At 65.7% G+C, this 115,343-nt stretch carries 97 protein-coding genes (1 of these 97 running past the window's edge); 51 read left to right on the forward strand and 46 right to left on the reverse strand.

What is annotated here, in order from left to right; all coding sequences use genetic code 11:
- Positions 1–314: 314 nt before the first annotated feature.
- Complete coding sequence (gene mutS / locus Q376_RS0101085) at positions 315–2,873, forward strand: DNA mismatch repair protein MutS (protein ID WP_043445731.1); 2,559 nt, start codon at positions 315–317, stop codon at positions 2,871–2,873.
- A gap of 183 nt (positions 2,874–3,056) precedes the next feature.
- On the forward strand, positions 3,057–3,380 hold the full coding sequence (gene fdxA / locus Q376_RS0101090) for a ferredoxin FdxA (RefSeq protein WP_027348731.1): 324 nt from the start codon (positions 3,057–3,059) through the stop codon (positions 3,378–3,380).
- A gap of 335 nt (positions 3,381–3,715) precedes the next feature.
- Here the strand turns inward: fdxA and Q376_RS0101095 are convergent, their stop codons facing one another.
- The 4 genes from Q376_RS0101095 to Q376_RS0101110 all read right to left on the reverse strand — a co-directional run bounded on the left by Q376_RS0101095 (position 3,716) and on the right by Q376_RS0101110 (position 7,856).
- Positions 3,716–5,173: an ArnT family glycosyltransferase gene (locus tag Q376_RS0101095; RefSeq protein ID WP_155834091.1), complete on the reverse strand. Its 1,458-nt coding sequence runs from the start codon at positions 5,171–5,173 to the stop codon at positions 3,716–3,718.
- Entirely contained in the window at positions 5,160–6,230 is a 1,071-nt protein-coding gene (locus Q376_RS0101100) for a glycosyltransferase family 2 protein (RefSeq protein ID WP_245598879.1), read from the reverse strand. The genes Q376_RS0101095 and Q376_RS0101100 overlap by 14 nt, the downstream gene beginning before the upstream one ends.
- 34 nt (positions 6,231–6,264) lie before the next feature.
- On the reverse strand, positions 6,265–6,675 hold the full coding sequence (locus Q376_RS0101105) for a GtrA family protein (protein WP_052364831.1): 411 nt from the start codon (positions 6,673–6,675) through the stop codon (positions 6,265–6,267).
- A 257-nt stretch (positions 6,676–6,932) separates the two neighbouring features.
- Positions 6,933–7,856, reverse strand: coding sequence for an SdiA-regulated domain-containing protein (locus tag Q376_RS0101110; protein ID WP_162177872.1), 924 nt, complete (start codon positions 7,854–7,856; stop codon positions 6,933–6,935).
- Positions 7,857–8,163: 307 nt separating this feature from the next.
- Between Q376_RS0101110 and Q376_RS0101115 the strand changes: the two genes are divergently transcribed.
- On the forward strand, positions 8,164–9,411 hold the full coding sequence (locus Q376_RS0101115) for a sensor histidine kinase (RefSeq protein ID WP_027348736.1): 1,248 nt from the start codon (positions 8,164–8,166) through the stop codon (positions 9,409–9,411).
- Positions 9,412–9,456: 45 nt separating this feature from the next.
- The gene (locus tag Q376_RS0101120; protein ID WP_043445660.1) at positions 9,457–10,161 is read left to right on the forward strand and encodes a response regulator transcription factor; all 705 of its coding nucleotides are present in this window, start codon (positions 9,457–9,459) and stop codon (positions 10,159–10,161) included.
- A gap of 81 nt (positions 10,162–10,242) precedes the next feature.
- On the opposite strand, the gene Q376_RS0101125 is transcribed toward Q376_RS0101120, so the two are convergent.
- The 3 genes from Q376_RS0101125 to Q376_RS0101135 form a co-directional block, all read right to left on the reverse strand.
- Positions 10,243–11,427, reverse strand: coding sequence for a DUF3500 domain-containing protein (locus Q376_RS0101125; RefSeq protein WP_081803332.1), 1,185 nt, complete (start codon positions 11,425–11,427; stop codon positions 10,243–10,245).
- Positions 11,424–12,332, reverse strand: coding sequence for an SDR family oxidoreductase (locus Q376_RS20970; RefSeq protein WP_052364833.1), 909 nt, complete (start codon positions 12,330–12,332; stop codon positions 11,424–11,426). The genes Q376_RS0101125 and Q376_RS20970 overlap by 4 nt, the downstream gene beginning before the upstream one ends.
- Positions 12,333–12,445: 113 nt before the next feature.
- Complete coding sequence (locus Q376_RS0101135; protein WP_027348739.1) at positions 12,446–13,105, reverse strand: O-methyltransferase; 660 nt, start codon at positions 13,103–13,105, stop codon at positions 12,446–12,448.
- A gap of 377 nt (positions 13,106–13,482) precedes the next feature.
- On the opposite strand from Q376_RS0101135, the gene Q376_RS0101140 reads away from it, so the two are divergent.
- Positions 13,483–14,190: a TetR/AcrR family transcriptional regulator gene (locus Q376_RS0101140; protein ID WP_245598880.1), complete on the forward strand. Its 708-nt coding sequence runs from the start codon at positions 13,483–13,485 to the stop codon at positions 14,188–14,190.
- 222 nt (positions 14,191–14,412) lie between these two features.
- Here the strand turns inward: Q376_RS0101140 and Q376_RS0101145 are convergent, their stop codons facing one another.
- Positions 14,413–15,624 (reverse strand): MFS transporter, encoded by a 1,212-nt coding sequence (locus tag Q376_RS0101145; RefSeq protein WP_027348741.1) that lies wholly within the window; start codon positions 15,622–15,624, stop codon positions 14,413–14,415.
- A gap of 215 nt (positions 15,625–15,839) precedes the next feature.
- Here Q376_RS0101145 and Q376_RS0101150 point away from each other — a divergent pair, with 215 nt between their 5' ends.
- Positions 15,840–16,481 carry a TetR/AcrR family transcriptional regulator gene (locus Q376_RS0101150; RefSeq protein ID WP_027348742.1) on the forward strand — a complete coding sequence of 214 codons (642 nt, stop codon included), beginning with the start codon at positions 15,840–15,842 and terminating at the stop codon, positions 16,479–16,481.
- A 126-nt stretch (positions 16,482–16,607) separates the two neighbouring features.
- Here Q376_RS0101150 and Q376_RS0101155 read toward each other — a convergent pair whose 3' ends face one another.
- Positions 16,608–17,570 carry an SDR family NAD(P)-dependent oxidoreductase gene (locus Q376_RS0101155; RefSeq protein WP_027348743.1) on the reverse strand — a complete coding sequence of 321 codons (963 nt, stop codon included), beginning with the start codon at positions 17,568–17,570 and terminating at the stop codon, positions 16,608–16,610.
- Between the two features lie 154 nt (positions 17,571–17,724).
- The gene (locus Q376_RS0101165) at positions 17,725–18,555 is read right to left on the reverse strand and encodes an SDR family oxidoreductase (RefSeq protein WP_027348744.1); all 831 of its coding nucleotides are present in this window, start codon (positions 18,553–18,555) and stop codon (positions 17,725–17,727) included.
- Between the two features lie 112 nt (positions 18,556–18,667).
- On the opposite strand from Q376_RS0101165, the gene Q376_RS20975 reads away from it, so the two are divergent.
- Positions 18,668–19,639 carry a LysR family transcriptional regulator gene (locus tag Q376_RS20975; protein ID WP_052364834.1) on the forward strand — a complete coding sequence of 324 codons (972 nt, stop codon included), beginning with the start codon at positions 18,668–18,670 and terminating at the stop codon, positions 19,637–19,639.
- Between the two features lie 602 nt (positions 19,640–20,241).
- On the opposite strand, the gene eno is transcribed toward Q376_RS20975, so the two are convergent.
- The 3 genes from eno to Q376_RS0101190 all read right to left on the reverse strand — a co-directional run bounded on the left by eno (position 20,242) and on the right by Q376_RS0101190 (position 24,164).
- The gene (gene eno, locus Q376_RS0101180) at positions 20,242–21,534 is read right to left on the reverse strand and encodes a phosphopyruvate hydratase (protein WP_027348745.1); all 1,293 of its coding nucleotides are present in this window, start codon (positions 21,532–21,534) and stop codon (positions 20,242–20,244) included.
- Between the two features lie 114 nt (positions 21,535–21,648).
- Entirely contained in the window at positions 21,649–22,506 is an 858-nt protein-coding gene (kdsA, locus tag Q376_RS0101185) for a 3-deoxy-8-phosphooctulonate synthase (protein ID WP_027348746.1), read from the reverse strand.
- A gap of 2 nt (positions 22,507–22,508) precedes the next feature.
- Positions 22,509–24,164 (reverse strand): CTP synthase, encoded by a 1,656-nt coding sequence (locus tag Q376_RS0101190; RefSeq protein ID WP_027348747.1) that lies wholly within the window; start codon positions 24,162–24,164, stop codon positions 22,509–22,511.
- Between the two features lie 600 nt (positions 24,165–24,764).
- On the opposite strand from Q376_RS0101190, the gene Q376_RS0101200 reads away from it, so the two are divergent.
- The 4 genes from Q376_RS0101200 (at position 24,765) to Q376_RS0101215 (ending at position 28,908) form a co-directional block, all read left to right on the forward strand.
- A complete protein-coding gene (locus Q376_RS0101200; protein WP_081803346.1) occupies positions 24,765–25,739 on the forward strand; it encodes a 2-keto-3-deoxygluconate permease in 975 nt (324 codons plus the stop codon).
- Entirely contained in the window at positions 25,736–26,953 is a 1,218-nt protein-coding gene (locus Q376_RS0101205) for a four-carbon acid sugar kinase family protein (RefSeq protein WP_027348749.1), read from the forward strand. The genes Q376_RS0101200 and Q376_RS0101205 overlap by 4 nt, the downstream gene beginning before the upstream one ends.
- Positions 26,950–28,002, forward strand: a complete 1,053-nt coding sequence (gene pdxA, locus Q376_RS0101210) for a 4-hydroxythreonine-4-phosphate dehydrogenase PdxA (protein WP_211266581.1) — start codon at positions 26,950–26,952, stop codon at positions 28,000–28,002. Before Q376_RS0101205 ends, pdxA begins: the two co-directional genes overlap by 4 nt.
- Before the next feature lie 117 nt (positions 28,003–28,119).
- Positions 28,120–28,908, forward strand: coding sequence for a DeoR/GlpR family DNA-binding transcription regulator (locus Q376_RS0101215; RefSeq protein ID WP_027348751.1), 789 nt, complete (start codon positions 28,120–28,122; stop codon positions 28,906–28,908).
- Between the two features lie 713 nt (positions 28,909–29,621).
- Here the strand turns inward: Q376_RS0101215 and Q376_RS0101225 are convergent.
- Genes Q376_RS0101225 through doeA form a run of 3 tightly spaced genes read right to left on the reverse strand, consistent with a single transcriptional unit; the run spans position 29,622 to position 32,335 of the window.
- Positions 29,622–30,092 carry an Lrp/AsnC family transcriptional regulator gene (locus Q376_RS0101225; RefSeq protein ID WP_027348752.1) on the reverse strand — a complete coding sequence of 157 codons (471 nt, stop codon included), beginning with the start codon at positions 30,090–30,092 and terminating at the stop codon, positions 29,622–29,624.
- Positions 30,093–31,103 (reverse strand): N(2)-acetyl-L-2,4-diaminobutanoate deacetylase DoeB, encoded by a 1,011-nt coding sequence (gene doeB / locus Q376_RS0101230; protein ID WP_081803333.1) that lies wholly within the window; start codon positions 31,101–31,103, stop codon positions 30,093–30,095. It abuts the gene before it with no gap.
- Between the two features lie 38 nt (positions 31,104–31,141).
- Entirely contained in the window at positions 31,142–32,335 is a 1,194-nt protein-coding gene (gene doeA / locus Q376_RS0101235) for an ectoine hydrolase DoeA (RefSeq protein ID WP_027348754.1), read from the reverse strand.
- 197 nt (positions 32,336–32,532) lie between these two features.
- Between doeA and Q376_RS0101240 the strand changes: the two genes are divergently transcribed.
- The 11 genes from Q376_RS0101240 (at position 32,533) to Q376_RS20990 (ending at position 45,430) form a co-directional block, all read left to right on the forward strand.
- Complete coding sequence (locus Q376_RS0101240) at positions 32,533–33,453, forward strand: 2-hydroxyacid dehydrogenase (RefSeq protein WP_027348755.1); 921 nt, start codon at positions 32,533–32,535, stop codon at positions 33,451–33,453.
- 226 nt (positions 33,454–33,679) lie between these two features.
- Entirely contained in the window at positions 33,680–34,624 is a 945-nt protein-coding gene (locus tag Q376_RS0101245) for a LysR family transcriptional regulator (RefSeq protein WP_027348756.1), read from the forward strand.
- A 275-nt stretch (positions 34,625–34,899) separates the two neighbouring features.
- Positions 34,900–36,045, forward strand: coding sequence for an ABC transporter substrate-binding protein (locus tag Q376_RS0101250; RefSeq protein WP_211266582.1), 1,146 nt, complete (start codon positions 34,900–34,902; stop codon positions 36,043–36,045).
- A gap of 66 nt (positions 36,046–36,111) precedes the next feature.
- Positions 36,112–36,987 (forward strand): branched-chain amino acid ABC transporter permease, encoded by an 876-nt coding sequence (locus tag Q376_RS0101255; RefSeq protein WP_027348758.1) that lies wholly within the window; start codon positions 36,112–36,114, stop codon positions 36,985–36,987.
- Complete coding sequence (locus Q376_RS20980) at positions 36,984–38,783, forward strand: branched-chain amino acid ABC transporter ATP-binding protein/permease (RefSeq protein ID WP_043445665.1); 1,800 nt, start codon at positions 36,984–36,986, stop codon at positions 38,781–38,783. The genes Q376_RS0101255 and Q376_RS20980 overlap by 4 nt, the downstream gene beginning before the upstream one ends.
- Positions 38,780–39,523 (forward strand): ABC transporter ATP-binding protein, encoded by a 744-nt coding sequence (locus tag Q376_RS0101265; protein WP_027348759.1) that lies wholly within the window; start codon positions 38,780–38,782, stop codon positions 39,521–39,523. The genes Q376_RS20980 and Q376_RS0101265 overlap by 4 nt, the downstream gene beginning before the upstream one ends.
- Positions 39,524–39,572: 49 nt before the next feature.
- Complete coding sequence (locus tag Q376_RS0101270) at positions 39,573–40,274, forward strand: cyclase family protein (protein WP_027348760.1); 702 nt, start codon at positions 39,573–39,575, stop codon at positions 40,272–40,274.
- A 25-nt stretch (positions 40,275–40,299) separates the two neighbouring features.
- Positions 40,300–41,700 carry an amidase family protein gene (locus Q376_RS0101275; protein ID WP_027348761.1) on the forward strand — a complete coding sequence of 467 codons (1,401 nt, stop codon included), beginning with the start codon at positions 40,300–40,302 and terminating at the stop codon, positions 41,698–41,700.
- Between the two features lie 47 nt (positions 41,701–41,747).
- Positions 41,748–43,001 carry a cytosine permease gene (codB, locus tag Q376_RS20985; protein ID WP_043445668.1) on the forward strand — a complete coding sequence of 418 codons (1,254 nt, stop codon included), beginning with the start codon at positions 41,748–41,750 and terminating at the stop codon, positions 42,999–43,001.
- 31 nt (positions 43,002–43,032) lie between these two features.
- Entirely contained in the window at positions 43,033–44,334 is a 1,302-nt protein-coding gene (codA, locus tag Q376_RS0101285) for a cytosine deaminase (RefSeq protein ID WP_027348762.1), read from the forward strand.
- 163 nt (positions 44,335–44,497) lie between these two features.
- On the forward strand, positions 44,498–45,430 hold the full coding sequence (locus Q376_RS20990) for a LysR substrate-binding domain-containing protein (protein ID WP_052364835.1): 933 nt from the start codon (positions 44,498–44,500) through the stop codon (positions 45,428–45,430).
- Positions 45,431–45,484: 54 nt separating this feature from the next.
- On the opposite strand, the gene Q376_RS0101295 is transcribed toward Q376_RS20990, so the two are convergent.
- Complete coding sequence (locus tag Q376_RS0101295) at positions 45,485–46,138, reverse strand: aspartate/glutamate racemase family protein (RefSeq protein ID WP_027348763.1); 654 nt, start codon at positions 46,136–46,138, stop codon at positions 45,485–45,487.
- Between the two features lie 159 nt (positions 46,139–46,297).
- On the opposite strand from Q376_RS0101295, the gene Q376_RS20995 reads away from it, so the two are divergent.
- From Q376_RS20995 to Q376_RS0101350, 11 genes are all read left to right on the forward strand, one after another.
- Positions 46,298–47,242: a LysR family transcriptional regulator gene (locus tag Q376_RS20995; RefSeq protein WP_052364836.1), complete on the forward strand. Its 945-nt coding sequence runs from the start codon at positions 46,298–46,300 to the stop codon at positions 47,240–47,242.
- Positions 47,243–47,611: 369 nt separating this feature from the next.
- A complete protein-coding gene (locus Q376_RS0101305; RefSeq protein WP_027348764.1) occupies positions 47,612–49,054 on the forward strand; it encodes an amidohydrolase family protein in 1,443 nt (480 codons plus the stop codon).
- 64 nt (positions 49,055–49,118) lie between these two features.
- Positions 49,119–50,711, forward strand: coding sequence for an ABC transporter substrate-binding protein (locus tag Q376_RS0101310; protein ID WP_162177873.1), 1,593 nt, complete (start codon positions 49,119–49,121; stop codon positions 50,709–50,711).
- Positions 50,712–50,880: 169 nt separating this feature from the next.
- The gene (gene hydA / locus Q376_RS0101315) at positions 50,881–52,347 is read left to right on the forward strand and encodes a dihydropyrimidinase (protein WP_043445671.1); all 1,467 of its coding nucleotides are present in this window, start codon (positions 50,881–50,883) and stop codon (positions 52,345–52,347) included.
- Positions 52,344–53,126 (forward strand): amino acid ABC transporter ATP-binding protein, encoded by a 783-nt coding sequence (locus Q376_RS24630; RefSeq protein WP_052364837.1) that lies wholly within the window; start codon positions 52,344–52,346, stop codon positions 53,124–53,126. The genes hydA and Q376_RS24630 overlap by 4 nt, the downstream gene beginning before the upstream one ends.
- Positions 53,127–53,173: 47 nt before the next feature.
- A complete protein-coding gene (locus Q376_RS0101325; protein ID WP_052364838.1) occupies positions 53,174–54,028 on the forward strand; it encodes a transporter substrate-binding domain-containing protein in 855 nt (284 codons plus the stop codon).
- A 4-nt stretch (positions 54,029–54,032) separates the two neighbouring features.
- On the forward strand, positions 54,033–54,713 hold the full coding sequence (locus tag Q376_RS0101330) for an amino acid ABC transporter permease (RefSeq protein ID WP_081803335.1): 681 nt from the start codon (positions 54,033–54,035) through the stop codon (positions 54,711–54,713).
- A 3-nt stretch (positions 54,714–54,716) separates the two neighbouring features.
- On the forward strand, positions 54,717–55,394 hold the full coding sequence (locus Q376_RS0101335; protein WP_027348770.1) for an amino acid ABC transporter permease: 678 nt from the start codon (positions 54,717–54,719) through the stop codon (positions 55,392–55,394).
- A 26-nt stretch (positions 55,395–55,420) separates the two neighbouring features.
- A complete protein-coding gene (locus Q376_RS0101340) occupies positions 55,421–56,362 on the forward strand; it encodes an N-carbamoyl-D-amino-acid hydrolase (protein WP_027348771.1) in 942 nt (313 codons plus the stop codon).
- 73 nt (positions 56,363–56,435) lie between these two features.
- Positions 56,436–58,031: an ABC transporter substrate-binding protein gene (locus Q376_RS0101345; RefSeq protein WP_027348772.1), complete on the forward strand. Its 1,596-nt coding sequence runs from the start codon at positions 56,436–56,438 to the stop codon at positions 58,029–58,031.
- A complete protein-coding gene (locus Q376_RS0101350; RefSeq protein ID WP_043445674.1) occupies positions 58,024–59,475 on the forward strand; it encodes an N-acyl-D-amino-acid deacylase family protein in 1,452 nt (483 codons plus the stop codon). Before Q376_RS0101345 ends, Q376_RS0101350 begins: the two co-directional genes overlap by 8 nt.
- Positions 59,476–59,491: 16 nt before the next feature.
- Here Q376_RS0101350 and Q376_RS0101355 read toward each other — a convergent pair whose 3' ends face one another.
- The gene (locus Q376_RS0101355; RefSeq protein ID WP_027348774.1) at positions 59,492–60,163 is read right to left on the reverse strand and encodes a GntR family transcriptional regulator; all 672 of its coding nucleotides are present in this window, start codon (positions 60,161–60,163) and stop codon (positions 59,492–59,494) included.
- 152 nt (positions 60,164–60,315) lie between these two features.
- Here Q376_RS0101355 and Q376_RS0101360 point away from each other — a divergent pair, with 152 nt between their 5' ends.
- On the forward strand, positions 60,316–61,098 hold the full coding sequence (locus Q376_RS0101360) for a LamB/YcsF family protein (protein WP_027348775.1): 783 nt from the start codon (positions 60,316–60,318) through the stop codon (positions 61,096–61,098).
- Between the two features lie 43 nt (positions 61,099–61,141).
- Here Q376_RS0101360 and Q376_RS21000 read toward each other — a convergent pair whose 3' ends face one another.
- The 6 genes from Q376_RS21000 to Q376_RS0101390 all read right to left on the reverse strand — a co-directional run bounded on the left by Q376_RS21000 (position 61,142) and on the right by Q376_RS0101390 (position 67,019).
- Positions 61,142–62,092, reverse strand: coding sequence for a 5-oxoprolinase subunit C family protein (locus tag Q376_RS21000; RefSeq protein WP_043445677.1), 951 nt, complete (start codon positions 62,090–62,092; stop codon positions 61,142–61,144).
- Positions 62,089–62,835 (reverse strand): 5-oxoprolinase subunit PxpB, encoded by a 747-nt coding sequence (pxpB, locus tag Q376_RS0101370; RefSeq protein WP_211266583.1) that lies wholly within the window; start codon positions 62,833–62,835, stop codon positions 62,089–62,091. The genes Q376_RS21000 and pxpB overlap by 4 nt, the downstream gene beginning before the upstream one ends.
- Positions 62,811–64,109 (reverse strand): TRAP transporter large permease, encoded by a 1,299-nt coding sequence (locus Q376_RS0101375; RefSeq protein WP_027348777.1) that lies wholly within the window; start codon positions 64,107–64,109, stop codon positions 62,811–62,813. Before Q376_RS0101375 ends, pxpB begins: the two co-directional genes overlap by 25 nt.
- A complete protein-coding gene (locus Q376_RS23855) occupies positions 64,106–64,681 on the reverse strand; it encodes a TRAP transporter small permease subunit (RefSeq protein ID WP_052364839.1) in 576 nt (191 codons plus the stop codon). Before Q376_RS23855 ends, Q376_RS0101375 begins: the two co-directional genes overlap by 4 nt.
- On the reverse strand, positions 64,678–65,673 hold the full coding sequence (locus tag Q376_RS0101385) for a TRAP transporter substrate-binding protein (protein WP_043445680.1): 996 nt from the start codon (positions 65,671–65,673) through the stop codon (positions 64,678–64,680). Before Q376_RS0101385 ends, Q376_RS23855 begins: the two co-directional genes overlap by 4 nt.
- Before the next feature lie 83 nt (positions 65,674–65,756).
- On the reverse strand, positions 65,757–67,019 hold the full coding sequence (locus tag Q376_RS0101390; protein ID WP_027348779.1) for a Zn-dependent hydrolase: 1,263 nt from the start codon (positions 67,017–67,019) through the stop codon (positions 65,757–65,759).
- 276 nt (positions 67,020–67,295) lie between these two features.
- On the opposite strand from Q376_RS0101390, the gene Q376_RS0101395 reads away from it, so the two are divergent.
- Positions 67,296–68,240: a 2-hydroxyacid dehydrogenase gene (locus Q376_RS0101395; protein WP_027348780.1), complete on the forward strand. Its 945-nt coding sequence runs from the start codon at positions 67,296–67,298 to the stop codon at positions 68,238–68,240.
- 117 nt (positions 68,241–68,357) lie between these two features.
- Here Q376_RS0101395 and Q376_RS0101400 read toward each other — a convergent pair whose 3' ends face one another.
- On the reverse strand, positions 68,358–69,533 hold the full coding sequence (locus Q376_RS0101400) for an aminotransferase-like domain-containing protein (protein WP_245598881.1): 1,176 nt from the start codon (positions 69,531–69,533) through the stop codon (positions 68,358–68,360).
- Positions 69,534–69,746: 213 nt separating this feature from the next.
- Between Q376_RS0101400 and Q376_RS0101405 the strand changes: the two genes are divergently transcribed.
- The 6 genes from Q376_RS0101405 to Q376_RS0101430 all read left to right on the forward strand — a co-directional run bounded on the left by Q376_RS0101405 (position 69,747) and on the right by Q376_RS0101430 (position 75,332).
- Entirely contained in the window at positions 69,747–70,448 is a 702-nt protein-coding gene (locus Q376_RS0101405) for a hypothetical protein (protein WP_027348782.1), read from the forward strand.
- Between the two features lie 66 nt (positions 70,449–70,514).
- Positions 70,515–71,225 carry a FadR/GntR family transcriptional regulator gene (locus Q376_RS0101410; RefSeq protein ID WP_027348783.1) on the forward strand — a complete coding sequence of 237 codons (711 nt, stop codon included), beginning with the start codon at positions 70,515–70,517 and terminating at the stop codon, positions 71,223–71,225.
- A gap of 42 nt (positions 71,226–71,267) precedes the next feature.
- Positions 71,268–72,182, forward strand: a complete 915-nt coding sequence (locus tag Q376_RS0101415) for a LysO family transporter (protein ID WP_027348784.1) — start codon at positions 71,268–71,270, stop codon at positions 72,180–72,182.
- 104 nt (positions 72,183–72,286) lie between these two features.
- Complete coding sequence (locus tag Q376_RS0101420) at positions 72,287–73,687, forward strand: ATP-binding protein (RefSeq protein ID WP_245598882.1); 1,401 nt, start codon at positions 72,287–72,289, stop codon at positions 73,685–73,687.
- A 56-nt stretch (positions 73,688–73,743) separates the two neighbouring features.
- Entirely contained in the window at positions 73,744–74,445 is a 702-nt protein-coding gene (locus tag Q376_RS0101425; protein ID WP_027348786.1) for a response regulator, read from the forward strand.
- A 143-nt stretch (positions 74,446–74,588) separates the two neighbouring features.
- Positions 74,589–75,332 carry a hypothetical protein gene (locus Q376_RS0101430; protein ID WP_027348787.1) on the forward strand — a complete coding sequence of 248 codons (744 nt, stop codon included), beginning with the start codon at positions 74,589–74,591 and terminating at the stop codon, positions 75,330–75,332.
- Between the two features lie 426 nt (positions 75,333–75,758).
- On the opposite strand, the gene Q376_RS0101435 is transcribed toward Q376_RS0101430, so the two are convergent.
- The gene (locus Q376_RS0101435; RefSeq protein WP_027348788.1) at positions 75,759–76,415 is read right to left on the reverse strand and encodes a hypothetical protein; all 657 of its coding nucleotides are present in this window, start codon (positions 76,413–76,415) and stop codon (positions 75,759–75,761) included.
- 378 nt (positions 76,416–76,793) lie between these two features.
- Here Q376_RS0101435 and Q376_RS0101440 point away from each other — a divergent pair, with 378 nt between their 5' ends.
- Entirely contained in the window at positions 76,794–78,863 is a 2,070-nt protein-coding gene (locus Q376_RS0101440) for a choline transporter (RefSeq protein ID WP_027348789.1), read from the forward strand.
- Positions 78,864–78,931: 68 nt separating this feature from the next.
- Here the strand turns inward: Q376_RS0101440 and Q376_RS0101445 are convergent, their stop codons facing one another.
- From Q376_RS0101445 to ptsP, 3 genes are read right to left on the reverse strand one after another with little or no spacing between them, the layout of a single operon-like run.
- Positions 78,932–80,728 (reverse strand): PTS fructose-like transporter subunit IIB, encoded by a 1,797-nt coding sequence (locus Q376_RS0101445; RefSeq protein WP_027348790.1) that lies wholly within the window; start codon positions 80,726–80,728, stop codon positions 78,932–78,934.
- Positions 80,729–80,733: 5 nt separating this feature from the next.
- Positions 80,734–81,747 carry a 1-phosphofructokinase family hexose kinase gene (locus Q376_RS21010; RefSeq protein ID WP_052364840.1) on the reverse strand — a complete coding sequence of 338 codons (1,014 nt, stop codon included), beginning with the start codon at positions 81,745–81,747 and terminating at the stop codon, positions 80,734–80,736.
- Complete coding sequence (gene ptsP / locus Q376_RS0101455; protein WP_027348791.1) at positions 81,747–84,617, reverse strand: phosphoenolpyruvate--protein phosphotransferase; 2,871 nt, start codon at positions 84,615–84,617, stop codon at positions 81,747–81,749. The genes Q376_RS21010 and ptsP overlap by 1 nt, the downstream gene beginning before the upstream one ends.
- 222 nt (positions 84,618–84,839) lie before the next feature.
- Between ptsP and cra the strand changes: the two genes are divergently transcribed.
- Complete coding sequence (gene cra / locus Q376_RS0101460; RefSeq protein ID WP_043445769.1) at positions 84,840–85,850, forward strand: catabolite repressor/activator; 1,011 nt, start codon at positions 84,840–84,842, stop codon at positions 85,848–85,850.
- A gap of 12 nt (positions 85,851–85,862) precedes the next feature.
- Here cra and Q376_RS0101465 read toward each other — a convergent pair whose 3' ends face one another.
- Entirely contained in the window at positions 85,863–86,519 is a 657-nt protein-coding gene (locus Q376_RS0101465; protein WP_081803336.1) for a histidine phosphatase family protein, read from the reverse strand.
- A 580-nt stretch (positions 86,520–87,099) separates the two neighbouring features.
- On the opposite strand from Q376_RS0101465, the gene ggt reads away from it, so the two are divergent.
- The 3 genes from ggt (at position 87,100) to Q376_RS0101485 (ending at position 92,215) form a co-directional block, all read left to right on the forward strand.
- Complete coding sequence (gene ggt / locus Q376_RS21015; RefSeq protein ID WP_211266584.1) at positions 87,100–88,854, forward strand: gamma-glutamyltransferase; 1,755 nt, start codon at positions 87,100–87,102, stop codon at positions 88,852–88,854.
- A gap of 316 nt (positions 88,855–89,170) precedes the next feature.
- Positions 89,171–91,105, forward strand: a complete 1,935-nt coding sequence (locus Q376_RS0101480; protein ID WP_027348794.1) for an alkaline phosphatase D family protein — start codon at positions 89,171–89,173, stop codon at positions 91,103–91,105.
- 192 nt (positions 91,106–91,297) lie between these two features.
- Positions 91,298–92,215, forward strand: coding sequence for a bestrophin family protein (locus Q376_RS0101485; RefSeq protein ID WP_027348795.1), 918 nt, complete (start codon positions 91,298–91,300; stop codon positions 92,213–92,215).
- Between the two features lie 5 nt (positions 92,216–92,220).
- Here the strand turns inward: Q376_RS0101485 and Q376_RS0101490 are convergent, their stop codons facing one another.
- The 4 genes from Q376_RS0101490 to ltaE all read right to left on the reverse strand — a co-directional run bounded on the left by Q376_RS0101490 (position 92,221) and on the right by ltaE (position 95,502).
- Positions 92,221–92,649: a TOBE domain-containing protein gene (locus tag Q376_RS0101490; RefSeq protein ID WP_027348796.1), complete on the reverse strand. Its 429-nt coding sequence runs from the start codon at positions 92,647–92,649 to the stop codon at positions 92,221–92,223.
- Positions 92,650–92,776: 127 nt separating this feature from the next.
- The gene (locus tag Q376_RS0101495) at positions 92,777–93,280 is read right to left on the reverse strand and encodes a GNAT family N-acetyltransferase (protein WP_027348797.1); all 504 of its coding nucleotides are present in this window, start codon (positions 93,278–93,280) and stop codon (positions 92,777–92,779) included.
- A complete protein-coding gene (locus Q376_RS21020) occupies positions 93,277–94,461 on the reverse strand; it encodes an alpha-hydroxy acid oxidase (RefSeq protein WP_052364842.1) in 1,185 nt (394 codons plus the stop codon). The genes Q376_RS0101495 and Q376_RS21020 overlap by 4 nt, the downstream gene beginning before the upstream one ends.
- 36 nt (positions 94,462–94,497) lie before the next feature.
- Positions 94,498–95,502, reverse strand: a complete 1,005-nt coding sequence (gene ltaE, locus Q376_RS0101505) for a low-specificity L-threonine aldolase (RefSeq protein ID WP_027348798.1) — start codon at positions 95,500–95,502, stop codon at positions 94,498–94,500.
- A gap of 142 nt (positions 95,503–95,644) precedes the next feature.
- Here ltaE and dbpA point away from each other — a divergent pair, with 142 nt between their 5' ends.
- Entirely contained in the window at positions 95,645–97,036 is a 1,392-nt protein-coding gene (gene dbpA, locus Q376_RS0101510) for an ATP-dependent RNA helicase DbpA (RefSeq protein ID WP_027348799.1), read from the forward strand.
- A 242-nt stretch (positions 97,037–97,278) separates the two neighbouring features.
- Here the strand turns inward: dbpA and Q376_RS0101515 are convergent, their stop codons facing one another.
- The 8 genes from Q376_RS0101515 to Q376_RS0101555 form a co-directional block, all read right to left on the reverse strand.
- On the reverse strand, positions 97,279–98,160 hold the full coding sequence (locus Q376_RS0101515; protein ID WP_027348800.1) for a TraB/GumN family protein: 882 nt from the start codon (positions 98,158–98,160) through the stop codon (positions 97,279–97,281).
- Positions 98,161–98,201: 41 nt separating this feature from the next.
- Entirely contained in the window at positions 98,202–99,125 is a 924-nt protein-coding gene (locus Q376_RS0101520; protein ID WP_027348801.1) for a bestrophin family protein, read from the reverse strand.
- 57 nt (positions 99,126–99,182) lie between these two features.
- Positions 99,183–99,440, reverse strand: a complete 258-nt coding sequence (locus tag Q376_RS25135; RefSeq protein ID WP_027348802.1) for a hypothetical protein — start codon at positions 99,438–99,440, stop codon at positions 99,183–99,185.
- Positions 99,441–99,516: 76 nt separating this feature from the next.
- Entirely contained in the window at positions 99,517–100,416 is a 900-nt protein-coding gene (speB, locus tag Q376_RS0101530; protein WP_027348803.1) for an agmatinase, read from the reverse strand.
- Positions 100,417–100,557: 141 nt separating this feature from the next.
- On the reverse strand, positions 100,558–101,643 hold the full coding sequence (gene modC / locus Q376_RS0101535; RefSeq protein WP_052364843.1) for a molybdenum ABC transporter ATP-binding protein: 1,086 nt from the start codon (positions 101,641–101,643) through the stop codon (positions 100,558–100,560).
- Entirely contained in the window at positions 101,640–102,335 is a 696-nt protein-coding gene (gene modB, locus Q376_RS0101540; protein WP_027348805.1) for a molybdate ABC transporter permease subunit, read from the reverse strand. The genes modC and modB overlap by 4 nt, the downstream gene beginning before the upstream one ends.
- Positions 102,336–102,345: 10 nt before the next feature.
- Positions 102,346–103,134 carry a molybdate ABC transporter substrate-binding protein gene (modA, locus tag Q376_RS0101545; RefSeq protein WP_027348806.1) on the reverse strand — a complete coding sequence of 263 codons (789 nt, stop codon included), beginning with the start codon at positions 103,132–103,134 and terminating at the stop codon, positions 102,346–102,348.
- Between the two features lie 908 nt (positions 103,135–104,042).
- Positions 104,043–104,414, reverse strand: coding sequence for a winged helix-turn-helix domain-containing protein (locus tag Q376_RS0101555; protein WP_043445694.1), 372 nt, complete (start codon positions 104,412–104,414; stop codon positions 104,043–104,045).
- A 99-nt stretch (positions 104,415–104,513) separates the two neighbouring features.
- Here Q376_RS0101555 and Q376_RS21025 point away from each other — a divergent pair, with 99 nt between their 5' ends.
- Complete coding sequence (locus tag Q376_RS21025; protein ID WP_052364844.1) at positions 104,514–104,975, forward strand: GNAT family acetyltransferase; 462 nt, start codon at positions 104,514–104,516, stop codon at positions 104,973–104,975.
- Between the two features lie 53 nt (positions 104,976–105,028).
- Here the strand turns inward: Q376_RS21025 and Q376_RS0101565 are convergent, their stop codons facing one another.
- The 3 genes from Q376_RS0101565 to Q376_RS0101575 form a co-directional block, all read right to left on the reverse strand.
- Entirely contained in the window at positions 105,029–105,856 is an 828-nt protein-coding gene (locus Q376_RS0101565) for an aldo/keto reductase (protein WP_027348808.1), read from the reverse strand.
- 146 nt (positions 105,857–106,002) lie between these two features.
- Positions 106,003–108,222 carry a TonB-dependent receptor domain-containing protein gene (locus Q376_RS0101570; protein ID WP_027348809.1) on the reverse strand — a complete coding sequence of 740 codons (2,220 nt, stop codon included), beginning with the start codon at positions 108,220–108,222 and terminating at the stop codon, positions 106,003–106,005.
- 297 nt (positions 108,223–108,519) lie between these two features.
- Positions 108,520–109,641, reverse strand: coding sequence for a YncE family protein (locus tag Q376_RS0101575; RefSeq protein ID WP_027348810.1), 1,122 nt, complete (start codon positions 109,639–109,641; stop codon positions 108,520–108,522).
- A 308-nt stretch (positions 109,642–109,949) separates the two neighbouring features.
- Between Q376_RS0101575 and Q376_RS0101580 the strand changes: the two genes are divergently transcribed.
- From Q376_RS0101580 to Q376_RS21035, 3 genes are all read left to right on the forward strand, one after another.
- Positions 109,950–112,193 carry a FepA family TonB-dependent siderophore receptor gene (locus Q376_RS0101580; protein ID WP_027348811.1) on the forward strand — a complete coding sequence of 748 codons (2,244 nt, stop codon included), beginning with the start codon at positions 109,950–109,952 and terminating at the stop codon, positions 112,191–112,193.
- 88 nt (positions 112,194–112,281) lie between these two features.
- A complete protein-coding gene (locus tag Q376_RS21030; RefSeq protein ID WP_052364845.1) occupies positions 112,282–113,769 on the forward strand; it encodes a class I SAM-dependent methyltransferase in 1,488 nt (495 codons plus the stop codon).
- Between the two features lie 86 nt (positions 113,770–113,855).
- The gene (locus tag Q376_RS21035; protein WP_052364846.1) at positions 113,856–114,875 is read left to right on the forward strand and encodes an alpha/beta hydrolase; all 1,020 of its coding nucleotides are present in this window, start codon (positions 113,856–113,858) and stop codon (positions 114,873–114,875) included.
- Between the two features lie 16 nt (positions 114,876–114,891).
- Here the strand turns inward: Q376_RS21035 and Q376_RS21040 are convergent, their stop codons facing one another.
- Positions 114,892–115,343: the 3' portion of a glutathione S-transferase N-terminal domain-containing protein gene (locus tag Q376_RS21040; protein ID WP_081803337.1), read on the reverse strand. Its footprint extends 307 nt past the window's final position; only the last 452 of its 759 coding nucleotides appear in the window; its start codon lies beyond the right edge, outside the window; the stop codon is at positions 114,892–114,894.

A 115,343-nucleotide genomic window follows, 5' to 3' on the forward strand; every position in this document is an offset into this window, starting at 1 on the left:
GACTGGCGCCTCCCATTGCCGAGCCGGTGCTCAAGCTTGGCGCGTATCGGCGCCGCTCGGGACGAACGGGCTTGTTGGTCAGTTCGTGTCTCTCGATGCGCTTCGCTTCCTCATAATGCTCATGCAGCCGAGCCTGACGCTTCCCTGCCGGACATACACTCCAGCGCCCGCTTCTCGCGTGTTAACCTTGCGCACATTTGGCGCGGTCGAGTCAGGCGTCCCAGCCCGGCCCTACCAGCGCCCCACGATTCCGATTGAACCATCAGGAGCCTAGTGGCCACGTGGCTTCCAGCGACCTATCCAAACATACGCCGATGATGGCGCAGTACTTGAAGATCAAGCGCGAGCATCGTGACGTGCTGCTCTTCTACCGCATGGGCGATTTCTACGAGCTGTTCTATGACGATGCCAAGAAGGCCGCGCAGCTGCTCGATATCACCCTGACCCAGCGGGGTGCCTCCAACGGCGCGCCGATTCCGATGGCGGGGGTGCCCTATCACAGCGCCGAGGCCTATCTGGCGCGGTTGGTGCGACTCGGTGAGTCGGTGGCGATCTGCGAGCAGATCGGCGATCCGGCGACCAGCAAGGGCCCGGTGGAGCGCCAGGTGGTGCGCATCGTCACTCCCGGGACGCTGCACGATGAGGCGCTGCTCGATGCGAGCCGCGACAACCTGCTGGTGGCGCTGAGCGCTACCTCGCTCAAGCCAGGCGAGCCGGGCGAATCGCGGCGCTGGGGGTTGGCATGGATCGAGCTCGCCAGCGGTCGTTTCGGCGCGCTCGAGGTGGAGGGAGAGGTCGAGATGCTCGCCGAGCTGCAGCGCCTGGCGCCGGCGGAGCTTCTGGTCCCCGATTCACTCGCGCTGCCGGAGGGGCTCGACAAGTACCGCGGGCTGCGCCGGCAGAGCGATTGGCTGTTCGACCATGACACCGCGATGCGGCTGATCTGCGACCAGTTGAAGGTCCAGGACCTCCAGGGCTTCGGTGCCGCGCACCTCGACCATGGCGTGCGCGCGGCGGGGGCGCTGCTCGACTATGCCCGCGACACCCAGCGCGGCGCCCTGCCCCATGTGAACAAGTTCACGGTGGAACGCCGCGACGATGCGGTGGTGATCGATGCCGCCAGCCGGCGCAACCTCGAGATCGACATCAACCTGGGCGGCAGCGGAGAAAACACCCTGGCCGCGGTGCTCGATACCACCGCGACTCCGATGGGCGGGCGCTTGCTGCGCCGCTGGCTCAATCGCCCGCTGCGCGATCGAGCCGCGGTGGAGGCTCGCCAAGCGGCGGTGGCGCTGCTGCTCGAGCGCGAGGCCATGGCTGAGTTCGCCGCCAGCCTCAAGCGCGTCGGCGACGTCGAGCGCATCCTCGCCCGCGTCGCGCTGCGCAGCGCCCGTCCTCGCGACCTAGCGCGCCTGCGCGATGCTTTCGTAGAGCTGCCGACGCTCGCTGCGATGCTCGCCGAGTTCGATAGTGGCAGCGTGCTCGATGAGCTGCGCGTCGATATCGTCGCCTACCCGCAGCTCGAGCGAACGCTGACCGATGCGATCATCGACAATCCGCCGGCGGTGATCCGCGACGGCGGGGTGATCAAGCAGGGGTTCGATGCCGAGCTCGACGAACTGCGGGGATTGAGCGAACACGCCGGCGACTATTTGATCGAGCTCGAGGGCCGTGAAAAGGCCCGTACCGGCCTGAGCAACCTCAAGGTCGGCTACAATCGCGTCCACGGCTATTTCATCGAGATTCCCCGCGCCCAGGCGCGCCAGGCGCCGGCCGACTACATCCGTCGCCAGACGCTGAAGAATGCCGAGCGCTTCATCATCCCCGAACTCAAGCAGTTCGAGGACAAGGCGCTATCGGCCAAGGCGCGGGCGCTGGCGCGCGAGAAGCTGCTCTATGAAAGCCTGATCGACGCACTCAACGTCGAGCTCAGCGCGCTCTCGGCGAGCGCGGCGGCGCTCGCCGCACTGGATGTGCTCAACGCCTTCGCCGAACGTGCGCTGAGCCTCGACTTCAGCCGGCCGCTGCTGCGCGAGGCGCCCGGCATCGAGGTGCTCGAGGGCCGCCACCCGGTGGTCGAGCAGGTCTCTGAGCATCCTTTCGTGCCCAACGACCTGGTGTTCGACGACCACCACCGGATGTGCGTGATCACCGGCCCCAACATGGGCGGCAAGTCGACCTACATGCGCCAGAACGCACTGATCGCGCTGCTCTGCTACACCGGCAGCTTCGTGCCGGCCAAGCGCGTCGAGATCGGCCCGATCGACCGGATATTCACCCGCATCGGCTCGAGCGACGATCTCGCCGGCGGGCGCTCCACCTTCATGGTCGAGATGACCGAGACCGCCAACATCCTCCACAACGCCACCGCCGAGAGCCTGGTGCTGATGGATGAGATCGGCCGCGGCACCAGCACCTTCGACGGTCTTTCTCTCGCCTGGGCGAGCGCCGAGGAGCTGGCCCGGCTTCGCGCCTTCACCCTGTTCGCCACGCACTACTTCGAGCTGACCGCGCTGGCCGAGCAGCTCGACGAAGTCGACAATCTCCACCTGACCGCCGCCGAGCACGATGACGGCATCGTCTTCATGCACCGTGTCGAGCAGGGGCCGGCGAGCCAGAGCTATGGCCTGCAGGTGGCCCAGCTCGCAGGCGTGCCTCGCCGGGTGATCGAGCGCGCACGCGAAAAGCTCACCACCCTAGAAGCCCAGGAGGTCGACAGGCCGCGCCCGCGCGATCTCAGTGCGCCACAGCAGGCCGACCTGTTCTCGGCCCCGCCTCATCCTGTGGTCGAGGCCTTGGCCGAACTCGATATCGACGGACTCAGCCCGCGGCAAGCGCTCGACGCGCTCTATGCGCTGCGCGAACGGCTTTGAAGCATTCCCCCGGTGGCGCCACCGGGGGATGCTCGACGCTCAAGTGGACAACCCCTAGAATATCGGCCCCGACCGGAAAACCCACGCGGACGCCAGAACAGACTCGATACCAAGCGGGCGAGGCGACGCAGCAGCCGTCCGATCCCGACCCATCGGGGCCGTAATGATTCGAGGAGAAACACCATGGCGTTCGTCGTCACCGAGAACTGCATCCGCTGCAAGTACACGGACTGCGTCTCCGTCTGTCCGGTCGACTGCTTCTACGAGGGGCCGAACTTCCTCGTCATCCATCCCGACGAGTGCATCGATTGCGCGCTCTGCGAGCCCGAGTGCCCGGCACAGGCGATCTTCTCCGAGGACGAGCTGCCGGCGGGACAGGAGCATTTCATCGAACTCAACGCAGAGCTCGCCGACGAGTGGCCCAACATCAGCGAGCAGAAGGATCCACTGCCCGACGCCGAGAAGTGGGACGGTGTAGAGGGCAAGTTCCAGTACCTGGAACGCTAACGCCTGCCCCACCGAGATAAAAAACCCCGCGCTAGTCGCGCGGACGGGCTTGGGACCATTGATGCGAAATCAGGCTCGTTCGCTGCCGAATATGATGGCCTAACTGCAGCGGCGGGGTTTTCGCGTTCGCCAGTCGAACGATGGCTTGGCCGGGTCGCCAGGCCGCTGGTGGTTGCACCCCTTGTACATGGCTTCGGTCTTGCTCCGGACCTCCACGTAATCGCCGATCGGGTTGCCGGCAGCACCGCTCGCGGAACGCACCGCGGGCGGCTTCCACATTGCGCGCCGTCGCCACGCATTGATGGGCTCGGGCGATGCGTCGCCGGCAGCCGCCCCTAGCGAATCCTGCCTACCCGGTACTGACGGCTGTTCGCCAGCGGCAACTCAGTCAATGGCAAGACGGTCTGCAAACGAGCCATGACATCAGGCCGGGCGGCGATGAAAATCGAGCCCTCGGTGCTGGCGACCAGCGCCGGCAGCGCTTCGCTCGACACCAGCGCTGCCTGCCCTCGCGAGTAGTAGCGGGCGGAAAAGGACCTGCTGTCGACGAACCACAGCGTGGCACCCGGTGGCGCCATGGACATCACCTGGCGGATGAGCACCTTCTCGCTCTTGACCGCTGCCGGGTGGGTGCAGATCGCAATCGTCGCGAGCAGCGCCAAGGCCGGAACGAACGAGGCTGGCGCGGTGCCAATCGCATGCAGTGCGGGTGATCGTCTCGACTTCAAGCGCCGTCCGACGAGCACCAGCGCCCGCCCCGTCAGGATGGCGAACGCGGGCAACGCCGGCAGCACATAGGTCCAGAGGATGTTGCTGGACAGCGTGAAGAACAGCACAACGAACAGCGCCCAAGCGATCAGGTAGCCGGTCATCGGTCTGCGGATCAGGCGCAGCAAGGCCACGCGGCCACGCCGATGGCGCAGCGCAGCGGCGAGCATCGCCAGGGCGAGAGGACTCCAGGGCAGCGTGGCGACCAGCCAGTCCAACCAGATGACCCCGATGGCCTGCCGATGGGCGGTGCCATACAGATCGCCAGACCATCCGGATTGCAGGAATCGCTGCACATGCTCGCCGAGCAGGAAGTAGTCCCAGAACCCTGGCGTCCTGCTCTCCGCGATGACGTACCAAGGCACCGCCAGGGATGCCACTACCACGAAACCGGCCAGCCATCCTCGAGCCGATATCGCAGGCCATACCCGGCGACGATATGCCAACAGACACATGACCGCCGGGCCCGCGACGATGACCAGCGCCAGTGGTCCTTTGGCGAGCAGGCCGATCGCCAGCCCTACGGCGGCCAAAAGGCGCCAGTGCCATTGAGGCAGTATCAGCCCGGCCATGAACAGCGTGGTACCCAGTGCCAGGAAGGGATCGGTAAGAACCGCTCCGGCCATCAGGTAGGGCAGCGCGCAGGTCGCGTAGATCAGCACGGCCGCCGCCGCGGCCCGCCGGCCCGCCCATGCTTGTGCGAGCGCATGAATGGGCCACAGGGTCACCGCGGTGGCCACCCAGGCGGGGAGCCGGGCGACCCATTCCGACAGTCCGAACAACTTGATCGACAGCGCCTGCAACCAGAAAGAGAGCGGCGGCTTACCCCAGAAGGGAACGCCTGGCTCGAACCACGGCGTGACCCAGTCGCCGCTGAGCGCCATGAGCCTTGCGATTTCCGCATAGCGCGGCTCTGTCGTATCGATGTAGGGAACCCATACCATGCTGACGAACCGCAATCCCAGCATCCCCAGCGCAATCGCCAGCATGGCGACTGCGGGACGGCGCAGATCAAGCCTCTTCATTATCGAAACGCTCCGGGCTGTTTTCCCTGCGAGATGAAGGCTTGCCGGGCGCTTCGTCGATGTCACGCACCAGGTAGCGAGGGCGCTGCTTGGTCTCGAGATAGATCCGGCCGACGTACTCCCCCAGCAAACCGACGGAGAACAGTTGGATGCCTCCCAGAAACGTCATCATCGCAATGGAGGATGGATAGCCGGATGGGGCCGGATAGCCCTGGAGGGTCTTCACCACGATCCAGAGGCCGAACACGGCGCCTGAGACCGCGGTAACCAGCCCCAAACCAGTGACCCAGCGCAAAGGCGCCGCGGAAAACGAGGTCACCCCCTCCAGCGCCAGACGCAAAAGACCGAAGAAGCCCCATTTGCTGCGCCCAGCCGCACGCGGCTCGCGGTCGTAGAGAATTTCATGCGTGGGGAAGCCGACCCAGGCGAACAGGCCTTTCATGTAGCGGCTGCGCTCCGGCAAGCGATTGATCGACTCCACCACCCTGCGGCTGAGCAGTCTGAAATCCCCCGTGTCCTGAGGGATCGGGAACTCGCTCAAGCGGTTCAAAATGCGGTAGAACAGATGCGCGCAGCTGCGCTTGAACCAGCTCTCCCCCGATCGACGGCGTCGGCGCATCGCGATGACATCCGCACCGGTGCTCCGCCATGCCGCGAGCATGTCCGGGATCAGCTCGGGCGGATCCTGCAGGTCGGCGTCGATCAGGATCACCGCCTCCCCCCTGGCGTGATCCAGACCTGCCGTGATGGCCGCCTCCTTGCCGAAATTCCGGCTGAGCCGAATCACCCGCATGTGGCTGTCCTGCGACGCCAGCGCCACCAGCGCCTCGCCGCAGCCATCGCTGCTTCCATCGTCCACGTAAAGCAGCTCATAAGGCAGTCCAATACCCTCCATGACGCCACGCAAACGCTGATGACATATGTCCAGCACAGCGATCTCGTTGTAAGCGGGCACGACCACGCTCACCACCACCCGCTCCATGTCACTGAAGAGGAAATTCATTGGTGACTCACCGCGAAGGAGCGCATCAGCAGCTGAAAAGTGTTCGCTCATCATCACAATCTCGAGAAGAAATACGAACCCACGCCGTTCATCGGCACGCAAACTTTTGCAAGAAGAGGAAATTGAGCAGCGCAACCAGCGCGGTGCTCGAGAGCTGAGCCAGCACGATCCCGATGCCGCTGGTATGCAGGAGTTGAAATGCGACCAGGTTGACCGACCAAGCCATGCCTACGGAAAGCAAATAGACGCCAAGCGAAAACCCGCACGCACGGGAAAACATATAGCGGCGCTGCAAGAAATAATTAACCCCTGCCCCGGCCGCCATCGCCAAGGCCGTAGCGCCCGAGGCTTGAACACCCGAGGCGACGAGCAGCGCCATCGCCCCCCAGTGCAGGAGGGTCGCCACGCCGCCGGCCGCCAGGAACCGGGCCAATCTCGCCAACCAAGCTGGATGACGATGGGCGGCAAAGCCTTTGAATGAGAAATTCTCTTGATCCATGGCCAAGAAATCTACTTGACCACTTGACAGACAAACATCGAGCCGAGCTCAAGAATTCATCAAACCAGATGGCGTTGAAAGAGCCCTGGACGCCCGCAAGGATGGACTTGGGTGAGGGAGGATCGAGGCGAGGGAGACCGCTCCCCTTCCTCGGTGCCATCGCCACTGGGCTGCCATGCAGCCCAGTGGAACAAGTAGGATAAGTGGGATAGACGATCGAGAATGCGGGCGGAGAAGATTTGGATAGCGGTCGGGGGTCAATCTCCAGCGCTGAGCGTGAAGCGATAAAACAGATTCGGCTCACTCACCAGATAAATGTTGCCCTGATCATCCATCGTGATGCCTTCCGCCTGGGGGATATCCATCATCAATCCATGCCGCCCCGCCAGCAGCGGCAGACTCCTGATCACGCGTTTGTGCCTGTCCATTTCGATTATACGGCGAGACTCATCGGACAAGATCAGCAGATGCTTGGTCGTAGCATCCAAATGAATGCCGGAGACATCTCCAATGGGCAGTCTCTGATCATATCCAGCATCCCGCAGGATATGAATATCGAGCGTTTCGTTTTCCTCTACCGGAAAACCGCCGACTTCATAAATCCTCAATGGATCTTTTTCTTTCGCTACGAAAATACGGCGCTCATCATGGTCGTAGGATAGTCCTTCGAAGCCCTTGTTACCGTTGAGTTCGATTCCTATCGACAGTCTCGCGCTTCCACCGGCATCGACGAGCGAAGTATCGTCGTCGATATGCACCTCGACGAGTGCCTGTATCTGCTCATCGGCCACCAAGTATCGACCACGGCCGAGATACTCGATTGCTTCAGGGTCCTGCAGGCCATTGGTGGGGATGCGTCTCAGCAACCGGCCATCCAGCGATAGCTCCAAGATTTCGGGTGATTGATTGGTCACCGCAATCAACGTATTTCTATCTGGGTCGTAGGTGATTCCCGAGAGGTTATCGATATCAAGGATTTCCAAGCCGTCGATGTCCGCATGATAATCACGGGACAAGACGATAACCCGGTCTTCATAGTCGATAAATGGTCGCTCTATCCACCACCTGTACAAAAATGGCCACGCGGCGATGGTAGTCACCACTGCACCGAGTGAAATGATCGCAGCCAAAAATACCAGGTAACGTGTGGGCCGAGTATGCGGCACAGTGGATGAGGACAATGGGGTGACCTTCGTCAAGTCGGTGTGCTTGCGACAATGGGCCTGCTTGGCGCTGCCCTTGGCGGATGGTCCAATACCATGGGTGAGCCCCTCTCAAACTCACATCGAGAAAACAACAAAAAAACATCAAAATCATGACACCCGTATGAATGAGTGGTGCGCCATACCCCAGGACGCTTGGCGAGCGAGCGCAGTACGGTTACTTTTGCCGCAGGCCGAAGCGCTGGTGCGCAGGTAGCGCCGCAGCGGCCATGGGCGCTTCACTGCTTGAACATCGACGCGGCTTATCCACCCCCAGGATCCGAGAATGAAATCAATAGAACAGCGGATACGGTATTCGGGCATAGGCATCGTGCTGCTGACACTTCTCGCTGCTTTGTCGAGCATGTTGATCGTAAATAACTCCATGGAAGACGTTGCTCTCGTTTCTGACATGCAAAGAGAGCGAGAGTTTTTGTTGAGCAAGGTTGGCCCTGAAAGCACTTTTACTTGGCGGACCGCGACCGTCCACGGGTTCTGGGTTCCCGCCGAGCAGCAGGCAGAGGCGGATATCCCTGATTTTTTCAATCAGATGCCATTTCCCTACAGCGGCGAGAAGAATGTCAACGGCCTCAACTATGTGGTAAACAACATCGAAGTTCCGGGTGGGCGTTTGTATCTGGCTAAAGACAATAGCTTGCATGAAAATAACGAGGAACTTTTCAAACGAATGATCGCAGCCATGAGTCTCGTCATGGTCGTACTTGCCATCATTCTGGTTCAGCTCACGATCCGGCAGTTGATCGCCCCCCTGACGCTCTTGACCCGAGAAATAGAAAAGATGGAGCCGGCGGCGACGATGGCCAGGCTTTCCGAGCAAGATGTGGATAAGGAACTGCAGGTGGTCGCCAAGTCCTTCAATAGGTTTCTCGATGAAATCGAGTCCTACGTGAAGCGTGAAAAAACCCTGCTCGGCATGGCCAGTCACGAGTTACGCACACCGATTTCGATTATCTCCGGCGCGATGGATGGCATTGAGTCAAGGGGCAATACGTCGCTGACCGACATCAAGGCCATGCGGCGTATTCGCCGTGCGGTGGATGAAATGGATGCCAGTGTCGAGGCCATTTTGAAGCTGACGAAATATGGCGATCAGACGATGACCCCGGTTCCTGTCCGCGCCATCGTCATGGAGGTTCTCGAAGAAACGGGAGATGCCCATAAGGCGAGGGAGCGGGTCCGAGTGATCTGCAATGCAGAGCCCGTGGTGACCTCCGACCCGGTGCTGCTCAAGATGTTGGTACGCAACTTGCTGAACAACGCTCTGCAACACACCACCGGCTCGGTGAACATCCGTGTCGAGAATGAATGGATGGAAGTCAACGACGAGGGCACCGGATTGCCCCAGGACTCTCGCGCCTTTTTGACCACGGGCATCAAACGAGGCGGGATGCCGGCCTCCGGCCTCGGGCTGTTCATCGCCACATTGATTTGCGAGCGACTGAGATGGAGATTGTTGGATCTGGACAATCCGGCGGTAGAAGGAACGAAACTGCGCCTGATGTTCATGAAATGAACGTTTTGATGCCTTACCAGCGCTTTGCCTTGCGTGGAGGTTTTCGTGATCAATAAGACCAAGGTGCTCATCGTCGAGGACAACACCGAACTGGCGGAGAATCTATATGAATTCCTCGGAGAAGAGGAGTATGAGCTAGACCTTGCACAGGGTGGCATGACGGCGCTGCATCTGCTGGACACCCAGGTCTACGATGTCGTCGTACTCGACGTCATGATACCTGGCCTGTCGGGCTTCGAGATTTGCCGCAGGCTGCGCAAGGACATGAATAACCAAACCCCGATCATATTCATGACTGCCAAAGGGACCATCGAGGATAAGGAAGAAGGCTACCTGAGCGGCGGTGACGATTACCTGGTCAAACCCTTTCCCCTGCGCGAACTGGCCTTGCGTATCAATGCGCTTCATCGACGCAGGCATCATGATGCGCAGCCACTGCGAGCGAAATCGCTGAGGTTCAATCCAGGCAATCTGGAAGTTCGACTGAATGGAGGGCAAGCGATCGCGCTGTCGGGGCTCGCCGCGCATATATTCGAGGCCTTGATCCGAAGCTATCCCGATTTCGTTTCCTATGACTCACTCAGCTCGAGGTTGTGGCCCGGACGCGATGTCGATGCCAACACCCTGCGAACCCATATCTATATGCTGCGCAAGCAATTACAGGATGCTTATGGGCATTCGCTGATAAAGACCCTGCATGGCCGAGGATATATCCTGACGCCACCCGATCCTGATCAGGCCGAAAGCTGAATCAGGGATGCTGCTCGATCAACCAGCCTCTCATAGCCGGGAGTTAGCCAGCCGCCCGTTACGTAGCGGCCCTGTAAAGAACTACATACCGGGTCGGGTGCCGCCATAGTCCGTACGCTTGTCCCGCCAAACGGCGTGGACGTGGGGCTGGTCGGTGGAGTAAGCCGGGTCCATGGCCAGTTCGATCCATACCGAAGGCCCATCGATACGGACGTAGTCCCCGGTGCGAGTGAGCGAGGGCGAACCGGAAAAACTAAGATACGTGGTGTCGAGTTCACGCTCGTAGCGGGCAAGAATCAACTCAGCGTCCGCGTCGGCTATGTCATTCACGTACAGGCTGATCGCCTTCAGCAGCAGCGCGCGCTGCGTCTCGTTCAGCGACGCCGCTGCGATGCCCTCTACCCTGGCCGGGAAGTTCCAGTCCTTGTTCCTTACTTCGGGCCCTAACAGGAGCACTCTTTGACTCCTGCCAAGCTCGGCGGCGTCGATCTGGCCCCGGTCGAGCGAGGCAAGCAGCGAGACGAACGCCTCCCACTCGTCGCGCTGGGGCCGAATGGTGACCCCGTCGAGTTCGACGACAGTGTGGGGTTCGATCGCTCGGAACGAAGGCGTTGCCCCGACCAGCACCCCATCGCGGTAAGTATTGGTCAGCGCGAGGTGGTGTCCGCCGAACTGAAGCTGCCAAATGCCGCTGTCCGACGGCGCCCCCAGGAACGCGATGTAGAAATTGCCCCTGCCGTAACCCTCTCGGCCGCCGTTGCGACGAATCCAATCGTCCATCGCGAGGTGCTGCTGGATTTCATCGAAACCTTCGTCACCGCCGCTGCCGGTAGCCGCCGCAAGCAGCGCGTCCAGGGCATTCCATTGCGCATCGGAAAGCGTCCCCAAGGCCAGCCCGAGCCGAGCCTGACGCTGGCGCAGCCCCCATTGGGGAAAGGTGTGCCACCTCGCGGCGTTGTCGAAGGTGTACGCCTGGATCAGGGCGGCGCGCTGCTCATCGTCGAGCGTCGCCATGAAGGCACGCGCCCGATCGAGCACCTCCGCGCCGGAGCCAATTGGAGCGCCGAAAGCCAAGCCGCCGTCAGCGCCGCCGGCTTGCGACGTGGCCGCCGGACCGACGCCCTCGGCGGCGGCATACACGCCCGAACCCAGCAGCGAGATGACCGCGCCCGCCAGCAGCCTGCGGGGTATCAAGGCACAGGAAGCCCTGCGCGGGTGTCCGATCGAGGCGCAGATCCTGCGCGTCAGGAGGTTTTCCAGCTTCATCGCGGGCCTTCTGGGGTGGAAGGCGCTTGGATCGATTGGGCCTTTGCGTAGTAGCCGGGCTGGTCGAGGTCGGCGAGCAGGTCGGGGCCTTGCGGCATCCAGCCCAGCATCTCTCGGGTGCGTGCGCTGGATACCGACATATCCGCGCCCGCCATGTTGGCGAATCCGCCGAAATGCTCACGCCCGCGCGATTCGACCGGCAGGCCGAGGCGGCGGCCGATCACTTCGGCAATCGCTTTGAACGGCACCGACTCGTCGGCCACCACGTGGTAGGCCTGCTCGGTCACACCCTGCTCCAGCACAAGGCGATAGGCGCGCGCGGCATCCTGCCGATACACGCCGGACCAGCAGTTCTGACCTTCGCCGATGTAGGCCGACACTCCCGTCTCCTGCGCCAGCCGGATCAGGGTCAGGATGAACCCGCGATCGCCAAGCCCATGCACCGAAGGAGCGAGGCGGACGGTCGCCGCGCGCACGCCGCGTCGAGTCAAGGCCAGTGCGGTCGCGTCCGACTTTCGCAAGCCGGTCGCAGCGGGTGGGTCGGACTCGATCGCACCGCGGGCCAGCCCCGAGAGGCCCGAGGTGACGACCAGCGGGCGACCGGATCCGCGCAGCGCGCTTCCGAGCGCCTCGATCACGCGACGATCCTGCTGCGCGTTCTCGGCGAACTTGGAAAAATCATGATCGAACGCGGTATGGATCACCGCGTCCGCCGCCGCCGCGGCGTCGCGCAGGGCGTCGAGATCATCGAGCGTGGCGCGAACGACCTTCGCGCCGGTGGCGGCGAGCGCCGCGGCCTTGTCGTCGGAGCGTGCCAGGCCGGTGACCCGGTGGCCCGCCATCAGTAGGTCGTCGGTAACCGCCGAGCCGACCCAGCCGGTGGCTCCTGTTACGAATACGTGCATGGCTTTCTCCCGGAAATTCAGGATTGATGGCGAACAAGAAGCTCGTCGTGACCAAGGCAAGGCTTGCGTTTTGCTACCCTCGTCCGATCGCCGAGAGCAGAGCGGGGCTTGGTTCAGCCCACCCGCATGGAGAGTTCGACGTCCTGCGAAAACGGCACGGACAGGTAGCCGCTGGCCGGCGAACGCACTCGCGCCAGGTAGTCGGGGCTGTCGTCGGCGTTGTCGGCGACGATCAGCGCGCCCGGTCGCAGGCGGCTCTCCATCAGCGAGAGGATGTCGCCGTAAAGCGCCTTGGCGCCGTCGAGTAATAGCAGGTCGATGGTGTCGGGAAGATCGGTCGCCAGCGTCTTCAATGCATCTCCTTCACGAATCTCGACTAGATCTGCGAAACCGCCTTCGGCCACGTGCTCGCGCGCCCGCGCCACTTTCGAGGGCTCGAACTCGCTGCCGATCAAACGACCGCCGCCGTTGTCGCGCAGCGCTGCGGCCAGGTGCAACGTGGAGATGCCGAACGAGGTGCCGAACTCGACGACGCTGCGCGCACCGGTGCTGCGCGCCAGCAGGTAGAGCAGCGTCCCGGTTTCGCGCGACACGGGAAGCCAGAGATCCTTCAGCCGTCCATAGAAGTCGAGGTACTCGGTCTTGCTGTGAATCAGGCGCTCGCGCTCTTCGCGCGAGATTCCGGCCAGTGCCGGGCTGGTCGCCGCATCGGCCTGAGCGAACAGACGCTCGAGCAAGGGTGCCAGTGGTGAGGTGATCAGTGTGGCGGTCATGGCGGTGTCCGGTCCGAGGTCGAGCGCCCCGCTAGGGGCCAGGCTTGAACGTGATCAATTCATCGCATTTGAATGAATGATACGACCAGACATCCGGCTTCGATATTCGCATTGGAGGTCGCGTTTTCCTGCCTCGCGCCATCCAATTAATCATTTGATTTGTAGATGTTTCATTCGTAAAAAGACGGTCTTTCGGGGTCGTTTAGGCGGCATGGCTCAGGTTTTCATTCAACAAAAGCGGACCCACGATAGCGCGGCACTACGGCGCCTCTGGACCACGCCAGGCTGTAGGTGGGATTGCAGCGCTCATGCGAGTGGCCCGGTTGAGGTATCGACCACCCCGATCTAGAATGCGATCAATCAATCGCATTGATAGCGTGATCGATCCGCTGCTCACTCTGTCTACTCGCCATGGTTTTCTACTCGCCGTGGTCTTCGCGCCCGATGCCCCCATGACCAACCAAACTCGCCCCCAGATTTCCTCTCGAAAGCAACCCAAGCAGGCCCGCTCGACCGAGCTGGTCGCGGCGATCCTGCAAGCGGCGGTTCAAGTCCTGGCCGAGGAAGGCGCCACCCGTTTCACCACCGCCCGGGTCGCCGAGAAGGCCGGGGTCAGCATCGGCTCAGTCTATCAATACTTCCCGAACAAGGCGGCGATTCTCTTCCAGCTCCAGGCCGACGAATGGAGACGGACGTCCGACATGCTGCGCGACATCCTCGAGGATGCCGGGACACCGGCGCTCGATCGCCTGCGCGCCCTAGTCCATGCCTTCATCCATTCGGAGTGCGACGAGGCGAAGATACGTGTGGCCCTCAATGATGCAGCCCCGCTCTATCGCGACGCCCCCGAGGCGCGGCAAGCGCGCGCCTCGGCTGACCGGGCCCTCGAACGGTTCATGGAGGAGCTGCTGCCCAACGTATCCGCCGTCACCCGAGCACTGGCGGGAGGGCTGATCACCACCACCTTCAGCGTGGTGGGCAAGCGCTTTTCGCAAACGCCCCGGACTCGAGCGGAGATCGACACCTATGCCGATGCGATGGCCGACATGTTTTGCGCCTATCTGAAAAGTCTCGATAACGGCTAGTACGCGACTCAGCGAGCCTGCAGGAAGTCGCTCACCGCCGCTGAACCGCATGGCCAGCTCGTAGAGCAGCGCAGAGACATCGGTGGCGCGGTAGGACGGCCAGCGCCAGTGTGGCGCCAAGCAGCAGCGTGTTGAGAACACCTCGAAACATGGGAGTGAGGTCCCGTTGGGTTGGGAGAAGAGCGCAAGCGATATGAACATGCGCTCGGGTGGGGCGCCGGCTCAGTGCCCGGCGGAGTGGGTCCGCGGGCCGGGACGGAACCCGTGCGCCTTCGCCGACCATGCGATCAGCAAGCCGATCGCCAGCAGCACGATCAGCGCCCAGGGAAAGGTGTGGGCGCCCCAGCGGTCGAGCAGCACACCGCCCAGGATGCCACCACCGGCGATCACGCTGTTCCAGGCGACTACGTTCATCGATAGCGCCACATCGGCACCGTCGCCGGCGGTGTCGGCCAGCGCGGTCTGCAAAAGGGTCGCGGCACCGCCGAAGGTCAGTCCCCATACCGCCACGCCGATGTAGACCGCGGCCGGGACGGTCGCCAGCCAGATGAACAGCAGCGAGACGATGAAAAATGTCGCCAGGCAGGCGAGCACGGCGCTGCGCAGGTGGCGCTCGACGAGACGACCGATCAGCCCGATTCCCATCAGCGCGGCGGCACCGAACACCAGCAGAATGACGTCGACGCGATCGAGCAGCCCGGCCTGCGCCACGAACGGCGCGACATAGGTGTAGAGAATGTTATGCGCCAGCATCCAGGCCATGACCGTGGCGAGTACAGGGCGTACGCCGGGCGTGGTGAACACCTTGCGCAACGCCATGCGCTCGCGCCCGGACTGGCCGGGGTAATCGGGCACCTTGGCCAACACCCAGACGATGAGCACCAGGGTCAGCGCGGAAATGATGCCGAAAGCGCTTCGCCAACCCACGGCGCCGCCCAGCCAGGTCCCCAGCGGCACGCCGAGCGAAAGCGCGATGGGCGTGCCGATCATCGCGACCGCCATCGCCCGACCCTGCTGGTGCGGCTGCACCATGCGCCTTGCGTAGCCGGCCAGCAGGCTCCAGGCCAGCCCCGCCGCAACGCCTGCGAAGAAGCGCGCCGCCAGGGTCAGCCAGTAGTTCGACGACAGCGCGGTGATCGAGTTGAACACCAGGAAGCCTAAGATCGTCAGCAGCAGCACGCTGCGCCGCCGCCAGCCGCGGGTGGCGATGGTCAGCGGAATGGCCGCCAGTACCGAGCCGAACGCATAAGCGGTCACGGTCTGCCCGGCCAGCGAGGCGCTCACGTCCAATCCTTGGGATATCTGCGGCAGCAGGCCGGCGGGGAGCGTTTCGGTGACGATGCAGATGAAGCCGGTCATCGCCAACGCCAGCAGGGCGGCGAGTGGCAGCCGTTCAGTCGTCGCCTCAGCGGTGGAAGAAGTTGGAGAACTCACGTTTTTTCCTTGAGGTGATCTAGCGTTCCAGGGCGATGCGAAAATCCCAACATAAATACCGATCGGTACATATATGAACGAAAAGTATCCGTATCCACAGGCGCAGAGAAATCGACCAACATACGTATCGAACGATACAAATGTAGGAAGCGGGCCGGCGGTTGTCAACGATTTATGTATCGATTAGTATTTATATCGCAAGAAAGGAGTGCACCATGGCGCAAATGGGCAGACCACGCACCTTCGATCGAGACGCGGCGATCGAACAAGCGCTGCACCTGTTCTGGGAACAGGGCTACGAATCCACCTCGCTTAGCCAGCTGAAGGCCGCCATCGGCGGCGGCATCTCGGCGCCCAGCTTCTATGCGGCCTTCGGATCCAAGCAAGCGCTCTACCAGGAGTGTACGGCGCGCTACCTGGCCACCTACGCACAGGTCACCGAATGCCTGTGGGATACGGCGCTCGCGCCCAGGGAAGCACTGGCGCTGGCGCTCAGGCGTTCGGCCCGAATGCAGTGCGAACGCGGGCATCCCAAAGGCTGCATGGTCGGCCTGGGCGTGATGAGCGCACCCTCCCCCGAGCTCGCCGCCGTCACGAAACCGCTGACCCGCTCACGCGCACGCACTCGCGCCGGCATCAAGGCCTGCATCGAAAGGGCCATCACCGAGGGTGAACTCAAGAGTGATACCGATCCGAGTGCGCTGAGCACCGTGTTCGACAGCTTCCTGATCGGCCTCTCCACCCTCGCCAGGGACGGTGTCGGACTCCGGGCCATGGAGGCGGCCATCTCCCAGGTCATGGGTATCTGGGACCTGCATTCGACCCGGCAAGATCTCGAGCAACCCCCGAGGACATAGCCCGCAGGCGCGATATCCGCACCGCTTACGCCGTAAGTGGCCACTAGGCCGGATCCACCGGGTCGAACATGACGCCGCCGTTCTCATCAGCCCCCGCACGCCCCGAAGGCGACGAGACCCGGCGTCTCACTGCGTGGCGAAGGCGTCGATTCCGGTCAGCTCGGCGGACAGCGCCCAGAGGCGTTCGGCTTGCTCGGGGTCGGCCGCATGGGGCCGGACACCGACCAGGGCGGGCGATTCGCTTTCATTCAGCAAAGCGATCTCGCAGTCCTCGCAATACACGCCGCCGATGCCCGCCAGCTGCGTGGATGTCGCGGCCCATACCTGGGTCGCCGCGCCTTGCTGCGGCGTCTTGAAGGTCGGATCGGCGAGATTTCCATCGGCATCGATCCAGCCGGCGTCGACCATCTCGTCCTTCGTCAGGTGACGCTGGAGCGGGGTGAGAATCGAGCCGGGATGCAGGGAGAACGCCCGCACACCCTCACGCTGGCCCAGTCGATCCAGATGGATGGCGAACAGCGCATTGGCGGTCTTCGACTGCCCATAGGCCAGCCATTTGTCGTAGCCACGCTCGAATTGCACGTCGTCCCAGCGGATTCCCGACAGGTGATGCCCCGCCGACGAGACGGCCACGACCCGGGCACCGCCCTTGAGCGCCGGCCAGAGCAGATTGACCAGTGCATAGTGACCCAGATGATTGGTGGCGAACTGCGCCTCCCAGCCGGGCCCGAGACGGGTTTCGGGAGCGGCCATGATGCCCGCGCTCATGACCAGGATATCGATGTGTCGGCCGCTTTCTAGAAAACGCCGGGCGAAGTCGCGCACGCTTGCCAGCTCGGACAAATCCAAGCGTTCGACTTCGATGTTGGCGATATCGCGGGTCTTCGCACGCGCGGCTTGTTCATCGCGCGCGGCGACGATGACGCGCGCGCCGGCGCCGGCAAGCGCTCGTGAGGTTTCGAGCCCCAGGCCGGAATGTCCGCCGGTGACGATGACGGTGAGGTTGGAAAGATCGCGTCCTTCCAGCACTTCTTGCGCGGTGGTGGTAGCTCCGAAACCGGAGCCAATGGGTGTCTGTAAAGTAGTCATGAGGTAACTCCTAGCAAGCGTTGTGCAGCCTCGTCGGAAGCGCGTCAATACGCATCGGGGGCCAGCGAGTCGGGCACGAAACGCGGGAAGGTCGCCGCGATTTCGCGCGCTTCCGGCGCGACGAGAGCGAGAGTGGCCGTGGCCCTGGCCTCGTTCATTTGTCCAGTTCCACCGAATAGGCGATGGCTTTCTGCGCTTCGAGCGCTTCGATCCGCTGCTGGAGCGCCGCATGGACACCGTCGAAGGCGGACGCGCCGAGCGTCAGGCGCAGCGGTGTGGTGCCCTCGTCGATCATTTCGATCATCCGATCCACCACCTTGCCCGCGTCACCGGTGACCGGGAACGCACCCGAATCGATGCCGCGCCGCACGTCGTCGGCGGGGGTGGCGTCGTAGACCGCCATCGTCGGCGGCCGGACCACGCCGGAGACAAAATTGGTCGCGGTGGGCCCCGGCTCCACCAGGGTCAAGGCGATGCCGAAGGGAGCGAGCTCCTTGGCCATCGACTCGACGAAGCCCTCGATCCCCCACTTGGAGGCGTGGTAGAGGCTGAATCCCGGATAGGCGATCTGCCCGCCTTCCGAGGAGATTTGCAGCACGCGACCGCCGCCCTGCTCACGCAGGCGTGGGATCGCTGCTCGGATCAGCGAGATGGAGCCAACCAGGTTGGTATCGATGACGTGGCGAACCTGCTCGTCGGAGGCTTCTTCCGCCGCGCCGAGCACGCCGTAGCCGGCATTGGATACGACCACGTCGATGCGTCCGAGCTCGGCGAAGGCGCGATCGACCACGCTGCGCACCGCGGCCGCATCGGTCACATCGAGCCTGGCGACCCAGAGCCTGTCGCCGTAGGTGTCGACGAGATCGTCGAGTGCCTCGAGACGACGCACGGTGGCGGCCACCCGATCGCCACGGGCGAGCAGACGTTCGGTGAGAAGGCGGCCAAGGCCGGCCGATGTTCCGGTGATGAACCAGGTTTTGTTCATGACGGGCATCCAAGATAGGAGAGAAGGAAAGCGCTGGGTTTGGATGCTACGGCCATATCATTGTTACGATAAGAACCAATTAACCACATGGGTTGGTGCATAAAATCTACCAATGAGCAAACCAACGCTGTCCGACCTCAGGGCCTTCATCGCGGTCGCCGAGCACCGCAGCTTTCGTCGCGCGGCCGATTTCCTGGGCATCGCCCGCCCCTCGCTGAGCCATGCCATTCGTGGTCTGGAGGACAGCCTGGGCGTGCGCCTGTTTCACCGCACGACGCGCAGCGTGGCGCTGACCGAAGCGGGAACGCGCCTGCTCGGCCGGCTCGATCCGCTGATGCACGATCTCGATGCCGCGCTCGAGGACGTCACCGGCGAACAGGGGCATCTACAGGGCCAGCTGCGCATCAACGGCAACGATGTCGCGATCGGCTTGCTGCTGCGCACGGTGGTACCCGAGTTTCTGGCACGCTATCCCGGCGTCGACCAGGATCTCGTCGCCGAAGGACGCCTGGTGGATATCGTCGAGCAGGGCTTCGACGCCGGCATTCGTTTGGGTGAGGCCGTGCCCAAGGACATGGTGGCGATACCGCTGGGGCCGGACATCCGCTTTCTGGCGGTGGCCTCACCCCGCTACCTGGCGCAGCGACCGGCACCAGAAGTGCCCGACGCGCTCACCCAGCACCAGTGCATCCGCCAGCGCCTGCCCAGCGGCAAACGCTACCGTTGGGAATTCAGCAAGTGCGGGCAAACCGTGGAGATCGACGTGCCCGGCACGCTGACGCTCGACAGCAGCTCGTTGATGGTGGAGGCGGCCATCGGCGGTTTCGGCGTGGCCTACGTGCCCGAACCCTACGCCCATGCCGCGCTGGATGACGGGCGTCTGGTGAGCGTGCTGGAAGACTGGTGTCCCCGTATACCGGGGCTGTCGCTGTATTTTCCCGGCAATCGCCATATGCCGGCGGGCCTGCGGGCGTTCATCGACACCATCCAGGCATTGCGCGGCCAGGTCGAAGCGCTGGCGCCGTCGAAGCCTCTGCGCAAATCGACGCCGGCCGTCCCGCCACACCCAAAAGGCGAACGTTGAAACGCAAAAAAAACGACACCGATCGCTCATCGGTGTCGCGCTTGCCACTAGTTCCACACCCTCCCTGGAACGGCCACGCCTCGGCCTCCTTGCCGTCCGGGAGACCCATCGTGGCCTCCTCGTGTTCTAGATCGCAGCCTCACCAGACTAGCCTGGCGAGGTGACACCCCCGTGTCAGTCGCCAGTCAATGTAGAGTGAAGAGGTGGCCCAGAGACCACCTCGGCGTCCAAGCGTTTCCACGGCCTCATCCTTGATCCGACATCCCTAGGCACCTTCCCTGTACGGAGACGACGATCCTGTCGTACCGCACGCGCCTTTGGCCTGAATGCGCCAGAACACCGCTGCGCCCTCCTCGCACTGCGCGGGGGATGAAATGCACAAGGCTTGGGGCGAGGATATGCATTTCATCCTCCGCGCCTTGCTAACCGAGGGTCAACGAGACCTTGGGCTAATCCACGATCGCGACTGGCGCGGGCGAGTAGCGTGAGATGGGAGTGCGAGACGACGACGCGATTCGAACTGAGCCAGCGGAGCACGCAAGCGCAACGGCCACCCGAAGGTGGCCGTTGCGGTGAACCGGAGCCCGTTCTACCGGCCCCGTTTACTGCCCCTTGATTTCCTCGCGTCCGCGATACGGCGCCTTGCCGCCGAGCTGGCTCTCGATCACCAGCAGGCGGTTGTACTTGGCGACCCGGTCGCTGCGTGAAAGAGAGCCGGTCTTGATCTGGCCCGCGCAGGTGCCCACGGCCAGATCGGCGATGGTGGTGTCCTCGGTCTCACCGCTGCGGTGCGAGATCACCGCGGTATAGCCCGCGTCCTGGGCCATCTTGATCGCATCCAGGGTCTCGGAAAGCGAGCCGATCTGGTTGAACTTGATCAGGATCGAGTTACCGATGCCCTTCTCGATCCCCTGCTTGAGGATCTTGGTGTTGGTGACGAACAGATCGTCACCGACCAGCTGCACGCGGCTGCCGAGCTTGTCGGTAAGCAGCTTCCAGCCGTCCCAATCGGACTCGTCCAGCCCATCCTCGATCGATACCACCGGATACTTGTCGACCAGTGCGGCCAGGTAATCGACGAAGCCGGCGGAGTCGAACGACTTGTTCTCGCCGCCGAGCACGTACTTGCCATCCTTGTAGAACTCGGAGGCGGCGCAGTCGAGCGCAAGGGTCACGTCCTCGCCGAGCTTGTAGCCCGCGTCCGCGATCGCCTGCTCGATCACGTCGAGCGCCTCGGCATTGGACTCGAGATTCGGCGCGAAGCCCCCCTCGTCACCCACCGAAGTGGCCAAGCCTTTGGCGGAGAGCACTTTCTTCAGCGCATGGAAGATTTCGGCGCCGGCCCGCAGTCCCTCGGCGAAGCTCGCAGCCCCCACCGGCTGAACCATGAACTCCTGGATGTCGACGTTGTTGTCGGCATGCTCACCGCCGTTGAGGATGTTCATCATCGGCAGCGGCATCGAGTACTTGCCCGGCTGGCCGTAGAGCTCGGCGATGTATTCGTAGAGTTCGACGCCCTTGTCGATCGCACTCGCCTTGGCCGCCGCCAGGGACACCGCGAGGATCGCGTTGGCCCCCAGGTTGCCCTTGTTGTCGGTGCCATCGAGCTCGAGCATCAGGGAGTCGAGGGTACGCTGGTCGGATGCCTCGCAGCCAAGCAGCTTCTCGCGGATCGCGCCGTTGACCGCACCCACCGCCTTCGTCACCCCTTTGCCGAGATAGCGCGACTTGTCGCCATCACGCAGCTCGAGCGCCTCGCGCGAGCCGGTCGAAGCACCGCTCGGCGCGCACGCGCTGGCTTTCACGCCACCCTCGAGCACGACTTCAGCGTAGACGGTCGGGTTGCCGCGCGAGTCGAGCACCTCGAGTGCACGGATATCGACGATTTTTGCCATTACTGCGCATCCTCTGCTGGAAGAACGCCGCCTGGGCGACGTGGAAAAAAAGATGGCCAGGACTAAGCAACATACCAAAAAAGAGCCCCTCACGAGGAGGGGCTTGGAACGCTATCAATCGATCTCGAGCGGATCGAATCCCTTGACCAGATCGTCGAGCGCCTTGATCTGGGCGAGGAACGGAGCCAGTTTGTCGAGCGGCAGCGCGCAGGGGCCGTCGCACTTGGCGTTGTCGGGATCGGGGTGGGCTTCGAGGAAGAGCCCCGCGAGGCCTACACCGACGCCTGCGCGCGCGAGCTCGGTGACCTGCTGGCGACGACCGCCTGCGCTGTCCGAGCGCCCGCCGGGGCGCTGCAGCGAGTGGGTGACGTCGAAGATCACCGGGAATCCGGTCTCTTGCATCTCGCTGATGCCGAGCATGTCGACGACCAGGTTGTTGTAGCCGAAGCTCGAGCCGCGCTCGCAGAGGATCACCCGTTCGTTGCCCGCTTCGCGACACTTCTGGATCACGTGGCGCATCTCGTGGGGGGCGACGAACTGCGGCTTCTTGACGTTGATCACCGCGCCGGTCTCGGCCATCGCCACCACCAGATCGGTCTGGCGGGCGAGGAACGCCGGCAGCTGGATCACGTCGCAAACCTCGGCGACGGGCTTGGCCTGCCAGGGCTCGTGGACGTCGGTGATCAGCGGCACGTCGAAGCGCGCCTTGACCTCGGCGAGGATCTCGAGTCCCTTCTCAAGGCCCGGCCCGCGGAACGAGTGGATCGAGCTGCGGTTGGCCTTGTCGAAGCTGGCCTTGAACACGTACGGCATGCCGAGCCTGGCGGTCGCCTCGACGAAGGCGGCGGCGGTCTCGAGCGCGAGCTCGCGCGACTCGAGCACGTTCAGCCCGGCGAACAGGGTGAGCGGCAGCCGGTTGCCGACCGAGAGGCCGGCGAACTCGATCACCCGCTGTGGGGCCTTGTCGCTCATTCTCACTCCTCCCGCACGGTCTGGCGCGCCTGGCGAGCGGCACGGTGGGCGAGTGCCGCATTGACGAAGCCAGTGAACAGCGGATGGCCATCGCGCGGCGTCGAGGTGAACTCGGGGTGGAACTGGCAGGCCAGGTACCACGGGTGGTCCTTGAGCTCGACCATCTCGACCAGCGAGTTGTCGACGCTCCTGCCGGAGAAGGTGAGCCCGGCCTGCTCGAGTTCGGCGACGAACTGGTCGTTGATCTCGTAGCGATGGCGGTGGCGCTCGACGATCTCGTCCGCGCCGTAGACCTCGCGCGCCTTCGAACCCTTGCTGAGCCGGCAGGTCTGGGCGCCGAGGCGCATGGTGCCGCCGAGATCCGAATCCTGGCTACGGGTCTCGATATTGCCCTCCGGCGTGATCCATTCGGTGATCAGGCCCACCACCGGATGCTTGGTATCGAAGGTCCATTCGGTCGAAGTGGCATCTTCCCAGCCCACTACGTGGCGGGCGTACTCGATCACCGCGACCTGCATGCCGAGGCAGATACCGAGATACGGAATCTTGTTTTCGCGCGCATAGCGGGCGGTGGCGATCTTGCCCTCGACCCCGCGCGAGCCGAAGCCGCCCGGCACCAGGATCGCATCCTTGCCTTCGAGGCGTTCGACGCCGACGCGCTCGATCTCTTCCGAGTCGATGTAGTCGATGTTGACCTTCACCCGGGTCTGGATACCGGCGTGGATCAGCGCCTCGTTGAGCGACTTGTAGGCATCGAGCAGCTCCATGTACTTGCCGACCATCGCGATGTTGATGGTCTTCAGCGGATTGAGCTTGGCATCGAGCACATGGACCCACTCGGTGAGATCTGCCGGCGCCGCCTCGAGCTTGAGCTTGTCGCAGACGATCTCATCGAGACCTTTCTCATGCAGCATCAGCGGGATGCGGTAGATGGTGTCGGCATCGACCAGCGGAATCACCGCCCGCTCCTCGACGTTGGTGAACAGCGCGATCTTGCGGCACTCGCTCTCCTCGATCTCGACCTCGCTGCGGCACAGCAGGATGTCCGGCTGGATACCGATGGAGCGCAGCTCCTTGACGCTGTGCTGGGTCGGCTTGGTCTTGGTCTCGCCCGCGGTCTTGATGTAGGGGACCAGGGTGAGATGGATGAAGAGCGCCCTCGACCCACCGAGCTCGGCGCGCATCTGGCGGATCGACTCGAGAAACGGCAGCGACTCGATGTCGCCCACGGTACCGCCGATCTCGACCAGGGCGACGTCGAAGCCCTCGCCACCGGCCACCACCCGGCGCTTGATCTCATCGGTGATGTGCGGAATCACCTGCACGGTGCCGCCGAGATAGTCGCCACGGCGCTCTTTGCGCAGCACGTGCTCGTAGACCCGGCCGGTGGTGAAGTTGTTGCGCTGGCTCACCTTGGAGCGAATGAAGCGCTCGTAATGGCCGAGATCCAGATCGGTCTCCGCGCCGTCTTCGGTGACGAACACCTCGCCGTGCTGGAACGGGCTCATCGTCCCAGGATCGACGTTGATGTAGGGATCGAGCTTCAAGATCGTGACCTTGAGGCCACGGGCTTCGAGGATGGCCGCCAGCGAGGCGGCGGCGATGCCCTTGCCGAGCGAGGACACCACACCACCGGTCACGAAGATGTATCGCGTCATGGAGAACCCATAGGTCTATTCCCTTCGCAGCGAGGCGCACGCGGCGAGGGGGTGGAGGAACGAGGCGTTGCGAAAGCTGATTCGGCGCGGATCGGAAGCTTCCGACCCGAAAGCCCGCACGAATGGAACGGGGAGGTTCGACATGGCGGGCCTGGATGGGGGCTCAGATTACCAGAAAGGCTTTGCGCACTCAATTTGAGCGAGCCCTTGAATCGGCATCCATCGCCGCGACGGCATTCATTGGTCTTAGCGCGTTCGAGCCCGGCTCATCCAAAGCCCGCGACAGCGGCCGGGCAGGGCTCGATCGCAAAAATGACCGATTGAATCAATACCAATGGATACATTGATCAATTCAATCATAAAAAACAGAGTAATGATCACATCGATCAAAAAGAGGCTGATCATGCAATCCACTGGCATCGACCCCGCGCTCGTCACGCCCTTCGCCCGGGAGCGGCGCAAAGCCGCGACGCCGTAACCGCAGCCTGCCTCCCCGCTGACAGCGCGGCCGCATCCAGCCTGGGCCGTTTCAGCAGCATCCTCCTGGAGAATCCGATTGTGACGACTGACGCTACCTCCCGCTCGCCATTGTTCGGCACCATGCAGAAAATCCCTGGCGGCCTGATGCTGGTGCCGCTGATCCTGGGCTCGCTGCTGGCCACTTTCGCACCCGGCACGCTGGAAATCGGTGGCTTCACGACGGCGCTTTTCAAGGACAGCGCGATGCCGTTGATCGCCCTGCTGATCTTCGCGACCGGCACGCAGGTCAACACCCGCACCGGCGGGCCGATCCTGGCCACCGCCGGCACCATCTTACTGATGAAGACCATCGTCCCGGCCACGCTGATCGTGCTGCTGGGCGCCTACGTCGGACTCGACGGCGTCCTGGGTATCTCGATCCTGGCCATGCTGGCCGCCTTCGACAACAGCAATGGCGGCCTGTGGCTGGCCTATACCGGCCAGTACGGCGATGCCCGCGACCGCGGCGCCTACGTCGCCAGCGCCATCAACGACGGCCCCTTCTTCAGCCTGCTGTTCCTCGGTGCGTCGGGCCTGGCCGATATCCCGCTGATAGCGCTGGTGGCCGCACTGATACCTTTCCTGCTCGGCGTGCTGGCCGGCAACCTCGACCCCAGATGGCGCGAGGTGCTCAAACCGGTGCCGAACATCGTCATCCCATTCTTCGCTTTCGCCCTGGGCACCGCCATCGACCTGGGCTCGGTCATCAGCGGAGGGGTCAGCGGCCTGGTCCTGGGCTTCATCATCAGCCCCATCACCGGCAGCCTGGTGTACCTGGGTTACCGCTTCATCCTGCGCCGCGGCGGCAAGAGCGGCCTGGGCTTCGCCGCGGGCACGACCGCCGGCAACGCCATCGCCACTCCGGCCGTGGTGGCCGCCGCCGACCCCACCTTCCAGCAGTACGTCGGCACGGCGACCGCACAGGTGGCCGCTTGCGTACTGATCAGCTCGATCATGGCGCCGATCATCGCGTCGTACTTCCTCAAGCGTGCGGGTGAACTCAAGCCGGTGACGGAAGCCGACGATCCCCTGCTGAAGCTGGAGTCCGAACTTTGAAACCCATCATTGCCATCGTCGCCGACGACCTGACCGGCGCGAGCGATACCGCGGTGCAGTTCGTGCACGCGGGCTGGACCACCCGCTTGTCGGTGGAGGGCGCCCGAGAAGCATTGAGCACCGCTGTGGACGCCGATGGCGTCGAGGTGCTGGCCGTCACCACGCAAAGCCGAGCCCTCTGCGATGCCGAGGCGGCGCGCACGGTGCGGGACAACGTGGTACGCCTGCGCGCGGCGGGGGTGACACGCCTTTACAAGAAGGTCGACTCCACCCTGCGCGGCGCCTTCAAGGCGGAGATCGAAGCCGCACGCCTTGCCTGGCGCGACGATGCCATCGCCGTGGTCTGCCCGGCCTTTCCGGCCACGGGCCGTACGGTCGAGGCGGGAGTGCTCACCGTCGAGGGCCGACCCGTGACCGAGACCTCCGCGGCCACGGATCCGGTGACACCCGTCACTGAGAGCCACATCCCTACCCTGCTGGGCTGCGGCCATGTGGTGCCCGAGGCGGGCGAATCGGCGCAGGCGCTCGCCGCACGCATCGTACAGGCAGGGCCTGTCGTGGTGGTCGATGCGCGCAATGACGAGGAGCTCGAGCATCTGGCGCGCGCCATCGCTGAACTGGGCGAGCGCGTAGTGCCCGTAGGCGCGGGCGGGCTCGCCGCGCCGCTCGCCCGCGTATGGGCCGATGCCGACCAGCGCTCCCCGGTGATCGTGGTCGTCACCTCGCAGCACAGTGCCGCCCGCGCTCAGGCCCGGGCGCTGCGTGCCGACGGCGCCACGGTGTGGATGCCGACGCTCGAGCAGCTGGCCGAGCTCGGCCGCTGGGAAGCTTGGACCGCGCCGCTGGTCGCGGAACTGGCCCAATCGCCCGCGCGCATCGAGACCTTGCTGGTACTGGCCCCCGACGGGTGCCACGACGACCTGGATGCCGACACCGTCGCCGAGCGCCTGGGAGCGCTGGCCGCACGCCTGGTGATGCAGACCGGCGCCGCAGGGGTGGTCGCGACGGGCGGTGACGGCGCGCGCCAGACCCTTTTGGCACTGGGGGCCAGCGGCATCGCCCTGGTCGACGAAGTGATGGGCGGCGTGCCGCTGGGCAAGATGACCGGCGGCTCGGCCGCGGGCCTGCCTGTCGTGACCAAGGCCGGCGGCTTCGGCAGCGAGGACATATTGGTACGCGCGGTACGCGCGATCCGTAACCGGAGATTCAAATGATGACGCAAGCCCCCGACCGCCTTCCACGACTCGCCATCACCCTGGGCGACGTCGCCGGCATCGGCCCGGAAATCACCGCCAAGCTATTGATGAACCATGAGGCACTGCGCCAGAAAGCGCGGCTGACGGTGATCGGCGACGTAGACGTGATGAAGGCGACCGTCTCCCGCCTGGGGGGCGACCCCGCGCTGGTACGTCGCATCGAGAAACCCGCCGACGCCACCAACGCGCCCGGCACCATCGAGGTCCTGCAGGCTGGCCCCTCGCTGGCCGAGGTGAAGCCGGGCCAGATCGACCCCGCAGCCGGCGACGGCTCGGTGCGTTTCGTCACCACCGCCTGCGCGCTGGCGCGAGCGGGTGAAATCGACGGCGTCGTCACCGCGCCTCTGAACAAGGCCGCCATGCACGCCGCCGGCCACAAGTGGCCCGGCCACACCGAGCTGCTGGCCCACGAGTTCGGGGTGAAGACCTTCTCGCTGGTGCTGTCGGCCGGCGATCTCTACATCTTCCATGCGACCACGCACGTCTCACTGCGCCAGGCCATCGAGGACGTGACCCCTGCCCGCATGCGCGCCGTGCTGCGCCTGGCAGGCTCCTTCGCCAGGGCCTTGGATCGCGCCGACGCGCCCGTGGCCGTCGCCGGACTCAATCCGCATGCGGGGGAGAATGGGCTCTTCGGCAACGAGGATGCCGACATCCTCGCCGTGGCGGTGGCCGAGGCCAATGCGGAGGGCATCCTGGCCGCAGGCCCGATCCCGGCCGATGCGCTCTTCCCCCAGGCCGTACGCGGCAAGTGGAAGTTCGTGATCGCCTGCTACCACGACCAGGGGCATGCACCGTTCAAGTCGGTCTATGGCGACGACGGCGTGAACATCACCGTAGGCCTGCCCGTGGTGCGGGTATCGGTCGACCACGGCACCGCCTTCGATATCGCGGGCAAGGGCATCGCCCGCGAAGGCAGCCTGGTGCTGGCGGTCGAGCGCGCCGCGCACTTGGTCCCAGGCTGGACACATGTGTGGAAAACCGCGCAGGCACAGACAGGAGGCTGATCTCTACACCATCGATGCAATGGTACGCGGCTCATCGAAGACTCGGCGAGGCCTCCATCGATGACCCAACGAAAAGAATTGGGCTAAAGTGGGTCGTTCATTCTCACGGGGCCGGCAATGAAAGTCGCCAAGCGTCGCCAATCGATTCTAGAACTGGTCCACAGTGGCAAAACCAACGTCGAGTCGCTCTGTGCCCACCTCGGCGTATCCGAGGCCACGGTGCGGCGCGACCTCACCGCACTGGCGCAGGAAGGCTTGATCCTGCGCACCTATGGAGGAGCGACCCACATAGGCACCCGTGAGCCGGAACAGTCATTGGAGCAGCGCAGCCAGCAGTTCTCCTCGGAGAAGGCGCACATTGCTCGTGCCGCACTGGCGCGTATCGATGATCACGACACCCTGTTGCTGGACGGCGGCACTTCCACCGCCGCGCTGGCCAAGCTTTTGCCCGAACGGCGCGGACTGCATGTGATCACCAACAATCTCCTCGCCCTGCCGCTGCTGCGCGAGCTACCCGAAGGGCGAGTCAGCGTGCTCGGCGGTGACCTGCGGGTGGGCAGCATGTCCACAGTGGGGCCTGCTTCGATCACCATGCTCGAACGGCTCAGCGCGGACAAGGCGTTCGTCAGCGCCGACGGCGTGGTCGCCGGGCGCGGGCTCTGCGAGGCGAGCGCGGAACAAGCCTACTTGAAGGAACTGATGATCCGTCAGGCCGCCCAGGTGTTCGTGCTCGCCGATGCCAGCAAGCTCGGACGCGACCGGCAGCAATACTGGTCACTGCTGAACAGAAGCTGGACGCTGATCACCACCGCACGGGATCCTGAGCTTCTGACCCCGTTCGTTGCCGACACCAACGTCGAGGTGGAGGTGCTCGACCCAGAGGCTCCTACGCGACTGCGTTCGTAGCGAGCCCCATCTTCCTCGCGATACTGCGGGCCGGTTCATGGAAAGCCGCCGGGGACGAGCCGAGTCGAACCACGGCCTCATCGTCACCGCTCGATCCCTCGACTGACGCCCGTTACTACCGAGCCGGTGCTTGGCCTCAGCGCGTGCGGGCGCCGCTCGGGACGAACGGGTTGGGGTTGGCGATCCCGTTCGTGTCCTTCGATGCGCTTCGCTTACTCAGGATGCTCGGATAGCCGGCGAGGAACGAGCCGAATCGAACCACGACCTCATCACCGCCGCTCGATCCCTCGACTGGCGCCCCCAATGCCGAGCCAGTGTTCGAACTTGACGCGTACAGGCGCCGCTCGGGACGAACGGATGTATCCGTCCGTTCGTGATGAGCCGGGCCTTCGCCGACTTGGACCAATCTCGCAAGACATCATGGAGGCCCGTGTCGAACCACGGCCTCACCGCCGCCGCCCGATCCCTCGACTGGCGCCCTTCACTGCCGAGCCGGTATCCGGTCTTGGCGCGTATCGGCGCCGCTCGGGACGAACGGGTGTATCCATCCGTTCGTGGTGAGCCGGGCCTTCGCCGACTTGGGCCAATCTCGCAAGACATCATGGAGGCCCGTGTCGAACCACGGCCTCATCACCGCCGCTCGGGACGAACGGGTGGGAAGTTGGCGCCAAGGTCTGCCCCGCAACCCCATCCGTTCGGATCGAACTGCGCCACTACTGTTCTTCGAACACTAGCGGCGGCGATTCGCGCTTGACCGTCTTGGTGACGATGTAAGTGTAGTAGCGGCTGATGCCCAGCCCGCTGGTCAGCCAGCTGTCGATCAGGCGCTGGTACTGGTCGATGTCGCGGGCTTCGACCTTGACCAGGTAGTCGACGCCGCCGCCCACCGCGACGCATTCGGTGACCTCTGGGCAGTCGCGCATCGCGCGTTCGAAGCGCTCGAACGCTTCCAGCGCGTGGGAGCCGAGCTCGACCTGCATCCACACCGGGGTGCGCCGCACCAGCACACTACCGGCTATACGCGCGCCATAGCCTTCGATCACTCCGGCCCGCTCGAGACGCTTGACCCGCTCCCAGCAGGGGCTGACCGAGAGGTTTATCCGCTCGGCCAGTTTCGATTTGGTGATCCTCCCCTCGCGGGAGAGGATCTCGAGGATGCGCAGGTCGAAGCGATCGAGGCGCATTCAGCCACGCTCGAGACGATCGACCCGCTCGGCGATCACCACGATGGTGTCGCCCATCGCGGTCAGCGCGGGAAAGCGACGCGCCAGCACCACGCCATCGCGGCCGGCGTAGTAGCAGGCAGGCGCTGCCCCGGTACGGCTCGGGTCGTACACCCGTGCGACCAGCTCCCCTTTACGCACCTCGCCACCGAGGGCGCAGGTGAGCTCGAGGATGCCGCTGTGCTCGCTTTGCACGTAGCAGGAAGCATCGGGCATTTCGAGATAGGTCTGGCGGCCGGGATGGCGATACTCGCCTTCGAGATTGCCGCTGTGGATCAGGAAGTTGCGCACCCCGCGCTCGGTGAGCTCGAGGCTCGCCGGGGTCGCGGTGCCGCCGCCGCCGAGCTCGGTGGTGACGAAGGTCTTGCCCTGGCGCTCCACCGCGGTGTCGTAGAGCGAGACGGCGTCGAGCTCATGCATCATCACCACGTAAGGCGCGCCGAACGAAAGCGCCCCCGCCAGGCAGCGCGCCTCCTGCCCATGGTCATCGAGCCGGTGCGCCGCGGCGAAGGGAATGATGTCCAGCGTGCGTCCGCCGGAGTGCAGGTCGAGGGCGTAGTCGCACATCGGCACCAGCACGCGGTTGAAGTAATCGGCGATCTGCGCGGTCGGGCCGCCGCTGGGGTCGCCCGGGAAGCTGCGATTCATGTTGCCGCGATCCAAAGGCGAGGTGCGCCGCCCCACCGACACCGCGGGGGTGTTCATCATCGGCGCGATGATCACCCGGCCGCGCACCTGGGCGGCATCGAGGCGCTGCGCCAGCTTGGTCAGCGCGAGGATTCCCTCGTACTCGTCACCATGGTTGCCACCGGTAAGCAGCGCGGTCGGCCCTTCACCGTTCTTGACCACGGTGATCGGCACCATCACCGCCCCCCAGGCGGACTCATCGACCGATATCGGCAGATTGAGAAAGCCATGCTGGACGCCATCGGCGTCGAAATCGACGCTGGTAGAGATCGGACTGGCTCGCATGCCATCTCCTTGGTCGTTGATCGAAAACGCCCGGCCGTTCACTTGACGAACAGCTGGCGCGGAAAGCTACCGAACGGCTCAGCGCCGTGCTCGGTGATCAGGATCGGCTCGGTGATCTCGAGCCCCCAGTCGTCCATCCACATCCCGGGCATGAAGTGGAAGGTCATGCCCGGTTCGAGCACGGTCTCGTCCGAGGGCCGCAGGCTCATGGTCCGCTCGCCCCAGTCGGGCGGATAGCTGATCCCGATCGGATAGCCGCAGCGCGAGCCGCCGCGGTCGAACCCGTACTTGTCCATCGCCGCGCCAAGCGCCATGGCGATGTCGCAACAGCGGTTGCCCGGCTTGGCCGCCTCGAGCCCGCGCTCGATGCCCTCGACCAGCGCCGCCTCGGCGCGAATGAACGCCTCCGGCGGGCGGCCGAGGAACACGGTGCGTGACATCGGCGTGTGATAGCGCTTGTAGCAGCCGGCGATCTCGAAGAACGTCCCCTCGCCCTTGACGAACGGGGCGTCGCTCCAGGTCAGGTGCGGCGCCGCCGCATCACGGCCGGTCGGCAGCAGCGGCACGATCGCCGGATAGTCGCCACCGTGCTCGCCCGCGCCGCCGATGCCCGCTTTGTAGATCTCGCCGACCAGCCGGCTCTTGGGCAGCCCCGGCTCGATCATGTCGAGGATCACCGAGTGCATGTGCTGGACCAGGGCAGCGGCGCGGCGCATGTATTGGATCTCGGTCTCGGACTTGATCGCCCGGCACCAGTTGACCAGCCCGTTGGCGTCCTCGATACGCGCCTTGGGCAGCTCGCGGGTCAGGCTCAAAAACGCCTTGGCGGAGAAGTAGTAGTTGTCCATCTCCACACCAATGGTGCCCTGGTGCCAGCCACGCTCGGGAAGGATCGACTGGGCCAGGTACTCCATCGGATGCATGTCGGGATTCTGCACGTAGTGGTCCGGGTACCAGGTGATGCTCTGCGCCGGGTCCATCCAGCAGGTGCGCAGGGCACCGTTGGCATCCATCCGTCGCCCGTACCACACAGGCTCGCCCGAGAGCCCGACCAGCACGCATTGATGGACGTAGAACGACCAGCCATCGTAGCCGGTCAGCCAGGCCATGTTGGAAGGGTCGGATACGATCAAGAGATCGAGCCCCGCCTGCGCCATCGAGGCGCGCACCTTGGCCAGTCGGCCCTGGTATTCCCGGCGCTCAAAAGGCAGAGAGGAAAAAGTCGTGTTCAACGCGCTACTCGCTCGGCCGGAAAATTATCGTTGTGGGGAGCGCCTCGCGAGGTGTCCCTCACTCGAGTCTGCACCCAGCCTCTCGATGAGGTCAAAGCCTTCGCCAGACTTGACGCACGCATCGCGCGCCGGCCATCTTTGGGGCTCCCGCGGCGCCCCTGGCCCGTGTCCCCTTGCATAGCCTAGAAGAACAACCGATGCGGATAGTGATCCACGACGCCGACGCACAAGCCTACCAACGCCTGCTCCAGGCGGCCTTCCCGGATGCAGAGGTACTGACCTACGAAAGTGCCGGCGCGGCGCCCGCCGACTACCTGGCGGTGTTCCGCCCCCCCGAGGCGCTGCTCGCGGCCCAAGGCCCGTCGCTCAAGGCGATCCTCAACCTCGGTGCCGGGGTCGACGCGCTGCTCGACAGCCCCGCGTTGCCCAAGGCCGTACCGGTGGTCAAGCTGCGCGATGCCGGCATGGCCCCGTTGATGCTCGACTACGTGCTCTATGCGCTGCTGCACTTCTCCCGCGACTTCGATCGCTATGCGCGACAAAGCCGCGAGGCGCGCTGGCAGCTGCACCTGCCCCAGTCCCGCGCCGCCTGGCCGGTCGGCGTGCTCGGGCTCGGTGCGATCGGCGCCCAGGTCGCCCAAGGGCTCGCCCGGCACGGCTTCCCGGTGCGCGCCCACAGCCGCAGCCCGAAGCGCCTGGAGGGCGTCGAATGCCTGCATGGCGACGAAGGCTTCGATCAGCTGCTCGCGCGCAGCCGCGTACTGGTCAACATCCTGCCCTCGACCCCCGCCACCCGGGGTCTTTTGAACCGCGACACCCTCTCCCGCCTGCCCCAGGGCGCGGTGCTGATCAACCCGGGGCGCGGCACCGCGGTGGTGCTGGACGAACTGGTCGAGCTGCTCGATGCTGGCCACCTGCGCGGCGCAGCGCTCGACGTATTCCCGGCCGAGCCGCTGCCGCCCGAGTCGCCGCTCTGGCGGCACCCGAAGCTCTTGATCACGCCCCACGCCGCCGCCCCGACCCCGGTCGAGGAGGCGGCGCGACAGCTGATCGACACCATCCACGCCTTCGAGCGCGGCGAGGCCCCGCCCAGCGTCGACGCGAACGCCGGCTACTGACGCGCTGCGGCCCGGTGGGCTTCAGTTCACTTACCGGGCCGGGCAAAGAAAGCTGATATCCTCGGGTGCTCTTCTCCGGGGGCCGCCACTCCTGCTTCAAGCCTCGCCGCGAACGATACTGCCGGCCATCGCGCCACTCGGCACCAAAAGTCGTTGGCGGCACCCATTGCGTGCTGGCGCGCATCGTCCTCGAGTCCCGCAACGAGACATAGCGCAAGAGGTCGAGATGGATATCAAGCAGATGAAGTACTTCATCCAGATCGCCGACAGCGGCAACTTCTCCCGCGCGTCGGAGATCCTGCACGTCGCCCAGCCCTCCCTCAGCCAGCAGATCAAGAACCTCGAAGAAGAGCTCGGCGTGGCGCTGCTCGCACGGCACGCGCGCGGCGTCACCCTCACCGAGCTCGGCAAGGAGTTCTATACCCGCGCCCAACGCATCGTACAGGAGGTCGAACACACCAAGGACGTGATCTGGGAGAAGTCGGCCAACCCCGCCGGGCGTGTCTCGGTGGGGCTGCCTACATCGGCGTGCCGGGGGCTTTCGTTTCCACTCTTCGAGACACTGAACAAACGTTATCCGAATATAAAGCTGCATATCGTCGAGGCGATGACGGCCTATCTCGACGATCTCATCCAGGCCGGCCGACTCGACGTCGCCTTGCTCTACAATCACAAAGCCTATGAACACGTCAGCTGGACCGAAATGCTGACCGAGGACTTCATGCTGTTCATGCGTCCCGATGCGCCATTGAGCCATCTCGCGTCGATTCCCTTCAGGGACGTTTTCGAACTGCCGATCGTTCTGCCCGGGCGCCCCAACATGATGAACACGGTGATGAAGCAGTTCGCCGCCCGGCACGACGTCTCGTTCAAGGCCCTGGATTGCGACAGCCTCCCCGCTACCGTGAAGATGGTCTGCGAATCGCGATACATGGCGATCATGCCGTCGTTCGCTTTCTCGGAAGAGATCGAGCGCGGAGTGATGATCGCGATTCCGATCGTCGATCCGACGCCCTCCTGGCGCCTATCGGTGGTGGTGTCGAAACTCACCCTCAACGTGCGCGGCAGCCAGGCCGTGGCCCAGACCATGGCGGACGTGATGGCGAGCCTGGTCGAGGCGGGAAAATGGCAGGCGCGGCTGAGCAACCCGGACAACACTAAGCGCACCTGAGCCGTTCACCGCTCGCCACCCAGCGGGCGTCGCGACCCCGCCGGCCAGGCGCTTGAACGGGCCCGAAAAAAAAGACATAGGATTAACCTATAGACAATATCCAAAACTCGTCTTTGCGCTTTTTATTTAATCCCGTTTAGATGGGGGCATATATCTGGTCCAGTATCGACTTCCAACAATCATAAATAAAACACCAGAGAACCCCGATGAATATTATTACAAACAAGACATCGCAGCTGATATACGGCTCTTCTTTTGCCGTGGCCACTCTTCTATTGTCTTCGCCGAGTCTCGCCGCCACTGACGCGCAGCAGCCCTGCATCGGTAATTCGGCCGCGATCACCGGTCCCGCGGCCTTCAGCGGTCAGGCGATTCGAACCGGTGCCGAAATCGCCATCGAGGAGATCAATCAACAAGGCGGTGTACTCGGCGAAGAACTGCGCCTGATCCAATACGACGACGCCGGCGCGCCGCCGCGTGCGGTCGACAATACCCGCCGCATCGCGCTCGCGGACAACTGCATCGCGATCCTCGGTGGCTATCATTCGACCGCAGCGGTGGCCCAGGTCGAGCCGGTGCATGCGATCGGCATTCCCTATATCGGCGTGTGGGCGGCCAATACCTCGGTGGTCGAGAACGGCCGGGATCCCAACTTCATGTTCCGCGTCTCGGCCAAGGACAAGTGGGTTGCCCGCTTCCTGGTCGAAGAAGCGCTGAAAGTCTCGCCGACGGGCAAGATCGCCTTCTTCTACGAAAACACCGGCTGGGGCAACGGCGCACTGCCCGATGTCAATGCCGCGATGAGCGAGGCGGGCGTGGCGCTGGTCGCCGCCGAGACCTTCAACTGGAACGATCAGGACATGACCCCGCAGGTGATGCGTGCGCGCGACGCCGGCGCGGAGGTGGTCATCGTCTGGGCACTCGATCGCGAGGGCAACCAGCTGCTGCGCTCGATGGACAGGGTCGGCTACATGCCGACGATGATCGGTGCCTGGGGCATCAGCGGCAACCTCGGCGAGCTGGCGGGACCGCTCGCCAACGGCGTGCGGGTGATGCAGACCTACTCATTCATGGGCCAGCAGAGCGAGCTGGGTGAATCCGTGCTCGCCAGGCTCAAGGCCGACTATGGCATCGACGACCCCCGGGAGATTCGCGCCGGGTCGGGAATCGCCAATGCCTATGACGCCGTCCACATCCTCGCCGATGCGATCGAGATCGCCGGCAGCTACGACTGGGAAGCCGTGCGCCAGGCGCTCTACGAAGTCAATCGCGACGGCCTGATCGCCTCCTACCGACCGGCCTTCGATGCCAGCGACCCCGAGCGGCAGGACGCGCTGCTGCCCGAACACTACCTGCTCACCGCTTGGCACGACGGCGTGCTGATCCCCTTCGCGGGCTCCCCCTACGACACCGGCGACTGATACCGCGACACCGCCATACACGGATCCCAATAGCGGCTCGGCCCACCGGCGCCTGCGAGGTAAGTCATGTCCACGATCATGCAGTACATCCTGTCGGGCCTTGCGATCGGCGGTATCTATGCCCTGGTCGCGCTGGGTTTCCACATCATGTGGTCATCGGCGAAGGCGGTGAACTTCGCCCACGGCGATACGCTGACGATCGGCGCGCTGCTGACCATCATGCTGCTGGCCGCCGGGCTGCCGCTGTGGCTCGCCTGCCTGCTCGCGATCGCCGCGGGAGGGGTGTTCGGCACCCTGGTCGAGCGCTTCGCCGTGCGCCCCTTCGCCGCCCATTCGGGCTCGATCGGCTGGATGCTGGCGACCATCGCCATCGGCATCATGATCGAGAGCCTGGCCACCATCGAGACCAATGGCTACTCGCTGCCGCTCCCCTCGCCCGGCGTCGAGCGCGCGGTACGGATCCTCGGCGCCGGGGTCTACCCACAGGAGCTGCTCATTCCGCTGGTGGCGGTTCTCGCCACGCTGGGCTTGAAGCTGATCCAGCGCCACACCCTGGTGGGGCGCGCGATGCAGGCGATCGCCCACGACAAGCAAGCCGCATCACTGATGGGCATCAACGTCAACGCCGTGGTCGCTTTGTCGTTCGGCCTCGCCAGCCTGCTCGGCGCCGCCGCCGGCATCCTGATCGCCCCGGTGGTCCAGGCGTCGGCGACCATGGGGGTGCTGCTCGGACTCAAAGGGTTCGCGGTAGCGATCATCGCCGGAATCACCAGTGCGCCTGGCGTGCTGGTGGTAGGCCTGCTCTTCGGCGTGATCGAGAAGTTCGTCGAAGGCTACATCTCGACCGCAGCCAGGGAGATCGTCGGCTTCAGCCTGATGATCCTGGTGCTGCTGATCGCCCCCCAGGGGCTGTTCGGCAAACGCGAGGTGGTCAAGGTATGAAGCACCTGCACACCCTCGGTTTTCTGCTCTTCGCCCTGGGCCTTCTGATCGTGCCCCTGACTGCCTCGAACGAGTACGAGCTGCGCATCTTCATGCTGTTTCTGATCTACGGCATCATCGCCGTAGGGCTCAATGTGCTGATCGGCCTGACCGGGCTGGTATCGCTGGGACAGGCGGGCCTGTTCGCCCTCGGTGCCTATACCGGCGGCATCACCGCCACGCGGTTCGGCTTCGATATCGTCATGGCGAGCCTGGCCGCTGCGCTGGTCTCGGCGCTGTTCGGCGCGATCCTGGCCTATCCCACCGTCCGCGTGCGCGGCGTCTACCTCGCGGTGATCACCATCGCCTTCGGGCTGATCATCGAAAACGTGGCGATCGAATGGCAGTCGCTGACCGGCGGCACCACCGGACTGAGCTCGATTCCCTCCCCCAACCTGCTCGGGGTCGAACTTTCGGGCTACGCCTTCTACGCGGTGCTGGCCATCGCACTCTTCGCCGCGACCCTGCTCACCCACAACCTCAAGGCTTCACGCTACGGACGCGCCATGCGCGCCTCGTCGCAGAGCGAGATCGCCGCGCGCGCGCTCGGCATCAACGTGACCACGCTGCGTACGCTCGCGTTCGTGATCGCCTCGATGTCCGCCGGCATCGCAGGCGCCTTCTACAGCTTTCTCAACGCCTATATATCTCCCGACATCTTCACTTTCTCGGACAGCATCCGCTTCCTGCTGATGGTGATCCTGGGCGGTGCGGGATCCACCTTCGGCCCGGTGGTGGGTGCCTACCTCCTCACCTACCTGCCGGAATACCTGCAGCAGCTCGCCGCCTGGCAGACCTTCGCCTACGGCGCGCTGCTGCTGATCGTCATGTTCGCCCTTCCCCAGGGCATCCTCGGTACGCTAGATAGCGCGCTGAAACGCTGGCGTCCCCATCCACGCAGGTCCGAGCCGGTCGATGCCCGGACCGTCACCGATACGCTTAGGCCATCGGCACAGGACACCTCCAGGGCGGAGCTGGTGACGCGGGCGCTGACCGTCAAGTTCGGCGGCCTGACGGCATTGGACGAGGCTTCGATACGCGTAAAGCCGGGCGAGATACACGCGCTGATCGGCCCTAACGGCGCGGGCAAATCGACCTTCGTCAATACGATCTCGGGCTTCTATCGTCCGACCTCGGGCGAGTTCGAGATCGCAGGCCAGCAGCTGAGCGGCAAGCGCTCGGATGAGATATCGCGGCTCGGCATGGCCCGCACCTTCCAGAACACCGAGCTGTTCGGCGACATGAGCGTGCTGGAGAACGTCATCGTCGGCTGCCAGCAGCACTTCGGCTACGGCCTGGCCCAGGCGCTGGTGCGCAGCCCGCGCATGCGCCGCGAAGAGCGCGAGGCACAGCGGATCGCCATCGCCCTGCTCGACTTCGTCGGTCTCGCGACGCATGCCGACGACGAGGCACGGTTCCTACCGTTCGGCCTCCAGCGCCGGCTCGAGATCGCCCGCGCGCTCGCCACCCGGCCGCGCATCCTGCTGCTGGACGAACCAGCGGCAGGGTTGACCACCCAGGAGATCGACGAGCTCGCGACGATGATCCGCCAGATCGCGGCGCTGGGTATCACGGTGCTGCTGATCGAGCACCACGTCGAACTGATCATGGCGGTCGCCGACACCGTGACCGTGCTCGACTACGGCCAGGTCATCGCCAGCGCCCCGCCCTCCGTCGTCCAGCGCGACCCTAGGGTGATCGAGGCCTACTTCGGCGGCCAGGGCGATCTCCAACCCACCGCCAAGGCAAACCCATGAGCGATTGCGAAACGCTGCTCGAGATTCGTGGCATGGAGCTGCGCTATGGCGCGGCGATCGCGGTGCGTGACGTAAGCCTACGCGTCGCCCGCGGCCAGCTCGTCGCCGTCATCGGCAACAACGGCGCGGGCAAGTCTTCGATGGTCAAAGGCGCCACCGGGCTGGTGCGGCCATCGGCGGGCAAGGTGTTGTTTCGCGGCGAGGACACCACCGCCCTGCCCGCGCACGGCAAAGCCAAGCGCGGCCTGGTCATGGTGCCCGAGGGCCGGCGGCTGTTTCCCGACCAGACGGTAGAGGACAACCTGATCCTCGGCGCCTACGTGCACGGCGGGCTCAAGCACGAAAAGGCCCGCGCCAGCTTCGATCGGGTCCTGGCGCTGTTCCCACGGCTCAAGGAACGGCTGCGCCAGCAGGCGGGATCGATGTCCGGCGGCGAACAGCAGATGCTGGCCATCGCCCGGGGACTGATGGCCGGGCCGGAGCTATTGGTCATCGACGAGCTTTCGCTCGGCCTCGCACCGAGGATCGTCACCCAGCTGATCGAGGTGCTCGCACAGCTCAACCGCGAGGGGCTCACCATCGTGCTGGTCGAGCAGCTCGCCGCCCATGCGCTCTCCATCGCCGACCACGCCTACGTGGTCGACAACGGCGCCATTGGCCTTTCGGGACCAAGCGCGGAGATCGCGGCCAACCCGCAAGTGATGGACGCCTTCCTAGGCAAGAAAGCCGTCGCCCGGTGACGGCACGTCGTTACCACCGACACGCAACTCCCCTGATCGAGGAAAAACCATGTCCCAGCGAATCATCGACTTGAGCCTTTTGATCGAAGACAACATGCCGGCGCACAAGCTGTTCCAGCGCCCGGTGCTCACCACCCACTTGAGCCACGAGAGCTCCAAGGCGCTGGGGCTGGGCGTGCCGGGTGATGCGATGACCTTCCAGACCAACTTCATCGCCATGCTCGACCACGTCGGCACCCACGTCGACGCGTTCCGCCACGTGAAGCCCGACGGCGCGCCGATCGACGAGATGCCGCTCGAGATGTTCATCGGCAAGGCGGTGTGCCTGGACCTCAGGCACATCCCCGACCTCGGCGAGATCGGGGTGGAAGACCTGGAGGCGGCCCAGGCCGAGGCCGGGGTGGTGATCGACGGGCATATCGTACTGCTGTGCACCGGCTTTCATCAGCGCAACTATCCACGCCTCGACTCGGTGTGGAAAAACCCGCTGCTGACGGTCGAGGCGACGCGCTGGCTCTATGAGCGCGGCTCGATGATGCAAGGGGTGGAGGGCCCCTCCACCGACAAGCCGACCGACGACGACTTCGCCCAGCATCGGCTCTGCCGCGAACTCGGCATGAGCCATTGGGAGTGGCTGGTGAACCTGGAGTCGCTGATCGGCCAGGGCGAGTTCCAGTTCTTCGGCGCACCGCTCAAGTTCAAGGGCGGCTCCGGCTCTCCGGTGCGCGCCTTCGCGATCATCGAGCAGTGACCCGCCCCAGGCTTCGGAGCAACGGATGACCGACTCACTCGACTTCATCAGCGCTCGGGAGCTGGCGGGGCTCGTCGCTGCGCGACAGATCTCGCCGGTGGAACTGACCCAGCGCGCGCTGGCGCGGGCCGAGGCCACCCAGGCCTCGCTCAACGCCTTCTGCCTGCTGCTGCCCGAGCAGGCGCTTTCGGCCGCCCGGCGTGCCGAAAGCGCGGTGATCCGTGGCGAACCGCTCGGCTCGCTGCACGGCTTGCCGATCTCGGTCAAGGACCTGATCAGCATCGCAGGCCTGCCCTACGCCTCCGGCTCGCGCGCCATGGGCGGCAACCTCGGCAAGTACAACGCACCGGCCGTGGAGCGAGTGAGGGCCGAGGGGGCGATCATCATCGGCAAGACCACCACCAGCGAGTTCGGCTGCAAACCGGTGGGCGACTCGCCATTGACCGGCATCACCCGCCATCCCTGGGATCTGGACAAGACGCCTGGCGGCTCGAGCGCGGGCGCGGCGGCGTCGGTGGCGGCGGGCATCACCCCCTTCGCCCTCGGCACCGACGGCGGAGGTTCGCTGCGGATTCCGGCCGCCTTCACCGGGCTGGTCGGATTCAAGGCCAGCTTCGGCCGGGTCCCGGTATGGCCGACCTCGGCCACACCGACCCTGGCCCACGTCGGCGCGCTCGCCCGCAACGTAGGTGACGCGGCGCTTTTGGCCCGGGCGATCGCGGGCTACGACGCACGGGACCCCTTCTCGCTGGTGGGGCCGGCGCCCGACTTCGCCGCCGCCGCCGAGGCACCGGTGAAGGGTCTGCGTATCGCCTGGAGCCCGAGCCTGGGCTATGCCCATCCGGAAAAGGAAGTGGTCGAGATCACCGCCCGGGCAGCCCAAGCGCTGAGCGACCAGGGCGCGCATGTGGAGGAGGTCGACACGGTATTCGACCAGGACCCGGCCGGACTCTGGCGCGCCGAGTTCTACGCCGGGGTCGGAACGCGGCTTAAAGCGGTGCTGGAAACAAGGCGCGAGCTGCTCGACCCGGCGGTGGTGAAGGTGCTCGATATCGCCCTGGCACAGAAGCTGCATGACTACTACGCCGCGGTGTTCGAACGCTACGAGCTGCGCGACCGGATGCGCCGGTTCTTCTCTCGCTATGACCTGCTGCTCTCCCCCACCCTGCCGATCTCCGCACTGGATGCGGGGCAAGACCTGCCGCCGGGGTACGGTGACGAAGAGCTGGTGACCTGGGCCGCCTATACCTATCCGTTCAACTTGACCGGACAGCCGGCCGCGTCCGTCTGCGCCGGGCTGACCCAGGCGGGCATGCCGGTCGGCATCCAGGTGGTGGGCAAGGCGCTCGGAGAGCATGCGGTGCTGAGCGTCGCCGCGGCGCTCGAACGCCTCCACCCGCCGGGCTACAACCTGCGAATGACCTGACCCGGCATGGACCGACACCCCACTACGACCACAGGAGCTCGCATCCCATGAAAGAACCCTCGGCATCCCACGACTACGAGCTCTCGACGGTCCCGGCGCACGCGCGAAGAGGCTTCTTCGTGATGTTCTCGGTGATGGTCAGCTTCACCCTGTTCTCCGCCAGCATGTGGGCGGGCGGAACGCTCGGCCAAGGCCTCAGCATGACTCAGTTCATCATCGCCGTGCTGCTCGGCAACGCCCTGCTCGCCGCCTATGCCAGCGCGCTCGCGATCATGTCCAGCCGTACCGGCCTCTCGACCCACCTGATCAGCCGCTACGCGTTCGGTGTGCGCGGCTCCTGGCTGCCGTCGTTCCTACTCGGCGGCACCCAGGTCGGCTGGTTCGGCGTCGGCATCGCGATGTTCGCGCTGCCGATCCACGCCGCCACCGGGATCAACAACTATCTGCTGATCGTGATCGGCGGGATCCTGATGACCTCGACCGCCTACCTGGGCTTCAAGGCGCTGGCGATACTGGGGTTCTTCGCGGTGCCGTCGATCGTCGTGCTCGGCGTCTGGTCGATGGGGGTCGCTGTGGATACCGCGGGCGGCCTGGGCGCGCTGATGGAGATCGAACCGGTCGAGCGCCTGTCGATGGCCACTGCGCTGACCGTCTGCATCGGCTCGTTCATCAGCGGCGCCACGCTGACCCCCGACTTCGTGCGCTTCGCGCGCACCACCCGTATCGGGGTGATCGCCACGGTGATCGCCTTCTTCCTCGGCAACTCGCTGATGTTCAGCATCGGCGCGGTGGGCGCGCTGGTCTACGGCGAGGCCGACGTTTCGCAGGTCCTGTTCGCGCAGGGGCTGATCGTGCTCGCCATCCTGGTGCTCGGCCTGAACATCTGGACCACCAACGACAACGCGCTCTATGCGGCGTCGCTGGGCTTCGCCAACATCACCCGCTACCCGAAACGCTACCTGGTGCTGTTCAACGGCGCCGTCGGCACCCTCTTGTCCGTGTGGCTGTATGACAACTTCGTCGGCTGGCTGACCTTCCTGAGCTCGGCGCTGCCGCCGATCGGCGCGGTGCTGATCAGCGACTACTTCATCCTCGCGCGCGGACGCTACCCGGCGCTGGAGCACGCAAAGATGAAGGACGTCCACTGGATGGCGATCGTCTCCTGGGCAATAGGCTGCGCGGCGGCCAACCTGCTGCCCGGCATCCCGCCGCTCAACGCGATCATCTTCGCGCTGGCCGCTCACACCGCCGGCGGCCTGGCGCTGAACCGGATACTCGAGCGTCGTTCCTCCTCGGCGTAGCGCCATCATCGAAAAGCCACGAGGTGTTGCAATGCTGATCACCAATGCTCGCTTGCTCGACCGCGAAGGCCTCGTCGACATCTCGATTCGCGACGGCGTGATCGAGGCCATCGCCGCGGCGGGAAACCTCGCCCGCGGGCAAGCGCAAACGTTCGATGCCGAGGGCGGCCTCGCGCTGCCCCCCTTCGTCGAGCCCCACTGCCATCTCGACTATGCGATGACCGCCGGGGAGCCCCGCTGGAACGCCAGCGGAACCCTGTTCGAGGCGATCGACATCTGGGCGGAGCGCAAGCGCGACCTCGACCACGCCGACGTCAAGCGCCGTGCCCGGCAGGCGCTCGAATGGCAGATCGCCCAGGGCATCCAGTACGTGCGCACCCACGTCGACATCGGCGACCCCGAACTGCGCTCGCTGAGCGCGCTGCTCGAACTGCGCGCCGAAATGGCCGAGTGGGTCGAGCTGCAGATCGTCGCCTTTCCCCAGGATGGCATCTTCACCCATCCCAACGGCCTCGTTCAGCTCGAGGAGGCGCTCAAGCGCGGCGCGGACGGCGTCGGCGCGATCCCCCACGTCGAATTCACCCGCGAGGACGCCACCGCCTCGATCGCGGCCGCTTTCGACCTGGCGCAGAAGTACGACAAGTTCATCGATATCCACTGCGACGAGATCGACGACGACCAATCCCGCGGGCTCGAGGTGGTCGCAGCGCAAGCCTATCGCCGCGGGCTCGGCCCGCGCACCACCGCCAGCCACACCTGCGCACTGGGCAGCTACAACGGCGCCTACGCGAGCAAGCTGATCGGCCTTTTGCGCAAGGCCAGGATCAACTTCGTCGCCAACCCCTTCGTCAACACCCATCTCCAGGGGCGCGAGGACGGCTACCCCGTACGCCGCGGCCTGACCCGGGTCAGGGAGCTCAGGAACGCCGGGCTGGCGGTGGCCTTCGGACACGACAACCTGGCCGATCCCTTCTATCCGCTATTGCACACCAACGTCCTGCAGATCGTGCAAATGGGGATCCACGTCACCCACCTGACCGGCCATGACGACATCATCCAAAGCCTCGACTTCGTCACCACCCAGGGCGCGCGGGTACTCGGGCTGGGAGAACGTTACGCGCTCGCCGAGGGCCATCCCGCCAGCTTCAACGTACTGCCCGCCACCAGCGTGGTCGATGCGCTGACCCGGATGGTGCCGGTACGCTTCGGCTTTCGCGCCGGCAGGCTGATCGTCCGCACTGAGCCTGCGACGACCAGCATCTGGCTGGAGGAAGAGCGTGAGATCGATTTTTCCCGCCCGGCGCCCCCGGATTTTCCGCGCCCCCGCCAATAGCCAGCAGTGCAGCCCAACTCTGGCGCACGGGCCTCACCCTGCGCACTGGACGAGTGCAGCCAATGCACCTTCGAGAAGCACTGACTGCGCCAGGCCGCCGATCCGTTCACGGTACGGATATTGCTTAGGAATGCGCATCGATTAACTCAAGGTTATACGAACGATGTCGCTCAACCTTCGCCAGCTGGAAGTATTCCGCGCGGTGATGACCGCCGGCTCGGTCAGCGGCGCCTCGCAGCTGCTGCTGATTTCCCAGCCGGCGGTCAGCCGCATGCTCTCCCACACCGAGCAGCGCGTCGGCTTTTTGCTCTTCGAGCGGATCAAGGGGCGGCTCTACCCGACTCCCGAGGCGCGACGGCTGTTCCACGACGTCGAGCACGTCTACCGCGATCTGCAGCGGGTCAACGCCACGCTGCTCGATCTGGTCCAGCAGCGCCACGGGGTAGTGCGAGTGGTCTGCAGCCCGAGCCTCGGCCATCACCTGCTGCCGGGGGCGATCTGCGCCTTTCGCCGCGACCATCCCGACACCCGGGTCAGCCTCGAATGCCTGCGCCACGTGCTGCTACGTGACCGCCTGCTCGACCAGCAGGCGGATTTCGGCGTCTCGCTGTTTCCGATCACCCACCCCAACATCGAAGCGATCCCGCTCTATACCCTACGCATGGCGCTGGTCTATCCACAGCAGTGGCCGGTTTCAGAACAAGCCCCGAGCGCCCAGGCAGCGCTCGCTCCCTTCGCCGATCGCCCACTGGTCGGCTATCCCGCCGGCACGCCGTTCGGCACCCTCGCCCAGCGGCTGAGCGAACGAGCAGGCATCGACTATCGCCCGGCGATCGAGGTCGATTCACCCCACCACGCCTGCGCCCTGGTGCGCGAGGGCGCAGGCTGGGCACTGGTCGATGAATTCTCGCTCGCACTCGCCACCGCCTTCTCCCCGGTGCGGGTGCGCCCGCTCGATGAGCACCTCACCGTCAATCTCGTCCACCTGCGCCGCGAACCGCTCTCCCAGCAGGCCCAGTCACTGGTCGAGCGCCTGCGCGAAGCCTTCGCCAGCCTCCATGCGCATAACACGGGATTAAGCGATGGCGGCGCATAGGCCCGGCCCGATGCAAGCATCCGTGCGGCGCGCAGGCGACGCCTGCTTCGAGCGCTACCGGGCTTCGCCCAGGGCCATCGTCACCGCCGCGATGCAAGGGTCGATCACCGCCACCCGGAGCGCCTGTGCCAACGCAAGACGATGGCTGCCAAGCCCTGCACAGCCAAGGATCAATACATCGGCGCCGTCTTCATCGCGCAGTCGCTCGCCAACCTCCAGCAGCCGCGCCCAGGTTCGGGACTGATCGCTCAGTTCGACCACATCGAGCCCCAGCGCCCGTTCCCCGGCGAAGCGGTTCATCACTCCCATTGCACCGTAGCTGCGCAAATGGCGCGGGATCGAACCTGGCTGAATGGCGATCACACCGAAACGCTGGCCCGCGGCCAGCGCTCGCAACACCGCGGCCTCGCCGATGCCGAATACGGCACACTTCGACTGCTCACGAAGCACCGCGAGCCCCGGATCGCTGTAGCAGGCGATCACGATCGCGATCGTCTCGTCGCCGAAGCCTCGCGCCCGCGCGATCAGAGGCGCCATCACCGCGGCGATGTCGGCCTCGCTCTGGATCCCAGCGGGACCTTGCTCGAGGGTGTGGCATACGATCGCCGGCCCGCCAGGGAAGCGCAATGCACCGAGCGAGGCGTCGATGCCCTCGGTCACGGCCGTCGTCGAATTGGGATTGATGACATGGATGACGCCCGGGGACATGCGAGTCTCCTCTTTCTCTCGATTCGACAATGGCGAGGCCAGCGCTCGCGAGGCCGGACACCGCCAGGTTGGTCCAGCCTATCGGCGAAGGAGTGGCATGGATATTGCGCTTTCATTCTCAATGCTTAACAGCGAGTTAATCGAGTCGAGGGGAATGCCATGCAATCGCTCAACCTCAGGCAGATCGAAGTCTTTCGAGCGGTGATGATCACCGGTTCGATCAGCGGCGCATCGCAGCTGCTACTGGTCTCCCAGCCGGCGGTCAGCCGCATGCTCTCTCACACCGAGCAGCGCATCGGCTTTCAGCTTTTCGAGCGGACCAAAGGGCGGCTCTATCCCTCCCCCGAGGCCCGAAGGCTGTTCCATGACGTCGAGAACGTCTACCGCAACGTGCAGCGGGTCAACAACACGCTCCAGGACCTCGCCCAGCAGCGCCAGGGCGTAGTGCGGGTGGTCTGCAGCCCGAGCCTCGGGCACGGGCTGGTGCCCAGCGCGATCGCCGCCTTTCGACGCCACCACGCGCGCGTTCGCGTCAGCTTCGAGTGCCTGCGCCACACCCTGCTGCGCGAGCGCATCCTCGACCAGCAGGCCGATCTGGGCATTTCGCTGTTTCCCATCGACCACCCCAACATCAGTACGCTACCGCTTCACGATATGCACATGACGGTGATCTGCCCGGCCACCCATCCGCTGGCCCAGACCAGGAGCTCGACGACGACCCTCGAACGCATGGCCGACTTCCCGCTGGTCGGCTATGGCACGGAGACACCCTTCGGTAATCTGGTCAAACGCATCTTCGAACGCGCAGGCCTGGCGTATCAGCCGATGATCGAGGTCGACTCCCCACAACATGCCTGCGCGCTGGTCAGCAGCGGTGCCGGCTATGCGCTGGTCGATGAGCTGTCGCCGCGGCTGTGGCCGAGGTCGTCACTGGCCACGCTGTCGCTGACACCACCCGAGCGCCTCACCATCAGCCTGGTGCACTTCAGCCGCGAACCGCTGTCGCGGCTGGCGCTCGGCCTGACCACCGAGCTCAGGGAGATACTGGCCGCCCCCTGCCAATCGATTAACCCTGCGTTAAAGATCGTCGACAAAAAGGCATGAGACAGCCTTAAAGGGCATCTCGCACACTCCAGGCCATGGGGCAACGCAATCTCTGCGCTTCGGTGCCGAGACGACAACCACAATCAGCGAACAGCTCCACACTCTGGCAGAGCGTCACGTCGGCGCGCGCATTCGTCAGCGCGCCGATAGCGTGGCAACCGGGACTCATCACCCAGGCCCTCTCCATCTCGGCCCCGCTGCCCCAAGTTCCGCCCGAGGATATCGATCTAGCCGGGCTCGCCCCACATCGTGCCCACCCCGCAGCAGAGCACTGAAGCGGTTTCGGCCACGCGGCTCCACGGCTGGCCAGTGCCAGATCACATCGCTTGCAGGCCTTGACAGAACAACCACATCGCAAGGAGTCGATCGATGAAGACCACGCTGATCAAGCAAGTCGACTGCATAGTCGCCTGGGACGATAGCCGACAGAGCCATGTGTACCTGAGGGGAGCCGACATCGCCTTCACCGGCGACCGGATCAGCTACATCGGACGGCACTTCGATCCGGCGGGTGCCGATGTCGTCGAGACGGTCGATGGACGCGGGATGATGGCCATGCCGGGATTGGTGGACATCCACAGCCACCTCGGCCATGAGCCACTCAACAAGGGATACACCGACGAGACCGGATCGGTCGGGCTTTACAGCTCCAATCTGTACGAATACATGCCGACCATGAAAGACGAGGCGTCGGCGCCGGCGCAGTTGACCCTGGCCGCGGCGGAGCTGCTGATGTCGGGTGTCACCACGGTGGTGGACATGTCCAACGCCCATGAGCACTGGATAGACATCATCGCCGCCAGCGGGCTACGTGGTTACATCGCGCCGATGTTCCGCTCCGCACAGTGGTTCACCCGTAATGGGCACGTGGTCGAATACGCCTGGGACGAAGACGCCGGCATCGCCGGCATGGAGCGCGCGCTAGCGCTGATCGACCAGGCCGAGGCCCACGGCTGTGGCCGGATCGCCGGCATGCTGGTGCCCGCCCAGATCGACACCTGCACGCCCGAGCTGCTGCGGGCCAGCCATGCCGAGGCCCGGCGGCGCGGTATCGGCTGGCAGACCCACGCCGCCCAGTCGCTGCCTGAATTCCACGAAATCACCCGCCGTCACGGCCTCACCCCGATCCAATGGCTGCACAGCCTCGGCGTGCTGGATCCAGGCAGCATCGTCGGCCATGCGATCTTCCTCGACGATCATCCCAACACCCACTGGAGCACCAGCACCGATCTCTCGATCCTCGCCGAAACCGGCGCGAGCGTGGCGCACTGCCCCACGGTGTTCATCCGCCGCGGCATGGCGCTGCGCGACTTCGGCCGCTATCGCCGCGCCGGGATCAACATCGGCATCGGCACCGATACCTATCCGCACAACATGATCGAGGAGATGCGCAATGTCGGCTACCTGGCACGTCTGGTGGCTGAAACACCCCACGCGGTGACCACCAGCGAGGTGTTCAACGCGGCCACCCTGGGCGGGGCGAACGCGCTGGGCCGCCAGGACATAGGCCGGCTGGCGGTGGGCGCGAAGGCCGATCTGGTGATGGTGGACATGACCCACCACCTCATGCGTCCCTCGCGCGACCCGCTGCGCAGCCTGGTCTACGCCGCAGCCGACCGCGCCGTACATACGGTGTACATCGATGGCCGACGGGTCGTGCACAAGGGAGAGGTCACCTCGCTGGACTACCGCAAGGCCGCTGAAGAAGTGGATGAAGCGCAGCGGCGCGCGGAGCGGAAGGTTCCCGAACGCGACCTGGTGGCGCATCGCCGCGGGACCGAAATGTCGCCTCTTTCTTTCGATGTCGTCTGAACGGCGCAGGGCTGAATCAACACAACGACCGCTCGTGGTGCCAATAAAAACAAGGGAGAACACAATGGCTGTCGCATGCAAAACGATGACCCGCCGACTGCGTCACGGGTGCATCGCCGCCGCTTTGACCCTGGTCGCGGCGACCCCCGTGTCGGCACAGACCATCACCGCGGTGATGGCGAGCCAAGTGACCGTGCTGGACCCGGTGCTGACCGCATCCCACCAGACCCGCAACCACGCCTACATGGTCTACGACACGCTGCTGGCCACCGACGCACAGAACGAGATTCGTCCACAAATGGCCGAGCGGTGGGAAGTATCCGAAGACGGCAAGGTCTATACATTCACGCTTCGCGACGGCCTCGGCTGGCACGATGGTCTCCCGGTACTGGCGCGGGACTGCGTCGCCTCGATAAAGCGTTGGGGGCAGCAGGACCAGATGGCACGCATGCTCATGCCGCTGGTCGACTCGATCGATGCGATCGACGAGCGCACCTTCCAGATCGTGCTCAACACGCCCACCGAGGCGCTCCTCGTGGCGCTGGCCAAGCCCAGCGGCCTGCCCGCGTTCATGATGCCCGAGCGGATTGCCGCGACACCGGCTTCACAAGCGATCACCGAGCAGGTCGGCTCGGGGCCTTTCAAGTTCGTTGCCGCTGAGTTCCAGCCGGGCGTCAGGGCGGTCTACGTCAAAAACGAGGACTACGTCCCGCGAGACGAGCCACCCAGCGCCATGGCGGGAGGCAAGGTGGTCAATGTGGATCGGGTGGAATGGCTGGTCATGCCGGACCGGCTGACTGCGGTGAACGCCTTGCTCAGCGCCGATGTGGACTACCTCGAATCGGTCCCGTTCGACCTGGTGCCGCTGCTCGACAGGGACGATCGGATCACCACCCGTGTGCTCGACAAGATGGGCAACCATGCGATGTATCGTTTCAACCAGTCGCAGCCTCCCTTCGATGACAAGCTGATCCGCCAGGCGGCCATGTACGCCATCGGCCAGGAGGAGGCTCTGCGGGCCCAGGTAGGTGACCCCGGCTACTACCGCACCTGCCCGGCGCTGTTCGGCTGCGACCTGCCCTACGAAAGCGACGCGCTGAGCGAGATGGTCGTCGAAGCGAATCCAGAGAAGGCCAGGCAGCTCCTCGAACAGGCCGGCTACGACAATCAGCCGGTACTGATCCTCCAGGCGACGGACGTAGCCATGTCGTCGGCATTGCCGGTGGTGATGGCCGACCAGCTGCGCCAGGCGGGTTTCAATGTCTCGGTGGAGTCGATGGATTTCATGACCATGCTGTCGAGGCGGTCCAATCGCGACATTCCGGCCCGCGGCGGGTGGAGCATCTTCGCGACCACCTGGCACGTCAGCGAGATCATGGATCCGCTGCGCAACTACGGGGTATCCGCCAGCGGTGACCAGGGCTGGTTCGGCTGGCCGAACGTGCCCGAGGTGGAGTCATTGCGCACGCAGTTCCTGCTCGCCGACACGCAGGAGGCGCGCGTCTCCTACGCGCAGCAGCTGCAGCGGGTGATGCTCGACGAGGGGGTCACCGTGCCCTTGGGCGAGATCACCACCGCCGCCGCCTATCGCAATACGGTCACAGGCGTCCTCGAGGCACCGGTACCGTCGTTCTGGAACATGCGCAAAACCGAGTAGGCCGATCTGCGCCGTCCTCGACGAGATGCCATCCAGACCTTGGTGCTAACCGAGCGTTAAGGGCGGTCGACGAATAAGCATAAGACACCCGCGGCTGGCATCTCGCACACTCGATTCATCGATCTCCATCGCCGCTTCAGCGGCTAACCATCGCAACAGGAGCACGATCATGGCCGAGCAACACTATGATCTGGTGGTTCGCAATGCCCGAATCGCTACCGCGGAGCGCAGCTTCGATGCCGACATCGGCATTCGGGACGGCGTGATCGTCGCCCTCGAGCAAGGTCTGGCCGCCGGCGAGCGCGAGATAGATGCGGCCGGGCGCTGGGTGCTGCCAGGAGGCGTGGACAGCCACTGCCATGTGGAGCAGCTCTCCGGCATGGGGCTGATATGCGCCGATGATTTCCATTCGGCCACGGTCTCCGCCGCCTTCGGTGGCAATACCACGATCATCCCGTTCGCCGCCCAGCACCGCCAGGACGACATCCCCGAGGTGCTCGACGACTACGCGCGTCGGGCCCGCGAGAAGGCGGTGATCGACTATGCCTTCCACCTGATCGTCACCCGGGTGGATGAGCAAGCGCTCAAGCACGATATTCCTCAGGCCATTCGCGACGGCATCACCTCGATCAAGGTGTTCATGACCTATGCGCGAATGAAGCTCGACGATTACTCGATCCTCGAACTGCTGTCGGTGGCCGATCGAGAAGGCGCGCTGATGATGGTCCACGCCGAGAACGACGATGTGATCCGCTGGCTCGCCGATCGTCTCACTGGGCTCGGGCACCAAGCGCCCAAGTACCACGCCGTCGCCCATGCCGGGCTCGCCGAGAACGAAGCCGCGCACAGAGCCATCTGCCTGTCGCGCTTGCTCGATACGCCACTGGTGATCGTGCACGTCTCCGAGCGCGAGACAGTGGAGTGCGTGCGCCGCGCCCAGGCGCAGGGCGCGCGGATCATCGCCGAGAGCTGCCCCCAGTACCTGTTCCTCACCGCCGAGGATATCGACCGCCCCGGAGTCGAAGGCGCTAAGTACTGCTGCAGCCCGCCGCCCCGGGACGAGGCGAGCCAACAGGCGGTCTGGAGCGGGCTCGAGGACGGCACCCTCACGCTCTACTCCTCGGACCATGCGCCCTACCGCTGGGATGAGAGCGGCAAACTGCCGAAAGGCGAGAAGACGGGATTTCGCGAAATGGCCAACGGCCTGCCAGGGCTCGAGGTGCGTATGCCGCTGCTGTTCAGCGAGGGCGTTCGTCGAGGTCGGATCTCGATCAACCAGTTCGTCGAGCTCACCGCGACTCGCCACGCTCGCACCTACGGGCTCTATCCGCGCAAGGGCACGATAGCCATAGGCTCTGACGCAGACCTTGCGATCTGGGATGCCGATCGCGAGGTGACGATCAGCGTCGACGAACTCCACGATGCGGTCGACTACACCCCCTACGAGGGCATGAAGATCGTCGGCTGGCCAGAAACAGTGATCAACCGCGGCCGGATAGTGATCGACAAAGGTGAGCTGCTGGTCGAGCGCGGTAGCGGCGAATTCCTGCCCTGCGCCACCCCCGAGCCAGTGATCGAGGCGCGCCGGAGCCGGCCCGCCGACACCCTGATACGACGCTTGGTCGACGCGCGATGAGCGCCGCGAACCCGGCGCAGCGCGCGGCTGCCTCGCCGCAGGCGCCCTATCCCATCCTCGAGCTGATCAAACTGCACAAGCGCTTCGGCGACCATGTGGTGCTCGAAGCGGTCGATTTGCGTATCGAACCCGGCGAACTGGTGTGCGTGATCGGCCCCTCGGGCTCCGGCAAGAGCACCATGCTGCGGCTGTGCAACCAGCTCGAGCGAGCCTGCGGCGGGCAGGTGATATTCGATGGGCAGGATCTGACCTCTTCGCTGGTCTCGATCGATCGGGTACGCCGCCAGATCGGCATGGTGTTCCAGCAGTTCAATCTCTACCCCCATCTGCGGGCGCTCGGCAATGTAACCCTGGCCTTGAAGCGCGTTGCCGGTCTACCGCGGCGGGAAGCGCAGGCTGTCGCCCTCGACGCGCTGGAGCGGGTCGGCATGCGCGAGCACGCCAACGCCTGGCCGAGCACGCTTTCCGGCGGACAGCAGCAGCGAGTGGCGATCGCCCGGGCGATCGCGATGTCCCCCAAGATCGTGCTGTTCGACGAACCCACCAGCGCCCTCGACCCGACCCTGGTCGGCAGCGTGCTCGCGGTGATGCGCCGCCTGCGCGAAGAAGGCATGACCATGCTGGTGGTGACCCATGAGATGCAGTTCGCCCGCGCGGTCGCCGACCGGGTGGTGTTCATGGCCGATGGAAAGGTGATCGAACAAGGTCCCCCGGAGCAGCTCTTCACCTCCCCCCGGGACCCCCGCACCGCCGCTTTCATCAGCGGGGAATCTAACTAGCCGCGCTACCACGCCACCGACGATAACGACAACAACGGAGACATCTCGTGCCAAAGCCCTACTTTGCCCTACTCTCGTGCGCTGCATTGCTCTGCCTGGCCCCGCTCACCGCCCATGCGGCCGGAGAGCGCTACCACGTCGCCCTCGACGGCACTTTCGCACCGCACGCGATGCCGACGATGAGCGGCGGGGTCGAAGGCTTCAACGTCGATCTGATCAATGTGATCGGCGAGCGGCTGGGCGCCGAGATCGAGATCACCGCGGCGCAGTTCTCGGGCCTGATCCCGGGTCTGCAGGCCGGCACCTACGACTTTCTCGCCGCCCCGACGACGATCACCCCTGAGCTGTCCGAGAACCTGCTGTTCACCGAAGGCTATCTCGATACCGACTACCAGTTCGTGGTCAAGAAAGGGGCCGCTGCGATCACCCGGCTCGAAGACCTCGAGGGCCGCACCATCGCGGTCAACAAGGGCTCCTCCTACGACGCCTGGGCGCGCGAGCATGCTGGCGAATACGGCTGGAAGGTGGAAAGCTACGGCTCGAACAGCGATGCGGTGCAGGCGGTCACCAGCAACCGCGCTTTCGCCAACCTCGCCGGCAACACCGTCGCCGCCTATGCGGTGAAACGCAATCCGATGGTGGAGCTCTCGCTGCTGGTTCCCACCGGGCGGGTATGGGCCTTTCCCTTCCGCAAGGGCGACGAGGAGCTGCGTGCCCGGATCGAGCGGGTGGTCGAGTGCCTGAAGATCGACGGCACCATCGCTGAGCTTGCGCAGAAGTGGTTCGACGCCGAACCGGCACCCGGCAGCGCGGCGGTGACGCCGCAGCCGGGATACGGCCAGCCGGGCTACGCGGGCTTCGTCGAGGACGACCACTCCTTCTCTTGCGACGTCCAGGCCTGAGCCGATGTCGATCGATCGCTTCTTCACCACCTTTTTCGACCCCGCGATGATCGCTCGCTACTGGCCGATGATCATCGAAGGCATGGCGCTCACCGCGCTGCTCGCCGTTGCCATCATCGTCTGCGGCGGCGTGCTGGGCCTGCTGCTCGCCTGCCTGCGCAGCCGGAGGTGGCCGGCGATCAACTTCTTCATCGTGCTGTTCGCCGACTTCTGGCGGGCCCTGCCGCCCCTGGTGCCCATCCTGCTGCTCTACTTCGGGCTGCCCAACGCGGGTCTCGAGCTTTCGGCCTTCACCGTGCTCTGGCTGACGCTCTCGCTGGTGCTCGCCGCCTTCGTCGAGGAGGCGTGCTGGGCCGGCATCCGCGCCATCCGCCCGGGCCAGTGGGAAGCCGCTCGATCCAGCGGCATGGGATTCGTGCAGACGCTTTGCTGGGTGATCCTGCCCCAGGCGCTGCGCATCGCGCTGCCCTCGCTGACCAACCGGGCGATCGCGATCACCAAGATGACCGCGCTCGGCACCGTGATCGGAGTGCCGGAAATCCTCAACCAAGCGAGCAGCGCTCAGTCATTCTCCGGCAGCGCCACTCCCTTGACCCTCGGCGCGCTGGCCTACCTGGCGATTTTCCTGCCGCTGGTGGTGCTCTCCCGCTGGGCTGAGTCGCGCCTGGCATGGAAGAGGGGCTGAGCGATGGAAGCCTTGCGAGCCCAGTTCTTCGATCTGGAGATCATCGTCCAGGCATGGCCACTGCTGCTGCAGGGGCTCTGGATCACCCTCACGCTCAGCGTCGTGGTAGTCACGCTCGGGCTCTCCCTAGGGCTTCTGGTCGCGCTGGCGAGCCTGAGCGAGCGACGCTGGCTGCGCTGGCCGACCCTGGCCCTGGTCGATCTGTTCCGTGCCCTCCCACCGCTGGTGCTGCTGATCTTCGTCTACGCCGGGCTGCCCTTCGCCGGTCTTCAGCTCTCGCCTTTTCTAGCCGTGGTGCTCGCCTTCGCGCTCAACAACGCAGCCTATTACGGCGAGGTCTACCGCGCGGGGCTCTTGGCCGTCCCACCTGGCCAGAGCGAAAGCGCGCGTGCAAGCGGCATGAGCGCATTGCAGACGCTGCTCTGGGTAGTGCTGCCCCAAGCGGTGCGCAAGGTAACGCCCGACCTGCTCTCGAATACCGTGGAGGTCATCAAGCTCACGTCCCTGGCGAGCGTGGTCTCGCTCGCCGATCTGCTCTATCGCGCCGAAATGGCGCGCTCTTTGACCTACAACTCCTCGCCTATCGTGGCGGCGGGAGTGATTTATTTGCTGATGCTATGGCCATTGGTGCGATTGATCAGCCTGTTCGAGCGCGGTGACTCACAGGTCCCGCGCCACTAATTTCGATTCGATCCAAGGAGAACCACATGCGAGAACTGGTCATCGGCGCAGCACAGCTTGGCGCGATCAACAAAGACGACAGCCGGGAGTCGGTAGTGGCGCGGATGCTTACGCTGCTCGACCAAGCGGCGCAGCGCGGCTGCGACCTGGTGGTGTTCCCGGAGCTTGCGCTGACCACTTTCTTTCCGCGCTGGTACATGGAGGACCAGGCCGAGGTCGATACCTGGTTCGAGCGTGAGATGCCGGGCCCGGTGACTCAGCCGCTGTTCGATTTCTCCCGCGAGCATGGCATCGCGATCTCCTTCGGCTATGCCGAGCTGACCCCCGAAGGACGCCATTTCAATACCTCGATCCTCACCGACAAGACCGGCCGGATCGTCGGCAAGTACCGCAAGATCCACCTGCCGGGGCATGTCGAGTTCGATACCGAGCGCGATTTCCAGCACCTCGAGAAGCGCTACTTCGAGCCGGGCGATCTTGGTTTCGGCGTGTGGCGCAACCTCGGTGCGGTGATGGGCATGTGCATCTGCAACGACCGGCGCTGGCCCGAGACCTGGCGAATGATGGGCCTGCAGGGGGTGGAGCTGGTGGCGCTGGGCTACAACACGCCATCGGTGAATTCGCAAAATCGCACCGAGGGCGAACGCGAGCGCCTGTTCCACTCCGAGCTCTCGATCCAGGCCGGGGCCTACCAGAATGCGACCTGGGCGGTGGCGGTGGCCAAGGCCGGCGTGGAGGACGGCTTCCCGCTGATGGCCGGCAGCATCATCGTCGACCCCAACGGCTTCGTGGTCGCCCGGGCCGAGACCCATGGCGACGAGCTGATCAGCCATCGCTGCGACCTCGACGCCTGCCAGTTCGGCAAGCGCACCATCTTCGATTTCGCCCGCCACCGGCGGATCGAGCACTACGGCCTGATCACCTCGCGCACCGGCGCCGAGGCGCCGCCGGAACACGACGACGCCTGATCCCGGCGTCGGATCGCAAAACGACAGAACTGGACAAGACAACCACAACGACAATTTCCTGGAGCCTCGGCCGATGCCATCTTTTCTTCCTCCCGTGCTGCGACGCAGCCTCACCTCGCTGGCGGTCGCTGCTGCGCTGGCGACCCCCTCGGCCTTCGCCAACGCGTCGACCATCCATGCGGTGATGTCCTCGGCGCTCAGGGTGATGGATCCGATCGCCACCACCGCGCAGATCACCCGCAACCACGGCTTCATGATCTACGACACCCTGGTGGGGATGGACAACGAGTTCCAGCCGCGTCCGCAGATGGCCGACTGGACCATCTCGGATGATGGCCTGACCTATACCTTCCGTCTGCGCGACGGGCTCGAGTGGCACGACGGCACGCCGGTCACCGCGCGGGACTGCGTGGCCTCGCTTGAGCGCTGGGCACAGTACGACATCGGCGGCCAGATGATGATGGACTACGTCGAGAGCCTCACCGCCGAGGACGACCGCACCCTGGTGCTCAAGCTGTCGAGGCCCTTCGGCTACGTGCTCGATCTCCTCGCCAAGCCCTCATCGGTCGCCGCCTTCATGATGCCGGAACGGGTGGCCAAAACGCCCTACGGCCAGCAGATCAGCGAATTCACAGGCTCCGGCCCGTTCAAGTTCGTCGCCGACGAGTTCGTGCCCGGCAGCAAGGTGGTGTACGAGAAGTTCGAGGACTACGTGCCGCGCGAGGAGCCGGCGGACGGTACCGCCGGCGGCAAGCGGGTGATGGTCGACCGGGTCGAGTGGCTGACCATGCCGGACCACCAGACCGCGATCAACGCGCTGAGCTCCGGCGACGTCGACTTCATCGAACAAGTGCCGATCGACCTGCTGCCCTTGGTCGAGAACGACGACTCGCTCGAGGTCGGGGTATTCAATCCGCTCGGCTACCAGACCGGCGGGCGGATGAACTTCCTCTATCCTCCGTTCGACGATGTGCGTATCCGCCGCGCCGCGCTGCTCGCGCTCAACCAGCAGGACGTACTCGACGCACTGATCGGCAATCCCGAGTACTACCGGACCTGCGGAGCGATCTTCGGCTGCGACACACCGCTCGAAACCGATGTCGGTGCCGAATCGCTGCTCGAGGGCGGTAGACCCGACGAGGCTCGCGCGCTGCTCGAGGAGGCCGGCTACGACGGCACCCCGGTGGTGATCCTGCAGGCCACCGATGTCGCCACCCAGGCGCCGCCGCCGATGGTCGCCGCCAGCGCCTTGCGCAACGTAGGCTTCAACGTCCAGCTGACCCCGATGGACTGGCAGACCCTGGTCAGCCGGCGCGCCAACCAGGGCGCACCGGACCAAGGCGGCTGGAACATGTTCTTCACCTACTGGAACATCCAGACGGTGTGGAACCCAGTGGTCAACCCGATGCTCAACGGCAGCGGCCGCGAGGGCGCTTGGTTCGGCTGGCCGACCGACCCGGAGATGGACCAGATGCGGGTCGAGTTCGCCGAGGCGACCGATGAGACCGAGCGCCGCGAGATCGCCACCCGAATCCAGGCCCACGCCTACGACACCGTAAGCTACATCCCGCTCGGCCAGTACCGCGACGTCTCGGCTTGGCGAAAGGAGCTGAGCGCACCGCTCGAAGGCCCATCACCCGTGTTCTGGGGGATCGAAAAGAATGACTGACGCCTCGAAGTCCTACGACCTGCTGTTCCGCGGCGCCACCCTGGTCGACGGCCAGGGCGGCATGCCCTACGTCGCCGATCTCGCCGTGCGCGGCGATCGGATCATCGCGATCGGCGAACTCGACGACGCGCTCGCCGAGCGGGAGATCGATGCTCGCGGGCTCTGCCTCGCCCCGGGCTTCATCGATGTGCATACCCACGACGACAACCGCGCGATCGCCGCGCCCGAGATGCTCGAGAAGATCTCCCAAGGGGTCACCACGGTGATCGTCGGCAACTGCGGGATCAGCGCCTCGCCGATCGTGCTCGAAGCGGACCCGCCCGATCCGATGAACCTGCTCGGCCGGCGCGAAGCGTTTTGCTATCCGCGCTTCTCCGACTACGCCGAAGCCGTCGAGCAGGCCCGCCCGAGCCTCAACCTCGCGGCGCTGATCGGCCACACCACCCTGCGCGCCGGGGTGATGGACGCCTTCGACCGCCCGGCCACCGAGGCGGAGATCGAGATCATGGCCGGGCGCCTGCGCGAGGCGCTGCGCGAGGGGGCGATCGGGCTCAGTACCGGCCTCGCCTATACCAATGCCCGCCAGGCTCCATCGAGCGAGGTCGAAGCGCTGGTCAAGGTGGTCGGCGAGGAAGGCGGGATCTACACCACCCACATGCGTGACGAGGGCGCGGGCCTGATCGACTCGATCGAGGAGTCGCTAGCGACCGCAAGCGCGGGCAGGGCTGCGCTGGTGATCTCGCATCTCAAATGCATGGGCGCGGCCAACTGGGGCCGCTCGGCCGAGGCATTGAAGCGGCTCGAAGAGGGTGCCAGCGCCCAGCCGTGCAATTGCGACTGCTATCCCTATGCGGCGAGTTCGACCACGCTGGATACCTGGCGGGTCACCGATGAATTCGAGATCATGGTCACCTGGTCTGACCCGCATCCGGAGATGGCCAAGCGCACGCTTGCCGGCATCGCAGAGGAGTGGGGAGTATCGCTGCTCGAGGCGGCCGAGCGGCTGCGTCCGGCTGGCGCGATCTACCACAGCATGGAGGAGGCCGACGTGCGCCGGGTGCTCGCCCATCCGCTGTCGATGGTCGGCTCGGACGGGTTGCCATCCGACCCCAACCCTCATCCGCGGCTATGGGGCACCTTTCCCCGCGTGCTCGCCCACTACTGCCGCGAGCTCAAGCTGTTCCCGCTCAGCGAGGCGATACGCAAGATGACCGGCCTGTCCGCCGGCCGCTTCCAGCTGGAGGGACGGGGCGTGCTGCGCGAAGGCGCCTACGCCGACCTGGTGCTGTTCGACTTCGAACGCGTCGAAGATGTCGCGACCTTCACCGATCCGCGTCGCCAGTCGCCAGGCATCGAGCTGGTGGTGGTCAACGGCCAGGTCGGCTTCGAGCAGGGGCGCTCGGTGGGACGCAGCGGACGGCTGCTGCGCCGCGCCACCGGCTGAGCTCGGGCGCCTGGGTTCAGAGCGCGGTCAGTCGCTTGATGATGCTGAGCCTGACGTTGTCGATATGCTCGCTCATCCGCTGCCGCGCCAGCTCGACATCGCGCTCGCGCAGCGCGCTGAGGATGCCGAGATGTTCGTGGCAGCCGGGTTTGAAGCGCTCGGGCACGCGGTTCAAGTCGAATACGTAGGTCTTGAGCCGCAGGTCCATGATCAGCCGGGTGAGAAAGGCGTTGTTCGCCGCGCCGGCGATCGTGCCGTGCAGCGCGTCATCGACGCTGTGGTGGCGCTCGGGAGTGGGATGGGGATCGTCGATCAGCGCCGCGACATCCGCCATCAGGCGGTCGATCGTCTCGATCTCCAGGCGCTCGGCGGCGAACGCCGCCGCCTCGCCCTCGAGCAGCCGGCGAAGCTGCAGGATCTCCAGGTACTCGCGCACGCTCGGCTCCTTGACCGTCAGCAGCCCGCGCCCGCCACGCACCGCGAAGCCTTCGATCTCGAGCTTGTTCAACGCCTCGCGCACCGGCGTGCGCGAGATTCCCAGCGCCTCGGCCAGCGGACGCTCCTGCAGCAGGGTGCCGCCGCTCAGGTCACCGCACTGGATCATCTTCAACAGCTGGAAATAGGCCTCGTCGGCCAAGCTCCTCGGCTGCACCTGGCGGTTCAGCTCGGTGAGGTCGATCTGTTTCATGTGCTCTCCCTGGCGGATCGAGAAACCCGTGCATGCGCCTTGAGCGCGCCCGGAGCCAATGGTATATCCATGGTATACCAAAGCTTTCCCGAGCTTCCGATTTCTTCTTCGCGCTCACAAGACTACGAACGACGACAACCCCGGAGAATGGCATGCAGATCGACATCAATGCAGACATGGGCGAAAGCTTCGGCGCCTGGAAGATGGGCGACGACCAAGCGATGCTGGCGCTTGTGAGCTCGGCCAATGTCGCTTGCGGCTTCCATGCCGGCGACCCGCTGGTGATGGATCGCACCGTACGGGACGCACTCGCCCGGGGGGTGGACGTCGGTGCCCATCCGGGCTTTTTCGACCTCTGGGGCTTCGGCCGGCGGCGGATCGAGGGCCAGAGCGGTGCCGAGATCGAACGTATGGTGATCTACCAGCTCGGTGCGATGCGGGCGATCGCCGAGGCCGCCGGCCACCGCATGACCCACGTCAAGACCCACGGCGCGCTCGGCAACATGGCCTTCGTCGATGTCGAGCTGGCCGAGGCGGTGGTCGCGGCGATCCTCAAGGTCGACCCGACGCTCATGCTGCTCACCGCGCCGCTGACCGCGATCGAACGCGCGGCGCGCGGTGGCGGGCTCAAGATCGCCGCCGAAGTGTTCGCCGACCGCGGCTATGATGAACGCGGCCTGCTGCTGCCCCGCGGCCAGCCCGGCGCGATGATCGAGGATCCGCACCAGGCCGCCGAGCGGATGCTCGCCATGCTCGAGGAAGGCGCGATCATCACCGCCCAGGGCAATCGCCTGCCCTGCCCGATCGACAGCATCTGCGTCCACGGCGATGGCCCCTCGGCGGTGCCGATGGCAAGCGTCCTGCGTAAGCGGCTCGAAGCCGCCGGCCACCAGATCCTCCCGCTCAGCCGGATCGAGCGCCTGCAATCCGCCTGATCCACTTGGCGCTCGCGGGGTCTGAGCGTACTCGCATCGCGCCTCAGCCCAGCCTCTCAAGCAGCCGCGCCAGCTCGCGCGAGCGCCCGCGCCAGATATCCTCCCCCTGCTCCACCGAGACCGCCTCGAAGCCGAGCCGGTCCCCGGGGGCGAGCTGGCCCAAGCGGATCAGATCGGCGCGGATCACGGTGGCGATCTTCGGATAGCCGCCGGTGCTCTGGCGATCATGCATCGCGATGATCGGCTCTCCGCTGCCCGGCACCTGGATGCTGCCGGTCGCGATCGCATCCGAGACGATGTTGTGACCCGCGGCACATTGGATCGGCGGCCCTTCCAGGCGATAGCCCATGCGATCCGAGGAGGCGCCGATTCGATACTCGCTTGCAAGCCACCGCTCACGCTGCTCGGGGGCGAAATAGTCATGCTGGGGGCCGAGCACCACCCGGATCGGCCGCCGGTCGCGCTGGGGCAGCAGCCGGTCGCAGCGACGCAGCCGGTGGCGCGCCGCCGTTTCCTGCGCCTTGAGCAGGTCGCCGGCGACGAGACAACGGCCGTCCAGCCCGCCCAGCCCAGCGCGCAGCAGGGTCGCCCGGCTGCCGAGGCTGCTGCGGGCGGCGAAGCCCCCAGCGATCGCCAGGTAGCCGCGCGCACCGCTGCGCAGCCGGGGCAGGCTCAATCGATCCCCCGGCTCGAGCCAGTGGCTGCGGTAGGCATCGGACTCCTCGCCATTGATCTCGACTCGCGCATCGCCGCACACCGCGATCACGCAGGGCGCGCCCTCGACCAGCAGGCGAGGACCGACCAGGCTGAACTCGAGCGCAGTAGCGCCGACCGGGTTGCCCACCAGGGCGTTGGCGAGGGTGAAGCTCAGTTCGTCGAGCGGGCCCGAGGGCGGCACGCCGAACGCGCCCAGCCCGGGACGACCGGCGTCCTGGAGGCTCGCGGCCAGTCCAGGCGAAAGCACTCTCAGCCGGCAGCGACCGTTGACGCTCATACTGCCTCGCTCCATTGCCAATCCTCCTCGGCGCAGGCTTCGAAGGCGGCGAAACGCGCATGTTCGATCGGCACGAAGCGTACTTCGTCGCCGGCGTCGAGCAGGAACGGACGCTCGCGCTCGGGCTCGAAGGTACGCACCGGTGTGCGTCCGATCAGGTGCCAGCCGCTGGGCGCCGCCACCGAAGCGACCGCGGTCTGGGCACCGCCGATGCTGATGCTGCCCTCCGGCGTGAGCGATCGCGGCGAGTCGCGCCGCGGCGTATGCAGACTCGGGTCGAGCCCGCCGAGGTAAGCGAAGCCGGGCATGAAGCCGATCATGTAGATCCGGTAGATCCTCGCTGCGTGGCGCTCGACCAGCTGCGCCGGGGAGAGTCCATGGCGCTCGGCCAGCGGCTCGAGATCGATGCCATATTCGCCGCCGTAGCAGACCGGGATCCGCCAGCGCCGGGCCGCGCCCGGCACGCTGGCAATCCGATCGAGCAAGGCCGGCAAGCGCGCCAGCAGCTCAGCCTGGCGCACCACGCAGCTGTCGTAGAACACCGCCAGCGACCGATAGGTCGGCACCAGTTCCAGTACGCCTGCCAGCTTCGCTTCCTCGATCGCCCGCGCGGCGGCGCGAACCCAGGCGTTGACCTCGGACTCGATACGCTCGCCGCAGTCGACCAGCACCCCGCCGTCACCGATCGGCACCAGCCGGTAGTCGATCGCCGCCACCTTCAACCCAGCCGATTCGGCAGCCACGTGACGATCTCCGGCACCAGCGCAAGGCCTAAGGTGAACAGCACCATGATCACGAAGAACGGCAGTACCGCGCGCGTAAGCGTCGCGATGCTCAAGCCGGTGATGCCGTTGATCACGAACAAGTTGAAACCCACCGGCGGAGTGATCTGGGCCATCTCGACCACCAGGATCAGGAACACCCCGAACCAGATCGGGTCGAACCCGGCCTGGATCACCAGCGGCAGGGTGATCGGCAGGGTCATGACGATGATCGACATGCCCTCGAGCACGGTGCCGAGCAGGATGTAGAACACCAGCAGCAGCAGGATCAGCATGAAGGGCGAAAGCCCCAGATCGCTGATCGCCCCGGAGATGGTGCGCGGGATCGAGAGAAAACCCATCGCCACCGACAGGAACACCGCGCCGACGATGATCAACCCGATCATGCTGGTCACCTGCGCCGCGCCGAGCAGCGCATCCCACAGCGTCCGTGGGTTCAGGCAGCGCTGCAGGGCGCCGACGACCAGCGCGCCGAACACACCTATCGCCCCCGCCTCGGTGGGCGTAGCGAAGCCGCCGAGCATGCTGCCGACGACGAAGCCGATCAACAGCACCACCGGGGCGAGCTGGCCCAGCGCGCGTACGTAGTCCCTGAACGCCGGGCGCGCACCCTCGCGCGGCGGCAGCCGCTGCGGGTAGATCATCGCGGTCGCGCCGGTATAGAGCATGAAGCAGAGCGCCAGCAGCAGCCCTGGAACGATCCCGGCCATGAACATCTTGAGGATCGAGACCTGGGCCAGCACCCCGTAGATGATCATAATCGTGCTCGGCGGAATCAAGAAACCGAGGGTGCCGGCGCCGGCCAGGCCGCCCGCGGCGGTACGGGCATCGTAACCGCGGGCGATCAGCTCGCTCGAGGTGATCCGCCCGACCGTCGCGGTGGTCGCCGCCGATGATCCGGAGATCGCCGCGAACAGCGTGCAGCCCAGGATGTTGGTGTGCAGAAGCCGCCCGGGGATGCGATCGACCCAGGGAGCGAGGCCGTCGAACAGCAGCTTGGTCAGCCGGGTACGGAAGAGGATCTCCCCCATCAGGATGAACAGCGGCAGCGCCACGAGCTCAGGCCCGGTGACCGTGTTCCACACCGTCTGCGACAGCAGCCGCTCGACCGGCATCATCGGCCGGAAGACCTCGAGCAGCACCACACCGACCCCGGCAAGGCCCGCCCCCACCCACACCCCCGCCGAGAGCAGCAGCAGGATGCAGCCCAGAAGCGTCAGCAGAATCGCGCTCATGACATCGTCTCCAGCCGGCGTTCATCGAAATTCAGCAGCCTCGGCGCGACGCACAGCACCAGCACGCGCAGCAGCAGCTGGATCTCCCATACCACCAGCCCGAGCAGGATCGCGAGCCGTGGCCAGACCAGCGGGAACTGCTCGGAGGTGCTCGACACCACCCCGTTGGCCCAGCTCTGCCAGGTCATGATCGAGAACGCATGGACCAGCTGGCCGACCACCAGCACCGCGATCAGCGTGGCGACCAGGTCCAGCGCCCGCCGCATCCGGGGACCGGCGTGTTCGAGCAGCAGCATGATGCGGATGTGGCGACCGTTACGCAGGGTCCAGCCGCTGCCGAGGAAGATCACCGCGCCAAGCAGGTAGCCGCTGATCTCCCAGCTGAAGCCCAGGCTGCGGGAGAAAAGGTTGCGGGCGACGATCTCGGCCAGCATCAGCACGAACAGCGAGGCCATCGCCACCGCAGCGAGTGCCGCGGCGGCCTGGCTCAGCCGGTGGCCGCCCCGCACCAACCGTCGAACCAGCGTGTCGAGACCGCTGGGCGCGACGGCGGTGGCAGGCTGCTCGCTCATTGATCACGCGCCTCGAGATAGGCTCCGATCAGCGCATCGGCGTCGCTCCCCGCGCTCTGACGGAAGGCCTGCCACTGCGGCTGCGCCGCTTCGGACAGCGCCGCGGAGAAGGCCTCGTCCGGGGCGCTGACCTCGATGCCCCGCTCGACCAGGAGCGCCGTGGCGCTGTCGTCCTCGTCCTTGGAGGTCTGCTGGTAGACCGGCTGGCGCTCGGCCGCCAGCGACTCGATCGCCGCACGCTGGGTTTCACTGAGTGCGTTCCAGGCGTCCAGGTTGACGCTCAGCACATCGGGCGCCAGCTGCCAATCGAGCTTGTTGAAGTACTTGGCGAAGTCCCAGAAGCTGCCGTCGACGCCCGAGGGGCTCGAGGTGGCGACACCGTCGATCGCCCCGGAGGCGAAGGCGGGAATCACCTCGCCCCACGGCATCTGGATCGGCGAAGCGCCCAGCGCGTTGAAGAAGTCGGTGCCGTTCTTGTCCACCGTGCGCAGCCGCAGCCCGCGAAGATCGTCGACCTTCTCCACCGGACGATTGCTGAATACCCCCTGCCCCGGCCACGGCACGGTATAGAGGAACTTCTGGTTGAACTGGGCGGCGACGCCTTCGTAGTAAGGCCAGGCCATCGACCGCAGCAGCGCGGCGTCCTCGGGGTTGCGGGTGAGATAGGGCACCGACTCGACGCCGAGCAGCGGCGCATCGCCGACCTGCTGGGTGAGCAGCATGTCGGCGCCCTGGATGATCCCGTCGCGCACCGAGGTGAGCAGCTCAGGCCCCCTGAGACCGAGATCTCCCCCGGCATGGACCTCGATCATCACCTCGCCATCGGTGACCTCCTCCACCCGCTCGGCGAAGTCACGCAGGTTCTTGACGTGGAAATTGCTCTCCGGCCACGGGGTGACCACCGTCCAGGTGGTGGCCGCCTGGGCGGTGGTGACGAGACTCGCGCCAAGCAGCGCGCCGCCGATCAGGCGGTTGGCAAAGATCGTTCGCATGAAAACTCCAGGATCGTCGTTATGGTTGTCTACACTGCCCTGCCGGCGGCGCGCACTGGCGCCGACGGCCGTCGTCGAAGCGCTCATTGCGCCAGGACCTCGGCGAGCACCGCGCTCGCATCGAAGAAGTCATCCAGCTCCATCGCTTCGAAAGGGTTGTGGCTGCCGTGCTGGTTGCGCACGAACAGCATCGCGCTCGGCACCCCCTGATGGGAGAAGGTCGCCGCGTCGTGTCCGGCACCGCTCGGCAGCGTCGGCGGCGCAAGCCCGGCTCGTTCGGCCGCCTCGCGCAGCAGTCGGCGCAGCGTCGGATCCATCCGCGCCGCCCTGCTCGAGGTGCGCTCGCCAAGCTCAGCCCTGACGCCGCGCTCGCGCTCGATCCGGGCGAGCATCGCCGCTAGCGCCTGCTCGATCTCGGCAAGCGTCTCCTCCCGCTCGCTGCGCACATCGAGGCAGAAGCCGAGCTCGCCAGGGATCTTGCTGAAGGCATCCACCGTCGGGTCGGTATGCACCTGTCCGCAGGTGATCGTCGCCCGCTCGCCGCGGCGCTCGAGATCGCTCCACAGCGCGTCGAGCTCGCCGACCAGCGCGGCGAAGGCGAACACCGTATCCTGGCGCAGCTCGCGCGGCACCGCGCCGGAGTGGCCATGGGCCCCGAGCAGGCGCGCACGGCGATAGCGAAAGCTGCCGCTGATCCCGCTGACCACCCCGAGCGGCACGCCGAGATGTTCGAGCAGCGGCCCCTGCTCGATGTGCAGCTCGATGAAGCCGTGCAGGCGAGCGGGGTCGAGCCAGGCCTCGCCAGCGGCGACCCGCTCGGGATCGCCACCGCAATCGCGAAGGTGATCGGCCAGCGAGCGGCCGCTATCGGCCCGGGTCAGCCGCAGCGCCTCGGCGTCGAGCATGCCGAAGGCGGCGCGGCTGCCAGGATAGGAGAGCGGGAACCAGGTGCTCTCTTCGGCACGAAAAGCGGCGACCACCACGTCGCGCAGCGGACGCCGGCCTTCGGCGGCCAATTTGGCCAGCGCGCACAGCGGTGCGATCACCCCGGCGGCACCATCGAAATTGCCGCCGTGGGGCACCGAGTCCAAATGAGAGCCGCTGACCCACATCGGCAGCGCGGGGGAGGCACCGGCGAAGCGGCAGTAGAGATTGGCCGCCGCGTCCCGCTCGATCGAGCCGCCGAGCGACTGCGCTGCGCTGGCGATGGTCTCGAAGGCGCGCTGCTCGCCGTCGCCGTAGGCGTCGCGGGTGATGCCCGGCGGATCGCAGCCGATCTCGGCGAGCGCGCCGAACAGTCGCTCAGCGAGGAGCCGCGGGTCGGATGGAGGACTGGCCTGCCACATTGCACTGGCCTCATGCAGCTGGATGATGGAGAACAGAGCGAGAGAAGGAGCCGCGCATTGCACCAACATGGCGCCAAACTGCGATCGGCCTGCACCGCCACAGCCCGCCAACCTCGCCGCAAGGCGCGGTGAAAGCCTGCAGTGCCGGGCATTGCCGCTCCCCTTTACGCACTGCGGTGCAAATACCATACCACTGGTATACCATCGAAATATCCACACCCGCCCGCGTGCGCCGAGCGTCGACGCAGCCCACCTGACCAGGAGCCTTGGCCGACCATGCCCTCCAACGTGCTGATGACCTTCTCGCTTCCCGCCGACTTCATCGCCGAACTCGAAAGCCGCTATCGGCTGCTCGGTCCGCTAGCGCGCATGGAGCCCTCGGCGCTGCCGCCGGGAAGCGACAAGGTGCGGGCGATGATCACCAAAGGGGGGCTGCCGATCGACGCAGCACTGCTCGATGCGCTGCCCGCGCTGGAGCTGATCGTCTGCTACGGCACCGGCTTCGATCGTATCGATCTCGACGCTGCCGCCGAGCGCGGGGTGCGGGTGGCCAATGCGGGCGACGCCAACGCCTCGAGCGTCGCCGAGTACGCGACCGGCCTGATGCTGGCCGGGGTACGGGGTATCGTCGCCGCCCACGACTACGTGCGCGACGGCCGCTGGCAGGGCAATGGGTTCTCCGCGCTGCCGCTCTCCGCTGGACTGGTCGGCCGTCGCTTGGGCATCTACGGGCTGGGCGAGATCGGCCGCCGGGTGGCGAGCCGCGCGCAGGCCATGGAGATGGAGATCGGCTATTACGGTCGCGCACCGCGTCCCGACGTGGCGTATCGCTACCTGCCGAGTCTCGAGGCGCTGGCCGAGTGGTGCGACGTGCTGATGGTCACGGTGCGCGCCGGGGCCTACAACCGCCATGCGGTGAACCGTGAAGTGATGGCTGCGCTGGGCAGCGAAGGCTATCTGGTCAATGTCTCGCGCGGCTACGTGGTCGATGAGACCGCGCTGATCGAGGTACTCGAGCAGGGCATCCTCGGCGGCGCCGCGCTCGATGTGTTCGAGCACGAGCCCGAGGTGCCGGAGGCGCTGAAACGCAGCCCGCGGATGCTGCTCAGCCCGCATATCGCACCGCTCACCCACCAGGCCCAGGGCGCCCAGCGCCAGCGCGCCCTCGACAACCTCGCCGCACTCCATGCCGGCGAACCGCTCAGCTGCCTGGTGCGCTGAACAAAGCGCGAAAGACCGCGGCAGCCTCACCGCCCGGCTGATGCGCCAGCATCAGCAGGCTTGGGCTCGCACTCATTTCTGGCCCGGCGAAACCGGCCTGATCGAGCCTGAGCGTCTCTAGATCTCAAGCCCTACGACGCTTGCCGGCTCTGCCTCGAGCATCTCGCCAAGCAGCGCGCCGAGACGCGCGATGCCCGCGTCGATACGCAGCTCATCGACGGTGACGAAGGCGAGCCGCAGGGTGTTGAGCTCGGCGTGGTTGGCATAGAAAGGCGCGCCGGGCACGAAGGCGACTTCTTCCGCGATCGCACGTTCGAACAGCAGGCTGGCGTCCACTCCCGCCGGGAGCTCGACCCAGATGAACATCCCGCCTTCGGGGCGATTCCAGCGCACGCCCTGCGGCATGTGCCGCGCCAGCGCGTCCAGCATCGCCGCGCAGCGCCGGGCATAGAGCTTGCGCACCTGCGGCAGGTGACGCTCGAGCAGTCCGTCCTTGACCGCCTCGAAGACGATCCGCTGCGTAAGCCCGGCGGTGTGGAGATCGCTCGCCTGCTTGAGCTGGACCAGCTTGTCGATCACCTCGACCGGACCGACCACGTAGCCCAGCCGCATCCCCGGAGAGAGCACCTTGGAGAACGACCCCAGGTACAGGGTGTTGTGCGGTGCCAAAGAGAGCAGGCTGGGAAGATGCGCTCCTTGGTAGTCGAGCTCGCCGTAGGGATCGTCTTCGACCAGGGTCAGCCCGCGCCGCTCGGCCAGCGCCGCAAGCGCCTGCCGGCGCGCCAGCGGCAGCCGACGCCCGGTGGGATTCTGGAAGTTGGGGATCGTATAGAGGCACTTGGCACCGTCGAGCAGCGCCTCGTTCAAGGCCTTCGGCTCGAGCCCCTGGTCGTCGCTCGGCAGCGAGACGAAATCCGGCTCGTAGAGCCGCAACGCCTGCAGCGCGCCAAGATAGGTCGGGGTCTCGACCAGCACCCGGTCGCCCGGGTCGATCAATGCCTTGCCGATCAGGTCGAGCGCCTGCTGGGAGCCGGTAGTCAGCAGCACCTGGCGGGGGTCGATGCGTGCGCCATCGCGCGAAAGTCGCGCGGCGATCCACTCGCGAAGCGGCGCATAGCCCTCGGTGGTCGCATACTGCAGGGCGGATTCGGCGTCGTCACCTTCGAATACCCGGCGGCTCGCCTCGCGCAGCGCCTCGAGCGGGAAGCTCTCGACCGCGGGCAGGCCGCCGGCGAAGGAGATCACCTCGCGACGCTCGGTGACCTTGAGAATCTCTCGAACCGCTGAGCTCACGCTGCCTAGTGCTCGTCGTGCGAATCGCCACTCCATCTTCATTGCTCCTCGATCGGATCGGCGGGGACTCCCTTCGATCGATTCTAAGCAGAGGCCGGCGAGGACCGAAAGGGCAGTGCTCGAAAACTCATGAGTGAACCCATACGCCTTGGCGGCGTCAGAGCATGCAGACGTCCACGCCTTTGCCCCCACCCCACCGCAGGGAGCGCACCGATGATTCGACCGCCTCGCGCCGCAACGTTGGGGCTCGCCATGCTGTTGACCGGGCTTGCGAGCATGGCCCATGCAGAACCGCGGCCGCCCTACCCGTTCACTGCCGAGTATCGGCTCAAGGCCGGCGGCTGGCCCCAGGCGACCGTCGAGCAGCGCTTGGAGCGTCGGAGCGACGGCGAGTGGAGCAGCCTGATGACGGCTTCGGCCAGCATCGCGAGCGGGCGCGAGTATGGGCAGTTCCACCTGGACGAGGATGGCGATCGCCTGGTCGCCGATGACTTCCAAAGCCGCTACCGGCTGTTCGGCTTCGGCAAGGACTATCGTTTCGATCCCGAGCGAAGCAAAGGCCTGCCCGACCGGCAGACCGCGCTGATCGAGATCGGCCGCCGCCTCGACGATCCCCAATGCCAAGGCGAGCGGACGACGCCGTGCCGGGTGGACTATCTCGACCACCGCCAGCGCACCCGCAGCCTCGAGTACCGCGTCGTCGCCACCCCGACCATCGACACCGCGCTTGGCCGCTGGCCTACGGTGCAAGTCGAGGCACGCGACCCACGCCATCCAGATCGGCGTTTCGACTTCTACGTCGATCCCCGCTACCCCGGACTGATGGTCAAGGTCGACTACTACAAGCATGACGCACTCGACAGCCAGCTGTGGCTGACCGCCTTCACCCCCGCCGCGATCGACGCCCCACGCTGAAACCGGACGAGCCCGTGCTAGACTTTGCGGCCAGCCTCCGAGTCGAGCCGACGAGTATCCGTATCGATGTCCTCCAGCCCACCCGCCCGCAAGCATCGCCATGCCGAGATCATTCGCGATCTTGGCGCTCGGATCGTGACTTCCGAGCTTGCGCCGGGCGAGCGCCTGCCACATGAAAGCGAGATGCTCGCCACCTATGGCGTGAGCCGGCCGGTGCTGCGCGAGGCGCTGCGGGTACTGGGCGCCAAGGGGCTGGTGCATGCCAAGCCCAAGGTCGGCTCGGTGGTTCGCCCACGCGCCGAATGGCACCTGCTCGACCCGGACGTGCTCGGCTGGATGGTCGGCGCGGAGCTTTCGACCGGGCTGTTCGAGGATCTGTTCGCGGTGCGCTTGATCATCGAGCCCGCCGCCGCCGCGCTGGCCGCGACGGCGGCCAGCAGCGACGAGCTCGAGGCGATCGAGTCGGCTTTTTCGAAGATGAGCAGGGCCCGCTCGCGACGCGACCGGCTTGCACCGGACCTGGAATTCCACGTCCGTATCGCCCGTGCCACCCACAATGACCTGCTCGCCCACCTGTGCCAGATGCTGTCCAAGGCGCTTGGGGAGTCGATCAAGGTATCGAGCCGCCGGCTCGATCGCGAAAGCCAGTCGCTACCGCGCCATCGCGCGATCCTCGATGCGCTGCGTGCACGTGATCCCGAAGCCGCTCGAGTCGCCTCGTTCGCCCAGGTCGAGGGCGCCCGCGACGATTTCCTCGACGTGCTCGGTGATCGCTGACCCCCTCCCCCTATCTCTTTACCACTGCCTGGATCGACCCGGATGAGTGCTGGTCTGCTTCTGATGCTGCTCCCCTTGCTGCTCGGCTATCTGCTGCCGCCGCGCGGTCCGCGTTTCGAACACGCCGTCGGACGGCTGCTCGAGCTCATCGTCTACTTGATCCTCGCCCTGATGGGCGCGAGCCTCGCCGGACTCGACGACCTCGGTCGCCAGCTCGGGCGCATCGGCCTGCAGGCAGCGACGCTGTTCGTGATCCTCGCCGTCTGCAACCTCGCCGCGCTGTGGCTGCTGGTGGGCAGGCGCGGCGCCAGCGAGCAGGACGCCAGCGCCTTCGTCCCCAGCTCGGGGCTTGCGGCCTCCTTGGGCGGCTCGGTGATACTGCTTCTCGCCGTGGCGGCCGGCACCTTCGCGGGGCTCCTCCTCCCGCCGCTCGCCGAGCATGCGGGCAGCGCTGCCGAAGCCGCGCTCTACCTGCTGCTGGGCCTGATCGGCCACCAACTGCGCCACGCCGACATCTCGCTCAAGCGGGTGCTGCTCAACACGCTCGGCGTGCGGATCGCCATCGCCCTGGTGTTCAGCTCGCTGGTCGCGGGAGCGATCGCCGCGCCGCTGCTCGGGCTGCCGGTGCACCAAGGCATGGCGCTGGCCTCGGGCTTCGGCTGGTACTCGCTCTCAGGCATCCTGATCAGTGACCAGCTCAGCGCGTTCCATGGGGGAATCGCCTTCTTCAACGATCTCGCCCGCGAGCTGCTCGCGGTGCTGCTGCTGCCGCTGCTGATCCGCCATACCCCAGGCACCGCGATCGGCTACTGCGGCGCCACCGCGATGGACGTCACCCTACCGCTGATTCGACGCGCCGGCGGACTCTCCTGCGTGCCGGTCGCGCTGGTCAGCGGCTTTTTGCTCTCGGCGCTGGCGCCACCGCTGATGCTGACGCTGCTGGCGTTCACAGGCTGAGCGATGTCTTGCACATTGATTGTGCTACTTCGGTCGCCGGCATCCCCTAGACTGTGCCAACCGCAACCCGGTTCGCCGTGCTTCCACCGTCAACGATGGCCGCCATGCTGAGTCGCCTGAGCATCAAGCTGTTCTTCACCATCCTGCTGGTCAACCTGCTGATCAGCGGGGTGATCTACTTTTCGGTCGCACGCAGCATCGACCAAGGGTTCCTCGAGTACATCAAGCGCGGCCAGCAGCATCAGGTCGAGGCCTTGGTGGAGGTGCTCGGCGAGCGCTGGTCGGTCGACCGCAGCTGGTCGTGGCTGCGCGGCCGAGGCGCCTGGGAGCAGACCCTGCGCGACTCGATGGGCACGCGCCCGGGTGATCCGTTGGATATGCCGCCGGAGCCACCGGACAATGCGCCGCCCTTCATCCCGCCGCTTTCCGATCCGCGCCAGTTCGTGCTCTACGACGCGGACGGCCGCCGTCTCGAGGGCCGGCGACCGCCCAACGAGGCGTTCGAACGCGTGCCTATCGTGGTCGCCGGCGAGACCGTCGGTGCGCTCGGCTACCCAACCGCCGAGCACGTCTCGACCACCCTCGACCGGATCTTCCTGCGTAACCAGCTGCGCAACCTGGCGGTGATCCTGCTCGCACTGCTGCCCGCCTCACTGGTGCTCGCCGCGGGGATCGCGCTATGGCTCGGCAGGCGCGCGCGTTTGATGGCGCTGGCCGCGCAGTCGCTGACCCTCGGCGATTATCGGGTCAGGCTGCCGACCCAGGGCCAGGACGAGCTGTCGCGGCTGTCCAGCGACATCAATACGCTCGCCCGCACCCTCGAGCAGAATCGCGCGGCTCGGCGCCGCTGGGGTGCCGACATCGCCCACGAACTGCGTACGCCGCTGGCGATCCTGCGCGGCGAGCTGGAGGCGATGCAGGACGGGGTCAGGCCGATGAACGTCGACAATCTGCGCTCGCTGAGCCAGGAGGTCGAGCTGCTCAGCCGGCTGGTCAACGACCTGCGCCTGCTCGCCCAGACCGACACCCACAGCCTGGACGCGCCGCTGGAGCGGCTCGACCTCGGCGAGCTGCTCTCGACCCAGCTCGAGGAGCGCCGCCATGCCTTGGAGAACGCGGGCTTCGAACTCGAGACCCGGATCGAACAGCGTATCCACATCCAAGGGGCACCCTATCGGCTGCGCCAGCTGTGGCGTAATCTGCTGGACAATTCCCAGGCCTACACCGACACGCCCGGGCGCATTCGGGTCACGCTCCAGGCGACGCGCACCCACGCGGTGGTGAATTGGGAGGACTCGGCACCCGGCGTGCCGGTCGATGCCCTCGACCGCTTGACCGAACGGCTCTTCCGCCTGGATGCCTCGCGCAACCGCCAGCGCGGTGGCAGTGGCCTGGGGCTTTCGATCGCACAGGCACTGGTCGAGCTCCATGGCGGTACGATGCGGGCCTCCGCCGCGCCATTGGGTGGCCTGCGCTGGACCGTCCACCTGCCGCTGGTCGAGTGAATGCATGTTTCGTCAAGATTACCAACGCGCGGGCGTCAGCGCGGATCGCACGAGAGGTGAACGAGGTGAGTGACATCCTGATCGTCGAGGACGAGCCGAAGATTGCCGAACTGGTCTCCGACTACCTGAAGAGCGCGGGCTACACCGCCACCCACATCGCCCACGGCGACGAAGTGCTGCCGTGGCTCGAGCATCATGCGCCGAAGCTCGTGCTGCTCGACGTGATGCTGCCAGGACGAGATGGGCTGACCCTGTGTCGAGAGATACGCCACCGCTCGCCCCAGATCGGCATCATCATGCTCACCGCCCGGGTGGAGGAGATCGACCGCTTGCTAGGCCTCGAGATCGGCGCCGACGACTACATCTGCAAACCGTTCAGTCCGCGCGAGGTACTGGCGCGCTGCAAGGCGCTGCTGCGTCGAATGGAGAGCAGCGAAGAGCAGGGTCCCGAGGTAGCGGCCAAACAGGGGCTGGTGCTCGACCCGCAGGGCTGGCGCGCGCTCGCCGACGGGCAGGATCTCGGGCTCACCGCGATCGAGTTCCAGCTGCTCAGCGTGATGATGCAGAACCCGGGGCGGATCTACTCCCGCGAGCAGTTGATGGAGCAGATGTATCGCGACCACAGGATCGTCTCCGAGCGCACCGTCGACAGCCACGTGAAGAAGCTGCGCAAGAAGATCGCGGACGCTTGGCCTACCAGGGAGATCATCCACTCGGTCTACGGCGTCGGCTACAAGTACAGCCCCGAACCACGTTGAGCCGAATGCACCAGTATCGTCCGGTGGTGACCAATTGCTGCACCATTGATGGGGATTCTTCCACGCTGACTGCATACTGGTTGCATCACTCCCTCGGATACTGGCACCAACGCCATGAGGCGTCAGTACCGAGGAGTATCAGCATGAAGAAGACCCTACTTGCCCTGGCGGTCGCCGCAGCGACCCTTTCCTCCTTCGCTCAAGCCCAGTCGCCTACCGATGATCAGATGTCGCGAGGCAACCCGCTCAAGCAGGCGGTGGTGGCGAGCTGGCATCTCGATGCCGATCAGACTAGCGCCCTGTCTAGCGCCGATGCGGAATTTCGCGCTCAGCGCCAACAGCTGCGCGATCAGCGCGACGAAGCGGCTTCACCGCAAGCGCACCGGCAAGCGATGGACGAACTGCTCGAACAGCAGCGCACGCGCCTCGCACAGATTTTGGATGCCGAACAGCAGCGCGCCTATCTGATGCTCGAGCGGCCGATGCCCGGGCAGCACGGGCCGGAGCGCCCGCGCCTCGATCCTGAACGCCTGACGCAGGATTTCGAGCAGCGTTTCACCCCGCTGATGGAAAGCTGGAATCTCGACCCGGCGAGCCGCGAACAGGTAGTGAGCGCGCAGCGCACCTTCATCGAAGGGCTTAAGGCCCAGCATCCGCAGCGCGCAGACAAGCCCGGCCCGCGTGAGCAGGGCGAGGACAAGGGTGATCGTCGCGAAGCGCGCAAGGCCGCGTTCGAGCAGCTCTTGGCCCAGCGCCACGAAGCCTTGGCCGAGGTGCTGGACGCCGACCAGCTCGCCGCCTTCGAGGCGCTGACCCAGCCGCCGCGCCCGATGCATCACGGCGAAGCCGGGCCAGCCCCGGCGGAGCTCCCGCCCAGTCAGGGCTGATCCGACCCCAACCCCGCAAAAAGGCGCGCCCCAGGGCGCGCCAGATTAATGACAAACCCCTTTTGACCTAGCGACGCTCTCGATCCTGGCGAGTCGAGAACCGTTTGGGCCCTAACCCACCTCTTGCTCGCTTAGATGCGAGGGGCGGACCCCTCGCGCTCCCCCTGACAGGGGACGCGCCGCCACGAGATCGCGAAACCCTGGCCGATCAATCGCTTGCCCTCGGGTCGGCGCGCATGGACATCCCTGTCCGGGCGCGCCTTTTGCGACATCCATGTCGCAAACCCCGGGGCAATCGATTGCCGGCCAGCGCGCTCTCGGAGGCGGCTGGAAGCCATCGTGACATCTTGGAATACTTTGTCAGCAGTCTGAGGCGCGCCCCAGGGCGCGCCTTTTTTCTCCCCGATTTTTTCCCCGACTCCCCAATCAAGCCACCCTGCCACCGCCGTGCGAACGCTGGTGCAGCTGCTCATCGACGAAACTCGCTTCACTCACTGCACGATAGTTTCCACCGCGCCCCTGGGAGAGGCATTTGACCAGCACCAGTCGCTCGCCAAGCGCGAAGCGGGTCGGCGGCTTGGCACTCACTCGCAGGGTCTTACCGTCGGTGCCATCGAGCGGTCGCGCTTCATACTCGTCCGGGCCGACCTGACCGATCACCTCCACCCGCGATCCGAGACGGCACCGCGTGGCGCCCAGCCTGGTCGCGAGCGGGCGCAACATGCCTACCAGCGGGCGGGCGAGCTGGATCGCGATGGTGGTCACCAGCCAGATCTCGACGATGCCGACGAGAATCCCCATCATGCCAAGATCGAACCAGCGCATCACCAACGCCTGGATCAGGAAGCTGATCACCGTCGCCAGGATGCAGACCAGGCTCAGCGACAGGCTGACCGGCACGCCGCCAAGGCCCAGCGAACGAAATACGCATGCCAGGTGGCGCTCTTTCAGACTGATGGGATCGAACAGCTCGGCTTTCACCAGACGAGTCGCCACCAGCGCCCAATAAAGCAGCGAAATGGCCGAGAGAGCGGCGAACAGGAACACGGGAAAGGTCATCAGGGTATCGATGAAAGCGTCCATCATCCACCTCCTCAGTCGACTGGCGAACGATCAGGGCGAGTAACGCGCAGTGAGCACCTCGTTCACCTGGGCAGCTCGTCGACCACGACCTATGATGGTTGGGCCACGAGCCTGCTTCGTGCCCTCCGCACTACCAGTATAGGAAACCTTAATGTCGATTGGTGTGGTACTTTCGCAGGGTTCAGCTGAGGCGAAACAATTCGTTCCATAAGTGGAATCGAGGTTGAACAGGTAATTACAATCAAGTATTTTTATTGATTGAACGATCAATAAAACACACCCACGTCGCTGGAACGACCGCGCACACCCGCCATGACGGGTGTGCGGGCTCCGAGCGCCGATACAGGGTGTCTTCCAGCAACCGATCGGATACACCCTATGCTTGATAGCCAAGATAACCAGGTCGCTAAACGAGACCGGCTCAATCCTGTCGTGTTCTTCAGTTCATCGACGTTGATCATCGCCCTGGCCATCTGGTCGATCATCGCCCCCACCTCCGCAAACCATACGATCGACCTGCTGCTCGGCTGGATCTCAGAAGGATTCGGCTGGTACTACTTCCTCGCGGCCACGCTCTACATCGTCTTCGTCGTCGTGGTCGCCTGCTCCCGCTTCGGTAACATCAAGCTGGGGCCAGAGCAGTCGAAACCGGAGTTCAGCCTGTTCACCTGGGCGGCGATGCTGTTCGCCGCCGGGATCGGCATCGACCTGATGTTCTTCGCCGTGGCAGAGCCGGTCACCCAGTTCCTCGCCCCGCCAGAGGGCCAGGGAGGCACCAACGAGGCCGCGCGCCAGGCCGTGGTATGGACGATGTTCCACTACGGCGTCACTGGCTGGGCAATGTACGCCCTGATGGGCATGACGCTCGCCTACTTCAGCTTTCGCTACAACCTGCCGCTGACCATCCGCTCCGCGCTCTACCCGCTGATCGGCAAACGCATCCACGGCCCGATCGGCCATACCGTGGACACCGCCGCAGTGCTCGGCACCATCTTCGGCATCGCCACTTCGCTCGGCATCGGCGTGGTCCAGCTCAACTACGGGCTCAACTTCCTCTTCGGCGTTCCCGAGGGGCTCTCCGCCCAGGCCGCGCTCATCCTGCTCTCGGTGATCATGGCGACGATCTCGGTGGTCTCTGGGGTCGACAAGGGCATTCGCCGGCTTTCCGAGCTCAATGTGCTGCTCGCGATCCTGCTGATCCTGTTCGTGCTCTTCGCCGGCGACACCATCTTCCTGCTCAACGCCTTGGTGCTGAACGTCGGCGACTACCTCGACGGCTTCCTCGGCATGACGCTGAACACCTTCGCCTTCGACCGCCCCGTCGAATGGCTGAACTCCTGGACCCTGTTCTTCTGGGCCTGGTGGATCGCCTGGGCGCCGTTCGTCGGCCTCTTTCTCGCGCGCATCTCGCGCGGGCGCACCATTCGCCAGTTCGTCGCCGGCACGCTGATCATTCCGTTCATCTTCACCCTGATCTGGCTTTCGGTATTCGGCAACAGCGCGCTGGATATCGTGCTCAATGGCAACGACGCCTTCGGCGAAGTAGCGATGAACCATCCCGAGCGGGCGTTCTACTCTCTGCTCGCCGAGTACCCCTGGGTCTCCTTCAGCGCCTCGCTCGCCACCGTCACCGGGCTTCTGTTCTACGTCACCTCGGCGGACTCGGGTTCGCTGGTGCTGGGCAATTTCACCTCCTACCTCAAAGACGCCAACAGCGATGCGCCCAACTGGCTGAGGATCTTCTGGTCGGTGGCGATCGGCCTGCTGACGCTGGCGATGCTGTCGGTCGGCGGCGTACCGACACTGCAGAGCGCCACGATCATCATGGGCCTGCCCTTCTCGTTCGTGATCTTCTTCATCATGATCGGGCTGTACAAGTCGCTCAAGATCGAAGCGTTCCGCCAGGATAGCCACAAGGGCAGCCTCGCAGGCCTGCTCTCCGGGCGCCTCAATGACGAACGCGGGCATAGCCGCAGCTGGCGCCAGCGACTGTCGCGCTCGATGACCTACCCTGGCCGCCGCCAGACCCTGCGCGCGATCGATGAGATCTATCGCCCGGCGATGAAGGAAGTAGCGGGCGAGCTCGAGCGCCAGGGCGCCACGGTCCATCTCACCGAGGGTGTGATCGAGGAGAGCGGCATGCCGCACCTGGACCTTCACGTCTCGATGGGCGACGAGCAGGACTTCAACTACCAGCTGTGGCCGCGCCGCTACGCTTCGCCATCGTTCGCGGTACGCAGCCAGCGCGTCGACGCGAACTACTACCGGCTCGAGGTCTACCTGCTGGAGGGCACTCAGGGCTACGACCTGATGGGCTACACCCGCGAGCAGGTGATCAACGACATCCTCGACCAGTACGAGCGCCACCTGCACTTCCTGCACCTCAACCGCGAGGCACCAGGCGCCGGTCCGCAAGTACCGGACGAGCAGCTCGGCCACGAGGGCTGAGCATTCTCCACTCGGAAACCAACGCGCCCCCGCGACTCATGTCGCAGGGGCGCGTTCTTGCGAGGGGGTCAGTGCGAAGCGCTGGGCACCGCCGCGCCGGTGGGCGCGGTCGCGGTGGTCTCCACTGCGTCGGGGCGGCGTTTGATCAGCGCGTAGAGAATACCGGTGAACAGCGAGCCGGCCAGGATCGCCACCAGATAGAGCAGCGCATGGTTGACCGCGCCGGGGATCAACAGCACGAACAGCCCGCCGTGGGGCGCCATCAGGGTGATCCCGAAGAGCATCGACAGCCCACCGGTGATCGCGCCGCCGATGATCGACAGCGGCAGCACCCGCAGCGGGTCCTTGGCGGCGAAGGGGATCGCCCCTTCACTGACGAAGCACAGGCCCAGCACCAGCGACGCCTTGCCCGCCTCGCGCTCGGCGGCGGCGAACTTGGTCCTGGCGATCAGCGTCGCGATCCCCATCGCGATCGGCGGCACCATGCCGGCGGCCATGATCGCGGCCATTGGCGCATAGGTCTGGGTGGACAGCAGCCCGACGCCGAAAGTATAGGAGGCCTTGTTGACCGGACCGCCGAGATCGACGCACATCATCGCGCCGAGCAGCAGCCCGAGCAGCACGGCATTGGTCGAGCCCATGGAGTTCAGGAACGCGGTCAGCGCATCGAGCAGCGCCGCGACCGGGGTACCGATCACGTAGATCATCGCAAGGCCGGTGACCAAGCTCGCCAGCAGCGGCACGATCAGGATCGGCTTCAGCGACTCGAGGCTTGAGGGCAGCTTGACCCAGCGCACCAAGGCCAGGGCGCAGTAGCCGGCGAGAAACCCCGCGACGATACCGCCGATGAAGCCAGCGCCCAGGGAGCTTGCGAGCATGCCGCCGATCATGCCGGGGGCGATACCCGGCCGGTCGGCGATCGAATAAGCGATGTAGCCCGCCAGTACCGGCACCATCAAGGCGAATGCGGTCCCGCCGCCGATCTGCATCAGCGCCGCCGCGAGCGTCCCTTCCTGCTCGAAGGCGGTGATCCCGAACACGAACGAGAGCGCGATGCACAGTCCGCCCGCGACCACCATCGGCAGCATGAACGAGACCCCGGTGAGCAGGTGCTTGTAGACCCCACGCTCCTTGACGCCCTTCTTCTGCCCCGTGCTCCTGGACGCACCGCCCGTGGCGGAGGCGGACTCCACCGCCCCCTCGGCGAGCGCAGCCTCGAGCGTCTGGCGTGGCTTCTTCAGCGCGGCTCCGGTGGAGGTACGGTAGATCCGCTTGCCGGCGAAGCGTGCGCTATCGACATCGATATCGCAGGCCAGCACCACCACATCGGCGGCTTCGATCTCATCCGCCTCCAGCTTGTTCTGCGCGCCCACCGATCCCTGGGTCTCGACCTTGATCGAAAGCCCCATCGCACGCCCCGCCTCCGCCAGCGCCTCGGCGGCCATGAAGGTATGTGCGACACCGGTCGGACAGGCGGTGACCGCGACCACGCTGCGCGCGCCACTCGATCCGCCGCTCTCGACCGGCGCCGCGGTCTCGCGCTCACCATCGTCATGCCAGATATCGGCGGCGAACTCGGCGCGATCGAGGAAGCGATCGGGGTTGGGCAGCGCCGCCTCGAGCGCATCGCGGTAGAGCCGCTTGCCTTCGAAGCGGGAGAGATCGACCGTCCGGCTGGCGGCGACCAGGACCAGATCGGCCGCCGCGATCGCATCCGCCGAAAGGCGCAGGCCCCCGCCGAGTTCGCCCTGCAGTTCCACCTCTACCTCCCAGCCGCGCCGCAGTGCCGCGCGCTCGAGCCGTCGAGCGGCAAGGTAGCTGGTCGCCATGCCGCTGGGGCAGGCGGTCAGAATGATTGCTTTCACTTCCATCACTCCCTCTGCGAAGACTCACCGTCGCGCGGCGCGCGAGCAGTGGTCGTACGCTCCGGGCACGGCGACGGGTCGAGACGCTCGACCCGTGTAGCCGCAACCAGCGCGGAAAAATCATCACAAGATGGATCACCGACGCCGACGTGACGCACGCATTCAGCGGCGAGCGCGGTGGCGAAAGCGAGCGAGCGCTCGGCGTCGAAGCCGGCGAGGCGTGCGTGGAGCAGCCCACCGAGCAGGGTATCGCCGGCGCACACGGTGCTTTTCACCTCGACCGACGGCGGGTAGGCCGCGAGCAGCCCCTGCTCACGGGAGCGCCACAGCACGCCCTTGGCGCCGAGCGACACCACCGCCTCGTCGACACCGCAGTCGAGCAGCTGCTCGCAGGCATCGACCAGCGCGGGGCGGTCGTCGGGGTCCAGCGACACGCCCAGCCATTCGGCCAGTTCGTCCTCGTTGGGCTTGACCATCGTCGGCCGCCCTTCCATGCCGGCGCCCAAGGCCGCGCCGCTGGTGTCGAGCCACACCGGTACGCCATGGGCCACCACCAGCGCCACCAGCCGGGTGAAACGCTCGAGTGCGAAGCCGGGCGGCAGACTGCCTGCGATCACACAGGCATCGATCCGATGCAGCCGGTGCGAAAGCTGGATCTCGAAGTCGTCGAGCTGCGCATCAATGACCGCAATCCCCGGCCCATTGATGTCGCTGACCCGCCCATCGCGCTCGCTGAGCTTGACGTTGACCCGGGTCGAACCAGGCACGCGCAGGCAGGCATCTTCGACTCCCCAGTCTTTGAAGGCAGCGATGAAGGGAGCATCGTTGTCGGCGCCGAGCAGACCGCCGGCACAGACGCGGTGGCCGAGCGCGGCCAGCAGCCGAGCGACGTTGTGGCCCTTGCCGGCCGCGTCCAGACGGCTGTGTTCGGCGCGGTTGACCGCGCCGGGGTGAAGCTCGCCGAGCTCGATGCTCAGGTCGAGCGCAGGGTTCAGGGTCAGGCAGAGCACATCGGCCATCAGCTGCGCTCCACCAGGTCACGCACGGCGCCGGCATCGCCCAGCGCCAGCGCCTGCTCGGCCAGCGCGCGGGCGGCGCCGAGCTCGAGCTCGCGCACCCGGGCCTTGACCATCGGCACCTGGCGCACCGACACCGAAAGCTCATCGACGCCGAGCCCGACCAGCACCGGCACCGCCTGCGGGTCGGCGGCGAGTTCACCGCATACGCCGACCCAACGTCCGCGCGCGTGGGCGGCGGCGACGGTGGTACGGATCAGCCGCAGCACCGCCGGGTGCAGCCCGTCGGCCTGAGCCGACAGCAGCGAATGGCCACGATCGATCGCCAGGGTGTACTGGGTCAGGTCATTGGTGCCGATCGAGAAGAAATCGACCTCTTCGGCCAGGGTCTCGGCGAGCAGCGCGCACGAGGGCACCTCGACCATCACCCCGAGCTGGAGATCGAGGATCGGGTCGCCGAGCTCGGCGATCACGCGATCGACGATCGCGCGCGCGGCGCGGAATTCGAGTACGTCCTTGACCATCGGCAGCATGATCCGCAGCGGCCGCCCTTGGGAGGCGACCAGCAGCGCGCGAATCTGGGTCTCGAGCACCTCTGGGCGCGTCAGCGCCAGGCGGATCCCGCGCAGGCCGAGGAACGGGTTCTCCTCATGGGGCAGCGGCCAATAGGAGAGCGGCTTGTCGCCGCCGACGTCCAGGGTCCGCGCGACCAGCGCGCGTTCGGGCCCGAGCGCGTCGAAGGCGCGGCGGTACTCGCCGATCTGGGTGTCGAGATCGGGCGCCTCGGAGTGGGCCATGAAGACGAACTCGGTGCGCAGCAGGCCGACCGCCTCCGCGCCATGTTCGACCGCATCCTGGGCGTGGGCGGTGCTGCCCAGGTTGGCGGCGACCTCGACACGATGCCCATCGCGGGTGAGCGCGGGCTCGAAGCGCACGTCGAAGGCCTTGCGGCGACGCAGTTCCTGCTCCTTGAGCGCGAGCAGGGTGCGAGTACGGCGCTCAGTGCAGGGCCCCACCACCCAGCGCCCACGGTCACCATCGACGATCAGCTCGCTACCCTGGGGAATCGCCAGCACCTGCTCGCCGGCGCCGACCACCGCAGGGATTCCCAGAGCGCGGGCCAGGATCGCACTGTGCGAGGTCGCCCCGCCCTTGGCGGTGAGCAGCCCCTTGACCCTGGAGGTATCGAGCCGGGCGACGTCGGAAGGCCCGGCATCGTCCATCACCAACACGTAGGGGTCATCGGGCGCCGGCGGCAGGCTGACCCCGCAGAGCGAGGCCAGCACCCGCCGGCCGACATCGCGCAGGTCCATCGCGCGCTCGGCGAGCAGCCGGTCGGCGAGCTGCTCCTGGGCGCGGGCCGAGGCGTCGATCGCCTTCCACCAGCCCGCCTCGGCGCTGGCACCCTCGGTGATCGACTCGACCGCGGCGCGCTCGAGCTCTTCGTCGAAGAGAATCTCCTCGTGCATCGACAGGATCTCGCTGACCTCGCCGCCGTCCGGCGCGCGCAGGATCAGCTCGCGCAGCTGCTCGCCGGAGGTGGTGATCGCCTCGCGCAGCCGCTGCTGCTCGCCCTCGACGCTGCTCTGATCATCGAAACGCTCCGGATAGCGAAACTCAGGCGGCCGGACCACGAAGGCCTCGGCCACCGCCAGTCCGGGTGAGGCACTCACCGCGGCATGAGGCACATCGGTCTCGGGCGGCGGCACCACCCGCCTCGCATGGGTGTGGTTGCGCGACGGCCTCGCCTCGGTGGTGTCGGCCAACGGCGCGACCACCTCGCCAAGCCCGCCGCGCACCGCTTCGACCATCGCTTCGACCGCCGCCTTCGCACCCTCGCCCTCGGCGGAGAAGATCAGCATCTGTCCACGCCGCGCTCCGAGGTTGATCACCTTGGTGAGACTGCTCGCCGGCACCGCCGGCGCACCGCCGTCGGAGAGCCGCACCGATACCGGCACCGGCTGCTGGCGAGCGACCTGGACCAGCTGCTTGGCCGGGCGCGCATGCAGGCCATGGTCGTTGCGTACCCGCACCTTGCCGATTTCGGCGGCGCTGCTCTGCCCGGCAAGGCGAGCCAGGATCTGTTCGGCACCGACGCGCGCCAGCGCCTCGCCATTGCCCTCCTCGAGCAGCGTGATCAGCCGCTCCATCAGCGGCACGTGCTCACGCTCACGCTCGGCGAGGCAGAACACCCCGATGCAATCCTCGACCGCGGCAGCCGCGCTGGCAAAGCCCAGCGCCGGCGTGAGCACGCCGCGCTTGCCGCGGATCAGCCAGAGTTTCTGGCCCAGCGAAACCGGCGGCTCGACCAGCGCGGCGGTGATGAACTCCGCGCTGACGCAGCCCGCGGCGTAGAGCCTGCCCGCGGCCGCAGCGGCGAGCTCGAGCCTGGAGGCAGCCGGTACACCGGTGACGATAGTAGACGAATCGAGGCGCGCCTCGGACTGCTCGCGACCGAGCAGCTCGACCAGTTCGTCGGCGTCGACGGCAGCGGCGAGCCGCTCTCCGATACCATCGCGATCCAGCACATGGGTCAGGGCGCGCAGGATCTCGAGATGCTCATCGGAACGAGCGGCGATCGCGATCAGCAGGAACACCCGCTCGCCATCGTGCCATTCGACACCGGCGGGAAACTGCAGCACCCGGACCCCGGTCTCGCGCACATGCTCGCGGCTCTGTGGGGTACCATGGGGAATCGCGATGCCGGCGCCAAGATAGGTCGAGCCCTGGGCTTCACGGTCGAACAATGCCTCGGCATAGCCAGACTCGACCAGCCCGTCATCGACCAGCGCGGTGCCGGCCTGGCGGAGTGCGTCGCGCCAATCGGGGGCTACGCGCGCGAGTTTCACTGCGTTGGAGGAAAGAGTGAGCATATGTCCGTCCAATGGGAGAGCCCGAGGGATCACGGGCAGCGAAGAGACCATGGGGAGAGCGACAGGTCCATGCGCCGAACGATGAATAGCTGAATCGGTTCATCTTGAAGTTCAATGCTCAGGCCTAAGCGCATGATTAGCAACTGGCGCGGAGGCCGACATTGGTCGAATCCGCGCCCTCCCATGGTCGCCACCGCCCACTCCACGATCGGAAACCGCTCGATGAAACCGCTCACCCTGATCGAGATCGCACGCCTGGCCGGCGTATCGCGCACCACCGCAAGCTATGTGATCAATGGCAAGGCCAAGACCCATCGGATCAGCGAGGCGACGGTGGAAAAGGTCATGGCCGTGGTCGATGCCCATGGCTATCGCATCGATATCCAGGCAGCCGCGCTGCGCCGGGGGGTGACCCGCACCCTCGGATTCGTGGTGCCCGACCTCGCCAACGCAAGCTATGCAAGGCTCGCCAAGCAGCTGGAGCTCGGCGCGCGCCGGGCCGGCTACCAGCTCTTGATCGGCGGCACCAACGACGAGCCGGACACCGAGCGCGAGCTGGCGCTGAGCCTGCGGGCACGTCGCTGCGACGCGCTGATCACCGCCTCCTGCCTGAGCGAAGACGACGGATTCTACGCCGAGCTGATGGCGGAGGGGATGCCGGTGATCGGCGTGGACCGTCCGCTCGATCCCGAGCGTTTCGCCTGCGTGGTCGGCGACGACTGCGAAGGCGCCCGCACGCTGACCCTGAGAACGGTGGATGAAGCGGTGGACAAGGTGGTGTGGCTCGACGCGGTGGCGCAGATTTCGATCAGCCGTGCCAGGCGCCGCGGCTTCGACACCGCGATGGAGAGTCTCGATGCCAGCGTAGTGCGGATTTCAGCGACCCATTACGACTGCGCCAGTGGCAGCGCGGCGATCACCGAGCTGCTCGAACGCGACGGGCTGCCGGACGCCCTGATCACCGCCTCCTACACCCTGCTCGAAGGCGCGCTGGAGGCGCTCACCACGCGCTATGGCAGTCTCTTCGACCCGCGCCTGAGCGCACTGCGCCTCGCCACCTTCGGCGACGACCGGCTGCTCGATTTCCTGCCCCAGCGCGTCGAATCGCTGCGCCAGCGCTACGACCAGATCGCCGCCCTGACGCTCGAACATGCACTGGGTGCGCTCGATGGGCGCTATCGCCCGGGGCACTGGGTGGTGCCGCGCAGCCACCGCAGCCACCATCACCGCTGAGCGACGAGTCGCTCAGCGTTCGTAGATCGCATACCGCCAATGGCGACTACCCGGGCGGCGAGGACCACGCCATCCTTGCTTGAGCAGCGAACGGGCGACCAGCACGTTGAACATCGCATGACCGACGAACAGCACCGAGTCGTGCCGCTCGCTGAGCTGCGCCAGGGTGTTAGCCCCATGCCGGGCACGACGCCGCGCCTCACCGAGCGACTCCGCGTTGCCGCGATAGCCGAACAGCCACAGCACCCGGAACAGCGCGAGCCAGGCGGCGGGAGGCAGCGCGGGTGTCGGCCAACGTCCAGGCCCATGGGGAAACTCGATCTCGCGCAGGGCGGGATCGGAAAGCACCAGCGCCTCGCAGCGCTTGAGCCGCTGCACCGACTCCATCGCGCGCGGCAAATCGCTGCAGACCACCGCGACGCAGTCGTCGGCGACGGCCTGGGCTTCGCTGCAGTGGCTGTGGCGCTTGAGCCCCGCGCGATGGTAGCGCGCCACCCATTGGCGCAGCTCAGCGGCGGGAATCCGCTGGTCGAAACGAGCATCCGGCTCGCCATGGCGCATCAGTACGATGCGCCGGGGACCACGCTGCGAATAGCTGTCGGCCTGGGGAGGCCGGGAATCCAGAACGGCATCGAGCTCGCTATCGATGTTGTGAAGCAGTGAGTTCATCCACGTCGTGCTCCGCGGCGATGGAAGTAAACGAGGGGCGCCATCGTTGCCCAGAGAGTATGAAACCGTTTGTAACAAATAGTTCGGCCCGGAAGGAATGAATTTTTCCTTTTTCCAGGTTGGCTCCGCCAACCGCAGATTAATGACAAACCCCTTTTGACCCAGCGACGCTCTCAATCCTAGCGAGTCGAGAACCGTTTGGGCCCTAACGCGCCTCTTGCTCGCTTAGATGCGAGGGGCGGACCCCTCGCGCTCCCCCTTTTGGGGGACGCGCCGCCACAAGAGCGCGAAACCCTGGCCGATCAATCGCTTGCCCTCGGGTCGGCGCGCATGGACGTCCCTGTCCGGGCGCGCCTTTTGCGACATCCATGTCGCAAACCCCGGTGCAATCGATTGCCGTCCAGCGCGCTCTCGGAGGCGGCTGGAAGCCATCGTGGCATCTTCAATTATTCTGTCAGCAGTCTGAGATTGGCCCCGCCAACCGTGTAACGTTTCACGCGGTGTCATATACCCTCGAAAGCTCGGGCGCGAAGCCCAGTGGGATCATCGACAACCAAGCCATAACACAGGGAATCGCAGCATGACTCGATCATTTCCGTCTCGTCCAGCCGCCCGCCGGATGCTAGCGCTGGTGACCTGCACGCTGATTGCGCTGCCCGGCCTCGGTGCCACCATCTCCGTCCAGGCGGCGACCACGCTGGATGCGGGTGCCGTGGCCGCGCCGGATCGCTATGGCGCCCAAACCGCCGCCGCGGTACTGCGAGCAGGCGGCAATGCGGTGGACGCCGCGATCGCGACCGCTTTCACCCTCGCGGTAAGCTATCCCGAGGCCGGTAACATCGGCGGCGGTGGCTTCATGACCGTCTACTTCGAAGGCGAGCCCTATTTCCTCGACTACCGCGAGATCGCGCCCTCCTCCGCCAGCCGCGACATGTACCTGGACCAGGACGGCGAGGTGATCGAGAACAAGAGCCTGATCGGCTATCACGCCTCCGGGGTGCCGGGAACGGTAATGGGCATGTGGGAAGCGCACCAGCGCTTCGGCAGCCTGCCCTGGGCCGAGCTGGTGCGGCCCGCCATCGCGCTCGCTCGCGATGGCATCGAGCCGGCGGAGCGCGCCAACCAGTACAGCGAGGACGAGACCGAGAAGTTCCGCGGCCGGACCAACTTCCATGACTACTTCTCGGGCCTCGACGAAGAAGGCCCCTTCCGCCAACCGGAGCTGGCCGCGACGCTCGAGCGGATCGCGACCCAGGGGGCGGATGACTTCTACCGTGGCGAGACCGCCCAGCTGATCGTCGCCGAGATGGCGCGTGGCGGTGGCAACATCGGCCTCGACGATCTTGCCGGCTATCGCGCCCACTGGCGCGAGCCGATCGCGCTCGAGTGGCGCGGCGCCACCGTCTACGCCCCGACCCCGCCGAGCTCGGGCGGCATCGGCCTCGCCCAGCTGTTGACGATGAAAGAGCGCCTGGGCGGCCTGTTCCAGGGGGTCGCGCTCAATTCCGCCCAGTACGTCCACTTGATCAGCGAGATCGAAAAGCGCGTGTTCGCCGATCGAGCCGACTACCTGGGTGACCCCGACTTCTCCGCGGTGCCCACCGCGCAGCTGGTCGACCGTGACTACCTCGACCGCCGCGCCGGGGAAGTGAGGCCGAGGACGATCTCACCCACCGAGGAAGTGCAGCCCGGCCTCGAGCACTTCCAGACCACCCACTACTCGATCGTCGATCGCTTCGGCAACGCGGCCTCGAATACCTACACGCTCAACTTCAGCTTCGGCAGCGGCGTGGTGGTCACCGGCGCCGGCTTCCTGCTCAATAACGAAATGGACGACTTCAGCGCCCGTGCCGGCGTCCCCAACGCCTTCGGCGTGGTCGGCGGAGACGCCAATGCCATCGCTCCCGGCAAGCGGATGCTCTCTTCGATGACCCCGACCATCGTCACCCGCGACGGCCAGGTCGAACTGGTGATCGGCACTCCAGGCGGCTCGCGGATCTTCACCTCGATCTTCCAGGCGATGAACAACCTCTATGACTATGACCTGCCGCTCGACCAGGCGCTCGCCGCGCCGCGATTCCACCACCAGCTGTTGCCGAAGGACCTGATCTATACCGACCCCGCCGCACCGCTCGACGCCGACACCGTCGCCGAGCTCGAGCGACGTGGCTATCGGGTCGAGCCCCAGGGCTGGCGAATGGGCGACCTACAGGCGATCCAGGTCGAAAGCGGCAGCCCGATCGCGGTATCCGATCCCCGCGGACGCGGCGTCGCACTGAGGGTGGAGGCAGAGCAGCACGTCTCCCCGGCCGAGCCCGCGCCCGCGGAGCTCTGACCCCTCGCTCGACCGCGATGCCGGCCGCGTCACTCGCGACCGGCATCGCCGCAGCCGCCAAGGCATCGCCGAGGCACTTTCCGCAGTGGCCATGCCCCGCCCTCCATCAACGCCATAGCACCCACTGACCTCCGGGCCACGGCCTGCGCCAAAAACCCAAGATAACGGTATACGTCATTTCCTCGCGGCCCCTCGCAACGCTTCCTTAAGCCTCAAGCCTCTAGAATGTCCATGACTCCGGTTGGAAAGCCCCCCACCCTGTGACCCAAGGTGGATGCGACCGCCCTCGCCTTCAATTCGATGGAGCCGCTACACCGTGCCCGAAGACCGTGCCGCGAGCACTGCCGCCGCCCTACCGGACGTGCTCGCAGGCCCTATCCTGCGCCGTCTCACCGATACGCACATCGCGCTGTGGCTTGCCACCAGCCGCTCGCTGGAGCTGCATCTCGAGCTCTACACCGATGCCGATGCCCTGCTCGCCGACTATTCTCTCGATGCCGGACAGCGCCGTGAGCTGCGCCTGGGCGAGCATCTCTACCTGCAGCTGATCGAGGTGGCGCTGCCCGAGGCCCTCGCCGAGGAGTCGAGCCTGTTCGCCTACGATCTGAACGTGCTTGGTGGTGAAGAGCCGGGGCGGATCGCGGACTGGGGGGCGGAGCTACTCTACGAAGGCGAGCGCCGCCCCAGGGTCAAACGCAGCCTGCGGTTCGATACCCTGCTGCATGGCTCGTGCCGCAAGCCCCACCACCCCGCCGCCGACGGCCTCGCCCGCGCCGACCGCTGGCTGGCCGAGCGCCGCGACGACCACGCCCAATGGCCCGCCGCGCTGATCCACAGCGGCGACCAGGTCTACGTCGACGACGTCTCCGGCGTCACCCTGGCGGCGATCCATGCGCTGATCGCCCGACTCGGCCTCGACCATGAGCGCTTCGAAGGTGCGACGATCGATGACAGCCGCGAATTGATGCCGAACGGCGACGTCGCCTGCCACCGCTGCAGCTACTACCACCGCGAGCGACTGCTGCCCCATACGCGGGAAGGGCACAACCTGCGCCAGCGCTTCTTCGGCGGCACCCGCAAGCCGGTGTTCACCTCGGACAACGCAAGCAACCACTTGATCTCGCTGGCCGAGATGATCGCCATGTACCTGCTGGTCTGGTCGCCGGTACCTTGGCGACTGATCGACCCGACGCCGCCGACGCTTGCGCAGGAGGATCTCGCCAGCTATCGCAAGGACGAACCCGTACTGGCGCGGTTCGTCCAGGAGCTCACCAGTGTGCGCCGGGTACTCGCGCACCTGCCGAACTACATGATCTTCGACGACCACGACGTCTCCGACGACTGGAACCTCACCGCCGCATGGGAAAAGCTCACCTACGAGCATCCATTCTCGAAGCGGATCATCGGCAACGCCCTGCTCGCCTATCTGCTGTTCCAGGGCTGGGGCAACGCGCCGGAGTCGTTCGACGACGAGCTGCTCGACGCCTTCACCCACACCGATCGTTTCGATGAAGCGACCCAGGACGCCCTGATCGAGCGGCTGCTGCATTTCGATCGATGGCAGTACGAAGTGCAGGGGGAGCCTAAGCTACTGGTGCTCGATACTCGCACCCAGCGCTGGAAGAGCGAGCGAAATCCCGACCACCCTTCGGGGCTGATGGATTGGGAAGCGCTGACCGAGACCCAGCAGGCGCTGCTCGGCAGCGACGCGGTGGTGATGGTCTCGCCGGCGCCGATCTTCGGGGTCAAGCTGATCGAGACGATCCAGCAAGCGTTCACCTGGGTCGGCAAGCCGCTGCTGGTCGACGCCGAGAACTGGATGGCCCACCCCGGCTGCGCCAATGTGATCCTCAACATCTTCTATCATCGAGGCACGCCGAAGAACTTCGTCGTGCTCTCGGGTGACGTGCACTACTCGTTCGTCTACGACATCAACCTGCGCGGGCGCGACGCCGCACCCTCGGTGTGGCAAATCACCAGCAGCGGGATCAAGAACGAATTCCCCGATCGCCTGCTCGACACCTTCGACCGGCTCAACCGCTGGCTTTACGCCCCCTGGTCACCGCTCAACCTGTTCACCCGTCGCCGCCGCTTCGAAGTTCGCCCGCGCCTGCCCGACCACCGCTCGACCGGCGAACGGCTGGTCAACAAAGCCGGCATCGGGCTGGTGCGCCTCGACGCCGAAGGAAGACCGATCGATATCCGCCAGCTCGGCGCCGACGGCGAAGACGTGCGTTTCGAATCCCCATAGCCCGAGCTCCATCACGCAGTTCCAGCGATCGCCGGGTGTTCGCCACTACTCTCATCGCTGGTACGGCTGGGCATCTGGAGCATGCAGCGCGACGATGGCGATCGCCTTGCGTTCACCTGCCCCGACGCTATGGTGATCGATAGTCAGCAAGAGGCTGGCCCGCCGAAACCCGCATACGAGGCCCCTCACCGGATGATCATTCACCCCCGGCACACTTCGGTTTGGATCCTGCTGTTCTCGATCAAGGGCTCCATCATTCCGGCCATCTGGCGGAAGGTTCTGTTCACCGTACTGATCAGCTCCGCAGTGGTCGCGGCCCATGGCACGCTCTACCTCCACGAGGTGACATTGACCGCGACGCCTTTCACCCTATGGGGGCTGACCTTGGCGATCTTCCTGGCGTTCAGGAACACCGTCGCCTACCAGCGTTTCTGGGAGGCTCGCACACTGTGGGGTGAGCTGCTCATCGTCACACGCAATCTCACCCGCCAGAGCCTGACCCTGCTGCCGGCGCTGAGCGCGCAGGAGCGCCTGTCGCTGGCCAACACGCCGGTGGGCTTCAGCTATGTCTTGAAGGATGCTTTGCGCGGCGTGCCTCCCAGCGCGGATGCCGAACGGCTGCTGGACGATGCCGCCAGGCAGGAAACGCTGGGTAAGCAAAATCCACCGAACGCCCTGCTCGGCCTGATCGGCCGACGCTTCGCCGGACAGGCGCGGCGTTGCGGGGCCGACGCCATCGTGCAGGTCGAAATAGATCAGCAGCTGACCCGGTTATCCTACGTGCTGGGGGGATGTGAACGAATCAAGAACACTCCCATTCCCTACCCCTACATCCTGATGCTCCACAGGATCGTACACATCTACTGCTTCCTGCTGCCGTTGTGCTTGGTGGACAGCCTCGGCTGGTTCACCCCGTTCGCGGTGTGCGTACTGGCCTACACCTTCTTCGGGCTGGACGCGCTGGGTGATCAGATCGCCGACCCGTTCGACACCCGGCCAAACGACCTGCCCCTGGACGCCATCTGCCGCGGCATCGAGATCTCCACGCTGGAGTTGCTCGATCGACCCGCGCCGATGCCGCGGCAGGCGCACGATGGCGTACTGCTCTGATCGGCTCAGGCCGGGACGCCGAGAATGACGTGCGAGGCTTTGATCACCACCGTGGCCTCGACACCGACGGCGAGGTCGAGCTCAGCCACGGCCTGGCGGGTGATGATGGAATGGATCTCGCTGCCATTCGCCAGCCGTACGATGACCTCGGCATTCACGGCCCCGTCGGTTACCTGGGTGACCTCCCCCTTGAAGCAGTTGCGAGCGGAGAGCCGGATATCGCTGCCTTCCGTCATCAGCATTACCCAAGGAGCCTTCACCAAGGCGATCGCTTCCTTGCCAACCGCGATGCCGAGGCTGTGGACGCTTTCGACGGTGACGATCGCGACGAACTGCGTGCCACCGCCCAGATCGAGTGTGACTTCAGCATTCACGGCGCCGAGCTTGACGCCGGTGACCGTGCCTTTCAGCACGTTGCGCGCACTTGCTTTCATCGCTCACTCCTAAGGTGGAAGACGAGGCGAGGAGGACGGAATAAGCGACGGCTTGGGTACGACCATCGCGAACTTCCCGCCTTTTCACTGCGTCCATTCATGCAAAAAGACAGACGGATCGGACCTCTCACAACATGCGATACATCACGTAGGCGTCGACCAGGCCTTCGCGCGGATGGCGAAAGGCGCCGGGCAGGCGGCCGACGATCTCGAAGCCGTGGCGTTGCCACAGCCGCACCGCGCCTTGGTTGGTCGAGACCACGCAGTTGAACTGCATGGCGCGGAAACCGAGCTCGCGGCCCAGCGCCAGGGAGTGCTCGCACATCCGCCCGGCGATGCCGCGCCCGCGCGCCTCGAAGGCGACCATGTAGCCGCAGTTGCAGACGTGGTCGCCAGGGCCCTGGGCATTGGCCTTGATGTAGTAGCTGCCGAGCACGGTCTCGCGGCCGTCGGCGTCTCGCTCCACTGCGACCAGGGTGCGCTTCGGGGTTTCCATCCAGTAGCGCTGCGCGTCGGACCGGTCGATCGCGGGGTCGAGCGCATAGGTCTCGCCGGCGGCGGCGATCGGTTGGAAAAAAGACCAGATCGCGTCGAAGTCCGCCTCGACGGCGGGACGTATCTCGACGCTCATACGCTCACCTCGTCGTCGAGCTTCTCGGCCGGCAGCGGATAGCTCCCAGGCTTGAGGATACGGAGATCGGCATCCGCGATGTCGCGCAGGCCGCAGAGCGCCAGGCTGATGTCGAGCTCGTTGCGAATGATCTCGATACAGCGGGACACCCCCTCCTCGCCCAGCGCGCCAAGCCCGTAGAGGAACGGGCGGCCGATGAACACCCCGCGAGCGCCGAGCGCGACCGCGCGCAGCACGTCCTGCCCCGAGCGAACGCCGCCGTCGACGTAGACCTCGGTGCGCGAACCGACCGCCTGGAGCACGTCGGGCAGCGCTTCGATCGAGGCGCAGGCACCGTCGAGCTGGCGCCCACCGTGGTTGGAGACGATCACCGCGTCGGCGCCTGCGTCCACCGCGCGCTCGGCATCCTCCGGCTCCATCACTCCCTTGATGATCAGCGGTCCGTTCCAGCGCGCCTTGATCCACTTGACGTCGTCCCACGAAAGCGAGGGATCGAACTGCGAGGCGGTCCACTTCGACAGCGAGCTCAGATCGGTCGCATCCTTGACGTGGCCGGCGATGTTGCCGAAGGTGCGCCGCTTGGTCCGCGCCATGGCGAAGCACCAGCGCCACTTGGTGGCCAGATCGAGCAGCGTCGCCGGAGTGAGGTTCGGCGGCACGGTCAGCCCGTTCTTCAAGTCCTTGTGGCGCTGGCCGAGGATCTGCAGGTCGGCGGTGAGCACCAGCGCCGAGCAGCCCACCGCCTTGGCGCGATCGATCAGGTCGATGACGAAGTCGCGATCGCGCATGACGTAGAGCTGGAACCAGAACGGCTTGGACACCGCCTCGGCCACGTCCTCGATCGAACAGATGCTCATCGTCGACAGGGTGAAGGGGACGCCTGCCTTTTCCGCCGCACGGGCGGCGAGAATCTCACCGTCGGCGTGCTGCATCCCGGTCAGCCCGGTAGGGGCCAGCGCCACCGGCATCGATACCTGCTGGCCGAGCATCTCGGTCGCAAGCCTGCGGTCGTCCATGTCGACCATCACGCGCTGACGAAACTTGATCGCTTCGAACGCGGTCTGGTTGGCGCGATAGGTGCTCTCGGTCCAGGCGCCGGAATCGGCGTAGTCGTAGAACATCCTCGGCACCCGGCGCTTGGCCAGCCGACGCAGATCCTCGATGCAGGTGATGGTGCTCATGCCCTCTCCTCGACAGAACTAAGATGACGGGCGGATTCAGCGCCCGAAGTAGGTGGTGAAGGCCGCGATCACCTGGTCGATCTCCTTCTCGCCGATCTCGAGATGGGTCACCAGGCGCGTGCGGCTGCCCACCGAAGCGATGATGTCACGCTCGCGCAGCCATTCGCCGAGCCCCTGCCAGTGCGCCTCGGGCACCTCGAGGAAGACCATGTTGGTGGCCTGGCGCAGCACCTTGACACCCCCGACCTCGGCCAGTCCGGCGGCGAGGCGCTCGGCATTGCGGTGATCGTCGGCGAGCCGGTCGAACTGGTGCTCCAGGGCGTAGAGCCCGGCCGCGGCCATCATCCCCGACTGGCGCATGCCGCCGCCAAGCATCTTGCGCCAGCGCACCGATGCTTCGATCAGCTCGTGCGAACCGACCACCAGCGAGCCCTGTGGCGCCCCGAGCCCCTTGGACAGGCAGATCGACACGGTGTCGAACGGCTCGCAGAGGGTGGCGAGGTCGAGACCGCTGGCGACCGCGGCGTTACAGATCCGCGCACCGTCGAGATGGGTCGCGAGCCCGTGGCGGCGCGCCAGCGAGCAGGCCTCGACGATGTAGTCCTGGTCGATCACCTGGCCGCCGAAGGTATTCTCCAACGCCAGCAGCCGGGTGCGGGCGAAATGGAAATTGACTGGTTTGATCGCCTCCTCGAGTTTAGCCAGCGGCAGGCTGCCATCCTCGGCATGCTCGATCGGCTGCGGCTGGATGCTGCCGAGCACCGCAGCGCCGCCGCCTTCGAACTTGTAGGTGTGGGCCAGCTGGCCGACCAGATACTCATCGCCCCGCGCGCAGTGGGCCATGATCGCGGCCAGGTTGCTCTGGGTCCCCGAGGGAAAGAACGCCGCCGCCTGCTTGCCAGTGCGTTCGCAGATCACCGCTTGCAGGCGATTGACGCTGGGGTCGTCGCCATAGACGTCGTCGCCGACCGGCGCGTCGCTGATGGCGGCACGCATCGCAGCCGTAGGGCGGGTCACGGTGTCACTACGCAGATCGATCATTGGAGCCTCTGAGAATATTGTCGTTGGAGGAGAGTCGCCCGGAGACGGCCGGCTCACGCTGGGCCAAAGTTGTAAGTTAACATATGGATCCGCTTCGCTGGTCGCCATCGCCGGCCCGCCATTCGCCCACCTGGACCGCGCCATGACCTTGGATCGTTTCGACCAGCTCGCCCTTTCCGTCGCGATGCGCGACAACCTCGCCTCGCTCGGCTACGCCAAGCCGACGCCGGTGCAGTCGGCCGCCCTGCCGCCGCTGCTCGAGGGTTTCGACCTGATCATTCAGGCCCAGACCGGCGGCGGCAAGACCGCGGCCTTCGGTATCGGCCTGCTCGAACGTCTCAATCCCACCCTGGCCGACACCCAGTCGCTGGTGCTCTGCCCGACCCGCGAGCTCGCCGAGCAGGTCGCGAGCGCGCTGCGCCGCATCGCTCGAGCGATCCCCAACGTCAAGATCCTGGCCCTCTGCGGCGGCGTACCGATCGGCCCTCAGATCGGCTCGCTCGAATACGGCGCGCAGATCGTCGTCGGTACCCCCGGGCGGATCGACGACCTGCTACGCAAGGGCGCGCTGAAACTCGACCGGCTGCGCACGCTGGTGCTCGACGAAGCCGACCGGATGCTCGAGATGGGCTTTCGCGAACAGCTCTCGCGAGTGATCGCGGCCACCCCCGAGCATCGGCAGACATTGCTGTTCTCGGCCACTTTTCCCGATCAGATCGAGGCGCTTAGCGCCGATATCCAACGCGAACCGCGAAGGATCACCGTCGCGCCGGAGCAGCGGCTCGAGACGATCACCCAGTACAAGTTCGAAGTCGATGACAAACCGGGCGCGGTGGCTGCGCTGCTGCACCATTATCTCTACCGCGACGATCCGGCCAATACCGCCTCGACCATCGTGTTCTGCAACACCAAGCGGGACTGCGACGAGCTCGAGCAGCGCTTGCGCCGCGCTGGATTCAGTGCGGCCTCGCTGCATGGCGATCTCGACCAGCGCAGCCGCGACCAGGTGCTCGCCCGCTTCAGCAATCATAGCGTGCTGATCCTGATCGCCACCGACGTTGCCTCCCGTGGGCTCGATATCAAGGACCTCGACGCGGTGATCAACGTAGACCCCGCGCTCGACCCCGACATCCACCTCCACCGCATCGGCCGCACCGGCCGCGCCGGTGCCAGCGGCCTGGCGCTGTCGCTCTACACTGCGCGCGAAGCGCGCCGGATCGAAGCGATCGAAGCGCGCCATGGAGAAATCGCCCGAGGCCCCGGTGAAGCACTGCGCGCAGAAGGACGGCCAGCCTACCCGCCGATGGTGACCCTCGACATCGATGGCGGGCGCAAGCACAAACTGCGCCCTGGCGACATCGTCGGCGCGCTGACCCGCGATGGCGCGCTCGACCAGGGCCAGATCGGCAAGATCGCAGTGGGGGAATTCGCAAGCTACGTCGCGGTCGAGAGCAAGATGGCGAAACGCGCGCTGGTCCAGATCCAGGAGGGGCGGATCAAGGGGCGGCGGTTTCGTGCCCGGCTGCTGTACTGAGGTCCCGCGATTTTTAGACTTACAGTGAAGCTGGATTGAAATTTAACCCATGTTATGATCACTCCAGCCCTGCGCTCCCCCCCTCCCCACCACCGCGCAGGGTCAGGCTCGAGATGCCGATGGCGGGCGGCCTTCCCTTCGCACGTCTTCGCTGAAAGCGCCCGACGAAAACCCCTTGTTTGGGGTTTTCGTCGTTTTCGACCCGGCCATTCGTCCCCACTGGAGAGAGCGAGGCAGCCGTCTCAACGATGGTCGCGCGCAGCTCCCCGATAGGGGCGCACCTCGAAGCCCCGATCGGCGAGCAGGGCGAGCAAACCCTCGGGACCGACGAGATGCAGCGCGCCGACCATCGCAAGCCTCGGTCCTGGGTGGTCGAGCAGCCCCTCGAGCCCGGGCAGCCACTCGCGGTTGCGCGCGACCAAAAGCGTCTGGTGCAACAGCGGGAAGTGATCCCTCAGCGGGCGCTCGATCGCCTCCAGTGCCGCGAGATCGCCTTGACGCATCGCGCGTACCGAGGCGCTGGCGAGCGCCGCCGCCTGGACGTCCTCTTCGATCGCTTGGCGAATCACCGCGTCCGGGGCCACCCGGTCCATTTCCAGCAGCGTCTCGACCTGCCGGTCGACCGCCTCGAGTGCGACCAACCGCTTGCCCTGCGCATGGGCGCGGCGATGGAAGAGCAAATCGAGCGGGGTATCGAAGCCCTGGCTGCGCAGCGCCGCCATGCCGAGCGACAGCGCGACGTAGCTGGGTCGGAAGCCGCGCATCGCGTCGAAGTCGAGCCCCTTGTCCTCCAGGTGCCCACGCAGCGCGGCCAGCGTCGCGCCGTCGAGGTGGTGCTCGAGATCATCCCCCTGCGGATAAGCCAGCCGCGCGCTCAGGCTACGGGCGAAGGAGGGCTCGCCGAAAGCCTCCAGATCGGTCTCGAAGGCTACGCTGCGGGCCGCAGCGAAGGCGCGTTCGTAGCGTCTCGGCAGCGGCAGGTCGGCACTGCGCACCAAATGCATGGTGCCGGCGAGCAGCAAGGTACGACCATCGCGTTCGAGCGCCCATACCGGGCTTCGCCTGGACGCGGCATGCCCGAGCATCTGGCCGGCGAAGCGGGAAAACAAAGACGCGATGGTCAATTTTCACCTCTCGGCATCCCCGGCGGCGCCGGACAGGTGAATCAAAGTAGCACGTGATCCTTGGGAGTGAGCCTCGGTGGCAGCGGCTCTCCCACCGCCTCCAGCAGCTCGATCTCGATATTGCGCGCCATCGCGTTCAACGGCAGATCGTTGGCCTCGGTGCCGAAAGGCGAGGCCAGCTCCTCGGAGAGCGCGTCGAAACCGAAGAAAGTGTAGGCGATGATCGCCGAAATCACGGGCGTAGCGAGCCCCAGCGCTGCCACCAACCCCCAGGGCAGCAGCAGGCAGTAAAGGTAGGCGGTGCGGTGGAGCAGCAGCATGTAGGCGAAGGGAAGCGGGGTGTTGAGGATTCGCTCGCAGCTGCCATAGGCGAGCGACAGCGAGTTGACGCTGGTGTTGAGATCGCGCAGCGCGATGTCGGAGATCTCTCCGCGTCGAAAGCAGCCGCCCAGCTCCTGGCCGATCAAATGCAAGATCCCGGCGGGCAGGTTGCCGCGGCCTGTAAGCGTGGCGCGATCGGCGACGGTCAGATGGCTGTCGAGCAGATGCCAGGGATCGATCCCACGCATGCGATTTCGCGCCGCATGAACGAAGGCGGCATTGAGATGGGCGATGCGCCTGAGCCGCTGGCGGCCTTCGGGCACCTCGAAGTCGAGCAAGGTCGCCAGCTGGCGACTCAGGTTGCGGCTGTCGATCAGCATCTGTCCCCACTGCCTGCGGCCCTCCCACCAGCGGTCGTAGCTCGCATTGTTGCGAAAGCCGAGAAACAGCGAAAGCGAGATACCCAGCAGGGTGAAAGGCGCGGTGGTGTAGTCCGGGAACAGGTCGGGGAAATACTTGTGCAACTCGGCGACCAGCAGCGCGAGCAGAGTGATGATCAGCACCTTGGGCAGGATCTTGGGCAGGATCGAGCCACGCACGACGAGAAAAAGCCTGAGGAAACCAGGATTGCGACGAACGATCATCGAGACTCACGCGACCGCGCAGGGCGGCCTCAAGGGGGCGGAAGGAGGGCGCCACGCTCACCATTCATCGGCGAGCATGGCGTAACGATAATGATCGCGCCAGGCGCCATCGATGAACAGATAGCGCGGCGAAAATCCTTCGCGGCGAAAGCCGACCCGTTCGAGCAGCTCATCGTCCTCGCAGCGCTCGATCAACCGCAGCTCGGCCGCGGATGATTCTCTCCGCCCAAGCCAGGCGGCATAGGCCTCATCGTCCAGCGGGGCGCTGATCCGGCCAGCATAGTGATCGCGACTCGCTCGGTGGAGCGTGATCACCCTCGCGGCATCGCCCGGTCCGGGCTGGCGCAGGCGAACCCGCGAAGGAGCGCGTCCGGGCCCCTTCCGTGCGGGTTCATCCACGCAGCATGGCGACGAAGGTCCACAGCAGGTTGGCCGCGGCCAGCGAGGTGATCCCGGCATGGTCGTACGGCGGCGATACCTCGACCACGTCCATGCCGAGCAGCTCGAACTCCCGCAGCGATTCGATCAGCTCGAGCGCCTTCATCGTGGTGATGCCGCCGATCTCCGGCGTACCGGTGCCGGGGGCGTGGGCGGGATCGAGGACGTCGATGTCGAAAGTGACGTAGATCGGCGCATCGCCGATCCGCTCGCGGACCAGCGCTTGCAGCCCGTCACCGTCGAGCGCCATCAGCGCACGGGAGTCGCACCAATAGCCTCCCTGGCCGGCCAGCCAGTCGCGGGTCTCCGGATCGACCGGCGAACGCAGGCCGAGGCTCAGGGTCTTGGACGGGTCGACCACGCCCTCCTCGATCGCATTGCGCAAGAAGGTGCCATGCCCGATCTCGTCGCCGAAGTGATCCTTCCAGGTATCGCAGTGGGCATCGAAGTGAAGCAGCGCCAGCGGGCCGCCCTGGCGCTTGGCGTGGGCCCGCAGCACGCCGAGGGTGGTGAGATGATCGCCGCCGGCGAAGATCAGCCGCCGGCCGGGCACCGCCTCGAGCGCACGCGAGACCGCCTCCTCGATCTGGCCGAGCGCGTCCTCCTGGCCGACGTGGGTGATCGCCACATCGCCGAGATCGCTGACCAGCGCGCAGGGGTCGGTCTCGAAGCGCGGATGGGCGCCATCGGTGAGCATCAGGCTGGCCTGGCGGACCCCACTGGGGCCGAGCCGGCAGCCGGGCCGGAAGGTGACCGAGCAGTCGTAGGGCAAGCCGAGGAAGCCGACCGGACGCGCGACATCCAGCGGCGTCTTGAGAAAGGTAGCGATACCTTGATAGGGCATACCGAACATGACGACTCCCAGGGGTGGCAAAGGACGAAGGCAGCAAGGAAAGAAAGCCGCGAAACGAAGCCAGGGTGGAGCGCTCACTGGCACACCCTATCGCGCGCATCCTGCCGTCAAGCGCGGCTTTACGCAATCCCAAGCGCCAACTCAGCGTTGGCGACTTGCCTGGGGACGTACGGCAATCAGCCCGAGCATCGCTCCCGGTGCCGGGTCGAGCCGCTCGAACGCCTCTCTCGCCACCCTCGCCCTCAACCGCTGGCCCGCGAGCTCGACCACTATCTCGACCAGCCCTGGATCACGCCGGCTGGGCACCTGGGCTGCGAATCGCGCAGCGAGCGCCGCCGGCGCGCCTGGTGGCGCGAGCTCCACCGCGTCGGCGGCGAACCGTAGCCGCATCCTGGTACCGACCGGCGCATCGACGCCGAGTGCGGCAAGCGCTTGCCCGTCATCGAACGCCAACCGGCCAAGACGCGCACCTCGTGCCTCCTCGACCACCGTGGCCTCGAGCAGCGAGGCTCCGTCGAAACCGTCGAGTCGCGCTTCGAGATCGAGCCGGCCGAGCACTTCCGGCAGCGCTCCCTCGGCGACCACGCGACCGCGTTCGAGCAAAAGCAGATGGTCGGCGAGCGCGATCACCTCTTCGGGATCATGGCTGACCAGCACCATCGGCAGCGCCAGCTCGGCGGCGAGGCGCTGGAGATAGTCGATCAGCTCGCCCTTGCGCGAACCGTCGAGTCCGCTCAGCGGCTCGTCGAGCAGCAGCAGCCGCGGCGCGCTGAGCAGCGCCCGGCCTATCGCCACCCGCCGCGCCTCCCCGCCGGAGAGCGTCGCCGGCCAGCGTTCGAGCAGCGTATCGAGGCCGAGCAGGGTGACGATGTCATCGAAGCGCGAAGGGGTATCCGAGCGCATCCCATAACAAAGGTTGCCGCGCACGCGATAGTGGGGAAACAGCCGGGGCTCCTGGAACACCACCCCGATGCGGCGGCGATGCACCGCCACCCAGCGGCGGCCGTCGATATCGACCAGCGGCTCGCCCCCGAGCCGGACATGGCCGCGATCGGGCCGGTCGAGCCCGCTGATCAGGCGCAGCAGACTGGTCTTGCCGCTGCCAGAAGGGCCGAACAGCGCGCTCACGCCCTGCCCCGGCAGGATCGAGCTGAGCTCGAGATCGAAGTCGCCGAGACGCTTGGCGCAGTGCAGATCGAGCACAGGCCCGGCAGAGTGTTCGCTCATTTGTCCCGTCCCTCCAGCCGCCTGCGCGCGCGACGCGCCAGCGCCTCGGAGATGATCAACGAACACATCGCGATGACGATCGCGATCACGCACAGCCGGGCCGCCGCGTCCTCGCGCCCAGGCGACTGGATCAGGGTATAGAGCGCCAGCGGCAGGGTGCGGGTTTCGCCGGGGATGTTGGAGGCGAAGGTGATCGTTGCGCCGAATTCCGACAGTGCACGGGCGAAGGCGAGCACCGTGCCAGTGAGCAGCCCCGGTATCGCAAGCGGCAAGGTGATGGTGAGGAACGTGCGCAGCCGCCCAGCGCCCAAGGTCCGCGCCGCGGCCTCGAGCCCTGGGTCGACCGCCTCGAGCGACAGGCGCATCGCTCGGACCAGCAGCGGGAATGCCATCACCGCACCGGCCACCGCCGCGCCTTGCCAGGTGAACGGCAGGCGCAGGCCGAACAGCTCGTAGAGCCACTGTCCAAGCGGCGCCTGGCGCCCTAGCGAGATCAACAGCAGGTAGCCGACCACCACCGGCGGCAGCACCAGCGGCAGATGCACCAGGCCATCGATCAGCGCCTTGCCGGGAAAGTCACGGCGAGCCAGCAGCCAGGCCAGTGCGATGCCGGGCACCAGGATCAGCGACACCCCAGTGACCGCGATCAGCAGGCTGAGACGGATCGTCTCCCATTCGAACTCACTGAGCATTGAAATCGCTCTAGTCGGATACGGCTGCCGAGAACCCGTACCGCTCGAACACCGCCAGACCATCGGCGCTGGCAAGCCAGGCACGCAGCGCCTGCGCCGCATCGCTGGGCGTGTCACCGACCAGCGCTATCGGATAGGTGATCGGCGGATGGCTATCAGCGGGGAACAGTCCGATCAGGCGCACCCCTTCACTCGCCTTGGCATCGGTTGAGTAGACCACGCCGAGAGGCACCTCGCCCTGCTCGACCAACGCCAGCGAACCGCGCACGTTGTCGGCGCGAGCCAAGCGAGGTTCGAGTTCCTGCCACTCGCCGAGATGCTCGAAGGCCTGGCGGGCGTAGATGCCCGCCGGCACGTGGTCCGGGTCCCCCACCGCGAGGCGCTCATCGTCGCCGAGCAGCGGCAGCAGCCTGTGTTCAGCGTCGGGGGTGAAGTCCTCGAGGGTCGAGTCCCGCGGCGCGATCAGCGCCAAGCGGTTGGCGAGCAGATCGCCGCGCTCACCCAGCGTCTCGCCCTGCTCACCGAGCCAGTCCATCCACTGCTGGTCGGCGGAGATGAACAGGTCAGCCGCGGCACCACCCACGATCTGGCGCGCTGCGGTCGACGAGGAGGCGTAGACGGTCTGGACTTCGACATCGGGATGCTGCTGCTGATAGCGCTCGACGGCAGCGTCGAGCGCATCGGAGAGCGAGGCTGCGGCGAACACCCGGACCTGATCCGCATACGCCAGGGAGCTGGTCGCGAGCGAAGCGCAGCAGAGGGTCAGGGCAAAGCCCAGGGAGCGAAACGGCGAAGACATTGGCAGTTGTCCGTGCGGATGGAAGAAGAAGCACCGCTATATCCACAGATACATAGCGGGGATCGACCCACTATAACCGCGCTCCCGACGCCGGCCAAATCCCTTGGATGCTCCCTTTGAAACTCGCTCTTTCGATACCCGTCCGGAAATCGATGCCTTCCGCGGTGCAAGCTAAGGACTCGGTCCTCGGACACTTCGACATCCGTTCGTGTCCTTCGATGCGCTTCGCTTACTCAGGATGCTCGGATAGCTCGTGAGGAATGAGCCAAACGCTCCGTTCGTGGTGAGCCGGCGAGGAACGAGCCGAGTCGAACCACGGCCTCATCGCCGCCGCACGATCCCTCGACGGGCGCCCTTGATTGCCGAGTCGGCACTCGACCTCGGCGCGTACGGGCGCCGCTCGGGACGAACGGGTGAAGGTTGGCATCCCGTTCGTGTCCTTCGATGCGCTTCGCTTACTCAGGATGCTCGGATAGCCGGTGAGGACCCTTCGGCTCGCTGCGCTCGCTCAGGGTGCTCGGAAACATCTCGAGTCGAGCCACGGCCTTGGCGCCGCCGCTCGGTCCCTCGACTGGCGCCCTTGATTGCCGAGTCGGCACTCGAGCTTGGCGCGTACGGCGCCGCTCGGGACGAACGGATTGGGGTTGGCGATCCCGTTCGTGTCCTTCGATGCGCTTCGCTTACTCAGGATGCTCGGATAGCCGGCGAGGACCCTTCGGCTCGCTGCGCTCGCTCAGGGTGCTCGGAAACATCTCGAGTCGAACCACGGCCTCATCGCCGCCGCTCGATCCCTCGACTGGCGCCCCCAATTGCCGAGGCGGTGCTCGAGCTTGGCGCGTACGGCGCCGCTCGGGACGAACGGGATTATGGTCGCTAAGTTCGGGGCCAAGCGGATTCGAAAGGAATGCTCACGTCTGCGCGGGTTTCAGCAGCTTGCCGAGTGCGTCGAGCTCGTCGCGGGCGACCTCATCGAGGTGCAGGGAAAGCGCGCGCAGACGGGCCAGCAGCGCTATGCCGAAGGGCGTCAACCGAGCGCCGCCGCGCTGGTGACCGCCGCTCGAGGTGACTACCACCGGCTCGACCAGACAGCGATTCATGGTCTCGACCAGCTGCCATGCCTTCTTGTAGCTGAGCCCCATCGATCGGCTCGCGGCGGAGATCGAACCATGGCGCTCTATCGCTTCGAGCAGGTCCATCTTGCCCGAGCCAAGGGTCAGCTCGTCGCTCAGGCTCAGCCGAATCCGCAGACGCGGCGTATTGGTTGCTCTTCCCTCGACCATCTCGCTCTCCTCGATACACGCATCCCGCTCACCAACGGCGCTATCCTTCTCGTAACAGCAACCACTGGCAACCCCCCAATTTGCGCCAAGGAGTCAGCAATGCCATCTCGCTTCGCCATCCGCCCCTTCGAAACCCATGATACCGAGGCGGTGGTCGCGCTCTGGCGACGCGCCGGGCTGACTCGACCGTGGAACGATCCCTACCTCGATATCCAGCGCAAACTCGACGAGGACCCAACGCTCTTTTTGATCATTGAATGCGAAGGACACCCGGTCGCGAGCGCGATGTTCGGCTACGACGGCCACCGGGGTTGGCTCTACTACTTGGCGGTGGAGCCTTCGCTGCGCGGTCGCGGCCATGCCCGCGCGCTGATCGAGGAGGGAGAACGGCTGCTGCTCGAGCGCGGATGCCCCAAGCTGCACTTGATGGTGCGTCGGGAAAATGCACAGGTCATCGAGCTGTACCGCCACCTCGGCTACGCCGAGGTGGAGACGGTGACGCTGGGCAAAAGGCTGATCGAAGACACGCCCACCGGGATTCCGAGCGCTGACAAAGATTGAGCGCGCCCTGGAAGGGCGCGCTCGTTGGTCACGATCGCACTACGCGGTGATGCTCAGTTGAACGTCGCCGGATCAGGGCCCATGCGCTCACCGCGATCGAGCGTGGCGATCGTCTTCATCTCGTCGGCGTCGAGCGAGAAATCGAAGATATCGGCGTTCTCCTTGATCCGTGACGGCGTCACCGATTTCGGAAAGATCACCGAGCCGAGCTCCAGGTGCCAGCGCAGGATCACCTGGGCCGCGCTCTTGCCATGGCGGGCGGCGATCGCCGTGATCTTTTCGTCCTGCAGCAGCTCTCCGCCCTGCGCCAGCGGACTCCAGGCCTCGGTGACGATGTTGTGACTGCGATTGAATTCGCGCAGCTGGTTCTGCTGCAGCAGCGGATGCACTTCGATCTGGTTGATCACCGGGGCGACGCCGGTCTCGGCGTTGAGCCGCTCGATGTCCTCGGGACGGAAATTGGACACCCCGATCGAACGGATCCGTCCTTCATCGCGCAGGCGAATGAATGCCTTCCAGGTGTCGACGAAGCGGTCGTTGGCAGGGCACGGCCAGTGGATCAGGTAGAGATCGAGGTAGTCGAGACCTAGCTTGCCCATGCTCTCGTCGAAGGCGGCAAGCGTGGAGTCGAAGCCCTGCTTCTCGTTCCAAAGCTTGGTGGTGATGAACAGCTCCTCGCGGGGAATGCCTGCACCCGCGATCGCCTGGCCGACGCCCTCCTCGTTACCGTAGATCGCTGCGGTATCGATATGGCGATAGCCAAGCTCGAATGCGGTGGCCACGGTCTTCGCGGTCTGGTCGGCCGGGGTCTTCCAAACACCGAGACCGAGCTGCGGAATCGAATGACCATCGCTCAAGGTGATACTGGGAATGCCGGACATGATCGCTCCTTTGGTAGACCTTACGTCGCCTGACGTATGACGACGATTCGTCTTTCAAGTTCAGCACAGATTGTTCGCCCGGCCAAATCTCCCCGCCTCGCGCACGCCGCCCTCGAGGGGCGGACGTGGACGCGAACTCCGTCGGATCAGAACTGGTAGTTGGCGGAGAGCCAGAGGCGGCGGCCATCTTGATAGACGCCGGTGGTGGACTGGGCGGTCTGGGTGTAGTGGAAAGCGGGATACTCGACACCGTTCCAGGTGTAGGTGTCATAACGACCGAAGTCCTTGTCGAACAGGTTGTAGATCATCCCGTTGAGCCGGACGTTCTCGGACAGCCGGTAGGAGGCGCCAAGATTGAACAGCGTGTAGCCCTTGATCTTGTCGCCCGCCTGTTCGTAGAGGGCGAGGTTCTGCCCCGAGGTCGGGGCGCCGCCGGCGAAGCGCTCGCGGGAAGAGTAGTACTCCCCTTCGATCCAGGTGCTCAATCGGTCGGTGGCGTCCCACAGCAGCGTAGCGTTGAGCTTGTGCTTCGGTGCGTTGCTCAACACGAGCCCCTGCTCCGCGCCCGACTTGATCTCGGTATCGGTCCAGGTGTAGCCGCCGCTGAGCTCCCAGGCAGGGTTGAATCGATAGGCCGCGGTCAGCTCGAGACCCCGGGTCTCGGCCTCGTCGATGTTAATCAGCTGGCTGAATTCGGTCTGCTGGGTGAAGTTGCCGACGGTGATGCAGCCCGGCACGTTGCCGGCGGGATTCAGACAGTTGGGAATCCCCTCGCCGCTGGCGATACGGTCGGTGAACCGGTTGTAGAAGATCGTCGCGCCAGCGGAGAAACCGGCGTTATTGTCGTACAGCGCGGCGAGCTCGTAGTTGGTGCTCTTTTCCGGTTCGAGATCGGGCGAACCGAGCGTGACCGTGGCGCCCTGCCCGCCGAAGCCGGTGATGCCGTCGTGCAATTGGTTGAGCGTAGGCGTCTTGTAGCCACGCCCTACCCCACCCTTGAAGGTCCAGCTGTCGGTCGCCTCCCATACCAGGTAGCCGCGCGGGCTGAAGTGGCCCCCGAAGGCGTCGTGGTGCTCGTAGCGTCCGCCCAGCGTCAGTGCCAGGTCATCCCTCAGCCACCATTCATCCTCGGTGAACAGTGCCCAGGTGTCCTGTTCGAACGACTCGCTCCCCGCCGCACCATCGGTCAGCTTGCCATCGGTGTACTGGCCGCCGACCGTGACCATGTGCGCGCCGAGCGGCATGACGAACTTGGTATCGAAGACGAGATCGCGGTTTTCAAGCGTTCTCCGCTCGCCGCCCTCGGCCTCATAGCCATACTCGGGCGCACTACCGCGAGGCAAGGTGCGGCCGAGGGTTTCCGTCTCGGTGCGCATGATGCTGGATTCGAGGGTACCCAGCCGGTATCGCCCGGTGTGGCCGAAGGAGATCTGGTCGCGGTTGAAGCGCAGCGTGTCCTCGTAGCCGTTGATGTTGCTGTAGTTGGGCGGCAGGCTGCGGTCGAGCACGCCAAGCCGGCTATCCGCATTGTCGTAGCGCTGCCGCGAGCGGTCCAGGTCGAGCCACAGTTCGTCGCGCTCATTGGGCGTGAAGCTGAAGCGCCCGCCGATGGAGTAGTTCAGCGCCTCTCCCGGCCGAGGGTCGCGGGTCGGGTTGGCGTTGGGATTCTGCGGCACCAGGCGCTCGGAGGCATCGCGATCGAACACTCGCCCACGCAGCTGCACGCCCAGCCGGTCGCGCACCAGCGGCCCGGTAGTAAAGAAGCTGACGGTCGAGTCGTCGCCGGCATCGCTGTGCTGTTGCCAGGTGTGGGCCACCGACGCCGAGCCGCTCCAGCTGTCGCCGACCGGTTTGGTGATGATGTTGATCACCCCGCCCATGGCATCCGACCCATAGAGTGTCGACATCGGTCCACGAATGACCTCGATCCGCTCGATCGCGGAGAGCGGCGGCATGAAGCTCGTGGAGGTTTCGCCGAAGCCGTTCGGCGTGATGTCGCCGGAGGTGTTCTGCCGCCTGCCGTCGATCAGGATCAGGGTGTACTGGGAGGGCATGCCGCGAATGCTGATGTTGAGACCGCCGGTCTTGCCGGTGCCGCTGCGCACGTCGACGCCGGGTACGTCGGCGAGCGCCTCGGCGATGTTGCTGAAGCTCTTGCGCTCGAGCTCCTCGGCGTCGACCACGCTGATCGAGGCGGGCGCACTGCGCAGGCTCTGCTCGAAACCGGAGGCGGTGACCACCATGGTGTCGAGCGTATGGGAAGAGGGATCGGTCTGCGCCATCGCGGGAGCGGCGTGAGCCAGCAGGGCGGATAGCTGCGCGAGACTGCTGAGCGCGACGAGGCGCTGGAATGATTGATCGGACATACGGTTCCCTTGGATTGGCCATCGCCTTCAGGCGACTTGTAGGAATAATCGACGATGCATCGCCGATGCGAAGCGAGCTCAAATGAGAATGAGAAGATAAAGCAGCTTTTGAGCGAACAACCTGCAATGAGCATTAACGACGGGCCAGGCAAAGCCGTATTCAGCTGTGAAAAAGCCTTACCGGTGAGAAGCGATAGCGCAGAAACGCAAACGCCGGCCCATGAGGGCCGGCGATCGGTGACAACGAGAAAGAATCAGCTCACCCCACCCGGCCTCGGCCGGGTGGGAGCGCCCCGGTCAGGGCGACAGGGTGTAGACGATGTCTCCCTGGCGGGTTTCCCCGGTCTCGCGATTGTTGTAGGTCCGGCTGGAGACGAACACCCGGTCGTTGGCGGCATCGATCTCGAGGCTGTTGGGCATCGGCGGCGCTTCGAGTTCGCTCACCTGCGCGTAATCCTGGGTATCGAACACCTCGACGGTACCGCCCTGCCGATTGGTCACGTAGAGCCGCTGGCGTTCGGTATCGACGCGCACGTCGAGCGCCATCTCACCGGCTTCGATGGTGTGCAGCACTTCTCCATCGCTCGCATCCAGCACGCTGACCGTCCCGGAACCCATGTTGGTAACGAACAGGCGATTGCCGTCCGGGTCGTATGCCACGTTGATCGGCCGTTCGCCGCCGCTGGCGAAGCGATCGATCACCTCACCGTTTTGGCTGTCGATCACCAGCACCTGGCCATCCCCCATCGCCGTGGCGTAGAGCCGCTCGCCGTCCGGCGACAGCGCAAGCCCGGTCAAGCCCTTGCCTAGGCCGTCGAAGGTGTCGAGCAGCGTGAAGGCGCCACCGTCGACCTTCCAGATCATGCTGTTGCCCTCGTCGTTGAAGCCAACGCCGGAGACATAGACCAGGTCATTGCGCTCATCGACCACCACCTTGCGCGGTTGCACCGGGCGCTCTTCCCTGGCGCGCGCGGCTTCGACATCGCTCAGCTCCAGGATAGCGGTCTCGTCCCCGGTGCCCAATTTGACCGAAGTGAGGGTGCCTGCCCGCGCGTTGCTGGCATAGAGCACCCGGCTTGCATGGTTGAGCGCGAGGCCGTGGTTGTAGTTCGGCGTGGTGATGGTGCGCTCGAGCGAGAGGTCATCCGCGTCGAGGACGAAAATCCGGCCATCGCCGCTGTCCCCACGGCCACCCCCCACCGCTACGTAGAGCGCGTCGTCCGCCGGATCATAGGCAAGCTCGTAGATGCCGCCTTCGAGCTGGGCCTGGGCGGTCACCTGCAGCGCTGCGGCGGTCGCCGTCGACGCGGTCTGCGCCGCGGCGATCGGCGAGCTCACAGTGGCCAAGCCGAGCAGCATGACACCACCGGAAAACAGCGCAACGCGAAGGGCCTGGGCAAGTGGGGTGCGGCGGGTCATCGGTGAATCCTCTGCAACGGTCGCCTCGACCGGCGACGAATGGCGTGATGGAAGAAATCTGCGCACGCTTGGGCGCGGTAGCCGAGGCTAGCCCAATCGATAGATCGACTCAATCGAAATCTATTCTCATCCAATACCTGAGCACGATTCTTATTCGTAACTTAACCCAATAAACCCATAGTTGTGCCTGAAGATAAAAACGAAAATGATAAGGATTATCACAAAACACACATTCCGCTCTTAATCCCAGCACGCCGGAGCCTCCGTCAGAGAGGCAGGCAACGGATCACTTCAGGAACAAGGGAATCATGATCACGACACGCCGCCACCCGATGGCCATCGCCGTCGCGTTGGGTCTCGGTCTCGGGTGCACCACCGCTTACGCCCAGACCACCACGGACCCGCTCGAACAAGCCGCCCGCAGCGAAGAAGAGAGCGATACCGCGCTCAGTCTGGACGAGATCGTCGTGCTCGGCACCGCCGCCGAGCAGACCCGCCAGATGCCCGGGGTTTCGATCATCGGTGAACAGGAGCTCGAGCGCCGCCCGCCGGCCAACGATCTTTCCGAGATCATCCGTCGCCAGCCCGGGGTCAACCTCACCGGCAACTCGGCGACCGGCCAGTACGGCAACAACCGCCAGATCGATCTGCGCGGGATGGGTCCCGAGAACACATTGATCATGATCGACGGCAGGCCGGTGCTGTCGCGCAACGCGGTGCGCATGGGCCGCAGCGGCGAACGCAATACCCGCGGCGACAGCAACTGGGTGCCCGCCGAGGCGATCGAACGGATCGAGGTGATTCGCGGCCCGGCCGCCGCACGCTATGGCTCCGGCGCCTCCGGCGGGGTGGTCAACATCATCACCCGGCCACCGACCGACAAGCACAGCGCGACCCTCACCGCCTATAGCAAGATGCCTGAGAACGGCGACGAAGGCTCGAGCCAGCGCGCGGGGTTCGTCTTCTCGGGCCCGCTGTCGCGGACCCTCTCCTACCGGATGTTCGGCAACCTGAACAAGACCGATGCGGACTCGCTCGATCTCAACCGCCAATTCCAGGTTGACCCCAACCCGCCGCCCGCGGGCCGCGAAGGGGTCGAGAACAAGGACATCAACGGCCTGCTGCGCTGGCAGCTCGCCGACAACCAGAGCCTCGAGTTCGAAGCGGGCTATGCGCGCCAGGGCAACATCTTCGCTGGTGAATGGGCGGGCGCGAGCAATGCCCCTTATGCGGCAGAGCTGTGGGGCGACGAAACCAACGTGATGTACCGGCGCACTGTCGCCATCACCCATCGCGGCGAATGGGACTTCGGCAGTTCGCGAATCACCCTGCAACAGGAGAACACCCGCAACTACCGGCTCGGTGAAGGCCTCGCCGGCGGCGGTGAGGGCACCATCAGCCCGACCTCGACCTGGAACCAGTCGGAGCTCGACAACTACTATTTCAACGGTGAGCTGGACCTGCCGATCACCGGGGGACGCTTCAACCAGGTGGTCACCGTCGGCACCACCCTGACCCGCGAGAAACTCGACGATCCCTACTCGGTCACCTCGTCACCGACTATCACCGATTTCCCGCAGACGCGTAACGGCAGCGCCCAGACCGACGCCGACAACTACGCGGCATATATCGAGGACAACATCGAGCTCACCGAGCGGCTGATCGTCACCCCGGGCATCCGCTTCGATCACCACTCCGAGTTCGGCGACAACTGGAGCCCGAGCCTCAACGGCTCGTTCGCGGTCACCGATGCCGTCACCGTACAGGCCGGCGTGGCCAGGGCGTTCAAGGCACCTAACCTCTATCAGTCGAATCCCAACTACGTCTACACCACCATGGGCAACGGCTGCCCCGATGGCGTGACCGGCCCCTGCTACATCCAGGGCAACGCCAATCTCGAGGCAGAGACCAGCCTCAACAAGGAAATCGGTATCTCCTACGTCGAGAACGGCTGGAACACCGGCCTGACCTACTTCCATAACGACTACAAGAACAAGATCGTCGCCGGCCTCGGCAGCGGCGGCGAGGTCACCTCGGTGCCCAGCGGCGGAAACGTCTATCAATGGACCAACGCCTCCAAGGCGGTGGTGCAAGGGCTCGAGGGTAACGTCAATGTGCCGCTGCTCGGCCCTGACGGCACCGTGCTGAGCTGGAACAACAACCTCACCTACATGATCGAGAACCGTAACAAGGACACCCGCGAGCCGCTCTCGGTGATTCCCAAGTACACGATCAACTCCTCGCTCGACTGGCAGGCGACCGACCAGCTGTTCCTCGCCGCCACGGTGACCCACTATGGAAAGCAGGAGCCCCGCCATCGGACCTCCTCGGGGTCCGACGCCACGGGCGCGACGCTGTCCAAGCGCGGTTCCTATACGCTGTTCGGGCTCAACGCCAGCTACGAGGTCAATGACAACTTGAGCCTCTCGGCCGGGATCGACAACCTGTTCGACAAGCAGATCTATCGTCAATCCTCCCAAGGCCAGACCGGTGCCAACAGCTATAACGAGCCCGGCCGCGCCTACTGGGTGAGCATGACCAGTCGTTTCTAAGCCACAGAGCTCCCTCGGGCCCCATCGCCTGGCGCGATGGGGCCCGATCTATTGATCGCGCCGTGGCGAACGCACGCCGGAGCCTTTGATGACGCCCACCGACGCCTACCTCACCTCGATACGCTATCCGCACCACTACCAGCGCGAGACCTCCGCCGCCTGGCTCTGCTTCGGCGTCGAAGCGCTCGGCTACCGGCCCCCCGAGACCGCGCGCGGATACCGCTGGTGCGAACTCGGCTGCGGCCAGGGCTACACCGCCGCGCTCAATGCGGCAGCCGACCCGCGCGGTGAATTCCACGCCGTCGATCTCAATGCCGAGCATATCGATGCGGGGCGAGCGCTGGCGCGCGAGGCCGGGCTCGACAACCTGCATTTCCACCTAGGCGACTTCGGCGCCTGGGCCGATGAGGGCCACTCGCTCGGTGAAGGTTTCGATTTCATCGTCGTCCATGGCGTCTATTCATGGATCTCGCCAGACCAGGCCGAGCGCCTCGAGCGCTTGGCGGCACGCTGGCTCGCTCCAGGCGGCCTGCTCTACCTGCACTACATGAGCCAGCCGGGGATGGCCGCCCAGGCCGCGACCCAGCGGCTGGTCGCCACCCTGGCCGCGCGTCACCACGACCCCAGGCTCGGCCTCGAGCAGGGGCTCGCCACGCTCGCCCGGCTGCGCGAGGCCGGTGCAGGATTCTTCATCGCCCATCCCGAAGCGGCCCGCAGCCTAGATGCCGCACTCGAAGGTGATCGTGACTACCTCGCCCACGAACTGCTCGGCGGCCACTGGCGGGCGATGCACGTAGGCGAGGTGATGACGCGGATGGCGGCGCTCGGCTGCGACTACCTCGGCAGCGCCACGCTGCAGGAGAACATCGACGCCAGCTCGCTGCCGGCGGGCTGCCTGGCGGCGCTCGACGGCATCGATGACCCGGTCGCGCGCGAAACGCTCAAGGACATCGCCCGCAACCAGAGCTATCGACGCGACATCTATCAAAAGCGGCGGCGAGCGCTGACCCCGAGCGAACATCGCGACGCGCTGCTGCGCCAACGCGTCGCGAGGCTGCCGGGCGCGCCGCGCCGCGGCCCGATTCGCTTCTCGACCCCGATCGGCGAGGTGGACGGAGACGACAGCCTGCTGCTGGCGATTCTCCAGGCGCTCGAGGCAACGCCCTCGATGAGCTTCGCCGAGCTTGCAAGACAGCCATCGCTGCGCGGTCGCATCCAGCAGCTCAGTCCAGCGTTGCAGATGCTCACCTGGGCGGGCGCGCTGCATCCCGCGCAGCCCTGCGCGGATGCGACACCCGGCCGGCGGCTCAATGCCATACTCGCGCGTCGGCGGCTGGCCGGCGAGGAGTTCAGCCATCTCGCCTGCGCCGGCATCGGCGCGGGCATCGGTTTCGATCTCGAACAAGCCCTGCTGCTCGATACCGCAAGGACGATGCCCGATACCGACGGCCACAGGCTTCATCGAGCGGCGAACGAGCGGGCCCGCAGCCTCGGCATCCCGGCCATCGCGCCGCCGCGCTGGCAGCGCCTGGTGAATGAAACGCTGCCATCCTGGCGCCGTTTGGGCGTGCTTTGAGCGCACTGGCCAGGATCCAAGCGCTTGCATCGCTGGCGGCAAAGCGCGATGTTGCCTCTTTTTGCCTGCCGATCATGGAGCCGTGCATGTCAGCGCACCATCTTTTGCATCTCTCGCCGGGACGGGCCGCGGCATCGCTCGCCGCCGGCCTCGCCTTTGCCTTCACCAGCCTAGCCGTCGCCCAGCCAAGCATGCAGCCGCTTGGACCCAACATCGCCGACGTCGGCTCCGATGCCTACAGCTTCAAGCGCTTCGAGATCGACTCCGACGATGGCCAACGCCACTATCGCATCTGGGTGGGCCGGCCGGAGGCACCACCGCCCCCGGGCGGCTATCCGGTGCTCTACATGCTCGACGGCAACGCGGCGATCGGCGCGCTCGATGAGGAGCTGCTCGGTGCCATCGATCGAGCCGCGCCTCCCGTGCTGGTGGCGATCGGCTACCAGACCGAACTGCCCTTCGATACCACCGCACGCGCCTACGACTACACGCCGCCCGATCCCGACGGCAAGCCCGGCACGGACCCTTGGAACCAGACCCGCGAGAGCGGCGGCAGCGACACGTTCCGCGCGCTACTGCACCAGCGGATCATTCCCGAGGCCGAGCAGGACATCGCGATCGATGCCAGCCGTCGCGCGCTCTGGGGCCACTCCTACGCTGGACTGTTCGTGCTCGATACCTTGTTCCAGGCGCCCGGCGATTTCTCCCGCTACTACGCCGCGAGTCCGTCGCTCGGCTGGAACGGCGGCCAGAGCCTCGCTCGCGAGGGTGGACTCGCTCGACGCCTTACCAGCGAGACCAAGTCGCTGACGCTGTTCCACGGCGGGGACGAGGTCGGTCGCCACCAGCGCAACGCAGATCGCCCTCCGTCTGAGGAGGCCGAACCGCTGCGCGACGGCTCACGGCTTCGCGCGCGACTGTCGCCTACCGTGGTGGAGGATCTCGCCAAGCGGCTCGATGCGGTGGAGGGGCTGGAGGTGCGCTATCGCGCCTATCCCGCGCTCAGCCATGGACCGATGCTCGCCGCGTCGCTGCACGATGCCCTGCGCGATGTCGCTGGCCTGCCGATGAGTGACCCGCAAGAGGCGCAGCCTCCCCGCCTCTGAGCCGAGCGCCCGAGGCTCAGGAGATCGAGCGCGGCACCAGCGCGACGACATCGGCCGGCGGCCTGGGAGCGGCGTAGGCCCGCGCCGCGCTCGCCGCGTAGCCGCCGAAGGCGCCGAGCAGTCGATCCTGCCACTCGGCGACGCGGTCCTCGGGGTCGAGCAGCTCGTCGCGCATCATCACCCTCGCCCACATGAAGAAGCCGAAAGCGAGGTAATCGCTGCCGCCCGGCTGGTCACCACCGAGGAACGCGGTCTCACGCAGGCGCAGGCGCAGCGGCGCCAGCGCCATCTCGAGCATGATCCGCCCTCGCGCCGGGTCGCAGAAACGCTCGAGCGTCATGCCTAAACGCGCCTCTCGCGAGGCACGGAAGTAGGGTTGGTCGATCGGGTCGAGGGCATCGAACAGATCCGCCATCATGATGCGGCTGAGCGCCGGGGCCAGCTGGGTCTCGGACCACGCCTTGATGA

This window comes from Halotalea alkalilenta DSM 17697 (genome assembly GCF_000621205.1).
In the GTDB taxonomy this organism is placed as follows: Bacteria; Pseudomonadota; Gammaproteobacteria; order Pseudomonadales; family Halomonadaceae; genus Halotalea; species Halotalea alkalilenta.

Bases quoted from the DNA above. Each gene is read 5' to 3' on its own strand.
- Q376_RS20975 (WP_052364834.1), top strand. From the start codon at position 18,668: ATGAGCAAACCAACGCTGTCCGACCTCAGGGCCTTCATCGCGGTCGCC.
- mutS (WP_043445731.1), top strand. From the start codon at position 315: ATGATGGCGCAGTACTTGAAGATCAAGCGCGAGCATCGTGACGTGCTG.
- Q376_RS0101200 (WP_081803346.1), top strand. From the start codon at position 24,765: ATGCAGAAAATCCCTGGCGGCCTGATGCTGGTGCCGCTGATCCTGGGC.
- Q376_RS0101350 (WP_043445674.1), top strand. From the start codon at position 58,024: ATGACTGACGCCTCGAAGTCCTACGACCTGCTGTTCCGCGGCGCCACC.
- Q376_RS0101385 (WP_043445680.1), bottom strand. From the start codon at position 65,673: ATGCGAACGATCTTTGCCAACCGCCTGATCGGCGGCGCGCTGCTTGGC.
- Q376_RS0101240 (WP_027348755.1), top strand. From the start codon at position 32,533: ATGCGGATAGTGATCCACGACGCCGACGCACAAGCCTACCAACGCCTG.
- Q376_RS21030 (WP_052364845.1), top strand. From the start codon at position 112,282: ATGACGCCCACCGACGCCTACCTCACCTCGATACGCTATCCGCACCAC.
- eno (WP_027348745.1), bottom strand. From the start codon at position 21,534: ATGGCAAAAATCGTCGATATCCGTGCACTCGAGGTGCTCGACTCGCGC.
- Q376_RS0101275 (WP_027348761.1), top strand. From the start codon at position 40,300: ATGACCGACTCACTCGACTTCATCAGCGCTCGGGAGCTGGCGGGGCTC.
- Q376_RS0101430 (WP_027348787.1), top strand. From the start codon at position 74,589: ATGAAGAAGACCCTACTTGCCCTGGCGGTCGCCGCAGCGACCCTTTCC.
- Q376_RS21020 (WP_052364842.1), bottom strand. From the start codon at position 94,461: ATGAGCACCATCACCTGCATCGAGGATCTGCGTCGGCTGGCCAAGCGC.
- Q376_RS0101115 (WP_027348736.1), top strand. From the start codon at position 8,164: ATGAAATCAATAGAACAGCGGATACGGTATTCGGGCATAGGCATCGTG.
- hydA (WP_043445671.1), top strand. From the start codon at position 50,881: ATGGCCGAGCAACACTATGATCTGGTGGTTCGCAATGCCCGAATCGCT.
- Q376_RS0101485 (WP_027348795.1), top strand. From the start codon at position 91,298: ATGATCATTCACCCCCGGCACACTTCGGTTTGGATCCTGCTGTTCTCG.
- Q376_RS0101270 (WP_027348760.1), top strand. From the start codon at position 39,573: ATGTCCCAGCGAATCATCGACTTGAGCCTTTTGATCGAAGACAACATG.
- codA (WP_027348762.1), top strand. From the start codon at position 43,033: ATGCTGATCACCAATGCTCGCTTGCTCGACCGCGAAGGCCTCGTCGAC.
- ggt (WP_211266584.1), top strand. From the start codon at position 87,100: ATGACTCGATCATTTCCGTCTCGTCCAGCCGCCCGCCGGATGCTAGCG.
- Q376_RS0101135 (WP_027348739.1), bottom strand. From the start codon at position 13,105: ATGACCGCCACACTGATCACCTCACCACTGGCACCCTTGCTCGAGCGT.
- codB (WP_043445668.1), top strand. From the start codon at position 41,748: ATGAAAGAACCCTCGGCATCCCACGACTACGAGCTCTCGACGGTCCCG.
- Q376_RS0101330 (WP_081803335.1), top strand. From the start codon at position 54,033: ATGTCGATCGATCGCTTCTTCACCACCTTTTTCGACCCCGCGATGATC.
- Q376_RS0101190 (WP_027348747.1), bottom strand. From the start codon at position 24,164: ATGACGCGATACATCTTCGTGACCGGTGGTGTGGTGTCCTCGCTCGGC.
- Q376_RS20970 (WP_052364833.1), bottom strand. From the start codon at position 12,332: ATGCACGTATTCGTAACAGGAGCCACCGGCTGGGTCGGCTCGGCGGTT.
- Q376_RS20980 (WP_043445665.1), top strand. From the start codon at position 36,984: ATGAAGCACCTGCACACCCTCGGTTTTCTGCTCTTCGCCCTGGGCCTT.
- Q376_RS0101105 (WP_052364831.1), bottom strand. From the start codon at position 6,675: ATGGATCAAGAGAATTTCTCATTCAAAGGCTTTGCCGCCCATCGTCAT.
- Q376_RS0101405 (WP_027348782.1), top strand. From the start codon at position 69,747: ATGATTCGACCGCCTCGCGCCGCAACGTTGGGGCTCGCCATGCTGTTG.
- Q376_RS0101150 (WP_027348742.1), top strand. From the start codon at position 15,840: ATGGCGCAAATGGGCAGACCACGCACCTTCGATCGAGACGCGGCGATC.
- Q376_RS0101245 (WP_027348756.1), top strand. From the start codon at position 33,680: ATGGATATCAAGCAGATGAAGTACTTCATCCAGATCGCCGACAGCGGC.
- Q376_RS21010 (WP_052364840.1), bottom strand. From the start codon at position 81,747: ATGGCCGATGTGCTCTGCCTGACCCTGAACCCTGCGCTCGACCTGAGC.
- Q376_RS0101305 (WP_027348764.1), top strand. From the start codon at position 47,612: ATGAAGACCACGCTGATCAAGCAAGTCGACTGCATAGTCGCCTGGGAC.
- Q376_RS0101490 (WP_027348796.1), bottom strand. From the start codon at position 92,649: ATGAAAGCAAGTGCGCGCAACGTGCTGAAAGGCACGGTCACCGGCGTC.
- Q376_RS0101125 (WP_081803332.1), bottom strand. From the start codon at position 11,427: ATGAAGCTGGAAAACCTCCTGACGCGCAGGATCTGCGCCTCGATCGGA.
- Q376_RS0101465 (WP_081803336.1), bottom strand. From the start codon at position 86,519: ATGAACTCACTGCTTCACAACATCGATAGCGAGCTCGATGCCGTTCTG.
- Q376_RS0101555 (WP_043445694.1), bottom strand. From the start codon at position 104,414: ATGGTCGAGGGAAGAGCAACCAATACGCCGCGTCTGCGGATTCGGCTG.
- Q376_RS0101165 (WP_027348744.1), bottom strand. From the start codon at position 18,555: ATGAACAAAACCTGGTTCATCACCGGAACATCGGCCGGCCTTGGCCGC.
- ptsP (WP_027348791.1), bottom strand. From the start codon at position 84,617: ATGCTCACTCTTTCCTCCAACGCAGTGAAACTCGCGCGCGTAGCCCCC.
- doeB (WP_081803333.1), bottom strand. From the start codon at position 31,103: ATGCGAGCCAGTCCGATCTCTACCAGCGTCGATTTCGACGCCGATGGC.
- Q376_RS0101255 (WP_027348758.1), top strand. From the start codon at position 36,112: ATGTCCACGATCATGCAGTACATCCTGTCGGGCCTTGCGATCGGCGGT.
- Q376_RS0101345 (WP_027348772.1), top strand. From the start codon at position 56,436: ATGCCATCTTTTCTTCCTCCCGTGCTGCGACGCAGCCTCACCTCGCTG.
- dbpA (WP_027348799.1), top strand. From the start codon at position 95,645: ATGACCTTGGATCGTTTCGACCAGCTCGCCCTTTCCGTCGCGATGCGC.
- modC (WP_052364843.1), bottom strand. From the start codon at position 101,643: ATGAGCGAACACTCTGCCGGGCCTGTGCTCGATCTGCACTGCGCCAAG.
- Q376_RS21035 (WP_052364846.1), top strand. From the start codon at position 113,856: ATGTCAGCGCACCATCTTTTGCATCTCTCGCCGGGACGGGCCGCGGCA.
- Q376_RS0101410 (WP_027348783.1), top strand. From the start codon at position 70,515: ATGTCCTCCAGCCCACCCGCCCGCAAGCATCGCCATGCCGAGATCATT.
- Q376_RS0101395 (WP_027348780.1), top strand. From the start codon at position 67,296: ATGCCCTCCAACGTGCTGATGACCTTCTCGCTTCCCGCCGACTTCATC.
- Q376_RS0101570 (WP_027348809.1), bottom strand. From the start codon at position 108,222: ATGTCCGATCAATCATTCCAGCGCCTCGTCGCGCTCAGCAGTCTCGCG.
- Q376_RS0101100 (WP_245598879.1), bottom strand. From the start codon at position 6,230: ATGATGAGCGAACACTTTTCAGCTGCTGATGCGCTCCTTCGCGGTGAG.
- Q376_RS0101225 (WP_027348752.1), bottom strand. From the start codon at position 30,092: ATGCGCCTCGATCGCTTCGACCTGCGCATCCTCGAGATCCTCTCCCGC.
- Q376_RS0101335 (WP_027348770.1), top strand. From the start codon at position 54,717: ATGGAAGCCTTGCGAGCCCAGTTCTTCGATCTGGAGATCATCGTCCAG.
- Q376_RS0101265 (WP_027348759.1), top strand. From the start codon at position 38,780: ATGAGCGATTGCGAAACGCTGCTCGAGATTCGTGGCATGGAGCTGCGC.
- Q376_RS24630 (WP_052364837.1), top strand. From the start codon at position 52,344: ATGAGCGCCGCGAACCCGGCGCAGCGCGCGGCTGCCTCGCCGCAGGCG.
- Q376_RS20990 (WP_052364835.1), top strand. From the start codon at position 44,498: ATGTCGCTCAACCTTCGCCAGCTGGAAGTATTCCGCGCGGTGATGACC.
- Q376_RS0101155 (WP_027348743.1), bottom strand. From the start codon at position 17,570: ATGACTACTTTACAGACACCCATTGGCTCCGGTTTCGGAGCTACCACC.
- Q376_RS0101360 (WP_027348775.1), top strand. From the start codon at position 60,316: ATGCAGATCGACATCAATGCAGACATGGGCGAAAGCTTCGGCGCCTGG.
- kdsA (WP_027348746.1), bottom strand. From the start codon at position 22,506: ATGAGCGACAAGGCCCCACAGCGGGTGATCGAGTTCGCCGGCCTCTCG.
- Q376_RS23855 (WP_052364839.1), bottom strand. From the start codon at position 64,681: ATGAGCGAGCAGCCTGCCACCGCCGTCGCGCCCAGCGGTCTCGACACG.
- ltaE (WP_027348798.1), bottom strand. From the start codon at position 95,502: ATGATCGATCTGCGTAGTGACACCGTGACCCGCCCTACGGCTGCGATG.
- speB (WP_027348803.1), bottom strand. From the start codon at position 100,416: ATGTTCGGTATGCCCTATCAAGGTATCGCTACCTTTCTCAAGACGCCG.
- Q376_RS0101435 (WP_027348788.1), bottom strand. From the start codon at position 76,415: ATGGACGCTTTCATCGATACCCTGATGACCTTTCCCGTGTTCCTGTTC.
- Q376_RS0101495 (WP_027348797.1), bottom strand. From the start codon at position 93,280: ATGAGCGTCGAGATACGTCCCGCCGTCGAGGCGGACTTCGACGCGATC.
- fdxA (WP_027348731.1), top strand. From the start codon at position 3,057: ATGGCGTTCGTCGTCACCGAGAACTGCATCCGCTGCAAGTACACGGAC.
- Q376_RS0101215 (WP_027348751.1), top strand. From the start codon at position 28,120: ATGAAAGTCGCCAAGCGTCGCCAATCGATTCTAGAACTGGTCCACAGT.
- Q376_RS0101565 (WP_027348808.1), bottom strand. From the start codon at position 105,856: ATGTCCGGCATTCCCAGTATCACCTTGAGCGATGGTCATTCGATTCCG.
- Q376_RS20995 (WP_052364836.1), top strand. From the start codon at position 46,298: ATGCAATCGCTCAACCTCAGGCAGATCGAAGTCTTTCGAGCGGTGATG.
- Q376_RS0101580 (WP_027348811.1), top strand. From the start codon at position 109,950: ATGATCACGACACGCCGCCACCCGATGGCCATCGCCGTCGCGTTGGGT.
- Q376_RS0101575 (WP_027348810.1), bottom strand. From the start codon at position 109,641: ATGACCCGCCGCACCCCACTTGCCCAGGCCCTTCGCGTTGCGCTGTTT.
- Q376_RS0101355 (WP_027348774.1), bottom strand. From the start codon at position 60,163: ATGAAACAGATCGACCTCACCGAGCTGAACCGCCAGGTGCAGCCGAGG.
- Q376_RS0101310 (WP_162177873.1), top strand. From the start codon at position 49,119: ATGGCTGTCGCATGCAAAACGATGACCCGCCGACTGCGTCACGGGTGC.
- Q376_RS0101520 (WP_027348801.1), bottom strand. From the start codon at position 99,125: ATGATCGTTCGTCGCAATCCTGGTTTCCTCAGGCTTTTTCTCGTCGTG.
- pdxA (WP_211266581.1), top strand. From the start codon at position 26,950: ATGATGACGCAAGCCCCCGACCGCCTTCCACGACTCGCCATCACCCTG.
- Q376_RS0101390 (WP_027348779.1), bottom strand. From the start codon at position 67,019: ATGTGGCAGGCCAGTCCTCCATCCGACCCGCGGCTCCTCGCTGAGCGA.
- modB (WP_027348805.1), bottom strand. From the start codon at position 102,335: ATGCTCAGTGAGTTCGAATGGGAGACGATCCGTCTCAGCCTGCTGATC.
- modA (WP_027348806.1), bottom strand. From the start codon at position 103,134: ATGTCTTCGCCGTTTCGCTCCCTGGGCTTTGCCCTGACCCTCTGCTGC.
- Q376_RS0101095 (WP_155834091.1), bottom strand. From the start codon at position 5,173: ATGAAGAGGCTTGATCTGCGCCGTCCCGCAGTCGCCATGCTGGCGATT.
- Q376_RS0101415 (WP_027348784.1), top strand. From the start codon at position 71,268: ATGAGTGCTGGTCTGCTTCTGATGCTGCTCCCCTTGCTGCTCGGCTAT.
- Q376_RS0101340 (WP_027348771.1), top strand. From the start codon at position 55,421: ATGCGAGAACTGGTCATCGGCGCAGCACAGCTTGGCGCGATCAACAAA.
- Q376_RS0101375 (WP_027348777.1), bottom strand. From the start codon at position 64,109: ATGAGCGCGATTCTGCTGACGCTTCTGGGCTGCATCCTGCTGCTGCTC.
- cra (WP_043445769.1), top strand. From the start codon at position 84,840: ATGAAACCGCTCACCCTGATCGAGATCGCACGCCTGGCCGGCGTATCG.
- Q376_RS0101420 (WP_245598882.1), top strand. From the start codon at position 72,287: ATGCTGAGTCGCCTGAGCATCAAGCTGTTCTTCACCATCCTGCTGGTC.
- Q376_RS0101440 (WP_027348789.1), top strand. From the start codon at position 76,794: ATGCTTGATAGCCAAGATAACCAGGTCGCTAAACGAGACCGGCTCAAT.
- Q376_RS0101295 (WP_027348763.1), bottom strand. From the start codon at position 46,138: ATGTCCCCGGGCGTCATCCATGTCATCAATCCCAATTCGACGACGGCC.
- Q376_RS21025 (WP_052364844.1), top strand. From the start codon at position 104,514: ATGCCATCTCGCTTCGCCATCCGCCCCTTCGAAACCCATGATACCGAG.
- Q376_RS21000 (WP_043445677.1), bottom strand. From the start codon at position 62,092: ATGAGCGTCAACGGTCGCTGCCGGCTGAGAGTGCTTTCGCCTGGACTG.